The sequence below is a fragment of the Peptoclostridium litorale DSM 5388 genome, assembly GCF_900141635.1.
Taxonomy (GTDB): domain Bacteria; phylum Bacillota; class Clostridia; order Peptostreptococcales; family Peptostreptococcaceae; genus Peptoclostridium; species Peptoclostridium litorale.
Map to the genome: position 1 here is coordinate 1 of NZ_FSRH01000010.1, position 115,343 is coordinate 115,343.

Annotated in this window: 99 protein-coding genes, 2 pseudogenes and 2 riboswitches; of the genes and pseudogenes, 30 read left to right on the forward strand and 71 right to left on the reverse strand. The window is 42.1% G+C overall.

Translation table 11 applies throughout. The features are described from left to right. The 4 genes from BUQ87_RS09885 to htpG all read right to left on the reverse strand — a co-directional run. Positions 1-277, reverse strand: a 277-nt coding sequence (locus tag BUQ87_RS09885; protein WP_143182450.1) for a transposase, incomplete at its 3' end; no start/stop codon positions are given. A 138-nt stretch (positions 278-415) separates the two neighbouring features. Then, complete coding sequence (locus tag BUQ87_RS09890) at positions 416-2,440, reverse strand: sensor domain-containing diguanylate cyclase (protein ID WP_038263837.1); 2,025 nt, start codon at positions 2,438-2,440, stop codon at positions 416-418. Positions 2,441-2,637: 197 nt separating this feature from the next. Continuing rightward, the gene (locus BUQ87_RS09895; RefSeq protein WP_038263834.1) at positions 2,638-2,856 is read right to left on the reverse strand and encodes a hypothetical protein; all 219 of its coding nucleotides are present in this window, start codon (positions 2,854-2,856) and stop codon (positions 2,638-2,640) included. A gap of 173 nt (positions 2,857-3,029) precedes the next feature. After that, positions 3,030-4,913, reverse strand: coding sequence for a molecular chaperone HtpG (gene htpG / locus BUQ87_RS09900; RefSeq protein WP_038263832.1), 1,884 nt, complete (start codon positions 4,911-4,913; stop codon positions 3,030-3,032). 228 nt (positions 4,914-5,141) lie between these two features. Between htpG and BUQ87_RS09905 the strand changes: the two genes are divergently transcribed. Next, positions 5,142-7,016, forward strand: coding sequence for a WG repeat-containing protein (locus BUQ87_RS09905; RefSeq protein WP_038263830.1), 1,875 nt, complete (start codon positions 5,142-5,144; stop codon positions 7,014-7,016). A gap of 52 nt (positions 7,017-7,068) precedes the next feature. Here the strand turns inward: BUQ87_RS09905 and BUQ87_RS15260 are convergent, their stop codons facing one another. From BUQ87_RS15260 to BUQ87_RS09920, 4 genes are read right to left on the reverse strand one after another with little or no spacing between them, the layout of a single operon-like run. Continuing rightward, positions 7,069-7,227, reverse strand: coding sequence for a hypothetical protein (locus tag BUQ87_RS15260; RefSeq protein ID WP_159434314.1), 159 nt, complete (start codon positions 7,225-7,227; stop codon positions 7,069-7,071). Between the two features lie 53 nt (positions 7,228-7,280). Continuing rightward, complete coding sequence (locus BUQ87_RS09910; RefSeq protein WP_052636046.1) at positions 7,281-7,586, reverse strand: AzlD domain-containing protein; 306 nt, start codon at positions 7,584-7,586, stop codon at positions 7,281-7,283. Beyond that, positions 7,579-8,295 (reverse strand): AzlC family ABC transporter permease, encoded by a 717-nt coding sequence (locus tag BUQ87_RS09915; protein WP_038263828.1) that lies wholly within the window; start codon positions 8,293-8,295, stop codon positions 7,579-7,581. Before BUQ87_RS09915 ends, BUQ87_RS09910 begins: the two co-directional genes overlap by 8 nt. Beyond that, positions 8,288-9,022 carry an alanyl-tRNA editing protein gene (locus tag BUQ87_RS09920; protein WP_038263825.1) on the reverse strand — a complete coding sequence of 245 codons (735 nt, stop codon included), beginning with the start codon at positions 9,020-9,022 and terminating at the stop codon, positions 8,288-8,290. Before BUQ87_RS09920 ends, BUQ87_RS09915 begins: the two co-directional genes overlap by 8 nt. A gap of 113 nt (positions 9,023-9,135) precedes the next feature. Here BUQ87_RS09920 and BUQ87_RS09925 point away from each other — a divergent pair, with 113 nt between their 5' ends. Then, complete coding sequence (locus BUQ87_RS09925; protein WP_038263822.1) at positions 9,136-10,584, forward strand: aminotransferase-like domain-containing protein; 1,449 nt, start codon at positions 9,136-9,138, stop codon at positions 10,582-10,584. A gap of 65 nt (positions 10,585-10,649) precedes the next feature. Here the strand turns inward: BUQ87_RS09925 and BUQ87_RS09930 are convergent, their stop codons facing one another. Beyond that, complete coding sequence (locus BUQ87_RS09930; protein WP_143182451.1) at positions 10,650-11,861, reverse strand: S8 family peptidase; 1,212 nt, start codon at positions 11,859-11,861, stop codon at positions 10,650-10,652. Positions 11,862-12,054: 193 nt separating this feature from the next. Here BUQ87_RS09930 and BUQ87_RS09935 point away from each other — a divergent pair, with 193 nt between their 5' ends. The 3 genes from BUQ87_RS09935 to BUQ87_RS09945 all read left to right on the forward strand — a co-directional run bounded on the left by BUQ87_RS09935 (position 12,055) and on the right by BUQ87_RS09945 (position 14,999). Beyond that, complete coding sequence (locus tag BUQ87_RS09935) at positions 12,055-13,257, forward strand: acyltransferase family protein (RefSeq protein ID WP_038263819.1); 1,203 nt, start codon at positions 12,055-12,057, stop codon at positions 13,255-13,257. 19 nt (positions 13,258-13,276) lie between these two features. After that, positions 13,277-14,086 (forward strand): class I SAM-dependent methyltransferase, encoded by an 810-nt coding sequence (locus tag BUQ87_RS09940; protein WP_052636044.1) that lies wholly within the window; start codon positions 13,277-13,279, stop codon positions 14,084-14,086. 94 nt (positions 14,087-14,180) lie between these two features. Next, entirely contained in the window at positions 14,181-14,999 is an 819-nt protein-coding gene (locus tag BUQ87_RS09945) for a DUF3800 domain-containing protein (RefSeq protein WP_052636043.1), read from the forward strand. A gap of 111 nt (positions 15,000-15,110) precedes the next feature. On the opposite strand, the gene BUQ87_RS09950 is transcribed toward BUQ87_RS09945, so the two are convergent. The 3 genes from BUQ87_RS09950 to BUQ87_RS09960 all read right to left on the reverse strand — a co-directional run bounded on the left by BUQ87_RS09950 (position 15,111) and on the right by BUQ87_RS09960 (position 17,779). Then, positions 15,111-15,455: a hypothetical protein gene (locus BUQ87_RS09950; protein WP_038263815.1), complete on the reverse strand. Its 345-nt coding sequence runs from the start codon at positions 15,453-15,455 to the stop codon at positions 15,111-15,113. Between the two features lie 280 nt (positions 15,456-15,735). Beyond that, positions 15,736-17,091 carry a sensor histidine kinase gene (locus BUQ87_RS09955; RefSeq protein WP_052636042.1) on the reverse strand — a complete coding sequence of 452 codons (1,356 nt, stop codon included), beginning with the start codon at positions 17,089-17,091 and terminating at the stop codon, positions 15,736-15,738. Position 17,092: 1 nt separating this feature from the next. Then, positions 17,093-17,779 (reverse strand): response regulator transcription factor, encoded by a 687-nt coding sequence (locus BUQ87_RS09960; RefSeq protein ID WP_074210091.1) that lies wholly within the window; start codon positions 17,777-17,779, stop codon positions 17,093-17,095. A gap of 212 nt (positions 17,780-17,991) precedes the next feature. Between BUQ87_RS09960 and BUQ87_RS09965 the strand changes: the two genes are divergently transcribed. Further along, positions 17,992-19,329, forward strand: coding sequence for a zinc-binding metallopeptidase (locus BUQ87_RS09965; RefSeq protein ID WP_038263814.1), 1,338 nt, complete (start codon positions 17,992-17,994; stop codon positions 19,327-19,329). A 137-nt stretch (positions 19,330-19,466) separates the two neighbouring features. Here the strand turns inward: BUQ87_RS09965 and BUQ87_RS09970 are convergent, their stop codons facing one another. Beyond that, positions 19,467-21,674: a PAS domain S-box protein gene (locus tag BUQ87_RS09970; RefSeq protein ID WP_038263812.1), complete on the reverse strand. Its 2,208-nt coding sequence runs from the start codon at positions 21,672-21,674 to the stop codon at positions 19,467-19,469. A gap of 328 nt (positions 21,675-22,002) precedes the next feature. Between BUQ87_RS09970 and nox the strand changes: the two genes are divergently transcribed. Next, the gene (nox, locus tag BUQ87_RS09975) at positions 22,003-23,337 is read left to right on the forward strand and encodes a H2O-forming NADH oxidase (RefSeq protein WP_038263809.1); all 1,335 of its coding nucleotides are present in this window, start codon (positions 22,003-22,005) and stop codon (positions 23,335-23,337) included. A 133-nt stretch (positions 23,338-23,470) separates the two neighbouring features. Here the strand turns inward: nox and BUQ87_RS09980 are convergent, their stop codons facing one another. The 4 genes from BUQ87_RS09980 to BUQ87_RS15265 form a co-directional block, all read right to left on the reverse strand. Beyond that, positions 23,471-25,834 carry a glycyl radical protein gene (locus BUQ87_RS09980; protein ID WP_038263806.1) on the reverse strand — a complete coding sequence of 788 codons (2,364 nt, stop codon included), beginning with the start codon at positions 25,832-25,834 and terminating at the stop codon, positions 23,471-23,473. A 44-nt stretch (positions 25,835-25,878) separates the two neighbouring features. Further along, complete coding sequence (locus BUQ87_RS09985; RefSeq protein ID WP_038263804.1) at positions 25,879-26,544, reverse strand: GntR family transcriptional regulator; 666 nt, start codon at positions 26,542-26,544, stop codon at positions 25,879-25,881. 252 nt (positions 26,545-26,796) lie between these two features. Further along, positions 26,797-28,461, reverse strand: coding sequence for an EAL domain-containing protein (locus tag BUQ87_RS09990; protein ID WP_052636041.1), 1,665 nt, complete (start codon positions 28,459-28,461; stop codon positions 26,797-26,799). 656 nt (positions 28,462-29,117) lie between these two features. Further along, entirely contained in the window at positions 29,118-29,285 is a 168-nt protein-coding gene (locus BUQ87_RS15265) for a hypothetical protein (protein WP_159434315.1), read from the reverse strand. 223 nt (positions 29,286-29,508) lie between these two features. On the opposite strand from BUQ87_RS15265, the gene BUQ87_RS09995 reads away from it, so the two are divergent. Both BUQ87_RS09995 and BUQ87_RS10000 read left to right on the forward strand, forming a co-directional pair. Then, positions 29,509-29,886: a BlaI/MecI/CopY family transcriptional regulator gene (locus tag BUQ87_RS09995; protein WP_038263801.1), complete on the forward strand. Its 378-nt coding sequence runs from the start codon at positions 29,509-29,511 to the stop codon at positions 29,884-29,886. After that, positions 29,879-31,657 (forward strand): M56 family metallopeptidase, encoded by a 1,779-nt coding sequence (locus BUQ87_RS10000; RefSeq protein WP_038263798.1) that lies wholly within the window; start codon positions 29,879-29,881, stop codon positions 31,655-31,657. The genes BUQ87_RS09995 and BUQ87_RS10000 overlap by 8 nt, the downstream gene beginning before the upstream one ends. A gap of 131 nt (positions 31,658-31,788) precedes the next feature. On the opposite strand, the gene BUQ87_RS10005 is transcribed toward BUQ87_RS10000, so the two are convergent. The 6 genes from BUQ87_RS10005 to BUQ87_RS10030 all read right to left on the reverse strand — a co-directional run bounded on the left by BUQ87_RS10005 (position 31,789) and on the right by BUQ87_RS10030 (position 41,403). Beyond that, positions 31,789-33,258, reverse strand: a complete 1,470-nt coding sequence (locus BUQ87_RS10005; protein ID WP_038263794.1) for a DEAD/DEAH box helicase — start codon at positions 33,256-33,258, stop codon at positions 31,789-31,791. A gap of 155 nt (positions 33,259-33,413) precedes the next feature. Then, a complete protein-coding gene (locus BUQ87_RS10010; RefSeq protein ID WP_038263792.1) occupies positions 33,414-34,259 on the reverse strand; it encodes an undecaprenyl-diphosphate phosphatase in 846 nt (281 codons plus the stop codon). Between the two features lie 262 nt (positions 34,260-34,521). Then, a complete protein-coding gene (locus BUQ87_RS10015; RefSeq protein WP_038263790.1) occupies positions 34,522-35,211 on the reverse strand; it encodes a response regulator transcription factor in 690 nt (229 codons plus the stop codon). Between the two features lie 60 nt (positions 35,212-35,271). Further along, positions 35,272-36,810 (reverse strand): sensor histidine kinase, encoded by a 1,539-nt coding sequence (locus BUQ87_RS10020; RefSeq protein ID WP_143182452.1) that lies wholly within the window; start codon positions 36,808-36,810, stop codon positions 35,272-35,274. A 63-nt stretch (positions 36,811-36,873) separates the two neighbouring features. After that, a complete protein-coding gene (locus BUQ87_RS10025) occupies positions 36,874-38,013 on the reverse strand; it encodes an efflux RND transporter periplasmic adaptor subunit (protein WP_038263785.1) in 1,140 nt (379 codons plus the stop codon). Positions 38,014-38,127: 114 nt separating this feature from the next. After that, positions 38,128-41,403: an efflux RND transporter permease subunit gene (locus BUQ87_RS10030; protein WP_038263783.1), complete on the reverse strand. Its 3,276-nt coding sequence runs from the start codon at positions 41,401-41,403 to the stop codon at positions 38,128-38,130. A 325-nt stretch (positions 41,404-41,728) separates the two neighbouring features. On the opposite strand from BUQ87_RS10030, the gene BUQ87_RS15270 reads away from it, so the two are divergent. The 5 genes from BUQ87_RS15270 to BUQ87_RS10050 all read left to right on the forward strand — a co-directional run bounded on the left by BUQ87_RS15270 (position 41,729) and on the right by BUQ87_RS10050 (position 44,868). After that, complete coding sequence (locus BUQ87_RS15270; RefSeq protein ID WP_159434316.1) at positions 41,729-41,893, forward strand: hypothetical protein; 165 nt, start codon at positions 41,729-41,731, stop codon at positions 41,891-41,893. Positions 41,894-42,005: 112 nt separating this feature from the next. Next, positions 42,006-42,191, forward strand: a complete 186-nt coding sequence (locus BUQ87_RS10035; RefSeq protein WP_038263781.1) for a DUF4177 domain-containing protein — start codon at positions 42,006-42,008, stop codon at positions 42,189-42,191. Positions 42,192-42,279: 88 nt separating this feature from the next. Continuing rightward, positions 42,280-43,740: a DUF5050 domain-containing protein gene (locus BUQ87_RS10040; protein WP_038263778.1), complete on the forward strand. Its 1,461-nt coding sequence runs from the start codon at positions 42,280-42,282 to the stop codon at positions 43,738-43,740. A gap of 101 nt (positions 43,741-43,841) precedes the next feature. Beyond that, positions 43,842-44,297: a YbhB/YbcL family Raf kinase inhibitor-like protein gene (locus BUQ87_RS10045; protein ID WP_038263776.1), complete on the forward strand. Its 456-nt coding sequence runs from the start codon at positions 43,842-43,844 to the stop codon at positions 44,295-44,297. Between the two features lie 97 nt (positions 44,298-44,394). Continuing rightward, the gene (locus BUQ87_RS10050; protein WP_077216507.1) at positions 44,395-44,868 is read left to right on the forward strand and encodes a TVP38/TMEM64 family protein; all 474 of its coding nucleotides are present in this window, start codon (positions 44,395-44,397) and stop codon (positions 44,866-44,868) included. Positions 44,869-44,984: 116 nt separating this feature from the next. Here the strand turns inward: BUQ87_RS10050 and BUQ87_RS10055 are convergent, their stop codons facing one another. The 4 genes from BUQ87_RS10055 to BUQ87_RS10070 all read right to left on the reverse strand — a co-directional run bounded on the left by BUQ87_RS10055 (position 44,985) and on the right by BUQ87_RS10070 (position 49,746). Next, positions 44,985-45,809, reverse strand: coding sequence for a GGDEF domain-containing protein (locus BUQ87_RS10055; protein WP_052636039.1), 825 nt, complete (start codon positions 45,807-45,809; stop codon positions 44,985-44,987). A 185-nt stretch (positions 45,810-45,994) separates the two neighbouring features. Next, the gene (locus BUQ87_RS10060) at positions 45,995-47,701 is read right to left on the reverse strand and encodes an ABC-ATPase domain-containing protein (protein ID WP_038263773.1); all 1,707 of its coding nucleotides are present in this window, start codon (positions 47,699-47,701) and stop codon (positions 45,995-45,997) included. Between the two features lie 98 nt (positions 47,702-47,799). Further along, positions 47,800-49,038 (reverse strand): MFS transporter, encoded by a 1,239-nt coding sequence (locus BUQ87_RS10065; RefSeq protein WP_077216506.1) that lies wholly within the window; start codon positions 49,036-49,038, stop codon positions 47,800-47,802. A 48-nt stretch (positions 49,039-49,086) separates the two neighbouring features. Continuing rightward, entirely contained in the window at positions 49,087-49,746 is a 660-nt protein-coding gene (locus tag BUQ87_RS10070) for an aspartate/glutamate racemase family protein (protein WP_161694551.1), read from the reverse strand. A 394-nt stretch (positions 49,747-50,140) separates the two neighbouring features. On the opposite strand from BUQ87_RS10070, the gene BUQ87_RS10075 reads away from it, so the two are divergent. Both BUQ87_RS10075 and BUQ87_RS10085 read left to right on the forward strand, forming a co-directional pair. Continuing rightward, positions 50,141-51,160: a threonine aldolase family protein gene (locus tag BUQ87_RS10075; RefSeq protein WP_038263770.1), complete on the forward strand. Its 1,020-nt coding sequence runs from the start codon at positions 50,141-50,143 to the stop codon at positions 51,158-51,160. Positions 51,161-51,779: 619 nt separating this feature from the next. Then, positions 51,780-52,439 (forward strand): YidC/Oxa1 family membrane protein insertase, encoded by a 660-nt coding sequence (locus BUQ87_RS10085; RefSeq protein WP_038263765.1) that lies wholly within the window; start codon positions 51,780-51,782, stop codon positions 52,437-52,439. 80 nt (positions 52,440-52,519) lie between these two features. On the opposite strand, the gene BUQ87_RS10090 is transcribed toward BUQ87_RS10085, so the two are convergent. The 7 genes from BUQ87_RS10090 to BUQ87_RS10120 all read right to left on the reverse strand — a co-directional run bounded on the left by BUQ87_RS10090 (position 52,520) and on the right by BUQ87_RS10120 (position 59,650). After that, positions 52,520-53,842, reverse strand: a complete 1,323-nt coding sequence (locus BUQ87_RS10090; RefSeq protein WP_038263762.1) for a hypothetical protein — start codon at positions 53,840-53,842, stop codon at positions 52,520-52,522. Beyond that, positions 53,835-55,154, reverse strand: coding sequence for a hypothetical protein (locus BUQ87_RS10095; protein ID WP_038263758.1), 1,320 nt, complete (start codon positions 55,152-55,154; stop codon positions 53,835-53,837). The genes BUQ87_RS10090 and BUQ87_RS10095 overlap by 8 nt, the downstream gene beginning before the upstream one ends. 289 nt (positions 55,155-55,443) lie before the next feature. Next, on the reverse strand, positions 55,444-56,532 hold the full coding sequence (locus BUQ87_RS10100; RefSeq protein WP_038263755.1) for a stalk domain-containing protein: 1,089 nt from the start codon (positions 56,530-56,532) through the stop codon (positions 55,444-55,446). 166 nt (positions 56,533-56,698) lie between these two features. Next, entirely contained in the window at positions 56,699-56,971 is a 273-nt protein-coding gene (locus tag BUQ87_RS10105; protein ID WP_038263752.1) for a 2Fe-2S iron-sulfur cluster-binding protein, read from the reverse strand. Next, entirely contained in the window at positions 56,968-57,480 is a 513-nt protein-coding gene (locus BUQ87_RS10110; protein ID WP_038263750.1) for a hypothetical protein, read from the reverse strand. The genes BUQ87_RS10105 and BUQ87_RS10110 overlap by 4 nt, the downstream gene beginning before the upstream one ends. A gap of 119 nt (positions 57,481-57,599) precedes the next feature. Further along, positions 57,600-58,007, reverse strand: coding sequence for a hypothetical protein (locus BUQ87_RS10115; RefSeq protein ID WP_038263748.1), 408 nt, complete (start codon positions 58,005-58,007; stop codon positions 57,600-57,602). Between the two features lie 185 nt (positions 58,008-58,192). After that, positions 58,193-59,650 (reverse strand): flagellar hook protein FlgE, encoded by a 1,458-nt coding sequence (locus BUQ87_RS10120; RefSeq protein ID WP_038263744.1) that lies wholly within the window; start codon positions 59,648-59,650, stop codon positions 58,193-58,195. A 355-nt stretch (positions 59,651-60,005) separates the two neighbouring features. On the opposite strand from BUQ87_RS10120, the gene BUQ87_RS10125 reads away from it, so the two are divergent. From BUQ87_RS10125 to BUQ87_RS10130, 3 genes are all read left to right on the forward strand, one after another. Continuing rightward, entirely contained in the window at positions 60,006-60,527 is a 522-nt protein-coding gene (locus tag BUQ87_RS10125) for an NUDIX hydrolase (protein ID WP_038263739.1), read from the forward strand. Between the two features lie 245 nt (positions 60,528-60,772). Further along, positions 60,773-60,925: a hypothetical protein gene (locus tag BUQ87_RS15275; protein WP_159434318.1), complete on the forward strand. Its 153-nt coding sequence runs from the start codon at positions 60,773-60,775 to the stop codon at positions 60,923-60,925. Continuing rightward, entirely contained in the window at positions 60,894-61,367 is a 474-nt protein-coding gene (locus BUQ87_RS10130; RefSeq protein WP_052636037.1) for a hypothetical protein, read from the forward strand. The genes BUQ87_RS15275 and BUQ87_RS10130 overlap by 32 nt, the downstream gene beginning before the upstream one ends. Before the next feature lie 284 nt (positions 61,368-61,651). Here the strand turns inward: BUQ87_RS10130 and BUQ87_RS10135 are convergent, their stop codons facing one another. From BUQ87_RS10135 to BUQ87_RS15585, 16 genes are all read right to left on the reverse strand, one after another. After that, positions 61,652-62,320, reverse strand: a complete 669-nt coding sequence (locus BUQ87_RS10135; RefSeq protein ID WP_038263737.1) for an XRE family transcriptional regulator — start codon at positions 62,318-62,320, stop codon at positions 61,652-61,654. A gap of 204 nt (positions 62,321-62,524) precedes the next feature. Then, positions 62,525-63,934: an aldehyde dehydrogenase family protein gene (locus tag BUQ87_RS10140; protein WP_038263735.1), complete on the reverse strand. Its 1,410-nt coding sequence runs from the start codon at positions 63,932-63,934 to the stop codon at positions 62,525-62,527. 225 nt (positions 63,935-64,159) lie between these two features. Continuing rightward, positions 64,160-64,287: riboswitch (molybdenum cofactor riboswitch) on the reverse strand. Between the two features lie 265 nt (positions 64,288-64,552). Continuing rightward, the gene (locus BUQ87_RS10145) at positions 64,553-65,476 is read right to left on the reverse strand and encodes a DMT family transporter (protein ID WP_038263732.1); all 924 of its coding nucleotides are present in this window, start codon (positions 65,474-65,476) and stop codon (positions 64,553-64,555) included. Between the two features lie 359 nt (positions 65,477-65,835). Next, positions 65,836-66,213 (reverse strand): GerW family sporulation protein, encoded by a 378-nt coding sequence (locus tag BUQ87_RS10150; RefSeq protein WP_038263730.1) that lies wholly within the window; start codon positions 66,211-66,213, stop codon positions 65,836-65,838. A 12-nt stretch (positions 66,214-66,225) separates the two neighbouring features. Further along, positions 66,226-66,750, reverse strand: a complete 525-nt coding sequence (locus BUQ87_RS10155) for a DUF2953 domain-containing protein (protein WP_207647188.1) — start codon at positions 66,748-66,750, stop codon at positions 66,226-66,228. Positions 66,751-67,007: 257 nt separating this feature from the next. Then, entirely contained in the window at positions 67,008-67,538 is a 531-nt protein-coding gene (locus tag BUQ87_RS10160) for a hypothetical protein (protein ID WP_038263725.1), read from the reverse strand. A 286-nt stretch (positions 67,539-67,824) separates the two neighbouring features. Beyond that, the gene (locus BUQ87_RS10165; RefSeq protein WP_143182453.1) at positions 67,825-68,916 is read right to left on the reverse strand and encodes a TolB-like translocation protein; all 1,092 of its coding nucleotides are present in this window, start codon (positions 68,914-68,916) and stop codon (positions 67,825-67,827) included. 94 nt (positions 68,917-69,010) lie between these two features. Then, complete coding sequence (locus tag BUQ87_RS10170; protein WP_052636036.1) at positions 69,011-69,553, reverse strand: hypothetical protein; 543 nt, start codon at positions 69,551-69,553, stop codon at positions 69,011-69,013. 111 nt (positions 69,554-69,664) lie between these two features. Then, positions 69,665-70,771 carry a sensor histidine kinase gene (locus tag BUQ87_RS10175; protein WP_143182454.1) on the reverse strand — a complete coding sequence of 369 codons (1,107 nt, stop codon included), beginning with the start codon at positions 70,769-70,771 and terminating at the stop codon, positions 69,665-69,667. Further along, positions 70,772-70,912, reverse strand: coding sequence for a hypothetical protein (locus BUQ87_RS15280; protein WP_159434320.1), 141 nt, complete (start codon positions 70,910-70,912; stop codon positions 70,772-70,774). Further along, positions 70,896-71,015, reverse strand: a complete 120-nt coding sequence (locus BUQ87_RS15840; RefSeq protein ID WP_416389729.1) for a winged helix-turn-helix domain-containing protein — start codon at positions 71,013-71,015, stop codon at positions 70,896-70,898. The genes BUQ87_RS15280 and BUQ87_RS15840 overlap by 17 nt, the downstream gene beginning before the upstream one ends. After that, positions 70,990-71,505 carry a response regulator transcription factor gene (locus BUQ87_RS10180; protein ID WP_330391329.1) on the reverse strand — a complete coding sequence of 172 codons (516 nt, stop codon included), beginning with the start codon at positions 71,503-71,505 and terminating at the stop codon, positions 70,990-70,992. The genes BUQ87_RS15840 and BUQ87_RS10180 overlap by 26 nt, the downstream gene beginning before the upstream one ends. A gap of 172 nt (positions 71,506-71,677) precedes the next feature. Next, positions 71,678-74,482, reverse strand: a complete 2,805-nt coding sequence (locus tag BUQ87_RS10185) for a UPF0182 family membrane protein (RefSeq protein WP_143182455.1) — start codon at positions 74,480-74,482, stop codon at positions 71,678-71,680. A 431-nt stretch (positions 74,483-74,913) separates the two neighbouring features. Then, positions 74,914-75,480 carry an SF0329 family protein gene (locus BUQ87_RS10190; RefSeq protein ID WP_038263719.1) on the reverse strand — a complete coding sequence of 189 codons (567 nt, stop codon included), beginning with the start codon at positions 75,478-75,480 and terminating at the stop codon, positions 74,914-74,916. 181 nt (positions 75,481-75,661) lie between these two features. Beyond that, complete coding sequence (locus tag BUQ87_RS10195; protein WP_038263716.1) at positions 75,662-78,310, reverse strand: translation factor GTPase family protein; 2,649 nt, start codon at positions 78,308-78,310, stop codon at positions 75,662-75,664. 468 nt (positions 78,311-78,778) lie between these two features. Continuing rightward, a complete protein-coding gene (locus tag BUQ87_RS15585; RefSeq protein WP_052636034.1) occupies positions 78,779-80,347 on the reverse strand; it encodes a serine hydrolase domain-containing protein in 1,569 nt (522 codons plus the stop codon). 502 nt (positions 80,348-80,849) lie between these two features. On the opposite strand from BUQ87_RS15585, the gene BUQ87_RS10205 reads away from it, so the two are divergent. After that, a complete protein-coding gene (locus BUQ87_RS10205) occupies positions 80,850-81,056 on the forward strand; it encodes a P-loop NTPase family protein (RefSeq protein ID WP_038263713.1) in 207 nt (68 codons plus the stop codon). Between the two features lie 163 nt (positions 81,057-81,219). Here the strand turns inward: BUQ87_RS10205 and BUQ87_RS10210 are convergent, their stop codons facing one another. The 6 genes from BUQ87_RS10210 to BUQ87_RS10230 form a co-directional block, all read right to left on the reverse strand. Further along, positions 81,220-82,065 (reverse strand): MBL fold metallo-hydrolase, encoded by an 846-nt coding sequence (locus BUQ87_RS10210; protein WP_152548144.1) that lies wholly within the window; start codon positions 82,063-82,065, stop codon positions 81,220-81,222. A 576-nt stretch (positions 82,066-82,641) separates the two neighbouring features. Continuing rightward, positions 82,642-82,950: a hypothetical protein gene (locus BUQ87_RS15910; RefSeq protein WP_330391330.1), complete on the reverse strand. Its 309-nt coding sequence runs from the start codon at positions 82,948-82,950 to the stop codon at positions 82,642-82,644. A gap of 146 nt (positions 82,951-83,096) precedes the next feature. Continuing rightward, on the reverse strand, positions 83,097-83,624 hold the full coding sequence (locus BUQ87_RS15915; protein ID WP_330391331.1) for a macro domain-containing protein: 528 nt from the start codon (positions 83,622-83,624) through the stop codon (positions 83,097-83,099). Positions 83,625-83,635: 11 nt separating this feature from the next. Continuing rightward, positions 83,636-84,451 (reverse strand): HpcH/HpaI aldolase family protein, encoded by an 816-nt coding sequence (locus tag BUQ87_RS10220; protein ID WP_200774460.1) that lies wholly within the window; start codon positions 84,449-84,451, stop codon positions 83,636-83,638. A 23-nt stretch (positions 84,452-84,474) separates the two neighbouring features. Next, complete coding sequence (locus tag BUQ87_RS10225; RefSeq protein ID WP_159434321.1) at positions 84,475-84,699, reverse strand: hypothetical protein; 225 nt, start codon at positions 84,697-84,699, stop codon at positions 84,475-84,477. A 154-nt stretch (positions 84,700-84,853) separates the two neighbouring features. Continuing rightward, positions 84,854-85,522, reverse strand: coding sequence for a YkgJ family cysteine cluster protein (locus tag BUQ87_RS10230; RefSeq protein ID WP_038263707.1), 669 nt, complete (start codon positions 85,520-85,522; stop codon positions 84,854-84,856). Positions 85,523-85,812: 290 nt separating this feature from the next. Here BUQ87_RS10230 and BUQ87_RS15070 point away from each other — a divergent pair. Further along, positions 85,813-85,944 (forward strand): annotated as a pseudogene (locus BUQ87_RS15070) (IS3 family transposase); the annotation flags it as partial. Positions 85,945-86,376: 432 nt separating this feature from the next. Here BUQ87_RS15070 and BUQ87_RS10235 read toward each other — a convergent pair. From BUQ87_RS10235 to BUQ87_RS10245, 3 genes are all read right to left on the reverse strand, one after another. Next, positions 86,377-87,072: a molybdopterin-dependent oxidoreductase gene (locus tag BUQ87_RS10235; protein WP_038263704.1), complete on the reverse strand. Its 696-nt coding sequence runs from the start codon at positions 87,070-87,072 to the stop codon at positions 86,377-86,379. Positions 87,073-87,518: 446 nt separating this feature from the next. Then, a complete protein-coding gene (locus tag BUQ87_RS10240; protein ID WP_052636032.1) occupies positions 87,519-88,895 on the reverse strand; it encodes a GGDEF domain-containing protein in 1,377 nt (458 codons plus the stop codon). Between the two features lie 40 nt (positions 88,896-88,935). Then, a complete protein-coding gene (locus BUQ87_RS10245) occupies positions 88,936-90,774 on the reverse strand; it encodes a HAMP domain-containing histidine kinase (RefSeq protein WP_074210094.1) in 1,839 nt (612 codons plus the stop codon). A gap of 295 nt (positions 90,775-91,069) precedes the next feature. Between BUQ87_RS10245 and BUQ87_RS15845 the strand changes: the two are divergent. The 5 genes and pseudogenes from BUQ87_RS15845 to BUQ87_RS10270 form a co-directional block, all read left to right on the forward strand. Then, positions 91,070-91,369 (forward strand): annotated as a pseudogene (locus tag BUQ87_RS15845) (PAS domain-containing protein); the annotation flags it as partial. Next, positions 91,317-91,541, forward strand: coding sequence for a PALP domain-containing protein (locus BUQ87_RS10255; protein WP_074210095.1), 225 nt, complete (start codon positions 91,317-91,319; stop codon positions 91,539-91,541). The pseudogene BUQ87_RS15845 and the gene BUQ87_RS10255, both read left to right, overlap by 53 nt. Before the next feature lie 445 nt (positions 91,542-91,986). Next, positions 91,987-93,987 carry a toprim domain-containing protein gene (locus tag BUQ87_RS10260; RefSeq protein WP_038263701.1) on the forward strand — a complete coding sequence of 667 codons (2,001 nt, stop codon included), beginning with the start codon at positions 91,987-91,989 and terminating at the stop codon, positions 93,985-93,987. Then, positions 93,987-96,137 carry a DNA gyrase/topoisomerase IV subunit A gene (locus BUQ87_RS10265; protein WP_038263698.1) on the forward strand — a complete coding sequence of 717 codons (2,151 nt, stop codon included), beginning with the start codon at positions 93,987-93,989 and terminating at the stop codon, positions 96,135-96,137. The genes BUQ87_RS10260 and BUQ87_RS10265 overlap by 1 nt, the downstream gene beginning before the upstream one ends. Positions 96,138-96,231: 94 nt before the next feature. After that, entirely contained in the window at positions 96,232-96,792 is a 561-nt protein-coding gene (locus BUQ87_RS10270; RefSeq protein ID WP_038263696.1) for a nitroreductase family protein, read from the forward strand. Between the two features lie 119 nt (positions 96,793-96,911). Here the strand turns inward: BUQ87_RS10270 and BUQ87_RS10275 are convergent, their stop codons facing one another. Together BUQ87_RS10275 and BUQ87_RS10280 are read right to left on the reverse strand one after the other, a co-directional pair. Next, positions 96,912-97,733, reverse strand: a complete 822-nt coding sequence (locus tag BUQ87_RS10275; RefSeq protein WP_038263693.1) for an SIR2 family protein — start codon at positions 97,731-97,733, stop codon at positions 96,912-96,914. A 303-nt stretch (positions 97,734-98,036) separates the two neighbouring features. Further along, a complete protein-coding gene (locus tag BUQ87_RS10280) occupies positions 98,037-98,237 on the reverse strand; it encodes a cold-shock protein (protein WP_038263692.1) in 201 nt (66 codons plus the stop codon). A gap of 364 nt (positions 98,238-98,601) precedes the next feature. Here BUQ87_RS10280 and BUQ87_RS10285 point away from each other — a divergent pair, with 364 nt between their 5' ends. The 4 genes from BUQ87_RS10285 (at position 98,602) to BUQ87_RS10300 (ending at position 102,570) form a co-directional block, all read left to right on the forward strand. Then, the gene (locus BUQ87_RS10285; protein WP_038263689.1) at positions 98,602-100,122 is read left to right on the forward strand and encodes a glutamate synthase-related protein; all 1,521 of its coding nucleotides are present in this window, start codon (positions 98,602-98,604) and stop codon (positions 100,120-100,122) included. A 274-nt stretch (positions 100,123-100,396) separates the two neighbouring features. Continuing rightward, positions 100,397-100,681 carry a DUF5320 domain-containing protein gene (locus tag BUQ87_RS10290; protein WP_038263687.1) on the forward strand — a complete coding sequence of 95 codons (285 nt, stop codon included), beginning with the start codon at positions 100,397-100,399 and terminating at the stop codon, positions 100,679-100,681. A 106-nt stretch (positions 100,682-100,787) separates the two neighbouring features. Beyond that, positions 100,788-101,174, forward strand: a complete 387-nt coding sequence (locus BUQ87_RS10295; protein WP_038263685.1) for a rhodanese-like domain-containing protein — start codon at positions 100,788-100,790, stop codon at positions 101,172-101,174. Between the two features lie 136 nt (positions 101,175-101,310). Further along, positions 101,311-102,570, forward strand: coding sequence for a MutS-related protein (locus tag BUQ87_RS10300; protein ID WP_052636031.1), 1,260 nt, complete (start codon positions 101,311-101,313; stop codon positions 102,568-102,570). Between the two features lie 101 nt (positions 102,571-102,671). Here the strand turns inward: BUQ87_RS10300 and BUQ87_RS10305 are convergent, their stop codons facing one another. The 10 genes from BUQ87_RS10305 to BUQ87_RS10350 all read right to left on the reverse strand — a co-directional run bounded on the left by BUQ87_RS10305 (position 102,672) and on the right by BUQ87_RS10350 (position 115,191). Continuing rightward, positions 102,672-103,322 (reverse strand): hypothetical protein, encoded by a 651-nt coding sequence (locus BUQ87_RS10305; protein ID WP_052636030.1) that lies wholly within the window; start codon positions 103,320-103,322, stop codon positions 102,672-102,674. Positions 103,323-103,515: 193 nt separating this feature from the next. Then, positions 103,516-104,616, reverse strand: a complete 1,101-nt coding sequence (hisC, locus tag BUQ87_RS10310) for a histidinol-phosphate transaminase (RefSeq protein WP_038263683.1) — start codon at positions 104,614-104,616, stop codon at positions 103,516-103,518. Positions 104,617-104,651: 35 nt separating this feature from the next. After that, positions 104,652-105,728 (reverse strand): butyrate kinase, encoded by a 1,077-nt coding sequence (gene buk / locus BUQ87_RS10315; RefSeq protein ID WP_038263680.1) that lies wholly within the window; start codon positions 105,726-105,728, stop codon positions 104,652-104,654. A gap of 171 nt (positions 105,729-105,899) precedes the next feature. Then, positions 105,900-106,496, reverse strand: a complete 597-nt coding sequence (locus tag BUQ87_RS10320; protein WP_038263677.1) for an indolepyruvate oxidoreductase subunit beta — start codon at positions 106,494-106,496, stop codon at positions 105,900-105,902. Positions 106,497-106,498: 2 nt separating this feature from the next. Further along, positions 106,499-108,277, reverse strand: a complete 1,779-nt coding sequence (gene iorA / locus BUQ87_RS10325) for an indolepyruvate ferredoxin oxidoreductase subunit alpha (RefSeq protein WP_038263674.1) — start codon at positions 108,275-108,277, stop codon at positions 106,499-106,501. Between the two features lie 94 nt (positions 108,278-108,371). After that, positions 108,372-109,277: a bifunctional enoyl-CoA hydratase/phosphate acetyltransferase gene (locus BUQ87_RS10330; RefSeq protein WP_077216501.1), complete on the reverse strand. Its 906-nt coding sequence runs from the start codon at positions 109,275-109,277 to the stop codon at positions 108,372-108,374. 439 nt (positions 109,278-109,716) lie between these two features. Then, on the reverse strand, positions 109,717-110,724 hold the full coding sequence (locus BUQ87_RS10335) for an ABC transporter ATP-binding protein (protein ID WP_052636029.1): 1,008 nt from the start codon (positions 110,722-110,724) through the stop codon (positions 109,717-109,719). Next, on the reverse strand, positions 110,721-111,512 hold the full coding sequence (locus BUQ87_RS10340; protein WP_038263671.1) for an ABC transporter permease: 792 nt from the start codon (positions 111,510-111,512) through the stop codon (positions 110,721-110,723). The genes BUQ87_RS10335 and BUQ87_RS10340 overlap by 4 nt, the downstream gene beginning before the upstream one ends. A gap of 209 nt (positions 111,513-111,721) precedes the next feature. Next, positions 111,722-112,747 carry a tungstate ABC transporter substrate-binding protein WtpA gene (gene wtpA, locus BUQ87_RS10345; RefSeq protein WP_038263668.1) on the reverse strand — a complete coding sequence of 342 codons (1,026 nt, stop codon included), beginning with the start codon at positions 112,745-112,747 and terminating at the stop codon, positions 111,722-111,724. Between the two features lie 85 nt (positions 112,748-112,832). Then, positions 112,833-112,951, reverse strand: a riboswitch (molybdenum cofactor riboswitch). 161 nt (positions 112,952-113,112) lie between these two features. After that, complete coding sequence (locus BUQ87_RS10350) at positions 113,113-115,191, reverse strand: sigma-54 interaction domain-containing protein (RefSeq protein ID WP_038263665.1); 2,079 nt, start codon at positions 115,189-115,191, stop codon at positions 113,113-113,115. Positions 115,192-115,343: the final 152 nt, after the last annotated feature.

Below are 115,343 nucleotides of genomic sequence, written 5' to 3' on the forward strand. Positions count from 1 at the left end.
AAACATTATATTTCCCACTTAGTTCTAGTCTGGAATGTTTCCCGGTTATGAACGCTTCGACAATCTCCAATTTAAATTCTTTAGTATATGACGCATTACTGTTGGAGTATTCAAACGCTCTAGCGCCATGATACATATACAACAAGTACCATTTTTTAATAGTAATGCTGCTTGCACCAATACTCTTTGCAAGACTTTTGTAACTTCCTTCTCCAGCTTTATAAGCTTCGCATACTTTTATTTTCTCTTCTTTGCTGAATTTCGGTTTTCTCCCCATAAAAATACCTCCAAGTAGTTTGTCTAATTTTAATTAATTAGACTGTCTACTTTGGAGGTATCATATCATTCGAGGTTCCCTTTAAAATTTCCATTATATCAACATCATTCTTAAACACAGCCAAACTGTTTGATCTTTTCATCTTTCAATCCTGTTTCTTCCTTCTCTTTTTGCCTTGTATAAAAGATCATCCGCTCTCTTTATCATTTCCTTGTAATCTCCGTCCGTGTTATACTGGGCTACGCCTCCGCTTATGGTCATTCTTATTTTCCCATCGTGAAATAGAGTGTTTTCGACATCTTTTCTTATTCTTTCGGCTACCAGAACCGCATTATCCTTATCCGCATTTGGAAGTATGACAAGGAACTCTTCTCCTCCATATCGACCTACATGGTCACCTTTTCTCAGGCTGCTTTTTATAGTTTCGGCTATTTTGGTTAAAACCTGGTCTCCAATTTGATGGCCGTAGTCATCATTTATGCTCTTGAAATGATCAGCATCACACATCACTACAGATAATGATTTATATTCATTGGGGATATTCTTTGCAACCTCTTTCAAAATACCGAAAATATGCCCTCTATTGGATATTCCCGTCAAATGGTCCTTCGTTGACTTTTCAATCAGTTTCGATTCGCTTTCCCTTAGCTTTATATTCATGTGCTCAAGTTTTGATAACGTCTCCTTCGTCTTTGATATGTCCTTGGAGTTGCATGCATATCCTATTATATCCATATTTTCATCATAAAGCGCCGAAAATGACGAAAGGACTATTATCTCGCAGCCATCTGATTTTTTGAGCACATTTTCTATGTTTTCAGCCGTGTTACTTTCTTTAAGCCTTCCAATAACTTCTTCTCTTGAGAAGCTTCCCCCAAATAGCTTTTCAATGGGTTTGTCTAAAAATTCTGTTTTTTCATATCCAAGCAAATTCATTGTGTACTCATTGACCCTTTTCACGTTAAACTCTTTGTCTAGAACCATGAAGACATCTCCTACTGAGTCTATTATATTCTCAAGATATTTCTTTGAAATTATGGTGTCTGAAAGCTTTCCTGCCATTTCCGCAAAAGACCTTGAAAGGACTCCTATTTCATTTTCTCCGTCATATTCAACTTCCACATTCAAGTTGTTCCATGAGACATTTTCCATTTTCCCCGCTAAATTCACAAGCGGATTTGCTACATATCTCGCCGTAAGAAACATTATGAGCATAAAACTGGCAAAGGCATATATTAGCATCACTGACAATATCGCTCTTTTCATTTCTTCAAACTCCAATGCTGCAACACTATAGTCATATATTATTTCTATCACTTTTTCAGAATCTTCAATATTGCTTCCCTTGAATGTATTTACATAGACATAATCTCTTTCAACAAACCCCTTACTTCCATAAATTTTATAATCTTTTTCATTTTTCGTAACTCTATCAAGCAGCTTTATCTTTTCTTCATCTTTTTCAAGCTCATTGTACCCGAGCTTGAAATGGTTCCTGTCATATACATATACGTCCCTTATGAAGGGGTTATTGTTTTTGAGCTGCTTTGCTATGCCGACATAGTCAAACTCATTTATATATCTCTTAAGCTCTTCGGATGACACGCCAACTTCCAGTAGATATTTATGGTCACTAGTTGGCATGTATGCCCATTTTCTAAGCTGCTGGGTCCTGCGCTCCGCAGTGACATTCGATATTTCAATCTCACCGCCTATCCTTATTTTTGTAAGCTCCTTATAAACCTTAGGCGTGTCTTTAAAGTCCAGTCCAAGCACTTTCTGAAAAGTGGAGTGTATTATTACACCATTTTCGTCTATCACATAAAAATCCATAATTCCATTGTATGCCTCTTTCAGCTTCTGCAGGTCAATTTTCGAAGGGTCCATGTCATTTTCATCATATGCCTGACCAAAACTTTCAAGACCTTCCTTCATTACACTGTCATAATAACTCGAAACCAGCTCGTAGTTCTTTTCTGTGAACTTCATGGATTCTATTATGCTGTTTTTGGACTGGTCTACAGCTATTTGCGCAGAACGGTTTATGCTTGTTTTTATACTATTGCTCGTAATCAGATAACAGGATGTCATTACAGGGAATATTATAAGAACTATTGTCAGAACATAACTATATTTGATGGAGGTGTTTTTCAATTTTAGCATGGCATCCCCCCCAGGGTTTACACATTGTCAACAAATTATATTCATCAATCATCATATGAATATTATACCATGTTAATCTTTCAAAATAAAATGTCGAAATTTACTTTACGTACCCTTAATATATTTGTATCATTCAAAAAATAAAAAACGTCCCGGATTTTTATTCCAAGACGAAATTTTTATAAAAGTGCAGCCAATTATTTGTCAAGCATTGACATCATAGACATCATGCCCATCATTTGGCCCATGTCCACGCTTGAATCCTTCATCATGTCATTGCACGCAGGCATCATTTCCTGAAGCATTCCCTGAGGGTTTTGCATGAACATTTCAAATAGCGTAGGCATTATCATCTTAACAAATTCCACTTTTTCGTCATTAGACAGGGCTTCAAATTTAACCTTTAATTCTTCCATATCTTTTCCTCCCAATTTATAAACTTTTTAATTGACGCTTTATTATAATAACATCATATGGCTTGAAATTTCAATACCATAAGGTCCACTTTCTCATTTGCGCCAAATCGTCTCTTTCAAGTATTCAGATTGAATAAGAACCATTGACCTTGAACACATCCAGCTTTGAATCACTATATCATTATCTTGCATATATTGTTCGTGAATTCAACTGGATCCTCCAACGGCAGCCCCTCTATGAGACGAGCCTGATTGTAAAGCACGCTTGTATAGAGTTTGAATTTTTCACTGTCCTTTTCGAACGCATCCTTCAGCTTTGAAAACACATCATGGCTGGTGTTTATCTCAAGAACCTTTTCAGCCATTACACCCTGTCCATTTGGCATTGCGCTCAGTATCTTTTCCATCTCTATTGTAAGCTCTCCTTCGTTCGACAGGCATACAGGATGATTTTTAAGCCTCTTTGAAGCCCTTACGGCCTTTACGCTGCCCGAAAGCATCTCCTTCATCTTTTCAAAAATGCCATTGTTTTCGCCGCTTTCATCATCCGAGCTTCCTTCTTTTTTGCTTTCGTCTTCTATTCCAATGTCAGATCCCGATACAGACCTGAACTCCTTGTCCTCATAATTTGAAAGCATCCTTATTGCAAACTCGTCCACCTCGTCAGTGAAATAGAGTATTTCATATCCCTTGTCCGCAACCATCTCCGTCTGAGGCATTTTTTCTATCCTGTCCACAGACTCTCCTGCAGCGTAGTAGATGTATTTTTGATCTTCTGGCATTCTTGATACATATTCTCCAAGTGTCACCAGCTTGTTCTCCTTTGAAGAGTGGAACATTATAAGGTCCTTAAGCACGTCCTTGTTCATTCCAAAATCGCTGTATATCCCGTATTTAAGCTGCCTTCCAAACTCACTGTAAAAGGATTCGTATTTTTCCCTCTCGTTTTTGAGAAGGTTTGAAAGCTCATTTTTTATCTTGTTTTTTATGTTTTTTGCTATGAACTTGAGCTGCCTGTCGTGCTGTAGCATCTCCCTTGATATGTTGAGCGAAAGATCGTCCGAATCCACCATACCCTTTACAAATCCGAAATAGTCAGGAAGAAGGTCAGAGCACTTGTCCATTATGAGAACTCCGCTCGAATAAAGCTCAAGGCCCTTTTCATACTCTTTCGTGTAAAAATCATATGGAATCTTTTCAGGTATGAAAAGCACCGCATTGTAGCTTACAGTTCCGTCTACATTGAGGTGTATATATTTTGCAGGCTTGTCAAATCCATAGCGCTTTTCAGAGTAAAAAGCCTCATAGTCCTCGTCCTTGAGCTCGCTTTTATTCTTTTTCCATATCGGAACCATGCTGTTTAGGGTATTTTCCTCTACATACTCCTCGAACTCGTCACTGCTTCCCTCTTTGAGCCTGCTCTCTTTCATCTCCATTTTGATAGGGTATCTTATGAAATCGGAATACCTCTTGACAATTGACTTTATACTGTATTGGTCAAGGTACTCGTCAAAATTCTCGTCTTCAGTGTTTTCCTTTATTTTAAGCTCTATAAGTGTTCCCACGGAGTCCTTTTCACACTTCTCTACAGTGTATCCGTCAAGCCCGTCAGACTCCCATCTGTAAGCCGCGTCGCTTCCAAGAGCCCTGCTTGTGACTCTGACCTTGTCCGCAACCATGAAAGCTGAATAAAAGCCCACTCCAAACTGGCCTATTATGTCGCATCCGTCCTTCATTTCATTTTCGCTCTTGAATGCAAGCGAACCACTTTTTGCTATGACTCCGAGATTTTCCTCAAGCTCCTCTTTTGTCATACCTATTCCAGTATCCGTTATTTGCAGCATCCTGTTTTCCCTGTCAGATTCTATCTTTATATAATAGCTGTCCTTTTCAAACGTAAGCTTATCGTCCGTAAGCGCCCTGTAGTAGATCTTGTCTATGGCGTCGCTCGCATTTGAAATCAGCTCTCTTAAAAAAATCTCCCTGTGAGTGTATATCGAATTGATCATCATGTCCAGCAGCCTTTTTGACTCTGCCTTAAACTGCTTTTTTTCCAAATCTAACCTCTCCTTCCGATAAAATAAAATATTTTTCACCTGTTAGCACTCTGTCCATTCGAGTGCTAATTCCATTTTTAAAATACAACTTTTTATCCTTTTTGTCAATACCATCTCGTGTTTTACATTTTAAGGTTTATTTAATAAAAATATCCACACTAGATGTTATCATTAAAAGAGTAACTCTTTGCTACCATATAAATCAAAATCATAAGACAGGAGGAAAATATGGAATCAAAAAAACCACTCATACTGGCAATTGCAATTATAATGCTAATTTCATTCTCGCCGGTTGAAAAAACGTGCTTTGCTCAGAAGGACGTGGTCGGCAGCTACTCAATGTCCAGCAGGGAGGTTCTTTTCAACCCAGGAAAAGGCAGCGCCTATTTAATCGCATATGAAGTGGCAGGCAAAAACGGCACATACATCTGCGTAGACGATCTGGAGGCTTTGAACTTCTCCAAAAAATGGAACCCTAAAAAACGCGTGACCAGCTTTGACCTAAAGGTTGAAGAGCGCTACTCAGACGAGTACCCTCCAGAGGAGATGCTAGACTTTGAGGTAAACGCCAGGATACTCGAAAAAAACAAAGACTACCTGGAAAATCATAAAGACCTGTACAAATCCAACGTCAAAATATTAGTAAACGGCCAGGAAGTGGAAAGCTACAATGCAGACGGGTATTCACTGGTAAGCGTTGAAAGCCTCAAAAGCATAGGGCTCGACAACTTCTTTGTATGGAATGGCAGCATGCACATAAGCGGAAAGCTCTACCCCATGACGAGCGATTTCGGCATGGGGCTTGTGGACGTTTACGGGAATATAATAGTCAAGCCAAACTACGATTCATTAGAGTTCTTCAGTAGTGACGCGGACAAATACCTGGTGGAAAAAGACGGCAAATTCATGGTTATAGACTCCCGAAACCAGCTCGTAAAAGACCTTTCGTCGTATAGTTTTTCCGAAAGGGCATACGCATATGCTGAAGGCAGCGGCCTTGTCAGAATAATCGACTATGAAAACGACAAGGAGGAACTTTTCAACTCCAATGGGCAAAGCGTAATGTCCTGCGATGAAAACGATACTATGTCGGGCGGTAAATACAAGGATTCATATTTCGTAGGCAGCGACTATGTCGTAGGCGAAAAATTCGACGGTTCAAGGCGCATATTCTCCATTGAAAACGAAAAACTTGTCCCATTTGCTGTGATCCAAACGCCTGATGAAGGTTATAACAGCATATATGCCATATTAGGCGGCATGATATTCGAACAAATCGACTACGACGCCCCGTTGAATATATACGATGCCAATGGAAATCAGATTTCAAACCCAGGATACCTTTCCATATATCCATTCAGAGGAGACTACGCAGTAGCCATTCTGCCAAATAAAAAGCTCACGTTCGTGGACAAAAGTCTTGAAAGAGCCACAGATATGGAGTTCAAGGACGTTTCAAAAGTTGAAAACGGCCTTTTCATATTCCTGAAGGACATCGAGTATGACGGCAACCGAAGCAGTGCAACAGGGCTTGAAGGGGCTCTGTTTGGAATAGGCAGCATCGACGGCGGCGTAATGATTCCCGCCGACTACAAAAAGCTAAAAGTCTACGACAGCCTTATAAGATTTTCAAAAGAAGGAGAGCTTTACGGGGTCATGGACAAAAACCAGAATATAATACTCCAAGAGAGGTTCGATTCAATACAGGTTATAAACGGCAAGATATACGCCCTGCAGGGAGACCAGCTTTTCACCTACTCCACAGGCGGACAGCTTGAAAGCCAGGAAAAATTCACTGGCCAAGTTGAGCTCAGGGACTCAGTAAAGTACTACGGGCAGTTCGCATCCGATAAGGTTAATCACGACTACCCAAAGGATCTTCCATATAGCGTGTGGGACGATTACAAATACGGGCTCAGCGCTGAAAGCGACATAGACTATTTTGAGGAAAACAGCTACAGTGACCCAGAGCAGCACTACGGGTTTTCAACAGTGAAGTACATGGTTACAAAAAAAGGAGTTAGAATTCCATATGCCATAACAACAAGGGGGATGCCCGTACCTCCAGGAGACGGCTACTTCCCGACTTACCTTCAAAAATAAATTGTCAAAAGCCCTGATTCACTATAAAATCAGGGCTTTTAAATAACATTCACTATTTCATGCCTTGTCTTGTATACATATTATTTTTTACTGATTTTCCATCATGCTGGCTGCGATTTTTATCGGGCATGTTCTTTATTATAATCGCAGCTACTGTGATGGTTATCCCGACTATCAGATAAACCGACGCTATGACCCTCGTATTCTCCATTCAAAGTCCCCCCTCTCTCAAAATACTTTTATAGACAGTCTTTCACACTCTCCCTAAATGAAAGACAAACATGCATATGCAAACAGCATAGACCCTATTACAGCTACAAACAAATTTTCCCTTATGCATATCAAAAGAGCCGCGACTCCAAGCGCCATTGTCGATACCACGGGATGCCCTGGTACCGCCGAAACCCCCTCCGGTATTACCATGGCCCCAAGCGCCGCATACGGGATGTATGTCAGGCTCCTTCTAGCCTGCTGGGAAAGGTTTATCTTCTCCAGAATGTAAAACGGCAGAACCCTCGGTACATATGTCACTACCATCATTCCAAGTATGACCATGTAAACTTTACTCACAGCAGCTCACCTCGCACTTTCCTTCTCCCCTGTCCAAAAGAGTCCATATCCCGACCGTAAGGACTATTACTATTATTATGTGCCATCCCATAGGAACAAAATCCAGCCTGTGCACAAGCATGTTCACTGCTCCAGAAGTTGCCACCACACCGAATATTTTAAGCGACTTTTTGATCTCCGGGGTAAGTATGGCAAGAAACATCGCATAAAGCGCCACGCCCATGCTCTGGTTAAGCGCGGAAGGCAGGACGCTTCCAAGCTGGAATCCAAGAAACGATCCCAGCGAGAGCGACAGGTACGCCGTCATGGCCATGGGAATATAAAAGCTGGCACTTATCTTTTCCTGCTTCAAATACGCTATCGAATACGTCTCGTCGGTCATCCAAAACGCCATTATAGGGCGCCATCTCATTGAATCCTCGTCAAGCTTCGTGCTCATGGAGGCCCCCATTATAAAATGCCTGAAGTTGAAAAGCAGCGTCGTAAACACTATGCTCGCTATTCCCGCCCCCGATTTCAAAAGCTCTATAGCCATGAACTGGGACGCCCCCGCATACACAATCGCCGAAAAGCCCATACATTCCAAAAGGCTTGTTCCAGCAGACTTCGCAAGTATTCCAAAAGTCATTGCTATAGGTATGAATCCAAAGGCTATTGAAAATCCCGACTGGAATCCGGCTCTTATCTCTTTCTTTTTATTTTCATTCATCTGATCCGCCCCCCTTTTCGATCTCGACGAATATCCTCTTGTTTGACTTTCCCTTGTTCTTGTATCCGACAATGCTTATCCTTCCTACCTCTGACGTGTTGATTAAATGGGTTCCCCCATCAGCCTGAATATCGAGCCCTTCTATGTCTATCGTCCTTATCTCCCTTATCCCTTCGGGAAGCAGGTTTATCTTGGTCCTTATAAGGTCTGGAATTTTAAAGGCCTCTTCCCTCTCCAGAAAGTTTATGTGTATCTCCCTTTTGTTTGTAACCTCGACGTTTATCTTTTCCTCAATCTCTTCAATGAGCTCCTTGTCAAGGTTTGGAAATTCAAAGTCCATTCTGCCCTTTAGCACGTCCATATTCACCCCTGTAACCTGGACCCTGTAGTCCCTCCACACCACTCCGCAAAGTATGTGCATTGCGGTATGCGTCTTCATTATGTCGTATCTGTAGTCCCAGTCTATAATTCCCTTTAGCGCCTCTCCTCTTTCAGGCAGTTCCCCATTGATGTAGTGGTAGACCCCTGCACCTTTTTTCTTCACAGATTCGACAGGATACGCCGAGTCTTTTCCAACAAGCATTCCCCTGTCGCAAAGCTGTCCTCCCCCACCAGGGAAAAATGCGCTTTTGTCGAGAACCACAGCACTTTCCTCTTCATCTATTTCAACAACATGGCATTCAAAGTCCTTGATATAGCTGTCATTTAAAAATAGTAGTTCAGTCATTTTGAATTCCTCCCAATACATTCCATTTGAATATTCTGTTATTTTACTGTAGTATAAAAGAAATATGGCATAACAGTCAAAACAAAAGCATAACAGTTCAAGGAGGGATATAAGTGTTCATCTCCATAGACAAGCATAAAAAAGAGCCCCTGTACAAGCAGGTGGCAAGCGGCATCACGGACAAGATACTTTCAGGCGAGCTTTCACTGAACATGAGGCTGCCTTCAGTGAGGGAGCTTTCAAATATGCTGGGCCTGAGCCACATGACAATAGTAAAGGCATATGAGCTTCTCGAAAAGGACAGGATGATAGTCAAAATCCACGGAAAGGGCGTATTTGTAAATTCGTCAGTATCAGGCCAAGACCCGGGCGCCGAGATGATATCGGCATGGTACAGTTCCATAGAAGACTACCAGCCAAGGGGTCTTACACTCAACCTTTTGAAAAACACACTCAGCAAAAAAAAATTCAACATGTCATACTCAATGCTTTGCGAAAGCCAGTCATTCAAGCCGAATGACATGCTTTCAAATCTAATATCCATGCAGCCCGATTCGCTCTTGGCTTATACCGACACTTCAGGCGACCCCGCGCTCAAGGGGGCCTTTTCGTCATACGTTTCAAAGTACAGGGGCTTCGAACTGCCACAAGACAATATGATAGTGGTCTCGGGCACCCAGCAGGGGTTGAGCCTCATGGCCTCGGTCTTCACAAGTTCAAAAGACCTTGTCATGGTCGAATCGCCAACATACACAGGTGCCATAGATGCATTCAAAAGCTCTGGCGCGCTTATAAAGCCGCTTGACGTTTCAAGCCCGAGAGCCCTTATAAACAATGTACTCAGGCAGTGCGACCAAAGGCCTCCAAAATTCATATATATAACCCCAAACTACAGCAACCCCACAGGCTACTGCCTTTCAAAAACGGAAAGGCTGGAGCTACTGGACATAGCAGACGCCTTTAATTTCCACATAATAGAAGACGACCCGTGGGGCGAGATACCCTTCGAAAAAGAGACTGTGCTTCCAACAAAAGCCTATGATTCAAACGAAAGGGTTGTATACCTCAAGGGAATGAGCAAGGTGTTTGGAGCCGGATACAGAGTGAGCTTTCTGTGCGCCTCAAAGGACATTGTAAGGGCTGTTGAAAAAGCGAAGGCCCAGCAGGACCTTGGAACTTCGCTGCTTTCGCAAAGGCTTATGGCCCAGGTTATCGCAAGCGGCCGTGTGGACGCCCACATAAAAAGCATAGGGGCCTTCATAAGAAAGAGGATGAGTATCACTGAAAAGATATTCAAAGAAAGCCTGGATAAAGATGTAACTTACAGTATTCCAAAAGGCGGATTCAACATTTGGCTGAGGCTCCCCGATAATATAAGCACGGAGGAAATACTCTTTTCCCAGGCCGGCGACAAGGGAATAAGTTTCCTGCCAGGAGCGATATGCTATCCTGTACGCCCCCGCCACAACGAGCTTAGGATTTCAGTTTCATATATTGAGGACGAAGACTTCAAACTCGCAGTTCTGACGCTTTGTCAAATAATAAATAAGTCTTTGAAATAATAGTAAAAGGCAAGGCGCATTATATGGAAATATAATGCACCTTGCCTTTTATGTTCTATACGATGTTAATTTATTCCACTTGCCTTAACCGCGTCAATAAGTCCGTATCCAAACTTCTCGTCCTTGCCCGTTGCGCCTATGTCAGTACATGCGGCTTGAAGTTTATCCGCTTTGAGACCTTTAATGTCAAGTGCAGGGTCCTTTTCAACCATAAGTGCAATGACTCCCGCCACGTGAGGAGTTGCCATTGAAGTCCCGTTAAACGTCCTGTATTCGCCGTTTTTGTATGTCGAATATATTTCCACTCCCGGAGCCGAAACGTCAACCTGAGGCCCTCTCGAAGAGAAACTCGCCAGATTGTCGTATCTATCAGTTGCCGACACTGCTATTGTGCTGTCAAATGCCGCCGGATAATCCACATCCGAGCCGTCATTTCCAGCCGCTGCTACAATAATTATCCCCTCCGCAGAAGCCTTATCTATTGCGATTTCAAGTGCGTCGCTCCTGTAATTCGAACCAAGGCTCATGTTTATTATGTCAATATACATGCCATCACTAGTATCACTGTTCCTACTGATCGCCCACTCAATTCCAGCAATTATGCTGGATATGTATCCTGAACCCTTTCTGTCCAGAACCTTTATGGCGTAAATGTCAGCATCGGGGGCCACCCCTACAGTCCCTATTTCATTGTCTTTCGCGGCTGCTATCCCTGCCACATGAGTTCCATGGCCGTTGTCATCGTCATAGCTTTTTGCAGAATTTATAATGTTAATGCCGCCGAGCACATTTATGTCCGGATGGTCAATGTCTATTCCCGTGTCCATTATAGCTATGCCGACTCCTTTTCCAGATGGAAGGCTCGAAATCCGTTCCAAAGGCTCACCGCCATATGCGTTGATCCTCTCCATGTTCCAAGGCACCGTCTGACCTGTTGGCTGAGCATCTTCACCGCCTGGCTTTGAAGGCTTTGTCGGCTTAGGGCTTGCATACACCTCGAAGTCGCTTTCAACTTTTTTTACCTTTTTTTCCTTAACCAGGTCAATAAGCCTGCTTTTGCTCACAACCGCACTTTGCCCGTTGATCAGTTTTAGCTTTTGGGGATTTGTAAGGCCGTATTTCATATTTATGGCGGCAATGTCGCCTTCTGTCGCATCATCCCCATAAATAATAATCACCCTGTTGCCGCTTAAAACAATTCCTGGAGGCGTCGCTCCAAATCCCGTAGTCACTTCTTCCTGTGAAAAGGCCGCCCCCCCAAGGTCATTATGCCGCACAAGGCTACCAAAATAAAACTAATCAGTTTTTTCATAACCATTCCCCCTCTTTTATTTGCTTATAAAATAAATACCCTATAAATCAAGCTGATTATCCAAAATTTTTATATTTTAAATTTAAACTCGTTTTTGAGGGGTAGCTATACTATACAACGCAGATGTTTGAACCTGTCAATACAGAAAGGGGATAGAATTGCAAAATCCAATAGCAAGAGGGGAAAGGCGGCATGAATACGACGTGATGAGGGAAATAATTGTGGCAGGCGTCAGCTTTTTTCACACTGCACGGATATTTGACGATCTGGGCAACTTTTATGTGAAAAATGATGCTGTGATTCCTGCGGCTTCTGCCTTTAACATGGTGGCCGTACAAATCGGAATGCCTATGCTGTTTGTAATCGCGGGATTTAGCATATGGAGTTCACTTCAAAAACGAAGACCTTTTGAATTCATACTCGAAAGACTTAGAAGGCTTATTGTCCCATTCATCGTGGGAATTTCCACTATAGTTCCGCCCCAAAAATATTTTCAATCGCTGCGCAGTGCGACGCATTACGAGTCATATGGTCATTTTTATTTGCGCTTTTTTGATGTCTCATTCACCTGGGACTTTCCATGGTTTCTCACCGGTTCTGCGGGAAGCCGCCTGTTTGATAGGGGCAATTCATGGTTCTTGTATGACCTGTTCGTATTCACAATTCTCCTGCTTCCGTTTTTTTTATACCTTCAAAGCAGGCATGGCCAAAGACTGGCTGGCCGTATTGCTGACATTTGCTCCATTCCATATGCAATTTTTTTATTTGCGATTCCAATAGCTCTTATTGAAGCTGTTTTCAAAACCGATTTTGCCGGCGGCTGGGGCAAAGCAGCATATATCCCATTTATAGTATGCGGATATATGCTAGGCGTCGATGACAGGTTTGGAAAGGCGCTTTACAAGCATAGAAAAATATCAGCAGCACTTGGCATGATGACATTTGCAGTTGGTTCGGTCCTTTATAATATGCTCTCAAAAAATTCAAACATAGACCCTTTGACATCTTATGATTCTGCAAGCGTGTTTTTCAGGACAGTAAAGGGAATAAACGGATGGCTTCTTAGCGTCTCACTTTTAGGCTTTTTAGAGTCAATCCGCCTAAAAAACCCCAGTAAAAATCATTTTGGAAATACTGTAGAGCAATATGCAAACAGGGCTGTCCTGCCGTTTTATCTGCTGCACGAGACAGTTGTAGTTATAACAGGCTTTCATGTAATTCAGTGGCATATGGATGCCTTTTTAAAATTCCTGATAATTGGCCTTTCGTCTTTTGCCTTTACGCTGCTGATTTACGATTGCTTAATAAGGCGATTCAAATTGATGAGGCTGTTATTCGGCATGAAGCCCGACATAGGATAAATCGCGGGGGTGATGAAAAATGAAAAATTCAAAACGCTCAAAAAAATCTGAAACCGGCAAAATCAAAAACCCCTATTTTGAAATTCAGGCCGAAATAGGAGTTACGAAGCACGGAGGCGGAAGATCTGCTACTGACAAACTCGCAGTCCTTTGCAAAATTGACAGTGATTCATATGTGCTGGATGTCGGCTGCGGGCCTGGAATGAGTTCATGCCATATAGCAGAAAATTATGGATGCAAAGTGGTGGGAATAGATATTTCAGAAAAGATGATACAGCATGCAAGGGAGAGAGCGAATAGAAAAGGCCTTGAAGACATTGTGGAGTTCAAAGTTGCCGATGCCCAGAACCTTCCCTTTGAGGAAGGGCTGTTTGACGTGGTTATAAGCGAGTCTGTGACTGCTTTTTTAGATGACAAGACCAGGGGAATCAGTGAGTATGCACGGGTTTTGAAATCAAGCGGATATGTCGGCATAAACGAAATCACTTGGATGGGTGAGCCCGATCTCGATGTGGCAGATTTCATGAAGCGAGCCATGGGAGGTGTTGTTCCCGAGACTATGAGCAGCTGGATTGGACTTCTTGAAAATGGCGGCTTTCATGAAATAACAGCCCTAAATTATGAAATGAAAATATTCAGGCAATGGCTCAATGAGGTGAGGGGCCTGGAAGCAAGGGATTATATGAGATTCACTTTAAAATTGCTCTCTTTGATTGTAAAAAGCAATGAGTACAGGAGCATAATGAAGGATATGGTAAAGGATTCCCTGTCGATTCCAAAGAGGTTCTTAAAAAGCTGGGGCTATGGCATATATGTTGGCAAAAAATAACTCAAAATTGTTGAATCAATAGACAAATGCAAACGATTTTAAAGAAGTACATCTTGCAGTAAAACCAACAACAAACTACAACGAGGTGCCTAACATGGAAAAACATGTGAAAAAGTCAAAAAAAATCAAATATGTTATTTATATTGATGAATCCGGGGTCACAGGCGGAGACAAGGGTTTTTTCGCCATTGCCGCATGCGTTTTTAACAAGAAATACATAGACGAATTGGACGAAAAGCTTAATGCGTTTAAAATTGACTGTTTTGGAAGAAAGGATATAATACTTCATCTAAAGGATATTTCCGAGGGCGTTAATGATTTCAGCATGGAAAATGGCGTCTCAAGCGTTCAGCTCAGGTACTTTTGGAGCAAGCTTCCTGAATTCTTGTACAGTGTCAACTTTAAAATAATATCAATAACAGTTGACAAGGAAATGCTTTATAAATATTTTAAGACTCCCAAAAACGTATATGAGGTAGCCTTTGGACATCTGTTCCAGGCTGTTTACTATATTCTAGACAGCGAGGACACTGAAAGCCTTAATATAATTTGTGAGTCAAGAAACCCTAATCTCAACTTCATGGCCCAAAGAGCCTTTTTTAACATATACAATTCGGGTACACCTTATATGGATATATCCACTCAAATGAGAAAAATGAGATCATTCGAATACAGGGACAAGTCTGAAAACATAGCTGGTCTGCAGATAGCAGACCTGGTGTGTAATCCTTTGAGAAGAGTAAGAATGGGGCTGATAGAGGCCATGCCCAGGTTTGTGGATGCCTACAGCGAAAACAGCATATTCAAGACAGTAAAATATAAGCTCTACTGCCCTTTTAATGACGGTGATTTTAAAAACTGGTCTTTTAAAAAAGTTCCCCTACTTGAAGAATCCTTTAGTGTTGGAAAATGAATTTATGAATTTATGAATTTATCATTTCGCTTATAAAAACAACCTATCAATAGGGCTTGTATGCTGGTGACTTCAGTCATGTGTATACAAGCCCTATTGATAGGACAATTCTTAATTTTCTACTCTTTCCTTTGTAATATATAATTTATACCCTGCAGCTGCAAGTATTTCTTCAGCGTCAATATAGCTTAAATTCTCATTTTTCAGCCTTTCCGCCATATCCTCATATGCAATATCTTCATCACGTATTCCACTGACACGCTTGGCGATTTCAGAAATGCTCAAATCCTCATATTCCAAAATACCCTGTATCTTTTCATTCACAGAAAGCTCTAGTTGATTAATAAAATCCAGAAGCTGATCCTGTGGGATGTCAATAACAAGCGCCAATTGCACCACTTCTTCTATTGTGACGTCTTTCTGATTTCTTATTAATTCCCTAAGCCTATTAATCACATATCTCCCCTCCCTGTACAAATTTGATTTTCACATGGTCTTAAAATTGTTTTATGCAATGCAATAGGTAGGCACTTTAATCCAAACTGCCATAAAATCTATTTCACAGCATATAATACCCATACCCTTTCCATTACAAGGATAACAACTGCCAGTTAAAATCTCCCTTTGCATAATACAAAGACCACATCAAGCAATCCCATATCTGTAATCTTTTAAATCATACTCATATAAAATCAAAAGTCATTCTATCATCTGAATAAGTACTTGTCCACAAAGTCTAAAAATGGTCGATTTCTATTACAAACCTGCATCCACTCTCATACGCTGAGTCCAGCGATATCGTTCCTCCATGTTTTTCAATTATATGTCTCGTTATGGAAAGTCCCAGCCCCGAACCGCCAAACTCCCTGTTTCTCGAATTTTCAACCCTTACCATAGGCTCAAATATTATACTGTTGTATTCCTTTGGTATGCCGACCCCCGTATCAGATATGGCTATTATGACTTTGGAATTTTCGCTCTTCATGGAGACGTCTATTGAAAAGTCCCTCTTGTTGTATTTCATGCTGTTTTGAATTATATTGTCTATTGCCCTTTCAAATTTAATCTTGTTTACATCTAAAATTACAGGCCCGTCCGGTATGTCAAAAGAATAGTCTATTCCATTGTCTTCAAATTCATTCACATACTGTATGAGCTTTATTCTCATGAGCTCGCAAATATCGGCTTTTTCAGTCTTAATCGGCCCTTCATCCATTTCTATGTGAGAAAGCTCAAAAAGCTCCTGTATGAGCTTGTTTGCAAGAACCCCGTTTGAGTTTATTATTTCAAGAGCCCTTTGCACATCTTCGCAGTTAAATTCCTTTATCTCATTTGAATCTATAAGCGTTTGCGAGTAGCCTATTATGTTTGTCAAAGGCGTCTTCACATCATGGGATATGTTTAGTATAAGCTTTTTCCTGTTGGATTCCGATTTTTCCCTGAGGCCTATCTCCTGCTTTATCTTTTTGCTCATGCTGTTTATTGAATCCTTTAAAATTTCCAGTTCATTCGACGAATCAAACTTAATGTCAAAGTCATAATCCCCCCTGCCTATGAGGACTACTCCTTCCACAAGCTTTCCTATAGGAGTTATTATCTTCTTTGATGTTACGTTTGCATATACGACTGCAGCCATGAATGAAAGCGCTATGAAAACCCCTATGAAAAACATAAGAACACCCTTATAGTCGCGTCCCTCGGACATGTAAAGCAGCATGAATCTGTCGGAATCGTCTATGTATTCTACATAATGGTACCCCAGGTAGTCTTGCGAAAATATCATTTCGTTGAACTCCCTGAGTGTATACACATAGCCCTTTGAATTCGGCGAGTTCACGCTGTCCAATACTTTATAGTCGTTGTCTATGACCTCTATGTAGTCTCCTTTTTCAACCGGCTGGCGATTGAATGCGTACTCAAGCCCATTGCTTTTGTAGTCCCTTATCATCTCATCGGTATCTATGGATGCCTTTTCCTCAATGCTGGTAAAATACGCATCCTGGAGCAGTATTGTCGTAACGGCAAGCGCTATTATGAGGAGGAACATTATCATATAATTTATGGCAAACTGCCTTGATATTTTCGACCCCATTTTACTTCGACTCCATTCTGTATCCAAGGCACTTTATAGTCTTTATGTATTCGGGCGCCTTGGGGTTCTCTTCAAGCTTTTCTCTAAGCCTGCTTATGTGAACCATTATAGTGTTGTCGTCCCCCAGAAAAAACTCTTCCCAAACGTGCTCGTAAAGCTGCCTCTTTGTAAACACCCTGCCCTGGTTTTCCATGAAAAGCGTAAGCAGTTTGAATTCCTTGGCGCTGAGACTCAATGGGCTTGACCCCCTGTAAGCCTTGAACCCTTCCTTTTCAATCCTTATCTCCCCGTTTGTTATTACGCCTTCCAATTCTCTTGCGCTGTACTCCATGTATCTTCTAAGATGAGCCTTGCATCTGGATATCACCTCACCAATGCCAAAAGGCTTTGTAACATAATCATCCGCCCCCATGCCAAGAGCAAGAACCTTGTCCTCGTCAGCGCCCCTTGCAGTGAGAAAAATGACAGGTATCTCGCTGCTTTTTCTTATAAACGAAAGCACTTCAAAACCATCTTTTTCGGGAACCATTACATCAAGTATTGCAAGGCTTATGTCTGGCGTAAACCTTTCTATGGCTTCCTCTCCGTCAAACGCCTGCACCACTTCATACCCCTCGCCTTTCAGATGCATTTTTATCAGATTGTTTATGCCCCTGTCGTCTTCCATGACTAGTATCTTTATTTTCATGTCCAGTTCCTTTCCTCACTAAAACTTTTTGTAAAACTCTGCTTTTCACATTTCTATGATTTGAATTTACCACAAAGGCCTTTGCAATATCAAATGCCTTTAGGCTTAATTAAGATTAATTTAAGGATGCCTTATGCTACATGAAAGTTTGAATGGATAATATTTATGTATAAATAAAATATGCTACTTGTTGAACATGAAAGGAGACTGTTATGAATAAAAAACTTATATTAGCATCACTCTCGTTTATGCTTATCGCCTCAGGGGGCTGCGCATTAAAATCCAACACTGCGGAGTTGATGTTGACTTGCAAACCCGCTTTAGAGGCTTCGGTAAGCAGACATTCTTCAGGTCAAGAAGAATACGAAATGCCTTCCCTGAAGGAATACCTAGGCATAGATTACAGCAAGCTGGAAAGCAGCGATATAGAAGAGCTTGGAAAAATATATTCAAGCATAAAAGAGTTGTCTGTAAGCCCCTATGAAGATGACTCCGAGGAAATGGCGCGCCTTTGGCAGGATTTCGACAAAGAGCTTGAGTCCCTTGGTATAGCCGTGCCATTCCAAAGCTACGGCCAGTATTTAAATTCAATAAAACACAAGATCAGCTCCGAGGACTTTAACAAACTGCAGAAGCTGAGTGAAAATCTTGAAATTCTCAGCGAGGAGATTGAAGAGCTTTCTGACAACAATATAGTCAAACAAATCCAGGAAAAAGAAGATGAAATTTGGGAATGTTCAAATAAACTCGGAATGATTTTGAGCAAAAACGGAATAAACCCCGACGAGGTAAACTACCAAATTGAAAATCGCTCTGCGCTCTTGGCTCTGTTTGACGTTGAAAACAGCAAAATCAAGCTAAGCGATGCAAGTTTGAAAGGGGCCGATGAGATTTCAAAGGAAGACATGGAGCTTTACAAAGGGCTGTGGGCCGATTCGAAAAATCTCATCCCAGATGATTATCTGGATAAAATATCAAAATTCGAAATAAACACAGACGGATTTGAAAACGTAATGGCCCATGTCACTCCTGAAAATACAGATGCGAGCAGCTGGAGACTGGCAATAGACATAAGGGACGCACTCGATGCCGATAAAAAGCATACTGAAGAATTCAACAATACCGTGCTGCATGAGTTTGCCCACATAATGACTCTAAACAAGGACCAGATGATGCCGCTGAGAAATGAATACTCATTAAACTATACAGTAGAAGAGGGCACTCTCAAAAAAGAGTCTTACCTTAACCAGTTTTACAATAAGTTCTGGCTGGATATTATAGATGAGCACAGCGAAATAGAGAGTCTCGATATAACCGAAGACGAAAGATACGAAAAAAACACGGATTTCTACGAGAAACATAAGGACAGGTTTGTATCAGACTATGCAGCCACAAATCCCGCCGAGGACATAGCCGAAACATACAGATGCTTCATAACTCAGCCAAAGCCTTCTGGTGATTCAGTAAAGGACAAGAAGATACTTTTCATGTACCAGTTTGAAGAACTTGTTAATTACAGGAATGACATAAGAAAAGACCTGGGGTTGTAGTATTCTAGTCTCAAGTTTTGCTTAAAACACCAAAAGACATGTAATCTGATAAAACACAGACTTGCATGTCTTTTAATATGTTTATACTATGTTTAATTTCAAACACTCGCGATTGATATGTCCCATCATTTCATGTTTTACTCATTCATGCAATTTGCATTCATGAATTTTTCCACAATCTCCGGGTCAAACTGAGTGCCCGAATTCCTTTTGATTTCAGCCAACGCCTCTTTTGTTTCCATCTTTTCTCTGTACGCCCTGTCATTCGTCATTGCGTCGAATGCATCAACCACAGAAAGTATCCTTGAAAGCAACGGAATTTCCTCTCCCTTGAGCCCTCTTGGATATCCCCTTCCATCCCATCTCTCATGGTGGCAGAGTATATACTCCGCAACAGGTGAAATCTCCGATATGTTCTGGGCTATCCTAAAGCCCACCTCCGGATGCTTTTTGATCTCCCCCCATTCGCGGTTGGTAAGCGGTCCGGGCTTGTTTAAAATATTCTCGTCAATGGCGACCTTGCCTATATCATGCAGCTTTGCCAAAAGCCTGAGCTCTCCAAGCGCCTTTGACGTCAGATTCAAGCTTCTTCCTATGCATATGCAGGTGTTTTGCAGCCTATCTCCATGTTCGTCCATTTCACAGCTTTTTTCAAAAAGGGTTGCCATAAGAGCCTCTATGATGTTTTCCCTGTAGCCTTTCCCCTCGATTAGCTTGGTCTGATACATAAGCTCCTCGGCCTTTCTCATTACCTGCTTAAAATCTTCAATAGCATCAGTCTTTGTATCAGTTCCCAAAGCTATGCTGAGCTTTTGGTTCCCATCGCCTTTTTCACTGCAAACCCTTCTGATATTTTGCACTATTCCTTCTGCCGTTTCGCTATTTGTTTGGGGAAGCAGTATCAAAAACTCATCGCCGCCCCATCTGGCAATTATATCCTCACATCTGCAGCTTTTCTTTATTACATCTACCGCTTCAATTAAAAGCCTGTCTCCAGCATCGTGTCCAAACACATCATTCGTCAGCTTAAGCCCGTTGAGATCTCCCATTATAATGGATAGGGGCAGCTGGCAAGCTGTGTCTAGCCTCTTTATATTCTCCTCCATGAATCTTCTGTTATAAATACCAGTTAGAGAATCGTGATAGCTCAGGTAGATTATTTTTTCCTGCTGCTCTTTCTCTTTTGAAACATCCCTAAAAGCCATTACTGCTCCCATCAACTGCCCGTCTTCAGCTTTTATCGTAGCTATACTTTTTGATATGGGCTTTAGGGCTCCAGCTTTCACTCTAATTACAGCTGTTCCTTCTATTTTAGCCTCTTTCGTGCCCTTTAGCGCTTCAGTTACAGGGTCTTCAATCTCATCGCCCGAAATTTCATCTGCAAACTTGAATACATCCGAAAAACACCTTCCTTTCACCTCTTTTTCATCGTATCCCGTAATCTGCTGGGCGGTTTTATTTATAAGCTTTATACTGCCGTGTTCATCCGTTGTTATAACCCCGTCACCTATCGAAAAAAGTGTCGTTTTTAAAAGCTCCTTTTCCTCATACAGCCTTTTTTTATATTTTTCACGTCTTGTAACGTCAAATATGATCGAATAGAGCACTTTTGCGCCATTATATGTGATAGGGCACGAATAGACTTCTACAATTCTCGTTTCCCCGCTTTTCAGTCTGTGTGTGAAAATGAAATACTTCTGCTTTTTCTCAAGAGCCATAGTGCGGCGCATTTTCACCTCTTCATCGCTTAGCATATTTATATCCTGGATTTTCATATTGATAAGCTCTTCCCGTTCATATCCGTAAAAACTGCATGCAGAAGGGTTGGCCTCTATAATCTTGCCTGTAGAAGGCTCTATAATAAGCATTATAGCCGCATGCTCCCGGAACATTGCCTGGCGTATTTTCAAAAGGTTTTCCTTTTCCTCTGCCAATTTCTCTATTTGCTTTTTTTGTGACTCCAGCTTTTCAATCCTTTGCATCTCCTCAGTAACTTCCTGAAACACCACGGTAAAATACCCTTTTTCAAGAGAAAACGCACTCACCTTGTACCATCTGTCCAGGGCCTCCAAGTACTGTGTTATATCACGCCCTTTCCCGTCCATTGCAACCATGCCGTAAAATGCAACCCAGTCAAAGCCTCCATCCCTTATCCCCGGAATGACATCTACTACTCCCTTGCCTATTATTTCATCTCCCTTGAGACCTGTCATTTTTTCAAATGCTGGGTTGACGTCAAGGAATACATAGTCCTTTGGCTTTCCCTCGTGGTCAAGTATCACCTTGTGATATGCATATCCAAAGGGAGCCTGCTGTAAAACATCCCTGACAAAATTCTTTTCCACCTTCTCACCATCCTCAGCAAATCCTAAAATTATATATAGTTTAATTTTACCCTAACATATTGGGATTAACAAGCTTTGCCGCATTTGCAAACCGTCCGCTTGCATTTAGGTATTAACGCCTGTGTGCGCATTTGATTTCAATCAGCACTAGGGGTTTCAGGTCTCTTACATCACATCGCGCCACCCACATCAGCTTAGTGGATACTATTTTTCACAAAACTATTTGCTATTTTATTAACTGGTGGTATAATGTTGTTACAGCATTTTATACCTTTTTAGTATAGTTTCGATTTCTTAAAATAAATCCCATATCAGGAGGAGATACATAATGAGCAAAATTATCGTTGTAGGTGCAAACCATGCAGGTACTGCTGCCATAAATACCATTCTGTCAAACTGTCCGGATACGGATGTATCGGTTTTTGACTCAAATTCCAACATAAGCTTTTTGGGATGTGGAATGGCGCTTTGGATAGGAGACCAGATAAGCGGATCTGACGGTCTTTTCTACTCGAACAGAGAAAATCTCGAATCTTTAGGCGCCACTGTCCATATGGAGTCGCCGGTTGAGCATATCGACTTTGAAAATAAAATAGTCCATGCAACATTGAAAGATGGCACAAGGCATGAAGATAGCTATGACAAGCTGATACTTGCCACGGGATCTTGGCCTATAGTTCCTAATATTCCAGGAATAGACCTTGGGAACGTACAGCTGGTAAAGCTTTACCAGCACGCCGAAGAAGTAATAGAAAAGATTAAAAATCCAGATATAAAAAATGTAACTGTTGTAGGCGCAGGATACATAGGAGTGGAGCTTGCAGAGGCATTTGAGCGCCACGGCAAAAACACTACCCTTATAGACATAGCACATACATGCCTTCCTTCATATTACGACGAAGGCTTCACAGCCCTAATGAGGGAAAACCTTGAAAAGCATGGCATCAACCTTGCATTCGGCGAAAGGGTGACTGAGATAAAGGGAAATGGAAAAGTCGAGGAGGTGGTGACTGACAAGAACACATACAAGTCAGACATGGTTGTTCTTTGCATAGGATTTACGCCCAACACTTCACTTGGAAAAGACAATATTGATACTTTTAAAAACGGCTCATATCTTGTAGACAAGAGGCAGCAGACAAGCATACCTGACGTATACGCGATAGGGGACTGCGCAACAGTATACGATAATACCATCGACGCTCCAAACTACATCGCACTTGCAACAAACGCAGTAAGGTCTGGAATAGTGGCAGCTCACAATGCATGCGGCACAGATATTGAATCCGTAGGGGTGCAGGGCTCCAATGGAATATGCATATACGACCTAAAGATGGTTTCAACAGGGCTGACATTAAACAAGGCAAAAGAGCTTGGAATAGACGCTCTTTCAACCGACTTTGAAGACCTCCAAAAGGCGGATTTCATACAATCCGAAAACCCAAATGTAAAGGTAAGGATAGTATACGATGCTAAAACGAGGGTAATACTTGGAGCCCAGATGGCATCCACTTATGACATGTCAATGGGAATACACATGTTCTCGCTTGCAATACAGGAAAAAGTGACAGTAGACAAGCTCGCACTGACGGACATATTCTTCCTTCCACACTTCAACAAGCCTTACAACTATATAACTATGGCGGCAATTACCGCAAAATAGTACGGGAAGTATAAAAATATCACAAAAACTGCGGCTGATTGTTTATAAAGCCGCAGTTTTTACTCTATTTCAATATAGATTACATTCCAGGATATTGACCCGTCCTTAGTATATTTCCATACATATGTTCACGCTATACAGTATCATAAGTTGTTCTTTCTATTATTGCATCCTGCATCTCCCTTGAAAGGTTTATAAACTGGGTGCTGTAGCCTGCAACCCTTACAAGAAGGTCTCTGTGGCTTTCAGGATCGCTTTGAGCCTTTCTGAGCGTTTCTGCAGATATTACATTGAACTGCACGTGGAATGCTCCAAGAGAAAAGCATCCCCTTATCAGAGCCGCCATGTTTGAAATTCCGGTCTCATCCCGTACTATGTCAGGTGAAAGCTTCACATTCAAAAGAGTTCCCCCCGAGTGCACATTATGATCTATCTTGCTTGCAGACCTCATTGCCGCTGTAGGGCTTGTGACATCCGTTCCAGCATGAGGCGACACCCCTTCCGTAAGAGGCGTTTTCGAAAGCCTTCCATCAGGCAGCGCTCCTACGACCTTTCCAGTTGGCACATAATTTGATATCCCCATGAAAGCCGAATTGAATGGCGACCCGAAAAAGTCCCTGTATTTTTTAATCTCTCTGTTGTAAAATTCAGCTATCTCTGCCGCCATATTGTCCACATAGTCGATGTCATTCCCGTATTTAGGGCATTCTACCGCGGCCTTTCTAAGCTGCTCATGACCCTGCCAGTTGGCATCTAAAGCCTCATTTAGCTCTTCAAGTGAAACCGCTTGTTTTTCAAACACAAGCCTTCTGACAGCCGCAAGCGAGTTGGCAACGTCTGCAACACCTATTCCCGTAAGCACAGGTCCAACATTGTATCTGGCACCCCCTCTGCTGAGGTCCTTTCCGCTTTGGATGCAGCCGTCCACCAAAAGTGAAAGGAAAGGCCTTGGCACGATCTCGCCGTGTATCTGCTGCGCCACAAGCGTCGCGATTACGGAATGCTTTATAAGGTTTGAAAGCTGTCTGAAATACGCCTGCTTGACATCTTCAAATCTTGAAAGCAATGACATGTCTTCTCTAACACCCATAATCTCGCCGGTTATTCTGCTCTTTCCGTCATTCAGCGCATATTCAAGCGCTGCAGCCAGGTTGATATTAGCTGCGGCGGTCCACTCTCCTATTTTCCTGAAGTGTGGAACAACGCATCCGCAGTTGCTCCAGTCCATAGCGTCCTCTGGTGAAAGCCCCGCCTCAATTAGCATTTTTGCTCCAACGTCATCGTTGTGAACGGCGGGAAAGCCCATGCCCTTGCTTATAAGAGAGCATACCTTGACCAAAAACTCCTTCGGGCAGTCCCTGTGTATACGGACGCTAAGCCCCGGCTGGTGGGTCTTTAGCATCTGCGTAGCTTCAATGCACATGTATGAGATCTCGTTTGTAGCGTCGCTTCCGTCCCTTTTTCTTCCGCCTACAGTTAGGTTTTGGAATGCATTGTAGCCCGCAAAATACTGGGATGTGTTTTTGGATATCGCCCATACCCACTCTGAAAGCTTAAGCCACAGCATGTTTATGAGCTCCTGAGCCTTTTCCCTTGTGATTTTTCCAGCCCTTATGTCCCTTTCGTAAAGAGGATACATGTACTGGTCGAATCTTCCCAGGTTGAGTGCAAGCGAATTCTCGGAAAGTATCTCTCCCAGCTGAACAAACCACACCGTCTGGACTGCCTCGTGGAAGCTCTGAGGAGGGTTCTCAGGCACATTCGCGCAGGCAAACGCAATGTCCAAAAGCTCTTTTTTGCGCTGCCCATCAGGCTCTGCCTTGGCCGCTTCAACAGCGGATGCAGAATACCTTCTTGCAAGGTTTATTATTGCATTGCTCGTTTTTATTGCCGCCTTGTAAAAATGTATCTTCTCAATAGACTCTGCCGAAAGGGGCTCAAGTGAATCCAAATGCTCTTTCGCCTCTTTTATTATTCCCCTGAATCCCTTTTTGAATATTATGTCCTGGTAGTCCGGGGTTATCTCACCAACGGCACTTCTCCACTTTGAGTCATTGTCTACTATACCCGTATCGACTGCTATTTTTGCAGTCTCCCTTGGAAGCCTTGCTAGGAATGTCTCCTCAAGCGACTTTCCCTTCCAGTACGGGAAAACCTCTCTTCTTAATATATCCTTTTGCTCGTCTCCAATGAGATATGGGTCCTGCTCCCTTTCGGAAAAACCGTCCATCTCCTCTTCCACCCATTTCCACGAAAACTCCGGACATATGAATCCCGATCTCTTGAATTTTCCTGGTGTCCCTACTATTACCTCACCTTCAAATATGTTTACGGGTATTTCAGCGCAAACCTTTTGAAACGCCTTCGCCCGCCTTATTATAAGCGGCTGCCCTTCAGTTTCCATGTGCGACTTTGTAAATGCTACCGCCCTTTCAACGCATATTGAAGGTTTAGTATTTACATAGTCAAGTCTCATCTTCTCTATTCGGCTACACATATAAACAGCTCCCTCGATTATAATATAGTCAAATACCCTTTTTACTACTGGCTTTCCCTTAAAAATTCAACAAGAGTATCACTTGCATTTTTCATATGCTTTTCAAGCACCCTTGCTGCCTTTTTGGCGTTCTTTTCACTGCACGCCCTCAAAAGCTCATAATGCTCCTTTTGGGATGTAGGATGGTACTTCATGTCCAAGAGGTAAAGTCTCATATACCTCTCCACGTTTATGTGGAGGTTGTATATCATTTCAAGAAGCATGGGTCTTTTGCACGCCCTGTACAGTGTATCGTGAAACTCCCAGTTTAGGCGGCTGAGCTCCCTTCCCTTTTTTTCAGTCTCCATCCTCTCCAGTATATTTCCTGCCTTTTGAATGTCCTCCTGTGTCAGGTTCTCTATTGCAAATTCTATGGCTCCCTTTTCAAGCAGTATCCTTATTTCAAATATCTCCCTGCCCTCGTCTGCAGAAAGCTTCGTAACAAATGCTCCCTTGTTCGGTGAAATTTTTACAAGACCTTGGGCTTCGAGTCTCCTCAAAGCCTCCCTGACAGGAGTCAGGCTTACGTTGAAAAAGCCCGCGATCTCCTCCTGTTTCAGCTGCTCCCCTCCCTTAAGTTCACCGTTGAACACCGCCTCTTTGAGTGCCTGCGCTATAATGTCCGGCATTGCCTTTTTATCCAGTCTGTTCTTGAAAATGTTCTCTTTCATGTTTTTATTCTAGCATGAAAATTCAGAATAAATTTTATAATTCATAATATATATTGTATACTTAATAAGTTATAATTTTTTACGTTCTGAAAATATTGTGCCTGCTCTGGCTCTGATTGCAATCTGTACTTTCGAAAACTCAGGATTTAATAATACAATTATGTCTCCAAATAACAACAGCAATTAAATCACGGCCACGACAACTACCCCTGCCAGGCTTTCACTGGCAAGGGGTATGCATAATTCTCTATTTTAGTTGAGCATTTTTTCAATATCTTCGAATGGAAGCGGTTTACTAAAAAGATAGCCCTGGTATTCGTCTGAACCAATAGCTCTTAAAAAATTCAACTGTGTAGTCGTTTCAACTCCCTCAGACACTACTTTTATGCCCAAATTTTTGGCCATTGTTGTCATCGCCTCAATAATAGATTCATCTTTTGCATCCCGGCCGATCCCATCAACAAATATTTTGTCGATTTTTAGTTCGTCTATTGGGAATGTCTTTAAGTAGTTCAAAGATGAATAGCCTGTTCCAAAGTCATCTAGTGATATTTTTATATTCATCTTTTTTAATTGTTCTAAAATCCTGTTCGTATTTTTAATATCTTCCATGGCGGCAGTTTCAGTAATTTCTATTGCTATATATGATGGGTCAATATCCGCATTTATTAATATGCTTTCCAGTGTATTTACAAAATCTCTTTGATTAAATAATTTTGCAGAAATATTTACTGAGATGTTAACAGGTATTGAGTTTTTGCTGTTCCAACTTCTGATTTGCAGACAAGCCAATTCCAATACTTGCTTATCAATCTCTTTAATTAGGCCTGTTTCTTCCGCTATAGATATAAAATAGTCCGGATAAACAAGCCCTAGTTCAGGGTTGTTCCACCTTACCAAGGCCTCCAATCCTGAAATTGCTCCTGTTTGAATATTAACCTTGGGCTGGTAATGGAGAATAAATTCTCTTTTAATTAAGGCGTTTCTTAACTCCTGTGTAACTTTAAGTTTTTCCTCCGCACATTCATTCATAGCATCGTTGTAAAATATGTAATTGTTTCTGCCGGCTTCTTTTGCCTTATACATTGCAATGTCTGCATTCTTAAATAACATTTCCGTATTCATTTCATAATCATGCAACGTGGCAATACCAATACTACAGGAAAGATATACTTCTTTTTCATTTATAGTAAATGGGTGCTTGAATGAATCGATAATCTTTTTTGCAGTGAATTCTAATTCTTTTATGTCTTCTTTATTTTGAATCACCAGTATAAACTCATCTCCACCCAAACGAGCAACCATATCTTCTTTTGCGATGCCTTTTAGCCGATGGGCTACAAGCTGTATAATACCGTCTCCAAAATAATGCCCCAATGTGTCATTTATTACTTTAAACCGGTCCAAGTCAATAAACAATATGCCCGCTTTACTTTTTTTCTCAAATGCCTCTTTAATTATTTCTGTGAGATGTTTTTCAACATGTCTTCTATTTGGCAAATTTGTTAATTGATCATAAAGTACAGAATATCTTAATTCCTCCAGAATGGTTTCTTTTTCTTCGAGTGACCTATAAAACCCATATGTAATTAACAATAGACCTAATCCAAAAAATATGCCCTCAAACAAATAACTTTGCCATTCTGGAATTTCAATGAATTTCAATTCATCCACCATATCATAGAATACGGATATGGATAAAAATCCCCAGCCCATGGTCAAATATCTTATTTTAAACCCAAATGAAATAAAAAGGCAAATTGAAGTAAAAATAAAGTAAATGCCTTCCAATATGAAATCTTTGTAATCCGTTTCCAGATTGTTTTTTATTAAAATCATAGTTGTTATAAAAAGTAATAAAGTCAACCCCACAATAAATCCTATTTTCTTTTGTTTTTCTATAATCTTATCATCCATAAATTTCCCATCCCCGCTAGTATTTTAAAACCGCATCCACATGGCTATATTTTTTCACTTTCCTTGTATAAATAATACTCATATATGTATCAAAAACAACGCTATTAAAATTTGCCTTGTTCACCATTTTATGGACGGAAAACCAATTCTTTCATTACGTAAACCAATTATGCATAAACAGTAATGCTTTAGTCCGACATTTCAGTAGGACATATTCACCATATTGTATCGTGCATTTTCTCAAAAGTCAAAATTTATTTTACATCATCGATATCATCTACGCCTAGTAAATCTCCAAACCACCTGATATTATAAGTAGTTCCCGTATTTTTATTATACCCCTGTTATTAAAATATAAAATTTTTTGTGGCCATCAGTATACCTAATATTTATATTTTACAAAAAAGAAAAAAGCCCTTAAAAATTAAAAAAGGCTTTTTGATTAATTTGTCAAAAACCTGGAATGAACAGCTCCATTCCATTTATCCTTTGTCATAGAATTCATCTTTTTTAAAAAACAAAACATAAATATCCACTATGTAATCCACAAGTTTAGCCACGTCATTAAACACAAATGTAAAATCCATAAACGACTCTCCCTAAATACTTCCCTTTTCTCTAAAGCTGCCATATCTAAATTCCGTCCAAAATCCCAATTACCCTGCTAGCTCTTTTATCATGCTCTCAGTCAGCTTGACTCCAAGCCCATGAGAATAATCCATTATAAGCTTCTCCCTTATCCTGTTTGAACACCTCTTTAATCTAAGCTCACCTGCAAACAGCCTTATAAATTCTATCCTTTTTTTGAAAATAACAACACACATAGCATAACCTCCAAAAAATATTTTCCATTTTAAAATCAATACGGATGATATTATTTTTTTAAGGCACCATTTTGAAAACTTTTTTTAATTTAATGCAAATTTAAGTGTTCAACCAAATACTGGCATCAAAACCATCTTGATAGGCAGTTAAAAGCAATTGACTTTTTGCAATTACAAGTGTAATATATGTTTGTAATTACATTTGTAATAGAAAGGATGTCACATGAAAAAAATACCTAAGATTTCAGATGCAGAATATGAGATTATGAAAGTCATATGGGAAAATGAACCTCTTACAGCCGCCGATATAGTCAGTATTGTTGACAGTGAAAGCTGGAATGAAAACACAATAAGGACAATGGTCAACAGGCTTCTTAAGAAAGCTGCCATCGGATATAAAAAAAATGGCAAAGCCTATATATACCACTCCCTTATAAGCTCTGGCGAATACAAAAAATTTGAAGGCATGAGCTTTTTGAAAAAGATCTATGGAGGTTCTATAAGCGCAATGTTTGCAAATCTGGTTAATGGCGAGGAGATATCCAAAGACGAGCTCAATGATTTAAAAGAGCTGTTGGAAAAGGAGCTCGGCAATGAATAACTTTGCAGCCTTGCTTGCGCTAATGTCACTGAAAACATGTATGCTTTTCGCTGCAATTGCCGCAGTCAAAAAACTTTTGGGAAAGCTTCTGACTCCCTCTTTGCACTACATAGTATGGTTTTTGCTGTTTGCATCACTTACTCTTCCAAGCCTTCCCAAAAGCGATATTAGCATATACACTCTATTCGACGTGCATAGCGCAGCTGGATCGGGATTCAAGTCCCAAGACATATTCTTAGGAGGCAAAGGACAGTCAAACCTGGCTGCAGACCTCTTTTATGAAGAAAATCCACATGCGGCTTCGGAGGCATCTGCTGAAAAAAACAGCAATTCAGCCGCTGCTGGAAATGGATTTAACATCGCAAACAGCTGGGCATTTGTGCTGTGGGCGGCTGGAACTCTTTGTTTCGCATGCATTTCTCTCTTTAGTATGCGCCGCTCCATAATCACGGCTAAATCAGAAGCTGAAAGCTCAGACTTCGCGCTAGATGAAATGCTGGCAGAATGCCGGGAAAAGCTGAATGTAAAAAAGGATGTCAAAGCCGTGTTTTCAAAAAAGTTCAGTTCCCCGTGCCTTTTCGGCGTTATAAATCCGGTTATATTCATACCTGAAAGCCTGAAGGATATTGAGCATAACAAGCTTGAAATGATACTGCTTCACGAACTGGCCCACTGCAAGAGAAATGACATAGTCATAAACATATCAATTCTAATATACCAGTGCATATACTGGTTCAATCCTGTCGTCGTATACGCATTTCAAATGATGAAAAGCGACATGGAACCGGCATGTGACTCCATTGTGATTGAAATCATAGGAATGCAAAACGCCAAGGAGTATGGAATGGTTCTTTTGGATACAATCGAAAAAATCTCCATCCACAAATCAAGCCCGCTGACTGCGGGAATCAGCGAAAATAAAAAACAGCTCAAAAGGAGGATTCTAATGATAGGAAAACACAGTAAAAAATCAAAACTTGCAATAGTCACGGGAATACTGGCTATGCTTCTCGTTGGATGCGGATTTTTAAGCGAACCCACAGGTAAAGTATCAAATGAGACTCCAGCTTCTGAAAACACCACTCAAGTTGAAGGCTCCGAGCAGTCTGAAAATGCCCGGGAAGCTGGAATTGTCGCGGGAGAGGAAATGACAAGGGAATTAGCGGAAAGCTTCCTAAGTAACAAGGACGGCCTTGCAGGCTCGAATTCACCGGATTCGCTCGAAAGGTTTAACCCCTACATCTCTACATACTATGTCGGGCTTGAACATTACAAATCCAAAGATATTTCCACAGATTTTGTGAGCGAGTCAGTATACCCGATAAAATCCTCCGAGGAGAGCAGCGGGCTTTACGTTTGCATGGATTCTGAAAGCAATATACTCGATATTAAAATAGACGAATTCAATGGAATGACAAGCAAATCATATGCCAAAAGCAAGTACATTGTAACCTTCTATGCTAGAATGAGCGGTCTGTACCCAGAGGATGACGGCTTTAGCGACGACGACATACTGGGCTTTTCAGGAAGCATCTACGAATTCGATGAAAAATTCAAAACAGGCGGATCTGCTGTGACAGCCAAAAAATCCGATATGGATTTGGAGCTTCACTTCTACCCTGTATATGTGAAGGAAAGCGGTTCAGCCGTAGGCGGTGTTTATGTCCTCACAGACGACTCGAATATAGTTAGCATATTTACGGATTTGAACCAGTTTAGATTTGAAAATCTCGAAAGGTATTTTTCATACCCAGACAAAAATATGAAATAGCCCCGGCTGGCATATGCGCTTTCGAAATCACAAATCCTTTTTATATCAATATAAAAAGAGCTGTTTCCCAACTGGGAAACAGCTCTTTTTCATTAGCATTTTGTCGCACATAACAGTTCATTGCAGCCAATCTATATTTTAAAATACTCTTTGGCATCATCGTCGGCCTTGCTAACTCTTCTAAGCCTTCCCTTTATAGGCTTGCTTTGAAGCTTTTCAAACACCATCTCGCCCTTGTTGTTGAGTATCTCCACGAATGTCGATATGTCCAGCACGTTTATAATTCCTATGTCCTCGGCAGTCATGCCCTCTATGCTACAGAGAGTCCCCACAATGTCCACAGGCCTCATCTTTGTCTTTTTACCCGCGTTTATGTGAAGCTTCATTATTTCCCTGCTGAGCTTTGCGCCCTTTTCTTCTTTTATCTGCGGTCTTTTGCTTATCTTTTCCTCGAACTCCTGCTTAAGCGATTCCACAATTTCCTTTTGAGGCGCTTCCTTGAGTACAATCTCTTTATCTATATACTCGTGTATGTCATTTAAAAATCCGTTTTCTCCCCTGCTTACAAATGTTATAGCCCTGCCGGTTTTGCCCGCGCGCGCCGTTCTTCCTATCCTGTGGACATAGTTTTCACGGTCCTGGGGTATGTCGTAGTTGATTACATGGGTTATATTGTCTATGTCTATGCCTCTTGCCGCAACGTCCGTAGCCACAAGATACCTGAAGCGTCCCTGCCTGAAATTATTCATGACCTTGAGCCTGTCGCTTTGCTGCATTCCTCCGTGGATTTTGTCGCAGGTGTAATCAAGCCTTGAAAGCCCTCTGCAGACCTCGTCAACCTTTTGCTTTGTGTTGCAGAATATAATGCAGCTGTCCGGGTTTTCAACTATTGTTATATCCCTTAACAGCTCCATCTTGTCATCTTGGCATACGCTGTATCTCTCCTGGACTATCCTGTCCGCCGCCTTGCCCTTTGATTCTATCTCGACATATACCGGCTCTTTAATGTATTTATCGCACAGCCGCTGTATGTCCGAAGGCATCGTGGCCGAAAAAAGCATTGTCACCCTGTCTTTGGGAAGGCTTGATATTATGGTTTCAACCTGCTCCAAAAATCCCATGTTGAGCATCTCATCGGCCTCGTCTATTACAAAATATTTTATCTGCGACGTATCGAATGTCCCTCTTTCTATATGGTCTATAACCCTGCCAGGAGTTCCCACAACCACATGGGCCTTTTGCCTTAGCTCCCGTTCCTGTCTTCTGTAAGGCGACTTTCCATACAATGGGCATGTTTTAATCCTTTTAAACCTTCCTATGTTGAAAAAGTCCTCGCCCACCTGTATCGCCAGCTCTCTGGTAGGCGTTATAACCAGAGCCTGGGGCTTGTTCTCTTCCCAGTCAACCATCTGGCAGACTGGAATTGCAAATGCGGCGGTCTTTCCGCTTCCAGTCTGCGACTTTACCACTATGTCCTTCTCTTCAAGCGCAAAAGGGATGACCTCGCTTTGCACCTTTGTGGGGCTTTTGAAATTAAGCATGTCTACTGCCTTTAATATGTCATTGCCCAGCTTGTAATCCTTGAAACTTTTATTTATCATCTGTTCAACTCTTTCCTTATTATAGTCTTCTCATTATATCACATTGGACTTATAACCGCTTCCCTCAATATTTCGGCGCAAACAAAAAAGACCCAGTGACAAATCATGTGCACTTAAGTCTTAAAGTTTTAATTTTCTTGTGATTTTAAACGGCTCTAAAACAGTCCCATAAAACCTGCCGAAAGCACTACAACTGCAAATGCCATTCTGTAAAATGCAAATATTCTCATAGGTCTTTTCTTCAGGAATGATATGAACTTGTTTATAACCATAAGCGCAACTATGAAAGATACTACAAACCCTACGACAAGCGAGGTCAGTTCCTGAGGAGTGATATTCGATACTCCTCCGACTTTAAGAAGCTTCAATATGCTCATTCCCACCATCACAGGTATTGCAAGGAAAAATGAGAATTCAGCCGCTGCAACTGTCGAAAGCCCCGACACCCATCCCCCTATTATTGTAGAAGCCGAGCGCGACATCCCCGGAATTATCGCCAGGCACTGGAAAGCTCCTATAAGCCATGCCTGCCTCATAGTTACACTGAGTTCACTGGATCTTATTCTATTTTTCCTGAACTTGTTCTCAGCATATATCATGCCTATCCCACCAATAAAAAGCGTAGCTGCAACAGATGTGGGCGTGAAGAAGTACTTCTCTGCCAGATCGTCAAGCAGTATTCCAAAGACCCCCCCCGGAATGCATGCTATGAAGATCATGAACCAAAACCTAAAGCCTGACCTTTCATATCCGACCTGCTGCGGGAAGAAATTCATAAGCGTATCCTTTATCTTCTTCCAGTACAGTATTACAACCGCAAGTATGGCTCCAAGCTGTATTACATATGTATACATCTCTACATAGTTTTTGCTTGTGCCATCAAATCCCATTAATTTCTGGAAAATCACGAGATGCCCCGTCGAAGACACCGGCAAAAACTCCGTCATACCCTCGACAATCCCGAGTATTATTGATTTTAGTATAAAAAGTATTGTTTCCATGCTCAGCTTATGTCCTCTCTTTCAAAATATATTGCTATCATAGTCGCTGATGTGGCAAGTATTTATTATACATCACTTCTTTTATTTATTCTACACGATAACACAATAATTTGTCTTATAAAATTCTTAAATTTTATTGATGCAATCAAATGTAAATATCCAATAGGGCAATTATATAGATTCGGAATACTATTGCATTATTACAGTTTACACTTAAAGGACATTGGCTTGTATTTGCCACGGCAATGTCTTTACATTTGAATCAAGCTTTGAACTTGTAGCCTACCCCCCACACAGTAAGTATATATTCCGGGTTTGAAGGGTCAAATTCTATTTTTTCCCTCAGCTTTCTAACGTGAACTGTGATTGTAGGAATGTCGTTGTCGGAGTCAAATCCCCATACCTTTGTGAATATCTCTTCCTTCGAAAACACCTTGTTGGGAGTTGACGCCAAAAGCAGTAAAAGGTCGTATTCCTTCACTGTAAGCTCGACTTCTCTTCCGTTCACGAAAACCATTCTAGCCTCAGGATCAATAGAAAGTCCTCTGATTTCAATTCTCTTGCTCTTTGGCTGACCGGAAGACTTGAGCATGTCATACCTGCTTAAATGGGCCTTGACTCTTGCAATAAGCTCATTTGGACTAAAAGGCTTCGTAATATAGTCGTCTATTCCAAGCCCAAGCCCTCTTAGCTTGTCTATCTCTTCAGTCCTTGCAGTGACCATTATGATAGGGATGTCCTTTATCTTTCTGATGTCCTTGCAAATCTGGAATCCGTCTATTCCCGGAAGCATCACATCGAGCATCACAAGGTCAAATTCCCCATTTATGGCCTTTTCGAGCCCGCATATCCCATCTGTTTCCACCACAACTTCAAAACCTGATATTTCAAGATAGTCTTTTTCAACTTCTCCTATTGATATGTCGTCTTCCACAATCAATATTCTCTTCATAAAATCACCCTACCAATCATTGCAGACCTAATCTATGCTTTATGCTCCATTTAAGTCCGCTTATATTTTTTGGAGCGTTATAATAATTTCAAGTCCTTCCCCCGGAAGGCTTATAGCCTCTATGCTTCCCCCGTGCTGCTCAACTATGGTCTTTGCTATTGCCAGTCCAAGACCGCTTCCAGGCTGCTGGTGGCTTCTGGCCTCGTCCGCCCTGTAGAACTTTTCAAATATCCTGTCCAGCTTGTCTTGTGGCACGCCCACTCCGTTGTCCTTTATGCTTAGCTGAACCGCAGGCACTTCATTATACACTGTATTTTTCATGTTCACATCAATAACAAGTGTCTCCGTTTTTGCGTATTTTATGGAATTTGTAATTATATTAAGCACAACACGCTTCATTTTCTCCACGTCCACTTCGACCGTCTCTCCTTCAGGCAGGTCGGCATGGTAGCGGATTTCAATTGGACTATCGGCTATATCGTATCTGAATTCATCTATTATATCCTCCATGACTGCATTGAAGTTTACATTATAGAATGTATAGTTTCCAATACCTGTTTCCAGCTCACTGAATGTCTTGAGCTCTTCGAGCATGCTGTCCATATCCTGAACTTTCCTGTGTATGTTGGAGAGATATCTGTCCATTTTTTCCGGCGTGCTGACAACCCCGTCTCTTATGGCGTCAATGTGTATCTTTATGGATGTCATTGGCGTTTTGAGGTCATGCGACAGGTTCGCAAGAAACTCCTGCCTTGTCTTTTCAATCTGACGGCGGTACTTCCTGCCCGCATCCAAATCTACAATCATGTCATTTATCGCAAGCACAAGCTCATTTAGAACCCCCCTTGCACGGCTTTTCATCCTGTAGCTGAAATTCCCGTCTCTCACCTGGTTTGTTGCCTGTATAATGTCGTCTATAGGCCTTGTGATTTCCCTCGACATCCTGTATGAAAAGAACGCCTGCATGAGCGCCATCATTCCTATTATGAGTATTAAGTTTTGCATAACCGCCTGTGAAATCCTGCCTGGTATGTTTGTGAATTTTCGAAGTATGAATATGCTTCCTTCATCGCCGTCATTAAAGTAAAAGTCCGTCTGGCGCTGCACTACATAGCCAGTCTTCACGAAAAGCTCCTGATTGTTTGTCTCCATTCCGCCCTTGAACTTTGGCAGGACATCCCCCCCTAGACCCTTCATCTTTTCAGTGACTTCCTTCCCTGCCTTTGTGCTGAGGTCATTTACAGATATAACCTGGTCGTTTCTTCTTATCAGGACTATCATCTCATAGCGCCTTATCTCGTCCTCATTGAGTATCACATCATGATTCTTGACGTTGAGTACACTGTCCGGGTTTTCGAGTATCAAATTGTTAAAGTACCTCGAAGTATACTCTGATGAATTATACCGCTCCATCTGCCATATTTCCCGGTTGAAAAACTCGGGATTCGTTAGGAATATGAACGCCTTTGGGCCGTACAGCATGTAATTGTATGAAATGAGAATTACGATGGGGATAAGGAGTGAAATCATCCACATGAAAAACATCTTGCCCCTGAGCTTTCGAGTCCCTCCAGAAATTCTATCACGTTTTTTTTCCATTTCAGTCACCTTTCAAATATGCACAAAAAGAGACCTAGGCCTCTTTGCATATGCTTTATTCTTTTATTGTACCATTACCAGTTTGCCGTCGTCCAAAAATTCTTTGCCTTCCACTACGACCTTGTCCCCTGCGCTTATTCCACGCGCAATCTCCACAATGCCTTCGTTTGAAATCCCCATTTCCACGGGAGTCCTGCGGGCAGCACTTGAATCGTCAACCACATATACATAGTCCTGCGGCCCCTCTGAAATCACAGCAGACTTTGGAATTAGTACGGCATCTTCTTTCGATCCCGTCTTAATGCTTATTTCAGCATACATCCCCGGCTGAATCCTCTTGTCGTCATCTGATATGCTTATCTCCACGGGATACGAGCCCTTTTTAGCCGTGTAAGATACGGAAGCCACCTCTCCGCTATATGTCCTATAAAGCGTATTGACGTATATTTCAACCTCCTGGCCCGGTTTTACGCTGTTTACATATTTTGACGCTATCGAAGCTTCAATAACCATGGAATCCTTCACAATTATAGTGAATCCGTTTTGTGAAGATGCAAACATGCCTTCATCAACACTTCGCTGTGTCACTATTCCGCTTACCGGGCTCTTTATGACATAATTTTCAGTCTGCTCGGAATACGACGAGCTTGTGCTGTTTAAATTCTTAAGGGCGTTTTCATATGATATCTTGGCGTTTTCAGAATTAATCCTCGAATTGTCGAGGTCATAGTCAGATACGGCACCCGATTCAAATAGCTTTTTCTTATCCGTATGTACCTTAAGTGCGTTGTCATACGCCATTTTTGCCTGCTCAACCCCGTTTGAAAGCTGTGCAAGATTTTTGTCCCTGTCTATGTTCAATGAGTCCATGTCGACAGTGAAAAGGATATCCCCCTTTCTAACCTCGTCTCCCACCTCGAAATAGACCCTGCTTACTTCACCAGATGCCTTTGCATTCACATTATATGTGCTTGACGGAGCCGCCTGGCCTATCGTGTATATCTCATCCGAAATGGAGCCCTGCTTTGCCGACGCCACAGTCACCGGAACCTGGTCGGCTGCATTTTTAATTTCCATAGAATCCGATTTTGCATCCTTTGGACCGCCGTGCGTTTTTGACATTCCCATTCCCGTGAATATGACTATGCCCGCTATGACAGCGCAGGCTATTATTTTTGATCTGTCTTTTATAATATTTTTCATAATAATCACTCCCGTTTCATACTCTGTAGTCCATAATCTTTTATATAGTTGAACTGATTTGAATTTTAAATTGTAATTTTGGGCCGCATACCTCAGCCCAGAATTACAATTGCATTATTTAAACAACCCCGTCTTTACAGACAGCTTTTCTCCCATGCTGTCAAAATTGTAATACATTATAGGAATTATAAGCAGAGTCAGAACTGTCGATGCCACAAGGCCAAATATAAGGGCAAATCCAAGCTGGCTGAATGTGTCATTGTAAAGGGCCAGCGGCAGCACCCCGCCTATTGTAGTAAGCGATGTAGCCAGTACGGGCTGGAATCTCGTCCTTACAGCTTCTGCAATGGCCGATCTTCTGTCCATCCCTTCCGATCTCAAATAGTTTGTGTAGTCTATGAGCACTATGGCATCGTTTACAGCTATTCCGACAAGGGCTACTACTCCGAACATCGCATAAAAGCCCAGGTTGTTTCCGGTTGCAATCAGTCCGAATATAACGCCTATTATTGCAAATGGCACTGAAAGCAGTATTACAATAGGCTGGAGCATTGAGTTGAACTGGATTACAAGCACTATATACACAAGCAGCAGCGCAATAATGAAGCTAAGTGCCATATTGCTCATCTGTTCATTGAGGTCCTTTGCATCTCCCCCGATTACTTTTGCCACTCCTTCAGGCAGACGTATGTCTTTTGTAGCCTCGCCAAACTGCTTGTTTATAATGTTCGAATTCATTCCCGGCTGTACGTCAGCCTCTACATATACCACTCTTTCTCCGTCTTCACGGTCTATCTTGCCTAAGCCCTGCTCATATTCTATAGTCGCCACATCGTGGAAGTTTACAAGGCTTCCGTCATTTGCAGTGAAGAATATCTTGTCAAAATCTCTTATGCTCTCTATCTTGCCGTCCGCATAGTAGATTGAAATATCGTACTCGCTGCCGCCGTTCTTGTACGCTCCCGCCTTCGTCCCTGAAATCTGGGTTCTTATTTCGGATGCAAGCGAGGATATGTTGAGTCCGTAAAGCGCAGCCCTGTTGTTGTCTATGTCTATATTCATCTCCATGAGTCCGCCCTCTGTGGTGATCCTTGGCTCCACAACTCCGTCGATCTTCACAAGCTCGTCCAGATACTTCTGCGCCATGCCGCTCAGCTGCTCCATGTCATCTCCTTTAAGCCCTATGCTCACCGGCGCACCGCTTCTCATCTTTGACATTGAATCCTTGACATCCACTGTGAACTGCGCACCTGGAATGCTTTTGACCTCTTCCCTTATGCTTGTTATCATCTGCGCGCCCCCCATTGCACGCTCGTCCTCAGGAACAAGTTCTGCAGATATGACAGCCTTGTAGTCGCCGCCATCTCCCACGTTCACAGTGAATGACTCCACGTCTTCATAGTTAAGCACTATCTTTTCGGCCTTAAGTGCAATTTCCTTTGTATCTCCAAGCATTGTTCCAATGGGAGCCTCTATGCTTATGTCTATGGCCGACGGCTCTTCCTCCGGGAATAGCTCAAACCTCAGCATCCCCATCGGGATTGTTGCAATCGCTGCTACAAACGTCACCACTGCAATCACTATTATGATGGCTTTTCGCTTTCCATTGACAAGAGTCCCGTAAATGAAATCTTTATACCTTTGTGTAAATCCTGCTTTGCCTGTCTTTTTAGCCTTTTCAGCAAGATGTACCTTTGCCGCATATATCCCCGTAAATGCCACTGACGCCATTACCGTCATCGGGGTGATTCTCCACTCGTTTGCAAATGCAAGCAGCGAAAGTCCGAATATGAAAGCTCCAGATATTATTCTGCCTGTTTTAGGGCTGAATCTCGATTTCTTTTCGCCGTCTTCCTTGTACTTCGAAAGGAATCTCGAGCACAGAGTAGGCGTCACCACCACGGACACTATTAGGGACGATACTATTATGAATATTACCGTCTTTGGCATTACGCTCATGAATTTTCCCATTATTCCCGGTACATATACAACAGGAAGAAATGCTCCAATGGTAGTAAGAGTCGCCGCAAATATCGCGGGTCCGACCTGGTTTGATCCAACCTTTGAAGCCGTAACCCTGTCCAAGCCCTCTTCCCTGAGTCTGTCCACATTCTCCATTACAACTATGGCATTGTCCACAAGAAGCCCCAGCGCTATTATGAATCCAGTAAGCGAAATACTGTTGAATGTGATTCCCCACTGCTTCATCATAAGGAAACTCATGAGCAGCGAAAGCGGAATTACCGTCGATACAATAAGCGATTCATTAAGACCTATGAATATGAAAATGACTATTATTACTGTTATAAGTCCTCCAAGCGCGTTGTTTATGACAGTCCAAAGATCCTCATTAACATCCTGGCTCTGGTCTGAAGTTATGACCGCTTTGACGTCGGATGGGAATATGTCTCCCGGAGCGTTTTTTACTATGTTTCTAAGCTCTTCGCAGGGCTTTACTATGTCAAATCCGCTGCTTCTGTAAACGGTTATATAAACGGCCGGAGTAGACTCTTCCTTCTCGCTCTCTCCTCTTATATATACCTGAGAGTATTCATCAGGCTTTTTGTAGCCGTCTTTTACCTGAGCAACGTCCCTTAGAAAAACAGTACTGTCTCCGCTGCTGAAAAGAATAAGATTTTCAATCTCCTCTACCGAACTGAAGCTCTCGTCGAGGCGCACATTGAACATTTCCTCGTCTATGGCCGCATCCCCGGCTGGAATGTTTACATTTGAAGCCTGAAGTATGTTTTTTAATGTTGCAACGTCCATTCCATACTCCCTGAGCTTGTTGAAATCCACTATCACCTCTATTTCCCTTTCATAGCCGCCCGAAAGATCAACTTCACGTATGCCCTTTACGTTTTCCATCTGGCTCTTCAGGTCTTCCCCGAACTCCTTGAGAGCCACCAGGTCATACTCCCCTGTAAGCGTCACCTTGAGAACCGGAATCTCACCTGTTTCCATTACTCCAACATAAGGGTCATACGCGTCGTCCGGCAGTGATATTTTTGAAATTTCGTTGTTTATCTCCTGCTCTGCATCATCCATGTCGTAATCGTCCTCGAATGACACCATGACCTGAGACATTCCCCCCTGCGTTGTCGACTCGACCTGTGTAACTCCGTCGAGCCCTTTCACCTTGTCTTCTATCTCTTCTGTGATGAGATTCTCGACATCCGTCACCGAGGCTCCCGGATAAACGGTCTGTATGACCACCTTGTTAAGCGACACATCCGGCACTGACTCCTTTGGCAGTATGCCGTATGTATACACTCCCATAAAAAGCAGTGTGAATATAATCAGATAGACCACCTTGAAGCGGTCTATGAACAGGGAAGAAATCTTCCCGAACAAGTTTTTAGGTTGTTTTAATTCTGGCAAGTCTTTCATGTAGGCCTCCTGTAATTTGTTTTCTTCTAAGTAACAATATACACAGGCACTCTTAACAAACTTCTATGTAATTCTAAATAAACTCTAAAGTGATTCTAAAAAATTAGAAATACTTCTTTGCAGCCGCTTTACATTCAAACATTTAACTATTTCTTTAGCTTAATTTAAACTTGAGTTAAGGTTGGCCACTTATAATATCCCCATGCATTAAAACAAATAGCAGCAACAATATATTCAAATTCAACGGCCTTGTACATATCTGCTGTCATCCATCAATGCAAATCTTGCGAACTGAAGTAAAAAAACAAATAAGGAGAATAATATTGTGGAAAGTATACTTATTGAGGAAAAAATATTCGATGAATACATTGAAAACGCTCAAAATGAGAAGGGCCTGCTCATATGGATTGAAAACTTCAAGGCCGACCATCCAGTACTCACAAAGAGGATTCCCGCAATCTATAACGATGAGCACGGCAGTATATTTTAAGCGATTATAAGCGATTCCACCTGTATAGGCTTATGCGGTGGACTCATTTTGGCATTTCCTGTTTTTGCTATGTTATAATATATATGTCAGCTGAAAAACAGGAGGTTTTATAATGTATGAATATAAATTTGTCAGGATTGACCTTAGTCCATTCGGGCGCAAGCCCAAGGAAGACCACCATGAAGTAATTGAAAAACACGCTAACAAGGGATGGCGTCTGGTTCAAATATTTGCCCCTGCCACTTCGGGTTACGGCGCAGCCAGTCATTACGAAATAATATTCGAAAGAGAAAAATAACAGTCTGCGTAGTCGACGCATAATCTTATATCTCCAGCCATGGATAGCTAAACCTGCATAAAAAATTTCCAAATAAGGAGATGGCCACATGTATTCACTATTTAAAAAGGTTACCGCAACCGCAATGCTTATAATTGCACTTGGCGCTTCATCTGTTTTCGCGGATTTCGACAAGTTAAACGAAACACTCCAACACTGCGTGATACTAAAAGTCAGCCGCCCCTACGCACTTGCCGGCGGGGGAAAAAAGCCCATTGACAGGTCCCAAGGCGGCACATCCCCATTTATAAGCGATGGAAGGACTTTTGTCCCCGCAAGGTTCATATCTGAAGCTTTTGGAGCCGCTGTGGACTGGGATTCAGCCTCCAGCACCGTGACCGTAAGCATCGATGGCGACACCATAAGCTTTAGAACAGGCAGCAGCGTAATGTGTGTGAACAGCATCGAAAAGCAAATCGATGCGCCCGCACAGCTTGTGAACGGGAGGATATTCATTCCGCTTAGAACACTTTCAGAGTCACTCGAAAAGTCTGTGCGCTGGGTGGACGGTATCATATTCATATCAGATAATGAGCCGGTGATTCAAGAGTCTGACATGAAGGCCTTAGGCCTTTTTTTCAATGAAGACATAAGGGGCAACACCTCTTCGAATATGCGAAACGGGGGCTTCGTGTGCACATATGATGGCTGGATATACTATGTAAACGAATCTGACAGTCGCAAGATATACAGGATGCGAGATGACAAGACAGGCATAGAAAAAGTTTCTGACATAGAATGCGTGCAGGATATAAACATAGCTAACGGATTTATATACGCATTCGGTGGATTGGAAGGCACTCTAAATGACGGTATTTACAAGATAAACATAAATTCATTTGGCGAATATGATTTTTTAATAGCAGACCCTGGAAACTCGACAGTTGTCGGAGACTACATATACTATATTGACTATTCAGGCGATTTGCGCAACTTATGCAGGATAAAAACAGACGGGACGGAGCCTGAAGTTCTCTATGGAAAAGACTGCAATAGCTTCGAGGTGGCTGGCGAGAACATATACTTTACAGACGAGGTCTACATAGGAGGTGGAAGCATACCCACATATACTCTTTACAAAATGGACATATACGGCAAAACTCTCCAGAAGATAGAAGATACGGTTCCTTTCGGAATTACAGTCGTTGGAGACTGGATGTATTACGATTGCGGCGATATAGGGGCTGAAGACATGTTCAAGCTTTTCAAATACAATCTGATCACGGGCGAAAAAATAAAGCTCACAGACAGGCCTGCACATGACTACAACATGTACGAGGATTTCATATACTATACTACAAGCAGCCTTGATGGAAACGACGAAATGGATGAAATGCACAGAATAAGCCTCGACGGACTCGAGGACACTAAAATCAAAATCGGAAAATTTTTCGAATTCAATATTGCAGGCGACTGGATATACTATACAGTAGACCACGAAGGCCGCCTCAGCTTCCACCGGATGAAACTCGACGGATCGAACGTTCAGGATTTTGACGGGCTCAAATAGCTTTTTTGATTAAAAACAACTTAATGCTCAGTGTAAAACTCTATTTGTTGGATATACATACTTAATATATGCAAATCAATGACCTAAAGGAGGTACTATTTATGAATATTGTAAGTCCAGCATTTGAAAACGAAGGCAGCATACCTTCAAGATATACTTGTGACGGAGAAAATATCTCTCCTGAGCTGAACTGGAGCGACTTTCCTGATGGCACAAAAAGCTTTGCGCTTATAGCTGACGATCCTGATGCTCCAATGGGAACCTGGGTTCACTGGGTGATATATGACATACCTTCAAATTTGAATTCTCTTTCCGAAGGCGTTCCATCCGATGAAATTCTTGAGTTTGGAGCAGTTCATGGCATAAACGACTTCAAAGACACAGGTTATGGCGGGCCCTGCCCCCCAAAGGGAATTCACAGATATTTCTTCAAGCTCTACGCACTGGATGATATGCTAAATCTAAAGCCCGGCCTTACAAAAAAAGCGCTTCTACACGAGATTAAGAGACATGTCTTGGCACAGGCCCAGATATATGGGAAATACAGTAGAATATAGGACATAACGAAAAATGTCTAACAGCTACCTGAAGATATAGCCAGCATGAAATCCTATTTCTATGAAATATTCCAAAAGGCTGATTTTGACCTAAAGTATGAAAGAAAGCTATGTTATTAAATTATACAAATCGTCGGCAGGAGTGGGATATATGAGTAAGCACTTTAAAATAATTACAATTCTTTTCACGTTCATACTTCTTCTATACTTGTCAAAACAGCTTGAATTAAATGAAATTTTGACTTTTGAAAATATATACGCCAATAAAATGCGCCTGATCCCTATTCTCCCGTTTTTCTTCATACATGTGGCAGCCGGGCTTACAAACATCCCTCTGCCCACATTTATATGGACAACCTCACTCGGGACAATCCCCGGAACTTTCGACTATGTATTTGCAGGCCACAATATAACCAATATAAAACACGGTTCCCAGATTTTATCACCTAATGTAGTTGCTGCATTTGTCATTTTCGGGATAATAACAATAGGACCCACACTCATAAAAAGCACAAAGAAAAAGAAAATAAAAATGGCTAATAGCTGCAGTAATGCTTCCTCAAAACCATGAAAATTTTGGTGCTATTTCTTATGATTCCATAGAAAAAGCACCAAAATGGCCAAATTCATCTATGATAATATAGAAGTCCTCTGCCTATGGTGCCTTTTTTGTATCAGCCATCTGCGCTAATCACTTATCCTGTTGCGGCCTTCGGTCTTTGCCTTATACAGGGCCTCGTCTGCCTTTCCAACCACCTGCTCCACCGTCATTCCATCACAAAATGTGCTTACGCCAAAACTCGCCGTCAAACTGCCGGCTTGCCCAAATGAGTGGTCTTCTGTTTTTTCCCGCAATGTTTCAGCCAGTATCATTGCTTTTCCAAGTTCAGTGTGTTCGCATATTATAAGGAATTCTTCCCCTCCCCATCTGCCTACAACGTCGGTGTTTCGTGTGTTCCTTTTGAGCAGACGGGCCATTTCGCACAGAACCTTGTCTCCAACATTGTGTCCGTAAGTGTCATTGACCCTTTTGAAGTGGTCTATATCCATAATCATTATTGAGCATCTTTCCCCGTATCTCTCATAGGATTTCGTCTGCTTCAAAAGCACCCTGTCAAGCACCATCCTGTTGTAGATTCCAGTGAGCTTGTCCGTTTCAGACAGTGTCTTCAGCTTTGAAATGAGCTTTTTATTTTCCCTGTTCACCCTTATCCACTGCATTACTGATTCTATGATCCCTGATATGCTTGCGAATGCCTCTTTCCACTCCTTGACAAGCTGTCTTTGGCCTTTAAAGTCAATAACCAGGAGTCTTTCTCCTCTTGGCATCAAACTGTCACGTATTTTAATTATCATTGTGTACTCTTCATGCTCCGATAGAGCCGGAAAATCAGTCTCACCTTTTTTTTCAATGACAAAGACCTTGCTGTCTCTTTCGATTCCACTTTTTTCAATATGGTCTCTTGCAAGTATTATTGTGAGTTTTTTATTTTCATCAATATATAACTGCATTATAACCTTCTATTTAAATAAATACTTGTCATTTAAATCTATTTGCCCAGGTATGTTATATTATTATATCATACCTTAATAAAATCTCCGGCCTCTATGGCTCATGTATAAATTTTAATCATTGAATAGAAAATTCAAATGCAAAGCCGCCACTGACAAAAAATCAGTGGCGGCAATCATTCCTGCTATTTTATTTTCAAATCCCTGAATCTGTTCAAAACGCCGATTATCTCGTGTTTTCTAGGGAGAGCCATATTGCCCGGATGGCCCTTGTACGGTGATAATGCGTCAAGACCCTTTGACTCCACCTCTCCATAGACCCTCTCCACAACCTGAGTCAGTGTCATTTTGTCATTTGCAATATTTTTCATGATATACTCCATAATAAAGCAGATTGCGCTTGTCTGGTTAGGGTCTACAAGCTGCTCCATATCCCTTATGTCTATATCAGTATTGTTGTACAATATCTGGTCCGTTCCCCTTGGCTTTATCTTTACGCCCTTTCTTCCAAGCGAAAACGAAGACCTTAAAATCGCCCTTCGGGGACTTTCCCCCATTGCAGAGCTTCCCTCGGCTTTCCTCTTGCTGCTTGCAAAGCTCACTATCTCCCTTGCAGCGCCGGTGACATCTCTTGGAGAATATTCGTCCATCATTATGACATGATCCGCAACCTCGAAGTAGTCGCCAGAACCTCCAATTACAAGTATTGTAGACACCCCTTTATTCTCATAAAGGCCCCTTACCCTGTCTATGAATGGAGTTATGGGCTCCTTTTCCTTTTGCACAAGCTGCTGCATCCTCGCATCCCTTATCATGAAGTTCGTCGCGCTCGTGTCCTCGTCTATGAGAAGAAGTTCAGTCCCTATCTCAAGCGACTCCATTATGTTGGCTGCCTGGGACGTGCTTCCGCTGGCGTTTTCAGTTGAAAACCTCACAGTGTCCTGCCCTGCAGGGAGGTTGCTTATGAAGGGCGATATGTCCACCTTTTCAACACTCCTGCCGTTTTCGGCCTTTATCTTGACCGCAGTGTCCCTTGTGGCAATGTACTCCCTGCCGTCTCCCTCTAAATGGTCATACACTCCAAGTTCAATCGCCTGAAGAAGAGTCGACTTTCCATGAAAGCCCCCTCCGACTATGAGTGTAACGCCTTCTGGAATTCCCATTCCCCTTACGGCTCCGCGGTTTGGCAGGTTTATCTCGATTTCATATTCCCTCGGGCTCTTGAATGGCACCGCTCCCTTTGCCATGGGCCTTTGCGAAACCCCGCTCTCTCGCGGAAGTATGCTTCCGTTTGCCACGAACGCCGAAAGCTTTCTACTTTTGACTTCCTCTCTCAAAAATTGCTGGTCCTCTGCAAGCCTCACCTGCTCCATGAGCTTCTTTTGGTTTATGGATTCAAAAAGCAAAGACGACTTTGCAATCTGAGGAATTGCTTCCGTCAGAAGCCTTCTGGCTTCAGCTGCAAGAACCCTCCTTCCCGCAGCCGGAAGGCCCACCTCTAGCCTTGCTTCGACCATGTCCTTGTCTATAACCACATAGTTTCTCTCTATTATCTCCTGACCGCAGTGTCCTATTGAAAGAAGGCCGCTTTTGCCCGATCCTCCTACGCGATCGTACAGCCTGTATATGTTCCTTGCAACAGTCCTGCTCAAGAAGTCGACTGTAGCCCTCCTCCTGCAAGGCGTGTCGTAAGCACCAGTTGGGAATCCCGCCTTTGATGCCGGTATTCTCACGCGCACCCTCGACGGCGATGCGAAAGGGTCTCCCTGGACATAGTCTATATGCAAGACTCCATCACCAAACCCATACTCTCCCTTCAGGTCCTTGTAAGCCTTATATCCCCTGCCGTCAATACTGTTCAATATTTTTTCGAGCTCCTGAAAAGACTTCAAATCAAATCCTCCTTTTGCACAGTTGCATTTATATATCCTGTAAATATAATTTTATAACAAATCATTTCATTTTGCCCCACAGCAAGGCTTACTTCCTCCTACTTTTTCGCCATCCCATCTGCTGCAAATTCCGGGCTCTCTTTTACCCTGCCGGCAACATAGAGGTTTACAAGTGAAAGCGACGCCGCCAGGAAAAATATATACTGGGGACCAAATCGGCTCCACACTATACCTCCAATATATGCGCAAATTATAGAGACTATGTGGTCAAGGCTAAGGCCCAGCGAAAGCGTAGGAGTTATGTCAAGAGGGCTCACAGCTATAGACCTTAGGTATATTGTCCTTATCATCCCCATCTGGGTGGACATCTGGTCAAATACGAACAGCGCATAGGCTGCCAGCACCGGCAATCCTGCAGTTGCAAGCCTTCCCCCTGCAAATCCGGCGCTCAGCATCCCATACGCAAGGTATACTACGATGAAAGAGAGCGCATCGGCATAGAGAAGCTTTTTGATGCCAAACCTGTCGAGCCATCTTCCCACTGCCGGTATGAAGAATATTCCTATGAAAGCCCCCACTATGCTCAAAACCGCAAGTGTGTCGGCCTTCTTGCTCAAAAGGTCTATGAGCACCCACGGCCCGTAAACCAGCATTATCTGCTTTTGAACGCCCCACATTACAACAAGAATGTAGTAATACCTGTATTCCTTCCTGAATACGAAATTCACCCTCTTGCTGCTCTTTATAGGCTGCCCTATTACCCTTTCGAGCGTTAGCAGCAAAACAAGCACCAAAGCTAGTATGCACGCCGCAATTATGAATATCCACTTTATGTCGCTTGTAAAGCTGAAAAATCCAGTTCTGAATCCAGCGAACACAAGCACCCCGGCAACCATTGTAAAACCCGTGGAAACTCCCTTGTACTGCCCCATCTTGCGTCCTATGCTCTCGTCCCCTATAAGCGACATTCCTATGCTGTCCTGAAGGGGCATGAACATGTGCATTCCCGCTGAGTTTATGAATATGAAAACAAGCATCACCGCAAATGTCGGAGTCACAAACCCTAGCGCTCCTATGCCTATTATGCTCAAAAGCTGCGCCACCATGGCGATTCTTATGTCCGAAAACATTGAAAGCGACGCAAGAATCAGTATTACAATGACCCCAGGCATCTCCCTTGGAAACTCTATAAGTCCCCTTTGGTAGGCAGTGACATTATAGGCATCCTTGAAGTAGTTTGAAATCACATTGTTGCTGAGCCCAAGCCCCAGCGCTGCAAGTGCTATAATCAAAAAATAAATATGCTGGGCCCTTTTTATATTTTCCCTTTTAAGCATTGTGTATGTCCTCTCTTTGCTTGCTGGAACTTTCCATGCACGCAGATTTTATTTTCTTCCAGCCACTATCATATCACACATGGCCTGCGATGGGTCTATCACCTTTACATTCGAAATTTTTTCCACTTCGCTTTTTATGTATGAAAAATGGGTGCAGCCGAGTATCACCGCCTGGGCCCCTATTTTCTCGTAAAATCCCATTACATTTTCAAGTAGAAAATCGTCTGCTATGTCGCCTGCGCTCTTTTGAGATTCTATCGCCTGAACCAAAGGAAGCACCCCTATCCCCACTACATCGCAGCCTGGATTCACCCCCTGTATGGTCCTTTCAATTCCTGCACAGCTTTGGTTGTTTGCCGCCATGACCCCTAGAATCTCGTATTCCCCCGCGATGTTCCTGTATACGTCAAGAGGGGTCACCACCATTATGTCCTCTCTGCGGGATATAACATCCATGTCTACGGCTGCGCTGAGCGAATTGCAGTATACCATTACGGCGCTCGCCCCTCGGCCTTTCGCTCTTCTTACAATTAAAGCGACTTCATTTGAAAGCTCTTTAGGCGAAAGAATCTGAAGCCTCGACTGCTCCTGTGGTGATGAAGACACCGGATAGGCCTTTGCCTCAATCCCCCTTGCCCTTAAAAAATCAACACCCATTTTGCTGTCTACGGGAGTTCCCGCAATTACCCCTACACTTATCTCTTTCAATGCTATTCCCCCAGTCCTTATGTATGTTTGTGTTTTGCATCCAACTATGTAGTCATTATTATACAGTTTTTGAAAATACATGCCAAGCATATAGATTTTTTTCATATAAATTTCAATTCCCGGTTCCAGCAGCCTCAATTTCATGCAGATATTTTGCGCACCAAAGTGAAGCCTTAACATATCTTAAGAATTCACTAAGGCTATCCATATATTCGGCTGGTAGTGCTGATAGTATTGTTGTCAAAGTTAATACCTCATTTTTTATTATTTTCCAACACATCTCATTCTTTGACATTTCAACCATTTGATTTTAAACTGTATTTAGCTGAAGAATTCAACTAATGCGGCCAGCTGTTTTAGATAGTGCTCAAAACAAATTACAGGGGGGATTAACATGTACAGTTTTAAAAACGACTACAGCGAAGGGGCTCATCCAAGAATACTAAACGCGCTTATGGAATCAAACATGGTCCAGGAAGAGGGCTATGGCTACGACAGGCATACTCAAAACGCAATTTCCAAAATAAAAGACATGATAGGGAACCAGGACATAGACGTTCACCTCATAGCCGGCGGTACCCAGACAAACCTCACTGCAATAGGGGCATTCTTGAGGCCCCACGAGGCGTGCGTATGCGTACATACCGGGCACATAGCAGTTCATGAGACAGGGGCAATAGAATGCACGGGCCACAAGGTGATAACAGTGGACTCACCCGATGGAAAAATAACCACCGGAAAAATACAGGATGTTTTAAATGCCCATACAGACGAACACTGCGTAAAGCCCAAGCTGGTATACATTTCAAATCCAACGGAACTTGGCACAATATACACAAAATCCGAGCTTGAATGCATAAGCGAGTTTTGCAAATCAAAAGGCCTTATTCTGTATGCAGACGGAGCAAGACTCGGCTGTGCAATTTGCGCAAAGGAGTCTGGGGTTACGCTTTCTGACATGTGCCGTCTTACAGATGCATTTTTCATAGGCGCAACAAAAAATGGAGCTCTTCTGGGGGAGGCCCTGGTAATTAAAAATGAGGTTCTCAAGGAAGATTTCAGATACCACATAAAGCAAAGGGGGGCTTTGCTTGCCAAGGGAAGGCTTTTGGGAATACAGTTTGAAGAGCTTTTCAATGACGGGCTCTATTTCGAACTTGCAAGCCACGCAAACGAAATGGCAAGGCTCTTGGAGGGCGGTCTTAAAGATGCAGGTTGCGGCTTTTTGGTAGACTCCCCAACAAACCAGATATTCCCAATACTCGAAAACAACCTCATAGAAAAACTCGAAAAGAAATTCAGATTTTATTCATGGGAAAAAGTGGACGATAATCGCTCCGCCATAAGGCTTGTGACTTCATGGGCAACCCCAAAAGATGCCGTGCTCGAATTCATAAGAGAGATTCAATCGTAAAAAATATATATTTTCAGATTTAAAGGCAAACTGGGCCCATTCATCACATACCAAAAAACATACAGTTCTCCACTGGGCAATGCCACATATGATGAATATGTCTGGAAAGAAAGTGGCATAGTTTATAGAGCCAAGTTCACACTTGACATAGATGAGAAGGAAAAAATACTTGAGGCTCTTATAAAAGAAACCCCTTATGATTAACCCTTATTGTTTCTATTTCCCGGGAAACATCAGTTTATTACACAACTATATGCACTCCATTTGTAAAAAAAGGACTTTCATGGTAAAATATAGCGTGTATTCTCATATCATACAAGGAGGTGGAGTCTGTGTTTCAATTTGATATTTCTCAATTCATGCATCTTTTCATGATTTTGACAATCATATTTTTTGTAACATATTCGACTGTCCATCTTTTTGAATATTTCAGGCAAAAAAACGGCATAGAGGCAAAGTCCGCCCGCTTAAGGAATATAGTTCAAATATTGTCTGAAATGCAAATATCAGATTATGATCCGTACCATAAGTACCGGGTATGGATATATACCAGTTTAGGTTAATTAAAGACAGTCTTTCAGCTTGATTTTTAAAATACAAAATAAGGAGACTGGCTAACATGACTGTCATTTTTAACTTTTTAAACGGATTTTTGAGTAATATAAACCTGCTTACAGGCGACTGGGGAATTTCAATAATAGTTCTTACAGCCATAGTCAAAATTGCAATGGTACCCCTTTCAATAAATCAAAAGAAAAGCTCTGCCCAGCAAAAGGCCATGGCCGAAAAAATGGATGAGTTAAAGAAAAAATACGAAGGCGAGAAGGAAAATCTGCAAGATGAAATGGCAAAGCTTTCTATGGAAGGTGCTGGCAGCCTGCTAGGTATTTTTGCATCCCTTGTTCAGATTCCGGTTATGTACACCCTCTACAGGGTTTTTTCCTCAATGCCGGCGGAAATCGGGAGCGCCATAGTCCCCTGGGTTGCAAGCATAAGGCTTAATGACCCTTATTACATTGTTCCAATACTGTCAGCAGGAGTTCAGCTTCTGCCTGGAATAGCCGCAAGTATTGGTCTTTTGAAAAATTCAGGCAGGCCTAAAATGTCACCTGCCGCAATGATTGTTCCGGCTGCAGTAAGTATACTGTTTCTGGCAAAGGCACCTGTAACCATAGGCATATACTGGATAACCTCAGGATTTTTAGGATTTCTGGAGCAGCTCATATTTTCTCTGGTTGAAAAAAAGTCGGAAAACACAGCAGGTGGTTTGGCGAATTAACAGCTTGAAAGATGCAGCATATAATATGCAAAGGGTGAGGGTTTGAATGTTCACATTCAAACCCTCACCCTTTATCTGTCTTATCTGCTCATTTCACCGCCCACCCTGTTAAAATACAAGTTCTCGCTCTTTTTAAAGTCCACTTTTTCTCCGGTGTCCGCGTCAAAAATAAGGGTGTACAGCTCTTCGCCGAATCTGACAAAAACCCTGTACTGAAGCTGTCCGTTAATGTCTCTCACAGTCAACACCCTCTCCGCATCGTTTCCTTTCAAGCTGGAGCGGATATCCTCTTTTGAAACGCCGGCTTCAGGCATTTCCATTCCAATCCTGCCAAACGGGTCAGATATGTACAGCTCATTAAGAGCCCCGGATGAATTTATTGAAATTCCAGCCGCATGGGATTCATCGTACACATCGCCTCTTTGGCTTATGAAACTGTATTCTATTCTGTCGATCTCATCATCACTTTCCCACTTTTCCCTGCCATAAAGCACATAGCCTTCAGGTACGAAAATGTCCATAATCTCCCTTGCCTTTTTGTCCAAATCCTCATCTTTAAGCCCTTCTATAAAAACCTGGCTCCTTTTGTACATGCTAAGGCTTCCGCTATTTTTGTCTATGCTTATGCTGTACATGTCTTCGTCCCGTCCATCATCCCACGAGTTGTAAAACTCATATTCAGGCTCCCCGGGGCTGCCGACATTTTCAATCGCCGGCTTTTCACCAAACAGTTTTTCAAGCACATCCGCCGCCATTTCTTCTGCCTGCTTCTCGCTTATGTTGAACTCTTCATCCATGCCATTTCCTTTCATTCCCCCGTCTTCATAATAGGGTCTGTATCTCGTCATATCCCTGTATTCCTGCTCGCTTGCCATTTTATTTGCCCTGGAAATAAACTCCCTGTACACCTTTTTGATTGTAGCCCCGTCCCTTTTAAAATCGTATTCGTCGGTTTTGTTTTCACTTAGTATCTCGCCATATGACTCTATAAGCCTTCTGTTGTAGCTGTGCGCGCTTTCAAGGTACTCCTCGTCCTCTTTGCTCAGCTCACCCTTTTGCCTTATGGCGTCCATGGTCCATCTAATATCCCATATGTCATCCCAGTCGAAAGCCCCCTTTTGCATGTTGAATTCGGTTTCTATCTCGTCGTCAAACCGTGCAAGACTGAATATGTGGTCTGTGTATACCCTGCATTTTTCTTCAATATCCTGCTCCATGTATATCCCAAACAGGGCCTTGTTCATCTCCTTCATTTCCTCGACCGCCTCTTCAAGGTCCCTGTCCACCCTGCCATAAAAATATGATTTTGAGCTGCGGTTTTGCATTGCAGACCCGGCCAAAAGCAGAGCCAGCGCAATTACGGCGACTTGGAGCATCACTTTATTCGAAAACATGCTATTCACCAACCCCACCTCCTAGCGCTTCAGCTGGCATGTCCAAGAATTTCATGACAAAGCAGCTCATGTACGGAAACAGGAAAACTCCCATTGCAATATTTGCGTATTTCGCCTTGTCAAGAGTCTCCATAAGTGCGTATGTATCACCATGGTACACCCCCAGAACTGCGGCTACCGGGAGTAACTGAATTGCCGAAACTGCTACCGCAAACGCAACCTCTCTGGAATATTTTTTTATTAAAAGCGCATTGAGTGACGTATACGACACATTCTTATCGGCCAAGCTGGCTATGTATGGAATCAGATATATCCTGTACACCGTGAAAAGACCGGCCGCCGCCAGCAGCATGCTCCACAGCACTTTGTAGCCCACTTCCAGATTGCTTGCCAGGCACAGGTATCCAAGCCCTATGAACACGAGCATTATCAGCTCCACTGCTATCGCCGCTCCAAAATACCTTCCTATCCTGGTTTTTGCATGCTCCCAGCCCATGTCAAAGTCAACATATTCTCTCCTTTGCGACATGAACGCCCTGTAGTTCATGCCTATCTTGGCCAGATACCCAAAATATATGCTCCCTGCTATCGCCATTAAATTTATCAGGGGAGCCTTTAATACAATTTTCAGGAGCGCGAATACGAGTATTATTATGCTGTACTTCATGTAATCCCCTATCCCGCTTTTATACTCCGTGCAGGCTCCATTGAAAATCTCAGGAATCGGCATATGCCCCTTTTCAGCATCAGCCTGGAATTCAACAGCCAAATCCGGACGGTGCCTTTCTATGGCTTTTGGAATTTCGCTACAGCACAAAAGCCTCCCAGTCGGTACAAAATAGTCCAAGCGGCCTCCGGAGCGGTTCGATATTCCTATCTTCATCCCGTATTCAGACACAAGTCCCCATATCCCCTCTCCGTACTGGAATTTTATGCCTCCTATATGTTCCCAGGCGTAAACTTCTCGCGGCTTTTCCCTAAACATGGTATACACTTTGATTCCCTCTTCATCCACAATAACCCTGCCCGTCTTGAGAAAATACTGGTAAAGTATTATTAGCTCTATCGCGCATATTATGAGTGTTCCAAATGCTCTTACGGCATACCTTTCGCTTTCGCGCCCTCCGCTCATGCTTTCTCTAAGCTCTTCAATCTCTGTATTGGAGCCTTCTTTTCCCCTGCCCTCGTCGTATTTTTCCAGCGCTGTCTTGTATTCCATTGTATTTTCGACTGACATGTATGTAACCATGCCACTTGCCATAAAAAACACCAGCAGGTATATGATCAGTTTCCTGTTGCCCAGCCTGTACACGTTTTCCATAATACGTCCCCCTGTGCTACCGTTTAAATAGTCAATATGTTTATTTGTTTTCACATACTAATTTTACTTTAATATCAAAAATTTTACAAGTGGCATGCCTCTTTTTCTGCACCCCCGCTCAACCTTGAAAAAACACGCTGAAGCTAGCCCTTTGGTTATGTTACAAAACAATATTATGGCATAAAAAAATGACTGCAGGCCCGGCAAATTCTCGCGGGCCTGCAGTCATTTTTTTATATTTCAAATTTTCATATTTTATAAGCGGTTGTTGCCATTTAGTCAACTCTTGCTAGTATACAACATATCCACTGGTTTGCGGCGGTATACTCATAGTCATTATCATTGAGCATACCACGTTTATATGCTCTCCTATTTTGGCTTCCTTGTTGTAGTATGTGTACGCCTTAGATGTGTGTATAATTATTTGGTCATTGATGTCGTTTGAATCCTTGACATTGGATATTGTTATCGTCATAGTCCCCGTCTCGTCATGTCTTATGTCCTTAACGTATCCGGAATGTATCTGCGCCTCCATGTCTCCCAGCTTGAGGTCCCCATTGTCCACAGTAAGCCCTCTTCCAAGTATTTCGGCCAAGAACTCCACAGGTACGTAAGTGCTTCCGTCTACAATCTGAGGCGCCGCACTGAGCTCAATAGGAGCCATTTTGTTTTTGAAGTATGAATTTTTGCCTATGGTAATCGAAGTCCATTGAGCTCCCTTTGAAATCTCAACTGATTTTGTCTCTTCTTTCCACTCCACGTTGTATCCCATTGCCCTTAGGACATCGGCTGCCGGGAACATTGTAATCCCGCCGATTTTCTTAAGTCCGCCTTTAGATTCAATCAACGCGTCATTGTAGTATATGTCTGCAGATAGCGTCTCCTCTTCCTCTCCATTGTTTATTGAAACCACCTTGTCCTCCTCTACAATCAGCTTTTCGCCGCTTTTGTAGACAAGTAGCCTAAGGCTTTCAGCCGGATTTTCTTCTCCAGCCCTATTCTTTGTGAAGCTTATGGTAGATACTCCGTCGCTGTTTACTCTAAATGAAAACTCCTTCTTCCCAGGAGCTCCCAAAAGCTCTGTATCCATACCGATGAAATTCTCTCCCTTAGATGTAATCAATGCCTCATCTTTAATCTTTGCCGACCACACGTAGCCAGTCGATGGATTCTCTTCCAGTATTACCTTGAACTGGTCTTTAGACTGCTCCACTTCAAAAGGCGCCGTCTTTTCATATAGTTCAGGCACAGCAGTGTCCACTGGCGCTGAAATTGCCACGGCCTCCACGGCCCTTTCCGGTATTGCCTGCGCAGATACCGAAGAAACTCCCGACATCAACATAACTCCTGCTAAAAACATGCTCATTTTTCTTTTCATTTGTACTACCTCCTGTATATTCTCTATGGTTTTTTGCTCTTTATATACGGTTAGACGATTGGCCTTCAAAAAAGTTCCCGAAAAAAATTATTTTTTTAAATTTTTTATTTTCCAGAGAATATACAAAAGATTTGTAAACATCTATGACACTTGTAAATCCTAGTTTTTAGTCCTCAAGAATAATTTTTGAGTCTCCAAGTATCTCAGCTTCGCATGCAAGCCTGTAGCCCTGTTCAAGCTGTTTCTTCGTAAGAAGTTTTTGCTCCGCCTTCGAAGGCCCTGAAACCTTTCCATCCAAAATCTTAACAAGACACTTTCCGCATTTTCCCTTTCCCTTGCAGGGCGCCTTTATCTTAACCCCCTCTTTTTTAGCCAGTTTTAAAACAGTCTGCTCCTTTTTAGTACTGTATTCCCTTATGAACTGTACATTACTTCTCATTCAAACCACTCCCATTGTCTTTCGGAAAACTCATCTCTATAGTATACCCATTTTGTATTGTATTGAATCCGTAATACTTCAACTCTTCTACTTTGACAACAGTGTCCGAACCTACATATTTCCTCTCCGCTTAAATATGTTCTGGCTACGCTTTTTGCATCCCTGCCATGTTTGACCGCATTGTCTACTCTGGCAGCAATCGAAACTCCTTCAATTCCGTCTTCCAAAGGATGCATCACCTCAGCCTGGCTGGAATCCTTCACAAGCCCCTCAGGCGAATAGTAGCCCGTGGCTAAAAATGACGCCTGCGGCCTGTCGGCATAGCGTCTGTCTATGGCAAGCATCCTAATTTCCCTTGTGTCGGCATGCTCGTCATCACGCATATTTTGAAGCTCTATTGTCCCCTTTATTTTAACGCTTTTTTTCAATATGTCTATGTCAAATCTGTCTTGATCCTCCCTGAAGCCGTCTATGTCACTTACAAAAATTCCATAGTCGTCAATAGGCATTCCATTCTCATCAAACAGCGAACCGTTTGAATATCCGTAAGCCGGGTCTATCTCATATCCGACACACAGGACTCACATGCCGGCTGACATTTCATAATTGCAGCTGTTTTGTCCCTCTTTTATGTAAAAAGGCTTTGAATATACTTTCTCCGGGAAACCCTTGTTCCTTGATTTGACATGCAATATTCGATTACCTCTCCGCGTATTCCTCCCTTAGGGGCAACTTCTCGATTTGGCAGTTTCACTTTTCCCTTTAAATAGAATGTCTCAATACCCTCCTGATCGTATTCCCTCCAGAAAGATATTCCCGGAACCTTGTCGAATTCAGTTATCTTTACAAGCGTGTATCCCCCTATATTAAAACCTTCCAGCCTGATGCCGTCCACATATACCTGTATGTTGCTGTGTAGAGTGTTTCCGCCCTTCCCGACACGTCTTACCGTGCCTGTCCTTTTGATATCTGCAGATGTAAGACTTGTAATCCTTTTTCTGCCATCCCATGCCCTCTTGTACCCGTAAAACTCCAAGTCCTCAACACAAATGCAAATGTCGTCACTGACAACATATGTAGGTATTGTCCTGTCCTCATAGTCCTTTACGTGTATAGTGACTATGGCTTATCCTCTATATTCATGTACACTGTCCCTTTGTCTTCATTAAAAAAGCACCTATTTTTCAATAGATGCCTGTTGTTTCAATCTTTTATGCGGTTTTACCTTTTCAAGTTTATGAGCTCTTCAAGCATTTGGTCCGCCGTATTTATTGTCCTTGAGTTTGCCTGAAAGCCTCTTTGTGTTTGTATCATATTTGTAAACTCCCTGCCCAGATCCACATTAGACATTTCAAGCGCTCCAGCTATTGTGGCTCCGAATCCATTGCTTCCTGGAAACCCAATCATGGCTATTCCAGAATTGGAGGTCTCTTTATACATATTTGATGACACTTTTTCAAGGCCCTCGGGATTTTTGAATTTCGCAAGTGCCATCTTGCCCATAATCGATTTTTGCCCGTTTGTGAAAACACCTATTATATCCCCATTATCACTTATTCCAAAGTCTTCAAGTTCACCCTGCTTGTATCCGCCAACCTCTTCCACAGAAAGCGAGGACTCGCTGGCAGCCTGTGTTATTGTTGGGTTTCCCTTTTCATCCTTGAACGAAAGATTGAAGTTGAACGTATCGGCCCCATTCGGGAAGGGACCGACAAGTGTTGTATTTTCCATGTCTACATCCGGAACACCATTCTCGTCAAATGACAGGTCAAACTTTTCACTTCCTAGGGTTTCCCCTACATCCCCAACAACATCGAGCTCGACGCTCCACTCGCTCGGCTCAAAAAAATCTGCCGGATTTGCATCTTCAGCAGAGATAACATAGTCGTCTCCATCCTCTGACACGCCGGCCTTCATCTTTCTATTTACGCTCATCTTTATTGTATGCTCTCCGCCCATCTCGTCATATACTGTAAATGTGGTCTCCCTCGCGACTATGCTGGACTTGCTTATCCTGAATTCGTCAAAAGTCCCATCTCCATCCGTGTCCTTTGCACTGACCTTCGCATCAAGCCCTGTTTCCGAATTTATATTGCCTTCGAATTTCACATCTCTGGAGGTTGACTTCAAATCCGGGTCGCTTCCATTTCCCTTTTGGCCCGTGCACTTTGCAGGGAATGTCGTTGCCTTCGATATCACAAGCCCTTCCAGTTCATCGTTGAGTAGGGCGTTTGGCCCCATGGTTCCGTCCTTTACACTGTGGCCCAGTACCTTGAAACCTCCTGATGAAAGCAGGTTTCCATCTTCGTCCACGCTCAGGTTCCCCGCCCTTGTGTAGTATCTGTTGTTGCAGCTAGGATCATCCGACACCATAAAGAATCCTTCTCCGTATATCATGATGTCCGTGAGAATATCAGTCCTTTCGATGGCCCCAACCGTCTGAAAGCTGTCTATTGATGAGACGTCTATCCCAAGGCCCACCTGCATGGGATTGCTTCCCCCTTTGCCTCCCTCAGCAGCCGAAGCCCCTTTTATGGTCTGGCTGAAAACTTCTTCAAACTGCACTCTTGAGCCTTTGAAGGCTATTGTATTTACATTTGCAATATTGTTACCTATTACATCCATCTTTGTCTGGTGCGCCTTGAGCGCTGAAATTGCAGAATACATGGATCTCATCATAGTATTTCCTCCCTGTCAGGCTGGAGTAGTTCAACCTGGAAATATTTGCATGCCTCGTCTTCCAAAAATAAAAATTCACACACCAGCTGCCATCTACGGCATATTATGTGTGTGTCTACAGGTTTAATAGTCAACGTCGCTTCATATAAAATCGTATTTTTTTTCAGAGCACTTGTTTACTTTTTATGCTATTAGACTTTAAATTTTCAAAAAAGTTCCCCAAAATTTCTATATTTTTGAAAAACTTTTTCTTTAAAACCTTTTTAAATCCTTAAAGTCAACCACTGCTACGCCAGAATTATCTGGTATAATATTCTAGTTGTAAAAATAAAGTTTTAGGATTGGAGATTTATACATGAGACTTATAAATAAATATGTGCACGAGACTTTTAAATCTACTGTTGACCCTGTAATTTTTGAAAGAACTGCCGCCAGAGGCATTATAATGGATAATGAAGATATTTTGATGATATATACGAAAAGATATAATGATTATAGTTTTCCCGGTGGCGGGGTCGATGAAGGAGAGGACATAAGGAATGGTCTTATAAGGGAACTCGAAGAAGAGACCGGGGCAAAAAACATAGAAATACTGAGTACATTTGGCGACTATGAGGAATTCAGGCCTACTCATTACAAAGGATATGATGCAGTTCACATGCTCTCCCATTTCTTTGTATGCAGCGCCGAAAGAGAGCTTGGCGATGCCCGTCCCGAAGACTATGAGATTAACAATGGGTCTGTACCTGTTTGGGTCAACATTCACGATGCTATAGCGCACAACAGAGAGGTAATTTCTGCAAAAGAAGATTCCATGGGTCTCTCTATAGAAAGGGAAACCCTGGTTCTTGAACTTGTGTCAAAAGAACTTTTGTAACTAAATTTTCATAATTGAAAAAAGTGGCAATTTTTAAATTCAAAAAATTAAAAACTAGATTATTGGTTATTCACCAAGCTATAAAATTCAGAGGGAGCGCCCTAATCTTTCGCAGATTAGAGTGCTCCCTCTCTTTTAATATTTGGCTCTGTTTAAAACTATTGTTGAAAATTAATATTTTTGAAATTTTTGTTGGATGAGGGCATAATAAGAACATACATTCGTTCCGAAAGGAGGTTCTTACTATGCCCTCATATGCTTCTGCAATGGACGATATCAAAAAGCTAAGTCCCTCGGACAAAGAAAGATTAATCAAATTCTTTGAGCAGGTGATTACTTTTGGAGCCCACATCGACGGCGTAGCCGATGAAATCAAGGAAAGCCGTTTTTCAAATTGATAATTTTAAGGGAGCAATTAACTTTTTCAAACATATGGATATCATTAAAGAATATATAGAGCAAAATAAGGAATATCTAGATCCGTGTGAAATTGATTTTATAGGACAGGATTATACTCAGCTATTGAAAATTGAAGAAGTAGATTTAATTATCTCGCAGTATGCAGGATTCGTGGCGCAAGCAACAAAACAATTTTTAAAAGTTGGTGGAATATTAATATGTAATGACAGTCACGGTGATGCAACCTTAGCAAGATTTGATGAAGGTTTTAAGTTTATTGGTATTGTCGATAGAAAAAACAAAATTCAAAGCAATAATTTAGAAAACTACTTTAAATTACCGAAAGAAAAGCCAGTTGACTTAGAAGAAATGAGAAAAAAGATGAAAGGCTTAAAATATACTTTAGCTGCTGAAAATTACTTATTTCGTAAAATTAAATAGCGCACTTAAAAGCAATCGTAGGCCACGAGCTTAACATAAAGGAGCCTCTTCTGAGGCTCCTTTAAAAATCACTATTATATCAACATTATTCTTAAACACAGCCTAATATTTTATGGTTTTATTTTTACTCTTTTACGGCATATTGGGTAACAATATACTATCTCGTTATTCGAAAACATATTTTCCTGATTTGCTGAGCATATCACTTATATTTTTGACAGTCAAAAGAAAATGAAGGATACCATGCCTTTTTTCATGAGCCTTACCGCTATTTAGCGCAACTGCTATATTGAAAATTCATTCTTTATTACTCTTCCGATGACCTTGACCCTGTTTACGTCGACAGTCACAGCCGAAGGGTCGTTTGAACGCTTCGAAAGCCTTATCTGCTTGTTTGCATCTTTTCTGAGCTGTCTTATCATCTTCTTGCCGCTCACTTCAAACAGGTATATTCCGTTGTTTTGTATGTCTTTTGTCACAAATACCATAAGCACGTCGCCCTTTTGTATCCTAAATGATTCCATGTCGTCATTTGGAGATTTCACAAAGATTATCTTGTCAGGGTGGTGTCCTTCAATCTTTTTGCTTATTATAGGCAGTTCCTTGTAGCCTTCAGCCTTTCCGCTTTGAATGTCCTGAATAGGATATTTTTTGATTACTCCTGCAAGAGCATCCGCCCATGTTTCATTAGGCTGGGCTATTACAGTCTCCTGAGCCCTTGGAGCTTCCTTCTTTTGCTTAGGTTCCGGAGCCGGCTTTTCCTCTGTCACAAATTCTTCCTTTGTTCCCAGCGCCTTTAATATCTTTTCGGCAATGCTCTCGTTGACAATCTTTTTGCCGGATTCAACCTGGAGTATATAGCCGACCGAAAGTCCGCATTTTTTTGCAAGCTGCTTTTCAGTAAGCCCGGCAGCTGTTCTGGATTCTTTTATTTTCATAGCAAGTCTGTTCATTTGTATCACCTCTTGTAGTATAAGTTGTAAAAACATCTGTAATTTCTTGTCTGCCTGTAACTTTAATTATAAGTTTACATTGGCATATAGTCCATACATGTTTGCAAAACTCTTTTATACAAGGTGTACACTGCATTATGTCTTCTGTAAGTATTTGCCATTCAGGCTGTGCTCCATTTCCATTTTCCAGTGAATTGAAAAGCTTTATTTCACATACATAGTCTTTATCTCAAGGAACTCCTCAAATCCTTCTACTCCGCCTTCTCTTCCTATCCCAGACTGCTTGTATCCTCCAAATGGGGCGTTCACATCCCATTCTCCTTCGTTTATGAATATCGAACCGGTTCTTATTTTTCTGGCAACCTCGTTTGCCTTGTCCTCAGGCCCAAACACAGCTCCCGCAAGCCCGTATATGCTGTCGTTTGCAATCTGAACAGCTTCCTGCTCAGTGTCGTAAGGAATCACGCAAAGCACAGGCCCGAATATCTCTTCCTTTGCTATTCTCATGTCGTTTGTCACATCGGTAAACACCACAGGCCTTACGTAGTACCCCGGCTCACAGCCTTCAGGCACTTCTCCCACAAGCATTCTTGCCCCTTCAGAAACTCCTATCTCAATGTACTCCTTGACCTTGTCAAACTGCTTTTGGGACACAAGAGGCCCTATGTCAACGCTTTTGTCCTCTGGATTTCCAAACTTATATCCCTTTGACTGCTCAACTATTATGCTTTCTATCTTAGCCATCTCATCTCTTGGAACTACAAGTCTTGTAAATGCATTGCACGTTTGTCCGGAGTTCAGGTAGACCGTGTCCAAAGTGCTGCTTACAGCAAGGTCGTAGTCTCCGCCCTTAAGCACCACAGTAGCAGACTTTCCTCCTAGCTCAAGAGCAACCTTCTTTATTGTGTTAAGCGCAAGCCTTGCGACTTCTCTTCCCGCCTCTGTCGATCCAGTAAACGATATCATGTCCACATCTCCGTGCAAGGCAAGGGCGTTTCCTATCTCGGCACCTCTTCCCGAAACCAAGTTGTAAACACCTTTTGGATATCCAGCCTTGTCTATAAGGTCTGTAAGTATGTATGCTGTCAAAGGAGTTATCTGGCTTGGCTTTAATACTACGCAGTTTCCTGCGAGAAGAGCGGGCACTACCTTTTTCACAATCTGTTCAAGGGGGAAGTTCCAAGGTGTAAGGCCTCCAACCACTCCCACAGGCTCTCTTCTCACTATAGACTTTTCAAGCCTCTTTTCAAAATTATAGTTTTTGGCTATTTTGACGTAATTTTCAGCCTCCTCTATGAATGGGAATACATGCACTTCCTTTGCCACCCTGTATGAGCTTCCAAGCTCCTTAACTATAACTTCTGTCATATGTTCGGCATTGTCATTGAGACCCTGAACCACTTTCTCCATGAGCTCTATTCTCTTTTCAACAGATTCAAACTGCCAGGTTTTAAAAGCCATTTTGGCCGCCTCCACAGCCCTATCCACATCCCCTGCATTTCCCTTTGGAACCCTTGCTATAATCTGCTTGTTCGCTGGGTTTTCTATTTCTATAAACTCCCCGCTGCTTCCATCCACCCATTCTCCATTAATGTAAAGTTTTTCATATTTCATGTCAATCATCCTCCTCAAATTATATTTTTAATAATACTTCGTGTAGATTGTCGATTGTCGACAATTACTTGCGCACCCTTACGCTATTCCTTACCAATTAGATCCCTTTCGACTTTCATGAAAAAACAAACACTCAGCAAACTCAAAATATTCATATTCAGTTTTTAAGGAAAAATAAAAAGTGCCTTCTCTGCGAAAGCAAAGTTAGGCACCATTAATAGACACTAGTTCTCACCCAACTCTCCTTTCCACCGGGAGGCCCATCCGTTTCCAGATAAACCCTATAGGTTTGCTTCCATAGCGACTCTAGTCTCATTCGCCTCAGGATCACAAACTCGGAGAAGTCCTTATTAAGTTTCAAGAAATACACCAAGCACCACAGCCGAAACTGCGACACATTTAGCATATGCTTAAAAAATACAAATTCAAAATCCATGATATTTTTTTATCAATATCCCTAAATCTTGCATTTCATATAAAGTATCACATTCCCTCCATCAAAGTCAATATGTTTTTTGCACCGATCACCGCTTCTTCCCGACCAATCCTCTTAATTTCAATCACCACTGCATTCAAATAATATTTCACACTTTGATTCCACGCCAATCCGGAATGCAATCAACCTGCATCCCGTTCCAAGTCATAAAGTTCTCCATCGAATATATCCTCTCCGCCAGAGTAGTTTATCATTATTATGGCACCTATCACAAGTATCATCCCCATTATCTGGACCGTGTTCATGCTCTCCCCAAAGAATATCACACTTAAAACAACGCCTTCGAGCGGTTCAAATGTGCTTATTATGGATGCCTTCGAAGCCCCTATTATGCGTATGCCCTTTGAAAGGGCTATTATGGCAATGGCAGTTGATATTAGAGCTATAAACACAATCCCCATCCAGCCTTTTGAGGGAATGTCCATGTGTATCTGCCCCATCACTGCGCAGTATGCGAAAAATGAAATCGAGCTGAAAAGGTTTGTGTACGCCGCAGTCACAACAGAGTCCACTCCTCTTATGCCATTTATCCCAAGCAGGATTATATAGCTTGCATTGCAAAGCGCGGCCAGTAGCGAAAGGGCAACCCCTGTGAAGTTGAGCCCTGCAGAGCTTATGGAAACGGTCATTGTAAGCCCTGCAAAAGCTATAGTCATTGCAAGCGCCTGCTTTTTGGTTATCTTTTCCTTGAAAATCAAAAGAGAGAATATGTTCACCATGAATGGATATGAATAGAAAATCATTACGTGAAGAGATATTGGAATGAATTTGATGGCATTGAAATAAAAAGTTGTGGTTAAAAAATAAACGACAGCCCCTGTGACAAACATTATGCCGAGCTGCCGTTTTTCAATCCTGTAATTGACTTTTTTTCCGCTTATGAATATATACCCCCAAAGAAACAGCGATGCCGTGAAAAACCTCAGTGCCAGCATAAAGCTAGGCGTCAGTCCGTATTGGTATATGGACTTTGCCACAGGCGCGGCGGCCCCAAATCCAGCTGCGGCAATAAGAGTCATTATGACTCCCTTTATCTTTGCATTCATAATACACCCCCAAATTTTCAATATTCATACAATTGTTTTATTATTAATATTACTTCAAAAACGTGTCCTGCACAATAGAAAGTACAAAAAGCACCTGCGTTTTTGCAGATGCCCTTAAATTTGACATTTCCATATTTCTTATTTTATATGTATTAGATTAAACTCCCTCTTTTTCAACCAGTGCACAAATATCACTGTCCTTTTTAGCTATTCTTTTTTCTATGTCACCCAGGACTTTATCCGACTCTTTAACCAACCCATAAGTGATATTTCAGCCTAAAACCTCTTGATTTCAAGCTTTTCTCAAATAAAAAACCGCCTTATCGGCGGATTTTTATTTTTACTATTATTTTTACACATTACTCTAAATGCTCTTTAGTTTCTTTGACCTCTTCTTTTTCCTCTCCCATAACCTTTGAGACAACTTCAGGCACCATTTCAACCAGCTTTTCAAATCCATGAGGGGCTCCAACCGATACTACTTGCACATCCCCTCCTTTTATTACTATAATTGCCGTTGGGGAAGCTTTTGCTCCAATGCCTCCTCCTCCGCCTTCACCCTGATTGCCTTTCGGATCCGTGCCGCCTCCCGTGCCCAAGCCAAATGAAATGCTCATAAGCGGAATAAGAGTTATGTCCCCCACCTGTATGCTCTCGCCAACAACTGTTTTGGATGTAAAGAATTTTTCAAACCTTTCAAACAACGCATTTACGTTTTCGCTGAAATCAAACGCCATAATATTCCCTCCCTATCTTCTGATTTGATATGATATTATCCTTCTTACAGGTTTTGAAAGCACAAATTTCATGCATATAAGCAATAGCACTGCAATAGTGAGCTTTCCTTCAATTTCAAAGCTTCCTTCAAAAACTTCTCTGTCGAATATCGAAATAATGTTTATTCCGCTGTTTCGCAGCGGCTCTTCGAAAATATATAGCAGACCGCAAAGCATTCCAGTATGATGCGGGTCTTCAAAACCCACCATACCTCTCAATCTGAATTTTTTCGGCTTTAACCACCTTAAAAAATCACTTAATAGATCTGAAATCGACTTAAGCATGCTTTTGCTCAACACGTGCTTTGGGTGCATTTTTTTCTTATTTTTGTCGGTTTTTTTCTCTTTTTCACCAGGAGGCTTCTTTTCTTTTTTTCCATTGCCACTGACGTCTATGCCGTGTCCTGCAAAGATAAAATCTGTTTTTGGCTTTAACCCGCTTTGAAAAAATGCGGTTGTTTTAATCAATTTAAAAAACCAGGAAATCTCTATATACAATTGGCTGCAATCACCTTTTTCACCTGATATCGAGTATTTTAAAGGGATAAACAGCACACCTACAAAAACAACAACTATAAAAAACAAAATGAATTTAATTAGCCATAATATCATAGGCAACCCCTCGTCACATGAATAGTTGATTTTCCATTAAATAGATACCCTATATATTTTTATAGCAATCAAAATCAAAAATCCAAATACGCACAGCCTATTTTATCGGAAGCTTTCAGACGCCAGCATGGAGCTCTTACATTCTATATCCTGCCCTTTATACGCCTTTGCTTCCTCCTTTGCTTTTCCCTGTCTTTCTTCTTGGCCTTTTTTTGTCTCTGCAGCAGCTTCTGCAGCTTCTGCTTATCCTTCTTTTCCTTCTTCTCTTTATCTTTATCCTCCAACAATTCTCTATAATAATCCGTGAAGTCACTCAATGCTCCAACCACCAACTGATCTACCGAAATCGCCTTTTTTTCGGCAACAACAGTCAAGCGATAATAAGTATCTTCGGCAATAATCAGATCCAAAAACTCCCTGTTTTCTGCCGGTCGCTTTCCGGCAATCTGCATGATTTTGTATTCGCTTTCTTCTCTTAATTGTGCTTTCTTGATTATCTCATTTTCTCTTATCTGCTCAACTGCACTCGCCCACACGTTTTCATTGTCAGCAACATATCTTTCAAGCGCTTCTTTTGACAGGTGTTCCCTCGAAATATCGTTCTCTTTGGCTATGGTTTTCAAGTTGTCGTAAAGCTTTTCTGTTACTTCTAATTTCAATTCAATATTATTCATAGGCTCACCTCACATATTTATTTAAGCAATCCTTTTGATTACACGACAATCCAACTACCTGTACTGTCAATAAATGTCATGCTATTAAGATACAATTATACCCATAGTTAATAAGATTATTTATTCAACTTCTTAGCCATCTTCTCAATCATACTGTTGATTTGGCTATGAGCCTACATATAAAACCGCACTGGATTTCTCCAATGCGGTTTCTAGTCAATTCGTCAAGCCAAATTATTTTTCATTAACCCTAATCATTCTCTTGCCTTCAAATTATCTTTCAAATTTATTTCAATGTAATTACATGTGTATTATCAATCCATTTGCCGTCTTGTACCTCTCCACTGCTGATCATCATTTTATCGCCTGAAGGATTCCATTTGATATCGCTTCCCAAGTCCAAATATACTGCAGATATATGGCTTCTTTTCCTTTTTTCAATATCAATTATGAAAAGTCCCTCATCTTCTTCCCCTCTAGAATTTAAGACATATGCAAATTTTAATCCGTCAGGCGACCAGCTAGTGCCATATATCATTCTTCCTTCAGCCACTGTGTCTTTGTTTTTCCCCTCTAAATCCGCGATTAGAAGCATGGTTTTATCCTGATTTATATTATGTGTTTCCACGATAAACCGGTCATTTGGGGGCGATAAGTAAAAGTTTGTCACCCGGCCTTCAATAAACAGCTTCTTTTCTCCTGCGCTCATGTCGTATACTTTCATTTTCCTGTCCAGGCCGATTTGCGTGCTGTAATATATACTGCTTCCCAGTTTCACGGCTTTGCTGATATGTTCTTCATCTTCTACGCCTTCTATTTTCATCTCTTTTCCGCCGGCGGTTATGCTGTAAAAGCCACTGTCCTTATACGGCATCACCAGCCCCTCGTTGTCAAACCACACGGCCTCTCCCAATTCCCCCGCATACGGTCCTTTGGCCTCAGCCTTTATATTCCCCTCTAAATCTAGAATGTAACCTTTTTGCCTGGCTTCATTCACATAAAAAATATGCTTTTTATCAGGTGATATATTGATATGCTGATATGGCAGGTTTTCAGCGGATATTATCTTTTCTTCTAAATTCGGAATGTTTCTTATATCACACACTTCCCCTTCTGTTTCAATCTGCCCGTTTTCATCCGCTGGTATCCCGAGTATACTGCCTTCTCCTATCCAGCCGTACCCCTTTAAATTTTCATGCACCTTGATATTTTCAACAACGTCTTCCCCCACAGTGTAGTTTGTATCCGGTATTACGGTTATTTTCTTTTCTCCCTTCTGGATGGTCCTTCGGTCTGTTTCAGCTTCTTTTGCGCACCCTGAATATAGAATTAAAGTGCTTATGAGGAGCAAATATATTGATAACTTTATTTTTTTCATATACCATATCACCTTCTTCAGCTCAACCTTGCCAAAAAAACAGAGGTTCATGCCACCTCTGCCTTTTAGTTATAGTGTTATAATGTTTTAGTGGCTATTTCCATTCCTTCATAAGGTATACAGCAAAGACTTTTCCTGTGCTCTTATCATATGTCACATGTAAAACCAATCCTTCATAGTCAAAGTTGCTGTATGCGCTTTCATGATCCTCCATTACCGGCTCTCCAAAAATATTTTTGAAGTCCTCTATATTTCCTCCAAGCCTTGCTCCATTGAAATCAACGTCACTGTCATCTATAAAGATTTGATCTACTGTTTTCCCATCCTCAATGAACCAAACTCTAATACTGGCCTTTGAAAACTCCAGTCCACCTTCATCTATTACGCTAGGTTCTTCTCCCATGGCGTCAATAATTTCTTCCCGGCTTAGACCAATCAGCTTTTTGTAATTTTCAAGAGTTTTTCGCTCTCCTTCTTTGCCATCTTCGCTACTATCTTTTGCTTCTTGAGACTGCTCTGAACCTGATGCGGCCTCCTGCTTTACCTCTTCATTTTCTACGCTGTCTTCCTGCTTTGTACACGCTGCCATTGACAAAGCCAGCAGCAGGGCGATGCATACCATAATTATCTTTTTCATGATTTTCTACCTCTTTCCAGTCATTTTGTAATTGTATTTTTATTGACTAGCATTATTATACAAAACAGATATTTCTAAAATATATAAACTTGTTTCCAAAGTGTAAACTTTTTAGTAAAGAGGAAAATATACCGTAAAAGTTGTGCCATTTGGCTTATTGTGCGCTATATCTATCGATCCTCCCTGTTTTTCCACTAGTCCCTTTACAATGGCAAGCCCGAGTCCCGTCCCGCCGTATTCTCTCGATCGGTTCTTATCCACTGTATAGAATGAATCGAACACCTTTTCCATAAGCTTCTCTTCCAATTGGATGTTGAATTTTTGCGCTTTCCCTCCCATTCGCCTGCAGACTTCCTCAATCACATCTTTTATATCCAGTTTTTCCGATTGAAGTTCAAAATCATATTTTTCCAGGTAAGACAGATGTAGCACCTTGTCGACCAGTTCATACAGCCTGTCCGCTTCTTTCCCTATATTTGCATTTGCATCCTTTAGCAAATCAGGGTCATCTCCATACATGTCCAGAAGGTCAACATAAGCTTTAATCACCGTTAAAGGGGTCTTGAATTCATGCGTGATATTCCCAATAAATGTCTTCTGCTGCTTTTCCAGCTTCCTTTGTTCATCTTTCATTCCACAAATGCTGTCCTTGATCCGGATGTTCATATGATATATCCCCCGACTCAATTCCCCGATCTCGTCATTCCTTTTTACGGGGACAATAGAGTCGTAATCACCCATGCTGATCCTGTCCGCATCCCTCTTCAGAATGAAAATAAGCTGTACAAATCTGTCAAAATAAAAATATGCCCCCATGAAACTAATCACGATCACGGCAATACCGAGACTAACGAAAAGGCTTTTTACCTCTTTATAAAAATCAACATATTTTTTTAAAGAGTATTGGAATCGAATAACTCCAACCGGTCCGTCCACATCATATAGCGGCGACATATAGTCCATCGTATCCCCTATTACTTGATACATTACGTTGTCCTTCAGCGCATATGACAGTATGTCCTCAGTATCCCTCTCGCTGGAAAAAAGCAGTGAATCCCCCACTTCTTCTCCCGCCATATTGTAAATTGCAACATTCATACCCATCATTTTATCCAATTGCTTTGCAACATTGTCCCCTTCGCTTTGCAAAAGTTCCTCTACTCCATTTAAATTCTTTGTGTGGTTGAGCTGCCTTATATACATGTTCGCAGTTTTCACCTACTGCGCCAGATACGCCTCCTGCTCCCTCTGCTGATTCTTGCCTATTCCGTGAAGCACCGACATGCTTAACGTGCATACGGTTAAAAATAATAGGACTGCCAAAAAAACACTCAGCTTTGTCCTAATGCTTATCTTCATAGAAATCACCGGTCGCCTTATACCCCACTCCAAATATTGTCTGTATTACGCCTTGGTATTGTGTCCCCAGCTTTTTTCTAAGCCTTTGCACGTGAATATCCACAGTACGCGTCCCCCCGACATACTCGATCCCCCCAGACAATATCCAGCAGTTCTTCCCTCGTGTACACCCTGCCCTGACTTGACAGCAGAAGAGCCAGCAAATCAAATTCTTTCGGCTTTAATTCCAGGCACTGCCCTTCAAGTATGACTCTTCTTTGCCTAGGAATCAGCTTTAAGCTTTTAATTGTGATCTCGTAATCGTCTGCTCCAAGCTCCAGTCCCAACACCTTGTCCACAATGTCGTCCTTGGCCGTCAATAAAATTATACCCATGTCGTTCCTGCTGCTCAGCTTTTTGCACACATCAAAACCCTTCATATGAGGCATCATTACATCCAGAATAACCAGATTGGGCTTAAAGCTTGATATCTTGTTAAGTGCTGAACTTCCGTCATATGCCTTTTCAACAGTGTACCCCTCTCTTCTAAAAGCATATGCTATCACGTCGGCAATGCTCTTTTCATCGTCTACAACCAATATCTTCTCTTCCATATGCTTTGCACGTACTCCCTTTCTATAATGCGCTGTTATTATATTTATAGTATAACATGTGTTGATGAATTCATAATAAAAAGCAGGCCAAGGCCTGCTTTTTACACTGTTTAATATTATCCTACTCTTCAATCCTTTTATTTACAATCGCCAACTTGACATTTGTGCGATATTATTCAATAACCTCTTCAGCTGGTACCTCAACAGGTGTTTCCATGGATTTACCGTCTTTATCCTGGTTCTCCAACAACTGGTTGAGTTGATCGATTAATTTTTCGATTTCGTCCATATTGTCCTTGTTCTCATTGAATAGTCTATTAATTTCACCCAGCAGCCTTTGAACTTCCTGTTCGACTTCCCCTTCAATAGGAATCGTTTCGGAAGGCTTTTCGATTTCATCTCCTCCGAATATGCGTGATAGCGCTTTGTCCAGCGTCTCTTCCATAACAATTTTGTTTTCATATGCTACTATAACACGCTTCATCTCAGGTAGGCTCTTGGGGTTGTCCGCCTTAAGGTATATAGGCTCAACGTATATAAGCGAATTTTCAATCGGCACGACAATCAAATTGCCGCGAAGCACCGCGGACCCTCTCTGGCCCCAAAGGGTAAACTGGGGCGAAATGACCGAATCCTGGTCGATGCGCGATTCTATCATAAGCGGACCTTGAATGGTCTTGTCCTTGGGGAATTTGTACATGTACAGCTGGCCGTATTTCTCCCCGTCACTGCGGGCCACCAGAAGTGAGGTCATGTTCGCTTTTTCCCTTGGAGTGTACGGAAGTATGAGCGCGAATTCCTTGCTTTGCGAGTCCGGCAACTTGAACATTACATAATTGGACTCTATCCTTTGGACCCCATTCATGTATTTCTCGTTGGCTATGTCCCAAATGTCCTCGCCGTTATAGAAGACAACGGGATTGTCTACGTGGTAAGCTCTGTATACCTCGGATTGAATGTCAAAATAATCCTGGGGATACCTGATGTGCTCCGATAGGCCGGGTGTAAGTTCACTCTTGGATGTAAACAGGTCAGCGAAAATTTTGTCATATGTCTGGACTACCGGGTCATCCTCGTCGAAAACATAAAACTTCGTAGTTCCCTCATAGGCGTCTATGACAACTTTCACGGAGTTTCTCATGTAATTCACATCTTTGCGGTTGAGCTCAAAAGGCTGGGAGTATGGATAGTACTTGCTGGTTGTATAGGCGTCAATTATCCAGTATAGTTTCCCGTCCTCCTGGTTGAGAACCAGATATGGATTGCTGTCATACTCGAGGAATGGGGCGATTCTATTCACCCTGTCCTTAATGTTCCTGTAGAGGATGATCCTGCTGTCGCTGTTGACTATGCCCGAAACCAGAAGCTTCATGCTTCTTTCCCTGTATGCAAAGAGTAGCTTGTTTATGCCCCCCAGCTCTATTCCCGCACTTCCCTCATATCTCGAGGTCACGTTATCAGAGCCATAAGGATAGTCGAATTCAGGTTCGTCGGTATTTATAATCACATATCTGTCAGCCATTTCACCGAAGTACAGTTCAGGGCGCTTGATAATCAAGTCAGTGGTAGTTATAGGCGGAACGTTCTTGAATATCAGCTGGGGCTGCCCTTCTTCAGTAACTGCGTTGACCGGCGACATGACAACGCCGTAGCCATGAGTATATTTCAAGTGCATGTTGATCCACGTCTTGGCCTGGTCAGGCAGCTTGTCCTGATCCATTTCCCTTGGTGAAATGAAAACTTGCGTATAGTCGCCGTCAATGACATACCTGTCAAGGTCGATGTCATTAAACAAATAGTAAAGTCTTATGCCTTGAATCTGGTTATAGGTTTCCTTCAAGGGACGAGCATCGTTGATACGGATATTTCCTACGGTGTCGGCATTGTCTATAAGGTCCTGCCTGACTAGATTTTGCTCCACCGGAAACTCGCTGACTGTGACATCATCCAGAGCGAATGCGTCCTGGGTATGCTCGATGTTGTAAACGAGATACTCCCTTTCCTTGCCTATTTCATCCGGTTCAACAATGAGCTGCTGCACCACAAGCCCTGCTATGGCGAATATGACGTTGGCAGCAATAAGCAAAAACGGTCCCGATGCCGCCAGCTTGAATTTTCCCTTCAACAGGCCGAATGCAAATACAAATGCCGATACGAGCGAAATAACCGCGGCCACCCTGTAGGCTATCAATGTCACATGAATGTCCGTATAGCTGGCGCCGTATGCTACCCCCTCAGTGGAGTACATAAGTTCAAATGCCCTCAGGAAATACTTGGCGCTGACCAGCAAGAATATGATCATGCCCAGAAAGGCAATTTTTCTCAAAGCGGATATAAACAGCTCATTTTTAGGTATGGAGGATAAAGATATCAATTTAGGACTCTTGGGGAATTCATTCATGTGGTATATGCTACCTTCTGAAGGCGGCATCAGTGTGCGCATAACAAAGAAAAATCCCACTGTTATGGCAATGATAACTATAGTCACGATTATACCAATGCTAAGCACCTGCTGGTAAAGTGGCAGTTTGAACAAGTAAAAATCGATATTCTTGCCGAATATGGGGTCCACACTGTCGAACGCAGTGGCATTCAAAAACATACGCAGCTTCAGCCATATCGAGTCAGCTATCACCCATGCCATTACGCCACCGGACAAGGCTGAAAAGATTCCTATGCTTTGACGTATTCTCTTGTCAGCTTCTTTGTCATAGGCGATATGCGCCTGACTGTAGTACTTTTTCTTTAGCCTCTTGATATAAATATTCAGGCCAAAACCCGCCAAAATCCAAAATGGCAGGAGTATGCCCAGTTCTGTCAGTATCTTGACAAGAAATGTATTCAAAAATTCATTCTTGCCAAACCACTGAAAATCGGTAATAAAATTCACTACGGTTCTCAGTCCTATTCCCAGAATCATTATAATTCCAAGCAACAGCACTGCCAGTACCCTCATGTTAACTCTCTTTTTATACACAAGTACACCTCCTCATACTATATTGGTCATTATTATACCCTAATGATTCCCCCTCATGTCTCTGCCAAAAACACAAAAACTACCACGAAATATGGTAGTTAGGCATGCCTGATATCACTTGATAATTTAGACACATAATTTTATGTACTTATTTTTCAATAAGTTTGCTTCTCCCACATTTCGAGTTTGATTCGATAAGATAAGGACAAAACAGCACTTGTTAATATCAATTCACAGTAAAATAAACATATCTCACACATTCTATAAATACCCCAAACAGCCAATAATAAACCGTGGTGCTCGGCTGAATTATATTCACGCAGGCGTAGGGTTCACCGTAAATAATCTTGTTCAATCCATCATACAAAGAACCAATAAGATTTAATTGTCTTATTGGTTCTTTAAACGCTATTCATTCACGTACAATTGCATTAAGCTCTTCGTCTCAGATCATAAAAATATCTTACCACCGGGTGTTTCATATGCATTTCTTCTTCCATGGCCAATAATCGTTTCTTCCCTACTCTCCTATCCACTAGAGCCAGAACATTTAAAAGAATATCATCACTCTCAAGACTTCTCTCAATTGGCTCAGATAAAAAAACAGAAGCCGCTTTTTGGAAGTCAGTTTTGCACAATTGAGTTTGGGCGTTGATTAATTCTTTTGAATACTGTGCGATCTTACGGTTCTTCGCAATAACAGAAATCCGCTCATCAGGAATCTTGTCACCTGACTCCTTCCTAACCCTTTCAATATCATCGGATGTTACCATCAATTCTAAACTTGTATCATTCTTAATCTCTTGTTCCGTTTGATACCACCGAATCATTGTTGTATCATCTTTCATATTAAATACTTCTTTTTTATCTACAACGATATAACACTGCACCGATTTATCAGGTGAATAACGGTATCCCGATGCCCGGTATTCCACCCGGCCCGCGAGTACCGGACTAAGAAAACTCTCTAGCTGCTGTTTCAATTTATTCCAGTTCATATTTTTCTCCTTCTATTGCTATATTTACAAGGTTAATATCTGGCTATCAATTAATTATACCTCATATTATACAATTGAAGGCTATTAATATCCTATATTTAGTATCGATAGTGTAGACATTTGTATGGTTGAACCGATGTCAAATACCATTCTACCAAGAATCAATCGTATTAAAACCGTATTATTGGTGAGCATATCCTTTTTTCAGCTTTTCCTTGTCTTCTTCCGATAACATATCCTCCAGCTTAAGCAGACGCGCTTTTTTTGTCTCTAGATGATCTATGCTGAGCTTCTCTTCCTCAGCATAAACAGCATCCAGCAAATCTCTTGCAGACAAAATATGCGCTCCCGCACCCCTGATGATGATTTGCTCCATACCGTCAGACGTTGCCACTGTAATTCGATAATCCTTTTTATGGGTGTGGGCGAATTTTTCAATAAACTGATCGGCAGTTTGCGCTTCTCCCGTGAATACCACGCAAATGTTATTGTGCTCTTCCACAGATTCACTTCGCCCCTTAACGCGGTAAGCATCAAATACAACCATGATGTGACAGTTAAGCATAGGCTGATAATTGCTGAGTCTGTCCATAAGCTTCAGGCGCGCGGCCTCCATGCTTTCCTTCGCAATCCCCTCAAGTTCCGGCCAGGCGTGAATTATATTGTATCCATCGACGAGGAGATATTCCTCAGCAGTCGTATTGCTCGCAGAAGTTCCCTTGTAACTAAGGGATGCGTAATAGCTTTCTTTTGCACTCCCCCGCTTCTTCCAGACGTTTTTCTTCCCTTGATTTGCAAAATATGTGCTGGATATGATTTCATCAATTTCTTCCAAACTGATAAATTCCTCTTCAAAAGCAACATGTCCCCGCTCGTTCATTTCAGCTCCCGCCTCTTTTAAGGGCTTTAATACGCTTTCGACATGCATATGCTCTTTCACTTCATCCCAAGGCACCAGGAAGCCTGAACCCTTTGAGCAGAACACAGACCCAGTCGGGTTTTCCACATCCTGTTCAGAATCATATCCAATACGCTGAATGACTTCCTCCGCATTATGGCATCTGTCATAACCTTTGATCGCCACAAATAGTCTCCCTTCCCCTTTTGTATAGGCGCTTACTTCCTGCTGATAATTGCGCATAGCCGACACTGAAGCGTCACCCGTAAGTACAGTCAGTTCACCATCGGTGCTCTCGATTGCACAATTCCCCTCCATATTGCCGATGTCGGTCATAGCCCGTCCGACCATGTTTTCAGGCAGAACCAGCCTGAACTGGTAATGTGGCTCGAGCAGCACTGACTCAGCTTCCTTAAGCCCCTGGCGAAGCGCTCTAAATGTCGCCTCTCTAAAATCTCCTCCTGCGGTATGCTTGTTGTGAGCGCGCCCCGTCACCAGAGTTACTCTTATGTCCGTTATATGCGATCCGGTCAGAACGCCTTTGTGTGGCTTCTCATGGAGATGGGTCAGCACCAGACGCTGCCAGCTTCTGTCTAATATGTCTTCACTGCAATTGCTTTCAAATCGAATGCCGCTGCCCCTTTCGCCAGGTTCAAGCAGCAAATGCACCTCCGCATAATGCCTTAGCGGCTCGAAATGCCCTACGCCTTCGCAGGTATTCATGATGGTCTCTTTATACACGACTTCACCATGGCCAAATGACACTTTTACGCCAAACCTATCCATTATGAGTGACTCCAGTATTTCGAGCTGTACAGTTCCCATGACTTGAATGTTGATTTCCTGCAGCACTTCATTCCAAATGATGCGTAGCTCCGGCTCCTCTTCTTCAATCTCCCTAAGCCTTGGCAGCATTTGTCTTGCATCAACACCTTCCGGCAATATCACCTGATATGCCAGAACGGGCTCAAGACGCGGAGGATTGGATTCCTCTTCTATACCAATGCCGTCCCCGGGCTTGGTTTTCGTAAGACCTGCAACAGCACAGATCGCACCCGCTTCAATGACGCTTTCCGTGAGGTATTTTTCTCCAGAATAAATTCTAATCTGGTTTATTTTTTCTTCTGCGCCATGCGTCTTTATGATATCCTTCACTTTTAAAACGCCTCCGGTTATCTTCAGGTGCGTCAAGCGATTCCCCTGAGCATCCCTCGTAATTTTGAATACTTTTGCTCCAAAGCCATCCGGATACGCCTTAGGCCTCGTATGATTCAAAAATCCCTTTACGAATGTTTCTTTGCCGATTTGGCGCAATGCGGAACCGAAGTAGACAGGGAACGTCTTTCTGTTTTCTATCATAGACAGAATATCCGACTGGTCAATATCCCCATGCTCAATGTAGCTTTCCATGACATATTCATCGCAAAGCGCCAGTTGCTCTAAACGTTCGTCAGTGTTATCCGTGTCAAAAGCAATGCATCCATCTCCAAGCTCCTTTTGCAAGGATGCCAAAACCGATTCCCGGTCTGTTCCCTTCTGGTCCATCTTGTTTACAAAAATGAACGTAGGTATATTGTATATCTTCAAAAGCTCCCACACAGTTCGCGTATGGCTTTGTACACCGTCTGCTCCGCTTATCACAAGAATTGCGTAATCCAGCACCTGTAGTGTTCTTTCCATTTCTGCAGAAAAATCCACATGCCCTGGTGTATCAAGCAAAGTCACCTCAGTATCATCGAAGTTCATAACAGCCTGTTTGGAAAAAATCGTAATCCCTCTGGACCTTTCAAGTTCATATGTATCCAAATATGCATCTTTATTATCTACACGCCCCATATGGCGAATTTTACCGCTTAAATACAGCATACTTTCTGATAAAGTCGTTTTCCCCGCATCTACATGGGCCAGTATGCCGACTACAAATCTTTTCATAATTTCATCATATCCTTTTAATTGTTCTTAACAACATTTTAACATGTAAAGTCCATATGGTTCATTGAATTCGGCTTGAGTTTTTTGTGTTTCGCCATAGATAATCCAATATATCGTAAAAAAGCCATCCGAATGGATGGCTCTGACCTGTTGGCCCTTATGTTTTCAATATGTGCAGCTTTGACTGCTTTATCTTTTCTAAAACTAACGTCAAAGTTAATATCAGAAAATCTCATTATTTTTATTTGTATACTCTAATTATCAGATCAAAATTTCCTTGACTAATGGAGTTTATAGACAATGTAGCGTCATCCTGCATGCTAATGAGATTGCCCACAAATACAGGCGCTTGAAAGAAGCCGATGATGTTGAACACTTGAAAAATGAGTATCCGATGCTTCAAATTTTCAAGTGATGAAAATGGATATCTATGAATATTGGACATGACCAAATGAATTAACCCTTATATCATTGATTTTGCAGCCGTCCCTCGATTGTAATACCGAGCTCATGTGCGGTTTCCAGTCCTTTTATTGTTAATTTATCGTCCTGGAAAACCAACTGGAAAGTGAAGTGGTTATTGGCGGCTATCTCATCATACTCGAGTATAAATGTCCCATCCTCTTCCCAGTAGCCCCGTGCCCCTTTAGGAAGATCGTATTCGCCCTGGGACATGCGATATACGCCGTCCAGGCCTACAAGCTGCGGCGGGCTTGGGCGCTCGCCTGTAAATGCAATGTGCAGTACGGCCTCTGCAGATTCATTGAAGTCAAGGCGAAGTGTCTTCAGCTCAAGCCGATTGCTATCTAGCACATATGTCTTGCCCGAAATTACTTTTGCCATATCAGGAAGAGGCTCAACCTGCTTTGTAGCTGGGGGCTTAAGTATTTGCGCCAGTGTTTCTTTGAGTTTTTCCATTCCCTCAGGATTTGCAGGCAAAGGCTTAGTCGGGTCAACCAGAGACGGAACCAATAAAGGCATAATCTCATCTATATCAAATCCTCCGCCCGTAGTCACCACTATGATACCTAATGCCGGAATCACTTGTATCCGCTGGCCGCCACGCCCTATTGCGGCGAATTCACTGCCTGCAATACCTGACATTGTCCACCATCCATATCCGTAATCGTCGTCCATTCCAGTCTTTATTTGCGTATTCACTGAACTTTCAACCCATTCTCGCGATACTATCTGCCTTTCTTCCCACACACCCCTATTAAGCCACAGGTAGCCGATCTTTGCTACATCATGTGGGTGCAGATATAGATCTCCCCAGCCGTGGTTGAATCCCTGCGGGTCAGCAGGCCATATGACGTCTTGAATTCCAAGTGGCTCAAACAGGTTCTGCCTGGCGAACTCAAGCGCAGCCATGCCCGTTGCTTTTTGCAGTATGGCTGAGAGCAGGTGCATTCCAGGGCTGTCATATACAAAGGTGGTTCCAGGCTGGCTTACCACCTTGCGATCAAGTGCAAACTGCACCCAGTCTTCACTTTCCTGCATATTCCTGAGTGTCCCCTCGTCGCCTTCAAGCCCCATGGATTCCAGCCCTGAGGACATGCTGGCCAGATGCCGTACTGTTATGCTTTTTTTGCGATCATCGAGGTTGGCTATGGTGTACTCTGGAAAAAACGACACCATCGGCTGGTCCATATCCAACTTGCCTTGGTCTGCGGCAATTCCTATCAGTGTGGTCGTAATGCTCTTGGTCACCGAGGCCAAATCATGGACTGTCTTGCCGTCATATGGATAAAACGAAGCGTCAACCACCACCATGCCATTGCGTATTATAAGCAGGCTGTGAATATCAACCTCCCTTTCGCGTATAATCCGTAGCCCTTCCGCCAGCTTTGATGAATCAATCCCATGCTCCTCTGGTGTGCTGCTTTTCCAGCTTTGGGTTGGCCAGTATGTTGGCCTAGAATCCGGCTTTTGACTAATCAAATACTGTACTATAAGTATAGCCAGCATCGCCAATATGACAAAGGCGGACATTGCCCCAAACACCAAAAACCTGTCCCGTCTTAAATCTCTTTTCATGGTTCACCTCCCATATTCGATAAAACCACTTTGGAGACACAGTGTATTCCTTGCCCTGATAAACCCAAACCCTGCAGTCAACCCTATCTCCACATAAATTACCAATCCAAAATTACAAATTCTACCTTTCAATTAATTTTTCCAAGTATTTTTACATATTTTCTACCCAAAAAGCCAAAATAATAAAGGGCTTTAACAATTCAAACGAGCTTTTTATGGTTTTAACTTTTTATTTTTTCCATTTTTATTATCACATTACAATTAATTTTCATACATTCTCCAAACTATGTTTAGGCACATGATATGTGGTTATTTTATATATTACATAAACTAAAACTGCTTATACTGGAGGCTGCCATGGACAACGACAAATCAAAATATTCCAAACCAAAAAAATATTTTACAAAGAGATTTAGAGATATTCTATTGTAAATTATATGGACCAAGACTAAGGGACGTATTGGCTGCACCAGCGCACATTATATCAAGGAGGGTAAAATATATGAAAAATAAAATATTCATAACCGCAAAGCCAGGAAGAGGCAAGACAACTGCAATAAAGGAAATAGTAATCGGAACAATATGCTACCGTAGTTTTCCCTGGATTGATGAATTCAAAAAATCAAATGAGATTGAAGTGATTGAGCTAAACTTGGAAAATAGAGATGATCTTCCAGGCATAGTGTTGGATAAGTTGGGAATGAAATAGCTTCCATAATCAATTATGAATGCGCGTATTTATCCCTTGTGTCTTTTACAGGCAAAGTGATCTCGCCCGCTCTGACATCGCCCACAAAGCTTACATCCAGTAATCTCTCCCATATCTCATGGAGTGGAAAAAGGCTATATGTGCATATACGTCTTAATCTCCATCAGTATCTAAACCACTCATATCTTTCTCTAGCAATATTTAAATACTCATCAGCATTTGCTTTATTCTCTGCGTACAGCTGATGCCATTCAGCCGACACGAGCATATCTTCATACAATTTGGCCCTCCAGGCTTCCAGCATATGTCTTTCAAATTTCATGAAATCTGCCGCACATATCACTTCATTCCCGGATGATGCCGAAAGCTTAGTAAGCCAGTCAAGACCCTCCCCACATCGAAGCAAGTGGTGATCGAGAATCAATGTCTTAACCCCTTTTGCCAGCTTCAACGCATTGTTCCAGGCTTTTTCCGTTCTGCCCTTCATATACTCTTCCAAATATATTGGAGGGCCGCTGGCTAAAACTATGTCCGGCTTGCATTCTAATATATCGTCTATTGTATCTTCATCCAGAAATTGAATATCCGAGGCATGCAAAAATACGTTTTTACAGTCCGATATCTTTGTCATTGTAACATTGCCATGCCGTGTGCCCTTTTCGCCATGTGGCACCGGCTTTAAAAATGACAGAAAAGCATCGGCCTGGCCCTTGGCTTCATAAATATTTTTATTTAAACCTAAAATAAGCCCCTCTTCTCTTTTTTTAAGTTTTTCATTTAATTCATCGCATTTGTTAGCCCATATTTTGTAATTTGACGGGATTTGCCTCACTTGATCTACCGACAGCTGGTATGGATTCGCATCGTACAGTGGCGTGTGGTCTCCATGAAAATGGCTTATGACAACATCTGTGGAATCTTCCAATTCCTCTAGTATTCTATTTCTTATGATTCGTCCCACTCCCACTTGAACAGGATGAGGCATAAGGCCATTTCTGAGAATCCCCAAAGCAATCCCTGGATCAATGAATATTTTTCTGTTTTCAACTTCGACGACACAGCTTAATCCTCTTACCCCTGTGCCGCTTCTGTAATTAAGGCGTATGTGATGCCATATGTAACATTTTCTAAATCACAGTTTATATCTATTATCATAAAATTGTTTATAATGAAAATGGATATATCTATCCATTCTTCTCTTGTGTGCGCCCCATCACCTATAATCGTACCTATTGTGTTGGCCAGCACACCTCTTGAAAGAGGTATCTTTGCATCTGTAGAATAAGGCTGACAGTCTATTGGCCCATCATAATACTTGTGAATTGTCGGATGAAAAGCTAAATGCTACCGACGCTATGATAAAAACCTTCAAAAATATGAGTCCCGAATCCAAATCACTCCTGAAAAAAACGATAGAGCTATTTTTCGATGAAAGCAAAAATAAACTTAGTTGGATATTCAGTTCAGCAAGTGAGTTTCTATCTCGGAAAATGGGACTTTGCAGTATTTTGTGCCTTTATATATGGAACAGAATGTGCATTTGTTGTACGAAGATCCCTGTGTTACAGGCAGCATGGTTGTCATTTCATACTGAGTTTATCTCGAAGATATTGTAGTTTCCATCCTCGATGAAGTACTCTATGATAATGTCGAATTTACTGCTGTGCGAAAGGGCAAATCCGGCCTTAAGCAGCAAATCTTTGGTTTCATCAAGATTCAGCCTGAGTGCTATGGCAAATGCAATTACAGTGGACTTGCTCGGCTTATAATTTATATCATTGCGTATCTTTGAAAAAAGCTTTCGGTCTATATTTGCTTTTTTATATGTCTCCACATCTGTCATATCCTTTTCGTCGATAAGTCTCAGTAGTCTCTGCGAGAAGCTTTCGTCCAATTGACTTACTACATCGTCAAGGCTTCGTTTGGATTTTTTTGCAGGTGCAGGCGCTTCCCTCGGAAATACCCTATACTCTTCCTGATAGGCCTTGATTATCTTATCTCTTTCTTCTAATCTGGCATTATAATTATAAGGCTGTTCTTCTATGTACTTATCATCAATATATTATATTGCGCAATGGATGAAAAAAGCTTCTCTGACAGCATAAATGCCGCCCTGTCGTATACAACAAGAAAAATAGTCATTTCATTGCGTAGCAGAAAATCTCCTATAACCGAAATTGCGATCTTCAATGCCTTATCCTTTGGACATCTAAATGCCCCCGAGGAAATCAGCGGGAATGCAATACTCTCTAGTTCATATTCTTTCGCTAATGCAAGCGAATTCCTGTAGCAGTCGGCCAGCAGCTTTTCCTCATCGCTTTTGCCGTCATTCCATACCGGTCCGACAGTGTGGATTACATAATTTGCAGGCAGCCTGTAGCCTTTTGTTATCTTTGCTTTGCCGACTTCACAACCTCCAATGGTGCGGCACTCTGCAAGAAGCTCTGGCCCTGCGGCCCGATGTATTGCCCCGTCAACCCCTCCCCCGCCAAGCAAGGATGAATTTGCCGCATTGACAATTGCATCGGCATGAACTTTAGTTATAAGGTTTGCTCTTCTTATTTTCATATTACAATCTGCTATAAATTTTTACATTCAGAAACTGCTTTTCTGCAGGCCTTCACAAATATGGACGCATCGAGGCTGTATGTCACGCTGTCAAATCCTAAAGAGAACCATTCGCGTGCAGCTTCCGGACTGCCTGCAAATATAAATGAAAGTTTGTTGGCCCTTTTACATGCATCGAGTATGTGAAGTATAGCATCCTTAAGTTTTGGAGAGTCAAATTCAAAAGGCACCCCAAGAGCTATGGATAAATCGCACGGACCAACGAATATGCCGTCAACTCCTTCCACAGCCAGTATTTCGTCTATATTTTCATACGCCTGTGCTGTTTCGCATTGTGGAAGTATTAATGTTTCATAGTTACAGCGCTTGGTATATGAATTCGCGTCAGCAGCCCATGAATCCTCTCCCCAGCAGCTCACCCTTGTGGGGCAAAACCCCCTTTGTCCGAGAGGCGCAAATTTCGCAAGACGCACAAGCTCCTTCACCTGATCCACAGTGTGTATGTTGGGAACGACAAGACCCTTGGCTCCCACATCCAGCATGCGCAAAACGCTCGACCTGGTTATTTCACAAATTCGAACAAGAGGTGTAATTCCCCCATATTCCGCAACCCTTATGCAATCTGCAGCTGTTTCCACTGAAAAAGGACCGTGCTCCGTATCTATTATCAAATAGTCAAAGCCGCCTCTTGACAGGCACTCTACTGTGCCGGCGCCTCCCATTTCTAAAAAAGTTCCGAGGGTTTTGCTGCCGGATAGCGATTTTTCCTTTAGTTCGTTTTTCATTGCTGGAACAGATGATGTTTCGGAAAATGATAAGTCATACATTCTAATCTCCCCCTGTTTTTTATTTATTCCTTAAACTTTGCAGTTGAATTTATGCTGGGAACATTGAAAATTCCTGTATCCCCTATGCCGATTCCTTCTATTGATGTTCTGCAATTTTCTTTTTCTTCATGGCAACCCAGCTTGACCAAATCCCTATACTGATTATATTTACCCGTATAATCTCTCCTGACATCTTTATGTATCTCTAAATACGGCCTTGCCCACGAAAACATTGTTTCTCCTGCCATCTAACATGATTATTCTTTTCCCATTTCCTATGTTTCCCTGAGTATGATCCTTCATCTGAAATTATGCTTTATAACCGGATCTATGCCTGCTTATACGCAGGTACTCATACTTTTGCAAAAACTAAAAACTCCCAATTCGGGAGTTTTCAAATTTTTAAATTATGCCAAGCTTTGCTTTAGCTTCGGGAAGTCTGGCAAAAAAAGCTGTATAAAAATCCTCCCCCTCTTTTAACGTCATTCTATAAAACATGTTCAGCAGGTATTCATTGATTTCACTAAGCTCTTGCTCTTCTCTTATAAACTTAATACGAAAGCTAAGCGCTTTTATAAAATTATGCCAGGCAAGAATAAACGCCTTGTTTTCCTGATGATTTTTAATGCCGATCCATTTTTTCACTTTGACTTTTTTCAGCTTGTTTTTTAGACAGGCTCCGACTTGCAAGAAATATTTGAAATCATCTTCTTCATACACTCTTCCAAGAGGGAACAAGCGGCAAATATTCGGCCTGTGAGCATGTACGTAGCATCTGTCTTCTTCATTTAAGAAGCCACAACGTTCAGACTCTCCATGCATTTTTAAATGCGGCAAAATGATTTTGTCATTCAATCGAAGCTCAATCTTGTCTTCAAGCAGTTCGTCAAATGATACGTTTAAATAGCTCGCGATTTCATAAACATCAAACGGATTCAGTACGACCAAATCTCCAACGCCATGACAACATGCGCTGCAGCCTTCACAGCCACCGGCATCTGCTTTTACCATATCTTTGATGTCATAGATTTTTCCATCAGAAATACCTTCCAAAGTCTTCAATGTCTTCATTTTTCACCCTCTACTATATGCCCAATTGCAATTAATTATTACAAGATGATATAAGTTTAATCAGACATAAACAGGTTGTCAATGTTTAAATTTCAAAGAGATATAATGTCCTCAGGTAGTTGGACACAAAATCGAAAAAATAAGATAAACTAAAAGTATGACTAAAAAACTAAAAAACTAAAAAACTGGACCCCAGAAGAAAAATCTAGAATTGTACTTGAAGTGCTTCGTGAAGAAAGCACTCTAATTGAAATCGCCAATAAATATGGTGCAAGCGTGATAAGAAGGCTAAAACCTATCCATATCTACTCAGAAATCTCAACATAAACCGACCTAATCAAGTATGGGCAATTGACATCACTTACATCGGAACACCTACAGGGTTTGTCTATATGGTGGCAATTATCGACTGGCATTCAAGATGACTAATGCTTATATGGAACGCTATAACTATGAACGAGAACACCAAGGTCTTAATAACAAAACTCCTAGTGAGCTCTTTCATTCAACAAAAAAAGTCGCTGTATAGCATATCAAAACACGGAAGGAGGATTTATCTTAAGAGATCGATTTTCGTGTCTTGACAAGCGGGGACATTATACTATTTGTTCCCTTTAAACTTGTTTCCATTGAAGTCCCTATCTTTCTATAAACCGATTGCTTTTTTTGCGGTCTCCGAAGCGATCTCAACAAGCAGCGATCTTGCAATTCCATCCCACAGCTCTCTTGTCAGCCTCCTATCAATAGAATTTATTTTTAAAACTGCCAGTTTGTTTCTTGAATTGTCTGAGCAATTAGCTCTATGCTCTTATTCAACTCTTCTTTATCTTCATAGGTAGTTCTCGACCCTCTTATTATTTTTTTTCTGAATCCGGCACATCCGCTTCGTTATCGTAGCCTCTGCTCTCCCAGTAACCTTTATATTTGGAATTGTCCGATAGTTCAATTTCAATTACCCACCTGGCCCACTTATAGCCAAGCTTATCTTCTGCGACTACGATGAAGGGATATCCCAATGACGGCGGCAATGTGATCCTGTTTGATGAATAGGCAAGGATCATCTTTTTGTCTATGATATCCTGCAACGGAATCGAGGTTGTATAGCCGTCAATACAGTGGAAAATGACAGTGTCAGCCTTTTCATCTGCTCCGGCAAGATCAATTATATCTTTTAACATAGCGCCTTTCCATAGCACTGTCGCATCCCACCCCTCGACGCAATGCAAAGTGATCAGTTTTTCATAGGCAGCGAGAGAAAGTACGTCGTCATATGACAGTGAAACTGTTGATTTCACAAGGCCTGATACTTTCAAAATATAACTGTTGATATCGACCGTCTGAATACCTTTAATCGAATTATCTCTCAGTCCAGCGGAAGGATCCAGTTTGGTCCCCTTGTAATCCCGTATCTCCAGCTCGCTGAATCGATTTTCAGTCGCCTTGGAAATAACGTCCACATCTTCGGATGCGTTTTCTCTTGATCCACTGTTGCATGAAACCAGTAGCAATACAGATAATAATAATGTGGTTAGACAAAAAACTCTTTTCATAATCGTAACCTCCAATAATGTCAATTTTTGTTCGCAAAAACGGGTTCTCCAAATGTACGGTTCACCGTATAGTATCATTGACCATGCAAAAGTCTAAATCATAGTAAAACCGGTTATCTCCGCCTATTCATAGCATACCCGCCGACAGAAACTGTCAATCTCGCTCCTGTAATAAATCTATGGCATATTTTACACATAAACGTTGAAATAAAATTTATGCTCGCTTTTAACCAACTAAAAAGGGTTCAAACGGATTTTCACATATCCATTTGAACCCTCTATTTCTTATTGTTTACTGCTATATCGGCATTGCCACTCCAACGCATAGTCTTTACATACATAATCATTACACTCAGTATAATATCGATTTATGCTACATAGTATCGACTCTTTTTCCGCCATTAGGGCTTAGTGATTCAATGAAACCAGCATATTTATAAACTCTTTTAGCATTTTACGCGAATACTGTCAATCATCAGTGAATCAATAATCGGCTTGCCCAGTTTTACAACTTTAATGTTTTTATATTTCACAGACTCCTTCAAAGAGATGTCGACGGTAAAATTATCTACTGCTAATGTATAACCCATATCGGACAGGTTTTTGAGAGTATCAACGGTATCATCATTCACCAATACGTCTTCAAGCAGTGCTTCCTCAACCTCTTCTACTATATTCATGCGCTCTTTTGCTTCCCCTGCTGTATTGCAGATGATAACGTGACCAGCAATGCTTTTTGCATCGTACATCAAGCCATCTGCAAATCGTATAAGACTGTCCCAATTGCCAAGACCCATGTGCCTGTTAACCGCTCCAACCGACATACCTACAAAATGTGCTCTATTATGTGCATCAATAATAGGAATTGCAATACGATTCTTAAGAGTCCTGACATAGCTGTCCAGAAAATCATCTGAATCATATTCTGTTGGCTGAAGTATTACCACAAATTCATCACCGCCAAAACGATAGACCTGTTCCCTGCCGAATACTTCAATCAGGCGATTTGCCACTTCAATCAGTATCTCATCTCCGATTGCATGTCCAAATGTATCGTTGATGTATTTGAATTTATTGAGGTCTATGAAAAACAGCGCATGATCGTCTGCATTCTTGTTTTTCGTGTTCTCATACAAATTATAACGTGTGAGAAGTCCCGTTAAGTGATCGAAGTTCGCAAAGTATTCATGTTTCTTGATTGAACGTGTCAAAAACAATCCCAATATTGTAACCAATACTGCAACAATAATCATACTGAAATCAATTACCCTTAAATATCCTAGATCTTCATCATATTGCTGCTGATACAGTTCGACAACTTCATGGATATTATTCTTGAGATCAAGGGCGTTTAGAACTATCTCATCAACCAGATCCGCCCGTGTGGGATCTTCAATAACTTGCTTTGCATTTCGATCATACCTTTTGTACTGATCCTCATAGCTCTCAATCTGCTCTTTAATTTTTGGAAAATCATTTTGCATGAGATCCAATTCTTCCGATCCGTTATAAAGTGCATCCATGTATTCCTCATATATCTGAAGTTCTCTGCTCAAAACTGCTTTGGCTTCATTCAGATGCTTTTCATCTTCAGTTTGATATGCATCTTCAATCTGCTGTGCATAATTTGCTATTAGCATGGTTCTCATTCTCTGGGAGCCCGATATATTGATTGCTGCTCCAAAATACTCCATATCCCCGCCCTTATGAATAGAAAATATAATTCCTATAAAAAAAGGCAGCAGCGAAAAAAGAAGAATTAGCACATTTCGATATGCTACTGAATTAGTTTTCTTAATACGTATTTCTTTTTTTACATTCATACTTCTTACTCCATCCTTATTTAACATTTCACTTGTTATTCTATGGATATATATCCGAAAATTCAATATTAATCTTTTCTATGTTACATTGTGGCATGAATTCTTCTATGGAAGAGCCATTCTCCTCTTTCGAAACCAGTTTAACAGGCATTTCAATTATAAATTCTGTTCCTTCACCACATTTGCTTATGACACTGATGTTGCCGTCATGCATTTCAACTAAGGACTTAACCAGTGACAGCCCTATTCCGCTTCCCTCATTTTCTCTGATATATAGTGGATCCGCCTGCCTGAATCTTTCAAATATTATTTCCTGTTTGTCTTCTGAAATTCCTATGCCTGTATCCTTTACAGATATCCATACGCTTTCCTTCTTATCATATATATTGACTTCTATTTTATCATTCGGATTTGTAAACTTGACTGCGTTCGAGATAAGATTTAATATAATTCTTTCCATTTGCTCCGAGTCAAATGCCAAAATCTTTTCTTCCACCTCCGTATCAAATATAATTTCCCTTGATTTGCTTTTCACATAATCAACAGTTGATAATGTTATATTCTCAACAACTTCAACAATATTTCTATTTTGCAAGTGCAAGCTTTTGAATCCCGAATCAATCTTTGTAATGTCAATTATATTATCAACCAGCCTCAATAATCTATAGGAATTTTGATTTACTCTATTTATATGTTTATTTAATTTCTCACTGTCCAACTCTCCATTATCAATATGCAGAGACAATAACTGCATTGTAGAAAAAATCATATTTAAAGGTGTTCGCAGTTCATGAGATATGTTTGAAAAAAATTCAGTCTTTAACTTGTCGTATTCAATAGCTTCTTCCAACAGTCTTTTATTTTCGTTTATAAGGGTATTGAAACTATTTGATAAAACTCCTATTTCATCATCACTCTTTATGTCAGATTGAACTGTAAGATCTCCATTTGCGGCCACTTCCATACATTCTTTTAACTTATTAATGGGTTTAACACATGCATTTGTTAGAAAATATAACACTCCGCCAATCAATATTACTGTTAAAATCGATATAATAAAAACATGTAGTTTTAACCGTTCTATGCTTTTAGTCATCTCATCATAATAGGCGGACATCCCTATTGACCATCCAGTGGATTTAACCGGCTTAAATGAAACTATTTTTTTTTCACCATTATAAAAATAATACCCCGTTCCCTCTTCACCACTTATCATCTTTATGATGATATTTTTCAAATCATCACTGGAATTTTTGAACAAGTCATACTCCGTTGGATGTGCGACTGTTGCCCCATGTGAATCGAACATATATGCATATCCATAGTTTCCAAATTTCTCATCATTTATAATATCTGTGATTACAGATAAATTTACAGTCCCTGCTGACAATCCAATAATATTACCCTCATCATCTCTTATCGGGGCTGAAACCACAATAATAGGATTTCCTGTAGATTTGGATATCTTGGGATCCGATATGACGGTTTGCCCTTCCAGGGTTTTATGAAAATAATCCCTATCAGAAATATTGCCCGATACTCCATTTGTCGCTTCATAGTTGCCATCCGTATCAGATATTAAAACTATTTCATATTCCTCAAAAAACTTCCTATGACCCTCTACATACTTGAATACAGCATTATAATCCAGCTCTTGCGCGGCATTCATAGCGGATATTTTTTCCATCTCCTCTTTCCAATGCTCAAATTCATTTTCAACATTTACTACCAGTTTCGCCACTTTCTCTTCAGCTATTGCTTCGACATGATTAATAATTATTCTTTTGGAAACCGTATATGCCATTAATGCTAAAGATAATAATCCTATGCTGGCTACTAAAATCACAGGCAGCATAATTTTTTTCTTCAAGCTTCTCATGTACCATCCCCCTATGTCTTTTTATTAACAATATAAGTTAAAAATGCGATTTTAAAATCTATATGTAAAATTCTTTCTAAAACTGCGATTGACACTTTGGCAAGGCTTAACCCCATTGGCTTTACTGCAAAGTCTCATACCCACTTATATAAATTATACCATGCTTTTTTTTTATAAAGAAAAAATCTCCTAAAATCCAGGACTTTATCATTCAAATTCATTCTCCATCCGCTATATATTTCTATAACCCATCTTGATTTTTATATAATTTTTATATGTATATACTCTCAACAATCATGTAACCGGAAGAAAAGTCGGTGAGCCCTTCGAACACCTGGTCAAGCAGGTTTTGCTCTCAAGAAATTTTGAAGGTGACTTCGCCGCAAATTACTTGACGGTCACTGCCGACGGCAGAGAAATAAAGTCTTCAACAGCTCTTATCAGAACCTCCAAAGGCGATGTTATCGGGGCACTGTGCGTGAACTACGATGTATATCTGCTGAGAAACTCCATATCTAGCATAAGAAATTTCTTCGACGGTAGTGGTTCCAGTCGGAAACGGCACACTTCTGCTGCGCTGTTATTACGGCTTTAATGAGCTTTTGGAATTAGGGCTGATAGAAAAGCTTCCTCGAATCATCGCCGTTCAGTCCGAGGGGTGCGCTCCAATATACAAGGCGTTTAAAGAAGGCAAATCCTCTGTTGAAAGCGTGACAAACACCGGAACCCTGGCCGAGGGCATTGCCATCGCCGAGCCGATGAGATGAGATCAGATACTCAAGGCCATTAGGGATACATATCGCGACATAATAACCGCTCCAGAAAACAAGATTGACGAGACTAGAAGATACCTCGCTGAAAGAGGATTCTTCGTGGAACCCACTACTGCCGCGATTTTTGCAGGATTTTTAAGCTACTACAGTGAAAATAAAGCCGGCCTCTCCGGCAAGGTGATAATCCCCCTATGTGGAGCGGGACTGAAAAAAAACTAAATGCATGTGAGCTATATCCCCAATTTCAACCTGTCTTATTTTAATATCCATTTCTATTATCCTTTTTGTAAACGCAAGTGTTTTTAATATATAACGGCAAAAATATCAAACAGTAGTTCGCATTTTTTTTGAAATAATGGTATAATATCTACTGCAATTTAATAAGCGGGAATTATTTTAAACTTTTATTTTTTAACATGCAGGAAAGGAATTGATATAGATGTCTGAAATAGTAAGACTTAAAGGCGCAGACAAGGTCAGAAAGCGTGCCGGAGTCATGTTCGGCTCTGATGACATAGAAGGGGTGAAGCACACGCTTTTTGAAGTGGTGTCAAACTCAATAGATGAGCACAAAAAAGGATATGGCGGAATTGTAAAGGTTGTAAAGCATAAGGACATGTCCTATTCGATAATAGACGAGGGCAGAGGGCTTCCAATGGCATGGAATGAAAAGGAGCATGCCTACGACTGGGAGCTGACCCTGAGGACCCTTTACGCAGGGTCCAACTACAATGACGATTCAGAGGCGCTGGGCCTTAACGGACTTGGCCTTTGCGCGACTCAGTATTCGTCGGAATTCATGAACGTGACATCATGCAAAAAAGGCAAGACATATTCCGCCAGCTTCAGGCAGGGCAGGCCTGTGGACAAGGACAGCGGAGAATTTGTAAAAGAAGACAGCGACATGACATTTACAGAGGATGAAGGCCTCAGGGTAATAAGCGTGCAAAGCGGTAAAAGCTCCAGAACAGGCACGACAATACACTACAAGCCGGATATGGATGTATTCACAGACATAGACATACCTTCGGACTGGATAGTGGAGACATTGAAAAAGCAGGCATACATAAACAAGGGGCTTGCATTGGAATTTGTGGATGAAACCGCAGATACAAAGATTCGCTACCACTATCCAAACGGCATATACGACTATGTAAAAGAGGTTTCAAGCGGAAAAGGCATAAGCGACATAATAAGCTTTTCAGACAGCGGCAAGGGGAAAGACAGGGCCGACAAGCCTGAATACGATGCAAGATACGAGATGGTGTTCACTTTCAACAACGAGATCACAAGGCAGGAGTGCTTCCACAACAGCTCGGAGCTTACGAACGGCGGCTCCACTGCAGATGCCATATCCACGGCTTTTATAAGCAGCATACACGATTTCCTAAACAAAAACAAGCTATACAACAAGGGCGACAAGAAGATAAAGTTCGCAGACGTACAGGACAGTTTTATATACGTCATATCGAGCTTTTCCACAAGGACGAGCTACGAGAACCAGACCAAAAAAAGCATAAACAACAGGTTCATAAAGGAGTTCGTCACAGGGTCATTGAAGCATGAGCTTGAAATATACTTCACTGAAAATCCCATGGAGGCTGGCAGGATATGCTCCCAGGTTCTAAACAACTCAAGGGCGAGGTGCAAAGCCGAAAAGACAAGGCTGGACATAAAAAAGAAGCTAAGCGGAAAGATGTCTTTCGGCGACAAGCCCAAGAATTTCGTGGACTGCAGGACCAAGGACATGGGCAAGAGAGAGCTTTTCATAGTGGAGGGGCTTTCAGCTCTCGGCTCATGCAAAATGGGAAGGGACTCCAACTTCCAGGCCATAATGCCCATAAGGGGTAAGATACTAAACTGCCTCAAGTCCGACTACTCCAAGATATTCAAGAGCGAGATAATAACCGACCTTCTCAAGGTCCTAGGCTGCGGCGCTGAGGTCAAGGTGAAGGGCATGAACGGCATATCGTCTTTCAACATGGACAATTTGAACTTCAACAACATCATAATACTGACGGACTCGGACAAGGACGGGATGCAGATAAGGTGCCTTGTAATAACCATGTTTTACAGGCTCGCGCCCACACTTATAAAAGAAGGCAAGCTGTACATCGCCGAGACGCCTCTGTTTGAGATCAACACCAAGCGCAAGACATACTACGCATACAGCGACAAGGAAAAGGACAGAATACTCGGCAAGCTGAAGGACAGGCCTTACACCGTACAAAGGTCGAAGGGTCTTGGCGAGAACACAGGGGATATGATGTGGGAAACTACGCTTAACCCTGAAAACAGAAAGCTCATACAGGTTTCAATGAACGACATTGAAAGCATAACGGCGGACATGGACGTGTTCATGGGCGACGACATAGAGGGCAGGAAGCGCTTCATAGAAGAGCACGGCCACAAATATATAGACTACAGCGAGGTGATGTAATGAGGCAGCCCATAATAGATACCATAAAAGAAAATTACATGCCCTACGCGATGTCCGTGATACTCAGCAGGGCGATACCTACAATAGACGGATTCAAGCCCTCCCACAAGAGGATTCTTTACACAATGTACAAGATGGGGCTTATAAACAAGATACGGACCAAGTCGGCAAACGCAGTAGGCCAGACAATGAAGCTACTTCCTCACGGCGATGCTTCCATATACGAAACAATGGTCAGGATGTCAAGGGACAATGAAAGCCTTCTTGTGCCGTTTGTAGACAGCAAGGGCAACTTTGGAAAGGTTTACTCGAGGGACATGGCCTATGCGGCATCGAGATATACAGAAGTCAAGCTCGAAGACATATGCAAGGAGGTTTTCAAGGACATCGACAAGGATGCTGTAGCCTTCATAGACAACTACGACAATACTACCAAAGAGCCTGTGATGTTGCCCACGACATACCCCAACATACTCACCAATCCTACAATAGGGATTGCGGTGGGAATGGCCTGCTCGATACCTTCATTCAACCTCAATGAGATATGCAGCGCCGTAATAGCGTACATCAAGAACGAGAACGTTGACATAATGGACTTCGCAAAGCCTGACTTTTCAACCGGCGGACAATTGGTGTTCGACGAAGCTTCCATGAGAAAGATATACAAAACCGGAAGAGGAAGCTTTAAGCTCAGGGCCAAATATGAATACGACAAGAAAAGCAACTGCATAGACATATACGAAATCCCATATACAACCACAATCGAAGCCGTAATAGAAAAAATCATATCACTGGTCAAAACCAGCAGACTGCGCGAGATATCCGACATAAGGGACGAAAGCGACAAGAAAGGCCTTAAGATAACAATAGACCTTAAAAGAGGCAGCAACTTCGAGAATGTAATGCAAAAGCTGTACAAGCTGACACCGCTAGAGGACAGCTTTTCATGCAACATGAACATACTCACGCTTGAAAACAAGCCCAAAGTCATGGGGATAAAGTCCATATTCGACGAGTGGCTTAAATTCAGAAGAATATGCATCACAAACACCACAAGATTCAACATAAGGGAGATATCAGGCAAGCTTCACATACTAAAAGGCATGGAGAAAATACTTCTGAACATAGACAAGACAATAGACATAATTAAGCAGTCGGATACGGACGAGGATACCGTAAAAGGTCTTATGGCCGCCTTTGAAATAGAGCAGATGCAGGCCGAGCACATAGCCAATCTGAGGCTTAAAAACCTTAACAGGTCATATATATCCAGGAAAATATCGGATATAGAAAATCACGAAAACGAACTCGAAAGCCTTCAAAACACACTTGATGATCCGGGCAAAATAGACGAGATAATAATATCCCAGCTTAAGCATGTAGCCAAGCAATACGGATCGCCAAGAAGGACAGAAATAGTGCGCGGCAGCGATATACCTGAAATACAAGAGGATATAATCATAGAAGACTACAACTGTACGGCACTTTTCACAAAAGAAGGTTATTTCAAGAAGCTGCTTAGAAATATAGACGGACAAAAGCTAAAAGACGGCGACGAGGTGCTAAGCACATCCAATTCGACCAACAAGTCGGACATACTGCTGTATTCAAGCAAAGGCAGCGTATACAAGCTTAAAATGCACGAAATGGAAACTCACAAGCCTTCGCAGCTCGGCTCCTACCTGCCCCCTGCGCTCGGGCTGGATGAGGACGAAAGCATGATATACATGACTACCACTCAGGATTACAAGGGATATCTGCTCATATCATTTGAAAACGGCAAGCTAGCAAAAATAGACATGTCCGCCTACCAGACAAAGCAGAACAGGCAAAAACTGCTCAAGGCCTACAATACGGACAGCAACATTATATCCATGCTCCACATTGAAGAGGACATAGACCTTCTCATCCAAAGCAGCATAGACAAGACGCTTATAATAAGCACATCAGACATAAGCGCCAAGGTGTCCAGGACCACCCAAGGCATAAGCTGCCTTAAATCCAAAAACGGCAGCGTAATGAAATCATGCAGGCCTCTTTCTGATTTCGAACTGGACGAAGAAACAGTAGAATACTACAGGGGAAATCCAAACGCGGTTGGAACTTTTGTCAGAAAACAGGATATTGAAATATTTAAAGACCAAGATTGATCTCTTGGTCTTTTCCTTATGACAATGCAGTTTAATAGTCCATTCAAACAGGTATATACAAAATGTACACAGTAAAACTTCGGAGGTGGATGGATTGAACAGCGTTATAGAAACCATAAAAAGCAGAAGAGCTATAAGAAAGTACTTGCCTGAGCAGATAAATGACAAGGAACTAAACACCATACTTGAGGCTGCAATATACGCTCCAAGCGCCCATAATGAACAGTCATGGCATTTCACAGTGATCCAAAACAAAGACGCCATAGCAGACTTGAACAAGTCCGCAAAAGAAGCAGCAAAAGAACTCTCTCAGGACGAGGCCATAAAGCAGCTGGTTTTCGACGAGGACGTGGACATATTCTATGGCGCCCCCACGGTCATAGTGGTTTCAGGCGAAGAAAAGGCCATGATGCCTCTGATTGACTGCGTAGCCGCAACTGAGAACATGCTGATAGCAGCCAGATCCCTCACTATAGGAAGCTGCTGGAACGGTATAGCCGCATTCCTTTTCAACAGTAACAGCGGAATGGAATACGCCAAAAAACTCGAAATACCAGAAGGCTACAAGCCCTATTACGCAATAGCAATGGGATATACCGACTCCACCCCAGAGGCGCCGCCAAGAAGAGGCGGCACAGTAAACTTTATAAAATAGCTCTTCTGGAAATAGTCGATTTGAACAGTTACGCAAATAACCCGCCTGATAGGCGGGTTGTTTGCTTTAAGCATTAAAATCAATCAACAAATCATTCATTTTAATATTTTTCAGCTCTGCTAATTTTGTTTTTCTGAGCTTTTTTCAAGAAGCTCAGAAAGAAACTGCAGCAGCCCGTCTTCTTCTCTTTCCTGTTTTGAAACTACGACCTCTATTCCCCTTTTTTGAAAGATTTTCTGCTGCACCGGATTCGGCTTTGCCAAGAATATGTATGGGCTCAGCCTCCTGTCAAGGTGCTTGCTGTTCTCCCAAAGCTTGTTCAGCTTGAATATAAGATATCTCAGATTCACATCATTCAGACTGTACCCTATAAACAGTATTGTCTTGCCCAGAATATCAGAGCGCAGCTTTATATCCAGAGGCGTCTCGAAGTCCAATCGCTCAAAATAGCTGGATTCAGTCAGAACTATCGAATTTTCTTCTGAAAAGTCGCCGTGGAATTTTATTATCTGTGTACTTTCATTTCCCAGGCTGACCAAATCCTCAACTTTGACTATTTTTCTGTACTCTCTTCCATAGCTGTCATAAGTTTTTTCAAGCCACCTGTCATAATTTGTCGTATAGATTATGGGAAAATCCAAATCGAATATAAGCTTATGTACCTTGGAATCCTTGAGTGAAATTGAATTCCTATGCCACTCCTCGTCCATCCATTTCACAAGGTCATTTATTCCATTGTTCTCAATTTCATAGTATTCTGCCAATTCCCTGTATCTTCCATATGATTCAAATTCATCCGGGTCATACCCGAGCTTCTCACCAATCTGCCTTATCAAATTGTCAAACAGCGGAAGCCCCAAGTTATTAGAAACACCCGCTCCAACAAAAAGTATCACGTTTTTCCTCTTGATTTCGTATATAAGTTTTTCCGGCAAGCCCATACCGAATCCTCCCCTATGAAATATGTCTTTTTCTCTATCGATTATTTGAATATTTACAATATCCCTATGCCTAATGCAATCAACAAGCTTGAATAATTATATTATACCCCATATACTTTTATTTATTTTTTGACTGCAATTTTTTATATGGATTATGTCTATACAGCTTGCGCCAAACAAGCTCTTATACACTGGCACTATCAACCCGTGCTCGGAATTCGCACCCGTTAGATTACTCCCATGCTGGGCGCACTAAAAAAGGACATGAAGTTTATCTCCATGTCCTTAATATGCTATATAAGATTATAGGCTTACTATATTCTCAGCTTGTAGTCCTTTTGCTCCTTGAGCTACATCAAAAGAAACTCTTTCGCCTTCTTCTAGTGTTTTAAAACCGTCTTTTTGAATTTGAGAGAAGTGTGCAAAAACATCTACTCCGTCTTCTCCTGTTATAAAACCAAATCCCTTTTCTGCGTTAAACCATTTCACTGTACCGTTATTCATAATCGCTACCTCCAAATTTTATTTTCTTAAAACATTTCGTACAAAGTAAATCAACTTAAAAATTTAGAGTTAATACGATTAATATCGGTATCATTCTATTTTATTTTTAAATTCAAATATTCCCTACAAACTTTAATTAAGACTTCTTATTAAGAATATCACACTTTGTCAAATATGGCAATTTTTTTCTTTTTGCGAGAAAGACTCTTGGTCGCATCCCTTAACATCTACACACTATGTACATGTTGCTCTTTAGTGTATTTCATACTCATTTATGTAAACAAGTGGTAGAATACTACTGTAAGGACCAGTTTGCTTTTCATTTTATGCGTTGATTTTTTAAAAACTGAAAGGGGGAAATATCATGACTTATTCACCAGCATTATCATCTGCTTTCAACAACACGAAGAACCGAAGCAACAAGCTTTCACCGCAGTCGGGAATGTGTTCTTTCTGCACGGAGGACTGCCTTGGAACTTGTGAAATCGGGCTTTCAGCGGTACTTGGAGCCCAAGCCGTATATCCGACCACTACTGGTAGCAACCAGGTGGCTTCAGAGAAGGACTACCCTATCGACTATTCCCATTTTAACATCAACGGCCGTGTCTTCGGCGCGATTGGTGCAAATGCGACATACGATGAAGCCAATATTTTCAATGTGCATCTGGAACAGGAATTTGGAAAATGCAATACTGTGAAGTTGGCCATTCCGGTTATTTTGCCTGCGCTCATCAAAATGAACTGGGAGGACTATTTTGCGGGAGCGGCCATGGCTGGAGCCTGCTGTGTAATAGGGGAGGAAGCGAGGGACAAGGACCCTGATCTGCAGATAAAAGACGGAAAGATTGTCCATTTTCCTAAATTACAAAACATGCTGGATGCCTTCAGGAAATATTACCGCGGCTATGGGCAGATCATACTTCAGTGCAATGTCGAGGACGACATGCTTGGACTTCCGGAATATGCCATAAATGAGCATGGCGCTGAAGCCATTGAATTCAAATTCGGGCAGGCTGCAAAGGGAACGCAGCCTGCAAGACGCCTTAAAGACAGGGACGATGCGCTTAAGAAGCAGGAAATGGGGATACTTGTACATCCGAATCCAAGTGACCCGAATGTGATAAAGGCGTATGAAGAAGGGGTATGCCCTAATTTTTACAGCTATGGAAGACTGCCACTTTGGGAAGACGACTATATGGTAGAGCGCATTGCAGAACTCAGGGAAATGGGCGCCAAGAACATATATTTTAAAATGGCCGGATATGACCCTTCGGATTTGGATAAGGTACTTAGAATGGCAAGCAAGGCCGGTGTGGACATGATTACATTTGACGGAGCGGGAGGCGGAAGCGGATACAGCCCGTGCAAGATGATGAACGAATGGTGTCTGCCTACTGTCGTAATTGAGGATGAAGTCTGCAGGATTATACAAAGGATGAAAGAAGAAGAGATCTGGATTCCAGCCGTAGCTGTTACAGGCGGAATTGCTTCAGAAGACCAGGTGTTCAAAGCGCTGTCTTATGGAGACGGTGATGTGACTGCTGTTGGTATTGGCCGTGCGGCAATGGCTGCGGCAATGAGCGGAAAAAAAATCGGGGAAATGATTCAGGATGGCAATGTGCCGGAAAACCTTAAACAATACGGAAGCACAGTCGAAGAGATTTATGGGGATCTGGCGGAGTTAAGGACCCTGTATGGAAAAGATGCAAATTGTTTTTCACTGGGTGCCATAGGAGTTTTTTCATACCTCAATAAAATCGCATTTGGATTGAAGCATTTTGCTGCACTGAACAGAAAATTTGACATAAGCTATCTGGATAAGACTGACTTGATTCCTTTGACCAGGGAAGCAAAGGATTTGATCCGAGGGAAATGGCTTGAATAGATAGTTTGAAAACTGCAAAAGCCTGACCGATTTATTTCGGTTCAGGCTTTTGCATATTATTGGCTGAGCAGTCTGTTTGCAGGCAAAGGCGCAGTTGACCCTTTTTAGACTCTGTAATCAAGTAATTCCAAAGCTTATTCTTTTCTAAAACCATTGGCGCCAATGGTAAAAATTATTGTTTGCGACGAAGTTATTGACATATGCCAAAAGTAGGAGTAGTGTAGTAAGTGAAAGTAGCATATGCCAAAAACTATGACAAAGGGAGGCTTTTAATATGCCAAGAAAAGACGGGACAGGCCCTCAAGGCAATGGAAGCATGTCGGGAAGAATGATGGGAGTTTGCAAGACATACAATGATGATGTAGATTTCATCCCGGGATCAGGAAAAAGAATGGGCATGAGAGCAGGTATGAAATCTGGTTTTGGATGCAAAAGATGCTCCGGAAGATATGGAGCGGGCAGGCAGATGGCCGATAGTTCAAGAAAAGAAATGCTCAGCAGGGAACAGGAAATGCTGGAAGAAAGACTCAGCCAGATAAAAAAAGAAATTGAAGACTAGACGTCCGTTTACACTGAGAGGGTGAATTTCACCCTTCATTTTTTTGTATAACAAGGGGTATTCAATGATATAGTCTGTTTGGAACAAAACGAAGGAGGATGGAAATATGGCGCAATTGACACATGAAGTTCAGAAGTATTTCAACGAACTTAAATGTGGATCAAATAATTTGATCACGTTGGATGATTTGCTTAAAAGGATTGAAGAAAAAGATGAGATTTTCATGTTGGATATTCGTAAAAAAGAAGACTACAGTAAAGGGCATATAAAAGGTGCCTTTCATGCAGAATGGAGTGAGATTGGAGAATTTATTGAAGATGATGTCTTTAGCAAGGAAGAAAAAATCATCGTAATTTGCTATTCAGGCCAAAGTGCAGGTCAAGCAGTCGGGATTTTGAAATCTCTGGGGTACAATGCATGTTCGTTAAAGGGTGGCATGATAGCCAATTCCGAAAATGATAATTTGAATATTGAAGCAAGTTGTTCCACTTGAAATTGATGATTTCTCCGGTGGAGATGTGTAAGAAAAAGTTAATTGAAAAATCATGCCAAAGGCCAGTCTCTCAGGCCTATGATCATTAGGTTACAATGACATTAGAGAAAAAATCAAAACATATGCAGCAAGCAATTTGGTAAAGAAATTGGCTGATGAAATGATGCCAAACACCAATCCCAAGATTATATTTGACAAATATGATGAAATAAGGGAAGCTGTAACCATTCTGAGGGAAGGAACTGGAATAAGCCTTGGCGGAATCAACGATATAACCCCGTTCATCAAAAAAATTGAAAAGGGAATGTTTCTTCACCCGGATGAACTTCTCAATGAAATAGATATAAGGGATGATGAAGTTATCGACCTGAAAAAAGCGAGGCATCCCATGCTGAGAAATGAGGCTGTTCCGCTTGACATAACAATCGGGACTAACTGCAGGACCCTAATCATAACAGGACCGAATACCGGCGGCAAGACAATAACTCTAAAGACAGTGGGACTTATGGCGCTGATGACCCAAAGTGGAATACTCCCTCCAGTCGGAAAAGGCAGCAGCATATCAATATTCAATAAAATACTTGTTGACATTGGAGATTTACAAAGCATAGATCAGTCACTGTCGACGTTCTCAGGACACATGAAATCGCTTGTTGACATAGTAAACAAGTCTTCAAGAAGAACATTGGTGTTGATTGATGAAATCGGAACAGGGACGGACCCCAAAGACGGTGCAGCGCTTGGAATTGCCATATTGGAGGAAATATACAACCGCGGGGCAATCACACTGTCAAGCACCCATTACAGCAAGATAAAGGAATACAGCGAAATGCACGAGGGTTTTTTAAACGCCTCAATGGATTTTGACAGGAAAACATTAAAGCCCCTTTACAAATTGCTGATAGGTGTGGCAGGTGAGATTAACGCCCTTTGGATTTCAAAGGAACTGGGGCTTTCCGACAAGATTATCGAAAGAGTCAAAAAAATCAACGAAACCCATGAAATAGTAACGGCAAGGAAGATAACCAAGTTTTCCAAAAAAAAAAGCCGAGTGGCTGAAATCAAGAATGCCAATACGGAGTCCGACCCTAACAGGATTATTTACAATAAGGGCGACCGGATTATATTAAATGAGACTGGAAACCACAGCCTGGTATTCGAGCATAAAATCGACGAACACACGGTAGTAGTATTCAGGGACGGCAAATATGACGAGGTTAACGAAAAAAGGGTGACTCTTGACAAGAGAATGGAAGTGCTGTATCCGGATGGGTATGACCTTGACCAGCTTTTCATATCCTTCAAGAAAAGAAAATTGGACAAGGATATACGAAAAGGACGCTTTAAGAATTTAAAGGAACTTCAGGAACGATTCAGCGATTTGAACGAGGCCTAGGAGAATGACAAAGAACCCGCCTAATTGGCGGGTTCATCTTTTTACTACTCTTCTGTTTTTTAATCTTATCTCTTTTATCTCTTAATTGCCAATTTTTTGTTTTACGCTTCCTGCGCCTTCTTCTTTGCAAACGCAAGTATAGCTCCAAGAGCTATTGAAAGCATTGCCGCCATAAGCACCCTGTATTCAGGCGGAAGCATGAAAGTTATTGTGTGCGCCGGTATCCAGAATATCGGAATGGTCTTTATTATCGCAAACGATATGAACCCCTTCCAGTCTATCCTAGAAAGCACCTCTCCAATAGGCGCCATCTGTCCCTTTTCATAGCTCAAGTCTATTATCGTGTCCGTAACCCTGTGGAACGCCATCATTGTAGGCGCGAAAGTAAGGTTCATTACAGAGCTTACAAAGAAAGCAAACAGCAGCTTGGACTCTCCTCCCGGAAGAAGCCCGCTTCCCATAGCAGCCTTTATTCCAGATGCGAACACGCTGAATATAAGAACTATTACCATTCCAAGCAGGCCCCATATTGCGCCCCTGTACACTACTCCCTTTGGAACATTCCACTCCGTAGTGACTATCCTTATTGCCAAAAGCTCTCCCATAGTCGCAAGTATGAAAAATTTAATGAATCCGCTTATGAACGGGTGAACCGACGTAAAAGCGATGAATACATCGTGAGTCGCAGGCATCACCAGAAAAAGCACTGCAGCCGCAAGGGCTCCAACCCATAGAAAATCTCCCTTTTTCAAAATATAACCTCCCAGCATTTTTTGCACCAAAACCCCGGCATATATGTTCAGCCGAGGCGGTTTTGACGGCAGAGCCTTCGCCCCGCCAATATACATTATATCATTATATATAAATTAGAAATAATATTAACTGTCGGAAGAGCGCATGTAATTGTATGAAACAGTCCAGCTGGTTTATACATCACATGCCTTTTTACTTCTCCTTTAATATGTCTTCCATTGCGCTCACGAAAATCTGAGTCTGCTCAAGAGTTCCAGTGCTGACTCTAAGCCAAGTGTCCATATTCCATAGGAATCCTGGTCTTATTATTATTCCTCTTTGCTGAAGCTTCTGGAATACATCTTTCGAGTCCATTCCAACATTTGCAAACACGAAATTGGCGTTTGACTTTATATACTCCATGTTGTTGTCCTCGAAGAATCTTTCCATCATGTCCATGCTCTCATAGTTGAGGTCCACTGTCTTTTCTATGTGCTCCTGGTCCTTTATTGCAGCCCTTCCAGCAGCCTGCGCAAGAAGGTTCACGCTGAACACGCCCCTTATCTTTCCGACTTCTGCGGCTATATCCTTAGAAGTCAGTGCGTATCCCATTCTGACTCCCGCAAGGCCTGCGACCTTCGAGAAAGTCCTAAGTATTATTGTATTAGGCCTTTTCCTCAGTATGTCTATGCTTTCAGGGTAGTTCCTGTTTCTCTTTGCGTATTCGTAGTACGCCTCGTCAAGCACAAGCACCACGTGCTCCGGAATGCTCTTTGCAAGGTATTCTATCTCGTCGCTCGTCATTATGTTTCCTGTAGGGTTGTTTGGGTTGCACACGAATATGAGCTTTGTCCTGTCGTTAACCCTTGATACGAAGCCTTCGAAGTCGTGCTTGTGGTCCTTGAGCGGAAGCTTTACTGCAGTTCCTCCCATGTGAACGACTCCACTTTCATAAAGCGAAAAAGTAGGGTCAGCCATTATGGCCTCGTCACCCGGGTTTATGAAAAGTCCTGTTATGAGCTTTAGTATCTCTTCCCCGCCGTTTCCCACGAATATCTGGTCCGCGTCCACTTCGTACATTCCAGCTATGTCTTCCCTCAGGCTCCTTGCAGCTCCGTCTGGGTATATGTTTATATTGTAAGCCATCTCCCTTATCGCCTCTACGGCCTTTGGAGAGGGCCCAAGCGGGTTCTCGTTCGAAGCAAGCTTTACTATGTCATCTATTCCAAGCTCCCTTTTTACGTCTTCAATAGGCTTTCCCGGAATGTAAGCCCTCATTTCGGCTATTTCTTTTCTGAAAAGATTTTTTTCCATGCGATTGTCCTCCCTGTCTTTTATAAGTCTTTGGATTAAAAACTGTCAACGTACTCCCTTGCCTCTTCCTCTCCCTTTATGACTCTGAGTGCTCCGTTTGCAAGTGCCTCAAGCTCGTTTTCTCCTGGCGATACCACAACGGGTGCTATGAACTGGACCCTCTTTGATATCCAGTCTGTCATCATTTTAGAGTGAGCTATTCCACCTGTTATCACAACTGCGTCAACCTGCCCGTCTACGACAGTAGCAAGCTCCCCTATCCCCTTTGCAACCTGGTATGCCATGGCCTCGTACACTAGCCTGGCCTGCTCGTCTCCCTCAGCTATCCTCTTTTCAACCTCAAGTGCGCTGTTTGTTCCAAGGTATCCTGCAAGCCCGCCGTTTCCTCTCATCATTTTGCCCACTGCCTTCTTGTCGTAATCCCCGCTAAAGCACATGTCCATGAGCTTTTTGCACGGAACCCTTCCCGACCGTTCAGGCGAGAAAGGCCCCTCGTCGTCCGAGACTATGTCCACAAGCCTTCCACTCTTGTGCATTCCTATAGATATTCCGCCTCCCAGGTGGGCTATTACCATGTTCATGTCGCTGTAGTACTTTCCAAGCTCTCCTGCAACCTTTATCCCAACGGCCCTCATGTTGAGCGCATGTGAAAAACTCGATCTTTTTATAGCGGCCATTCCGGATATTCTGGCTATGTCCTCAAGCTCGTCAACTGCCACTGAGTCGTATATATAAGCCCCTATTCCAAGCGGCTTTGCTATCTCGTTTGCAATTATAGCTCCGAGGTTTGAAGCATGCTCCAAAAGAGGCTTTTCAACAAGGCGCTTTATCATTACATCGTTTACACTGTACGCTCCCGACTTCACTGGCGGAAGAAGGCCTCCCCTTCCCACTACGACCGAAAGCTCTCTCACGTCAAAATCTATTTCTTTAAGAATATTCATTATGGCGTTGTATCTCATTTCGTACTGGTCTGTTATCCTTTCAAAAGGTGCAATCTCCTCGTTTGAGTGGTCAAGGGTCTTCTTGTAAAGCTCCTTTTCGTTTTCAAAAAGTGCAATCTTTGTGGATGTTGAACCAGGGTTTATTGCAAGAATTTTATATAAATCCATATTTACCTCCTATAATATTGTAAGTAAATGTATAGTCGTTCAGAATATTCTGAAAATCCCACAGCCTCTGCAGGCCCTAAAAGTATTTCGGGAATCCAGCCCCGCATATTTGCATACGGCCGGATTCCCTGTATTTAATTTCCATGCTTTGTTTTTTGTCGTTATGACTTTTTATTTTACAAGGTCGGCTTCCACCATCTCCATTCCCTTGTTTATTGCGTTTACATTGAGCTCTATGAATCTTGGCTTCACACTCTCCTCAACCATTTTGTTCCAGTCTATTCCCTCTATGCCCATGGCCTTTATAAGCCCTCCAAGCATTACTATGTTTTGAGCCTTTATGTTTCCAAGTTCCATAGCCTCTTTTGAAGCGTCTATTACAGTTATGTTCTTAACTGCGCCCTTAAGCTTTTCTATCACTCCCTCGGGATAAACCTCTGCTCCAGATATTACGCTTGCGGAAGGTATTTTGTGGCTGTTTACTACAAGCGATCCTTCAGGCTTAAGGTAGTCAAGCCATCTCAGGGCCTCTACCTCCTCGAAAGCCACCATTACGTCTGCAGATCCCTTTCCTATTATAGGAGAGTACACCTTGTCCCCGTATCTAACCTGAGTCGTAACGCTTCCTCCCCTTTGAGCCATTCCGTGAACCTCTGACATTTTAACATCGTGTCCAGCCTCTATAAGACCGGCTGAAAGTATTTTTGAAGCAAGTATTATACCCTGTCCTCCAACTCCGACAAGAAGAACGCTTTTCACATTTGACATTATTATTCACCTTTCCTTTCTATTGCATCGAACGGACAAACCTGAGCACATACAGAACATCCAACACACATGTCTGGATCTATCTTGGCAACCTTGTCGAATGAAAGCGCTGGACATCCAGTCTTAAGACAAAGCTTGCAAGACTTGCACTTGTCCTCTTTAACCTCGTATTTTTTCATTTCGCATCCGAACTCGTCCTTGTCCTGCTGTGAGAACTTCTTAAGAACGCAAGGCCATCTTGTTATTATAACCGAAGGCTCGTCCTTATCAAGAGCCGTTCTTATTGCAGTCTCAGCCTCTTTAAGGTCAAGCGGATTTATAGTTGTAACGTCGTCTATTCCTATGGCCTTTACAAGAGCCGGTATGTCTATTTGCTTTGCATCTTCTCCCATGAGTGTAAATCCGGTTCCAGGGTTTTGCTGGTGGCCAGTCATACCGGTTATCCTGTTGTCGAGTATTATTGTTACGGTGTTGCCCTTGTTGTATGCAACGTCCATAAGCGAGTTTACCCCTGTGTGGAAGAATGTAGAATCCCCTATTACAGAAACTATCTTCTTTTCCTCTCCAGCGTGTGCAAAAGCCTTTGCAGCTCCATGTCCTGTGGATATCGATCCTCCCATGCACACGCATGTGTCCATTGCGTTAAGCGGCTGGGTGAATCCAAGAGTGTAGCATCCTATGTCTCCAGTGACCATTACGTCCTTTATCTTTGAAAGCGCGAAGAAAAGTCCTCTGTGTGGACATCCCGCACAAAGAGTAGGAGGTCTTTTTATTACGTCTTTTTTAAGCTCGTCCACTCCGTCCATCTTAACTATCTCTTTTCCAAGAAGCGCCTTTGCTATTATGTCCGGGTTAAGCTCCTCTACATTAGGTATCTTATCCTTTCCTATGCAAGCTATTCCCCTTGCTCTTATCTGCTCTTCCATGTATGGCTCAAGCTCTTCTATTACATAAAGAGTGTCTACTTCCTTTGCGAAGTCCTCTATCATCTTGAACGGAAGAGGGTGAGTGAAGCCTATCTTAAGGTATGAGGCTGAATCTCCAAACACCTCTTTTGCGTACTGGTACGCTATTCCCGAAGTAACTATTCCTATCTTCTTGTCGCCATATTCAACTGTGTTAAGAGGCGAGTTGTTGCTGTATTCCTCAAGCTTTGCAAGCCTTTCTTCAAGAGTGTGGTGAAGAACCTTTGCGTGAGCGGGCGCTGCAAGGAATTTTGAAACATTCTTCTCATACGGCTTCTTTGCAACCTCTACTCTTTCTCCAAGCTCAACCATTGTCTTAGAGTGGCATATCCTGGTTGTAACCCTGAAAAGCACTGGAATATCATATTTTTCAGAAACCTCAAGGGCCTCCTTGACGAAGTCCTTGGCCTCTTGAGAGTCCGTAGGCTCCACCATTGCCATCTTTCCAAACTTGGCAAAATATCTATTGTCCTGCTCGTTTTGCGAAGAGTGCATTCCAGGATCGTCCGCAGATATGAATACGAATCCTCCGTTTACTCCAAGGTATGCGTAGGTCATTATAGGGTCTGCAGCAACGTTAAGTCCAACGTGCTTCATTGCTACCAGCGTTCTTGACCCCGCTATTGACGCTCCTATTCCAACCTCCATTGCAACCTTTTCGTTTGGAGCCCATTCGCAGTATATGTCGTTCTTGTACTGTTCTACGTTCTCAAGTATTTCTGTTGACGGTGTTCCTGGATAAGCCGCAGCTATGTGTCCGCCGGCCTCGTAAAAACCTCTGGCTATAGCTTCGTTACCTGTAAGCAGTTTTTTCATAATTCTCCTCCGTTTCTCGATGCGGCCAAGCCTCATCAATTATATATTCCTGTAATATATGTTATTAATATGATATTAAACACTTTGTCGCTTGTTAGCTTGTTGCAATTATTGCACCAAGAGCTATCGAGTAAAGCTTTGACTCACGCGTATCCGCCCTTGACACTAGAACAACCGGAGCCTTAGCTCCCATTATCACTCCGGCAGACTTTGCGTTTGCCATGTATGTGAGGGCCTTTCCCATTCCGTTGCCCACCTCTATAGTAGGTACAAGAACTACATCGACGTCTCCTGTAATCCTGCTTTTGAAGTTCTTTATCTCGGCAGCCTCTTTTGAAACTGCAAGGTCGAATGCTATAGGCCCTTCAACTATGACACCTTCCCCAAACTCGCCATTTTCTCCCATTTCAGCAAGCTTTGCAGCATCCACAGTCGCAGTCATCTTTTCGCTCACCTTTTCCTTTGCTGTAAGGCATGCAACCTTCACCTCGTCAATTTCGAAAGCCTTTGCGGCCTGAACTGCGTTTTTAAGTATTTTCGCCTTTGCCGCAAGGTCTGGAGCTATGTTCATTCCTCCGTCAGTGAACAGCATTAGCTTGTGGTAGGCTGGAACGTCGTATGCCATTACGTGGCTTAAAAGGCTATCAGTTCTTAGCCCGTGCTCCTTGTCTAAAACCGCCTTTATCATTATTGAAGTGTCAAGCATTCCCTTCATTACAAAATCAGCTTTCCCTTCTGAAACCAGCTTTACGGCCTTAAGCGCCGAGTCCGCAGGTCCTTCGCCCTCTATAAGCTCTATACCGTCAAGGCTTTCCCCGAGTTCTGCTGAAAGTTCCTTTATCTTTTCAACATCTCCAACCAATACAGGAATTACTATTCCTGCATTGGTTGCGTCAAATACCGCATGCAGCACTTCCTTGTCCTCTGCCGCAGCCACCGCAAGCTTCACATTGGAAATCGATTTTACTCTTTCCAAAAGCTCTTCAAGACTCTTTATCATTACAAACCACCTCACATATTTTTTATAAAACTCTCATTTATCTATATTGGTAAATATTTAAATTATAAACATATTTCTTCCCGCCAATAGTTAGAGCAAGTCTCATGCCAAGTTTTCAGTTTTCGCTTCAAAAAATCTATTTTTTCACCGTATGTTTTTTTTAAGTCCAAAAATACATTGAAAATATGCCGCCATCGCCGTTTTTTGACTTTACTGAAAATTTACAATTTTTATAAAAATGATACATTTTTGAATTGCAATCGTTTTCATGCATTGATAAAAAAACATGTCTTGATATGGCAAAAAGGGTTAAACGGTATTTTTTCCTATACCATTTAACCCTTTGATTGTGAATAAGGCTATCATTGCGCCGCGCAAAAAGTATGTGCACAGTATATATCCGTCTCAATACATATTAAAGCGGCAATCTAAATTACATTTATTTTTGGAGCAATGCTATGTCATCCATTTCTATTCCAATATGGACAGAGTCTCCGGGCATTGCCCCCATTCTTTTGATCTCCTTTTCAGTAGCACATGCAGTGTATATGTCTCCGCTGCTTTCTACCTTCATCTCCAGAAGCGTTCCGGCGCTTCTTATTGAAATTAGCTTTCCACTTATGTCTATTCCCCTTTCAAAATGAGATTTTGATACCATTATGTTTTCAGGGCGAATGCCTATGCTGCATGGACCCTTCAGCCCAAAGCCGGCTGCCTTTTTTTCGTCCAGCTCTAAAATGGTCTTCATACCTACGAAATTTGCGGTGAAAATACTTTTTGGCTTTTTGAAAATGTCATCCACGCCCCCGCACTGGACTATATTGCCCCCGCTTACAACCGCCACCTTGTCCGCAAGCGATCTTGTCTCCTCGAAGCTGTGGGTTATCATTATTGTTGTTATTCCGAGCCTTTGGTGAATCTCCTTTATCTCCCACTGTATGCTCTCCCTTATGCCGGGGTCGAGAGCTGAAAGCGGCTCGTCAAGGAGAAGTACGTCTGGCTGGACTATAAGGGCCCTTGCTATTGAAACCCTCTGCTTTTCCCCTCCGCTAAGCGTCCCCGGACGCCTTTTGAGTATGTGGCCTATCTTGAGAATGCCCACTATGTATTCAAAATTGTACAGGCATTTTTGTCTTTCCTCACAGCTTTTGAATTTTAGCCCGTAAAGTATGTTTTTTTCTACATTCATATGGGGAAAAAGGCAGTAGTCCTGGTAGCATATTGAAATTCCGCGATTTTCAGGCCTTGTCGTCGTCATATCCTCTCCCCTTACAATGACCCTGCCGCTTTTTAGGGGCACAAGTCCCGCTATGGACTCGAGTATTACGCTCTTTCCAGCTCCAGTAGGCCCCAAAAGCACAAAAAACTCTTCCCTTCCTACTTCAAGGCTTACATTGTCGAGCCTAAAATTCCCAAGTCTTACGCACAAGTTTTCAAGCCTTATCATACCTCATCCCTCTTTCCAAGTGAAATAAGCCTTAAAGCCACAAATACCGCAAGCGACATCATTATCAGAATCACTGTAACAGGAAGAGCGTAGGCTATCCCGTATGTCGAAAATCTTTCATATATGAGTGTGGGCGCTATCATAGGGTGGTACGCCAGTATTATCACAGCGCCAAACTCGCTCATTCCCCTCGCCCAGCTTATTATCATTCCGCTTAGTACGTCCCTCCAGGCCATCCTCAGCGTTATCCTGAAAAAAGTCCCCGCATGCGACGCCCCCAGGCTTCTTGATACATTTTCAATCCTTGGGGAAACCCATTTGAAGGCCTCCTTGGCAGAGCTTATCATGAGTGGCATGCTCACAAAAACCATGGCTATCACTATTGCAGTCTTGTTTCCCAGAAGCCTTATTCCGTATCTGCCAAAAAACGCTCCAAGGGGGCTTTTGGGCGATATTACAGTCAAAAGGGCTATTCCAGCCACAGTATGGGGCATCACAATGGGTATGTCTATCATGCTCTCCACAAGAGTTTTTCCCCTGAATTCATGTCTCGCCAGAAAATATGCGAAAGGTATTCCAAATAAAGATGCTATAGCGGTGGAATACGCCGCGCATTCCATGCTCAGCAGTATGCTCTTTATGACCTGGGGATCCCTTAGGGCCTCTGCTACGAGATTCGGCTTCGACCAAAAGAATGTGCTGCCAACAGGGTACAGAGTGAAAAACAGTATGACTGTCCCGCAGATGAGCGATGCTACGTATAAGATTTCAATCCTTTTATTTCCCATAAAAATCTCCCTCTGAAAATTATGTAAGCCACTTATTATTTAAATTATTATATCCAAATTCCAAATCAACTTCACAAATCTAATATTAACACTTATACGCCTTTTTTTCCATAAGCTGCATTATCCATTTAAAACAAATTAAAACAAAATTGCGGCCAGCGGCCGCAATTTCATCTGTTATTCTCATATTGTAATAATACATTCCCTTTTTATATTGACTCCGAAAGTCCTTCCGGAATGTTTTCCTCGCCAAACACGTTTACAGCGTCAAGCACAGGCTGGCCTTCCTCCTTGAGTATTCTCACTCCCTCTTTCTCGTCGAAAAGGAATTTCAAAAACTCAACTGCCGCTTCGCTGTTTTCGCCGGTGTTAGGCATCGTAAGGCTGTAGACTATAGGTTCGCCTTTTTTAGTTATCTTCTCGCCCGGCTCTTTTCCGTCAAGCTCTATTGTGGCATTTGCATAGAAGTCCTTGTAGTCAAGCGAGCTGAGGTTTATCTCCATAGGCAGCTTTACATAGTCAAGGTCCGGATTCTTCTTGGCATGCTGAATCGCAACTGACTCGTATTCAAATGCGTAGTCAAGAGCTCCAGTCTCAAGCATTGCTATAAGCTCCACTGACTTTGGGCGGATATTTTCAGCTTTGCATGAATCCACAAGCTTCTGATTAATCCCATCCTTGCCATAGTGCTTTTCTGCAAGCTGCCAAAGAAGCACTGACCTGTATCCGCAAGGGTCGGCATTTGGATCACTGTGCCCGTAGTTGACCCCGTCCCTTGTAATCACGTCATACCAGTTGTCGGCATCTATTTCACCGGCGTATTTGCTGTCTTTTGAATACATTATAACCATTGAATTTTCGGCAAAAAGCGCATTCCAGCTTGCAAACTCAGGCATAACAAGAGTGTCTATTACTGTGTAATCGGCAGAGCAAAGCACGTCGACCTTGTCTCCAAGCTCTGTAATCTGCCTTGCAATCTTCCTGCTTCCCCCCGGTGTCCTTTGAACGTCAACACCAGGATGAAGCTCCTCGAATCTTTTTTCAAGAGCCTCAAACGGAACACTTAGGCTTCCAGCATGATACACCACAAGATCTCCCTGAAGGCTGTCCTCTTCCTGCTGGGCATTTGCCGCCTGAGTGAGTGATTCTTCCCCCTGGCCGCATCCCGCAAGCGCAAATGTCGATGCCATTAAAAGCGCAGTAAATATGCCTAGTAACTTCTTCGAAAACTTCATTTTTATCCCCCCTGTTTTTCGTTATACATCTGTAATATATGTAAAAATCTGCATGCAAAAGGCATTCCGGTATTGTGGAATGCCCTGTATACAAATTCAAACTCCTTTCCACAATGGGAGGCGCCTTCGTTTTCTCAAGCACCCTGTCGTTCCATCCGCCATAGCGCATGCCTTAGGCAAATAGAATCGGAATTTTCAAAATTCTAAAGTATCAAGCTAATTCTATCAGCATGCTCAAGCACATGTCAACGCCAGCAGGTCAATTTCCCCATTCAATAAAATTTCTCATATTATGTGTTCAGCAGCTCCAATGCGTAAGACGACTTGAATATTTATGCCTCACATACCATAAAGCATTCTATAATCTATGGATATCTTTTTTTAAGTTCATTCAAAATGTCAACACCCACATCCGTTATACTCGTTCCTCCCCGTCCCGTTTTTATATGGACAAAAGAGTATTTTTCAAGAGCTATCAGCATCAGTCTTATCTCCTGCTCTCCAAGCAGTAATCCCCTTTCCCTGGCCTCTTTATAGATGCTCCTCCTTCCGCTTCTTCTGCCCTCGTCCCTGGCTTGTTTGAGCATTTCCAAAACGAATACATAGTTTTCAATGGATTCTGCCTCCTCTTCCTCAAAACCTTCAAGAAGCGCCATCTCCTGCGGTCTTAAATCAGTCCTTTTGATGCTCTCCCCAGCTGGTTCAAACGGAAGGTCTTCTGCATGTATAATCTCTTTTCCAAGATTGGCCAGGTACTCAACATAGTTTTTGAGCTCCCTTATGTTTCCATCCCACGAGTGCTCTAAAAATATCTCTTCGGACTGCTCGTCGAGCTCGAAGCTGCTTTTAAACTCCTTTTTGAAATAGTCCGTAAGAGGAAGTATGTCCTCTTTTCTCTCCCTCAAAGAAGGTGTCTTAAGCGGCAGCACATTTATCCTGAAATAAAGGTCCTGCCTGAATTCCCCCGACGAGGCGAGCCTTTTGAGGTCCTTGTTCGTAGCCGCTATTATCCTTACGTCCACATCTATCACCCTGTCTCCGCCGAGCCTCATCACCTGCCTTTCCTGGAGCACTCTAAGAAGCCTGGCCTGAAGGTTTATAGGCATTTCCCCTATCTCGTCCAGAAAAAGCGTCCCCTTGTGCGCAAGCTCGAAAAGACCTATTTTCCCGCCTTTCCTGGCCCCCGTAAACGCGCCCTCCTCATATCCAAAAAGCTCGCTTTCAAGAAGATTTTCAGGAAACGCCCCGCAGTTTACGGCTACAAACTGGTAGTCCCTTCTCTCCGACGAATTGTGAATGGCTTGTGCAAACAGCTCCTTTCCCGTACCGCTCTCGCCCGTTATGAGAATTGATGAGCTCGACTTCGCCATTCTCCTGGCTATGTCCTTGCACATCATCAGCTTAGGGCTAGTCCCGAATATGTTGTAAAACCCATATTTCGCCTTGTGCCCCTTGGATATGAGCTGGCTTCTGAGCCTGTGCTGCTTTTTCTCTGCGTCCGAGAACTTTTTTATCCTCGCAACCGCCCCGTAGAGCTTGTTTGAATGTATTATGGGGTCTACCGCCACCACAACGTCGTATCCGTGTATTTTGACTATCCTTTCGGGAACAGCCTTCCAGTCATTGAGCGCCTTGTAAAAAGGTATCTCCGGCATCAGCGATATGCCGTCGACTCTCATCATCTCCCCCTTTTTCATCCCCACTATCTTTTCAGCCGCCTCGTTGCAAGAGTATACGAGCCCTTCCGAGTCCACGGCCACTATTCCCTCGTCAAGCACCTGAAGTAGTATGTCAAGCTGGCTTTCAAACCTGTTGAACCTTCCTATTATCTCCAAAAGCCCTGTGTTGGCGCTCACTATCTCCTTGAAGCTCTTTACTATGTTCTGCTTGTGTATCATGTGGTCAAGCTCAAGCTTGAAGGCTATGTCCATTATCGTCCCTATATCCAAGAGCCCGTATCCTATGTCCACAATTTTAATTCCCCTGCCTGCAAAATCATGATCCCTGCCCATTGTAATTATTGTGTCAAACTCCTCCATGTAAAGCTCTCCATACGGGTCGTACCCGCTTGGCACAATGTCCACATGCTTTGCCCCGAGCTGGTATATAACCGATATCATCTGCATGGACATGGGTACGTTCTCGTCCACAAGAATTGCCCTAGTACCGTTTCCAAGGGCCATAACCCTTTCAAACGCGTACTTGGAAAGCGTCCTGCTTCCTATTACCACCTCGGCGCTCTTTGTTATATGCTTTTTTATGTCATAAAATATCTCATACGACGGAACTAGCACAAGGTCTTCGTCAAGCCCCCCTGCAAGGCTGCTTCTGTCGGGATAGTATATCCTGACTTCAACGCCCTCGCCAAAAAGGCTCATAAGCTGCTCTTTTTGGTAGTTTGCCTCCTCTAAAGCATAGCTAACTATTGAAATCGTCTTTTTCAAGCTTTTCACCTCATAAAATTGTGTTTATCTCACATTTATACCTCACATGCCTGTGATATATTTTAATATTATCATGTCTTGTGCAAAATCGCATCTTTAACGGTACCTTTATAATTCTAAAGTTTTTATTAATTTTCAATATCACTTATTGA

Coding starts and splice junctions, on each gene's coding strand:
- BUQ87_RS10260 (WP_038263701.1), top strand. CDS start 91,987: ATGTCTGAAATAGTAAGACTTAAAGGCGCAGACAAGGTCAGAAAGCGT.
- BUQ87_RS10195 (WP_038263716.1), bottom strand. CDS start 78,310: ATGAAAAGATTTGTAGTCGGCATACTGGCCCATGTAGATGCGGGGAAA.
- BUQ87_RS09920 (WP_038263825.1), bottom strand. CDS start 9,022: ATGACTGAACTACTATTTTTAAATGACAGCTATATCAAGGACTTTGAA.
- BUQ87_RS10240 (WP_052636032.1), bottom strand. CDS start 88,895: ATGAATGTAAAAAAAGAAATACGTATTAAGAAAACTAATTCAGTAGCA.
- BUQ87_RS09940 (WP_052636044.1), top strand. CDS start 13,277: ATGAAAAATTCAAAACGCTCAAAAAAATCTGAAACCGGCAAAATCAAA.
- BUQ87_RS10035 (WP_038263781.1), top strand. CDS start 42,006: ATGTATGAATATAAATTTGTCAGGATTGACCTTAGTCCATTCGGGCGC.
- BUQ87_RS10020 (WP_143182452.1), bottom strand. CDS start 36,810: ATGGAAAAAAAACGTGATAGAATTTCTGGAGGGACTCGAAAGCTCAGG.
- BUQ87_RS09960 (WP_074210091.1), bottom strand. CDS start 17,779: ATGAAAATAAAGATACTAGTCATGGAAGACGACAGGGGCATAAACAAT.
- BUQ87_RS10105 (WP_038263752.1), bottom strand. CDS start 56,971: ATGAGAAGTAATGTACAGTTCATAAGGGAATACAGTACTAAAAAGGAG.
- BUQ87_RS09905 (WP_038263830.1), top strand. CDS start 5,142: ATGGAATCAAAAAAACCACTCATACTGGCAATTGCAATTATAATGCTA.
- BUQ87_RS10205 (WP_038263713.1), top strand. CDS start 80,850: ATGAAAAATAAAATATTCATAACCGCAAAGCCAGGAAGAGGCAAGACA.
- BUQ87_RS10000 (WP_038263798.1), top strand. CDS start 29,879: ATGAATAACTTTGCAGCCTTGCTTGCGCTAATGTCACTGAAAACATGT.
- BUQ87_RS09915 (WP_038263828.1), bottom strand. CDS start 8,295: ATGAATGAAAATAAAAAGAAAGAGATAAGAGCCGGATTCCAGTCGGGA.
- BUQ87_RS10025 (WP_038263785.1), bottom strand. CDS start 38,013: ATGAAAAATATTATAAAAGACAGATCAAAAATAATAGCCTGCGCTGTC.
- nox (WP_038263809.1), top strand. CDS start 22,003: ATGAGCAAAATTATCGTTGTAGGTGCAAACCATGCAGGTACTGCTGCC.
- BUQ87_RS15280 (WP_159434320.1), bottom strand. CDS start 70,912: ATGAAGATAAGCATTAGGACAAAGCTGAGTGTTTTTTTGGCAGTCCTA.
- buk (WP_038263680.1), bottom strand. CDS start 105,728: ATGGATTTATATAAAATTCTTGCAATAAACCCTGGTTCAACATCCACA.
- BUQ87_RS10110 (WP_038263750.1), bottom strand. CDS start 57,480: ATGCCTATTGACGACTATGGAATTTTTGTAAGTGACATAGACGGCTTC.
- BUQ87_RS10340 (WP_038263671.1), bottom strand. CDS start 111,512: ATGGGAAATAAAAGGATTGAAATCTTATACGTAGCATCGCTCATCTGC.
- BUQ87_RS10010 (WP_038263792.1), bottom strand. CDS start 34,259: ATGGAAACAATACTTTTTATACTAAAATCAATAATACTCGGGATTGTC.
- BUQ87_RS10045 (WP_038263776.1), top strand. CDS start 43,842: ATGAATATTGTAAGTCCAGCATTTGAAAACGAAGGCAGCATACCTTCA.
- BUQ87_RS15915 (WP_330391331.1), bottom strand. CDS start 83,624: ATGAAAATAAGAAGAGCAAACCTTATAACTAAAGTTCATGCCGATGCA.
- BUQ87_RS10235 (WP_038263704.1), bottom strand. CDS start 87,072: ATGAAAAGAGTTTTTTGTCTAACCACATTATTATTATCTGTATTGCTA.
- BUQ87_RS10160 (WP_038263725.1), bottom strand. CDS start 67,538: ATGAATAATATTGAATTGAAATTAGAAGTAACAGAAAAGCTTTACGAC.
- BUQ87_RS15585 (WP_052636034.1), bottom strand. CDS start 80,347: ATGAAAAGAGATTTAAGACGGGACAGGTTTTTGGTGTTTGGGGCAATG.
- hisC (WP_038263683.1), bottom strand. CDS start 104,616: ATGGAAAAAAATCTTTTCAGAAAAGAAATAGCCGAAATGAGGGCTTAC.
- BUQ87_RS10225 (WP_159434321.1), bottom strand. CDS start 84,699: ATGGCAGGAGAAACAATGTTTTCGTGGGCAAGGCCGTATTTAGAGATA.
- BUQ87_RS10230 (WP_038263707.1), bottom strand. CDS start 85,522: ATGAAGACATTGAAGACTTTGGAAGGTATTTCTGATGGAAAAATCTAT.
- BUQ87_RS10095 (WP_038263758.1), bottom strand. CDS start 55,154: ATGGAAAACGTGTACAGGCTGGGCAACAGGAAACTGATCATATACCTG.
- BUQ87_RS10220 (WP_200774460.1), bottom strand. CDS start 84,451: ATGTATGACTTATCATTTTCCGAAACATCATCTGTTCCAGCAATGAAA.
- BUQ87_RS10245 (WP_074210094.1), bottom strand. CDS start 90,774: ATGAGAAGCTTGAAGAAAAAAATTATGCTGCCTGTGATTTTAGTAGCC.
- BUQ87_RS10125 (WP_038263739.1), top strand. CDS start 60,006: ATGAGACTTATAAATAAATATGTGCACGAGACTTTTAAATCTACTGTT.
- BUQ87_RS10040 (WP_038263778.1), top strand. CDS start 42,280: ATGTATTCACTATTTAAAAAGGTTACCGCAACCGCAATGCTTATAATT.
- BUQ87_RS10065 (WP_077216506.1), bottom strand. CDS start 49,038: ATGCTTAAAAGGGAAAATATAAAAAGGGCCCAGCATATTTATTTTTTG.
- BUQ87_RS15260 (WP_159434314.1), bottom strand. CDS start 7,227: ATGGAGAATACGAGGGTCATAGCGTCGGTTTATCTGATAGTCGGGATA.
- BUQ87_RS10265 (WP_038263698.1), top strand. CDS start 93,987: ATGAGGCAGCCCATAATAGATACCATAAAAGAAAATTACATGCCCTAC.
- BUQ87_RS10180 (WP_330391329.1), bottom strand. CDS start 71,505: ATGGAAGAGAAGATATTGGTTGTAGACGATGAAAAGAGCATTGCCGAC.
- BUQ87_RS10275 (WP_038263693.1), bottom strand. CDS start 97,733: ATGGGCTTGCCGGAAAAACTTATATACGAAATCAAGAGGAAAAACGTG.
- BUQ87_RS10130 (WP_052636037.1), top strand. CDS start 60,894: ATGAAATCAAGGAAAGCCGTTTTTCAAATTGATAATTTTAAGGGAGCA.
- BUQ87_RS15265 (WP_159434315.1), bottom strand. CDS start 29,285: ATGTGTGTTGTTATTTTCAAAAAAAGGATAGAATTTATAAGGCTGTTT.
- BUQ87_RS10100 (WP_038263755.1), bottom strand. CDS start 56,532: ATGAAAAGAAAAATGAGCATGTTTTTAGCAGGAGTTATGTTGATGTCG.
- BUQ87_RS10170 (WP_052636036.1), bottom strand. CDS start 69,553: ATGAAAAAGATAATTATGGTATGCATCGCCCTGCTGCTGGCTTTGTCA.
- BUQ87_RS09890 (WP_038263837.1), bottom strand. CDS start 2,440: ATGCTAAAATTGAAAAACACCTCCATCAAATATAGTTATGTTCTGACA.
- BUQ87_RS10030 (WP_038263783.1), bottom strand. CDS start 41,403: ATGAAAGACTTGCCAGAATTAAAACAACCTAAAAACTTGTTCGGGAAG.
- BUQ87_RS10055 (WP_052636039.1), bottom strand. CDS start 45,809: ATGCAGTTATATATTGATGAAAATAAAAAACTCACAATAATACTTGCA.
- BUQ87_RS15275 (WP_159434318.1), top strand. CDS start 60,773: ATGCCCTCATATGCTTCTGCAATGGACGATATCAAAAAGCTAAGTCCC.
- BUQ87_RS09895 (WP_038263834.1), bottom strand. CDS start 2,856: ATGGAAGAATTAAAGGTTAAATTTGAAGCCCTGTCTAATGACGAAAAA.
- BUQ87_RS10190 (WP_038263719.1), bottom strand. CDS start 75,480: ATGAACTGGAATAAATTGAAACAGCAGCTAGAGAGTTTTCTTAGTCCG.
- BUQ87_RS09955 (WP_052636042.1), bottom strand. CDS start 17,091: ATGGGGTCGAAAATATCAAGGCAGTTTGCCATAAATTATATGATAATG.
- BUQ87_RS09980 (WP_038263806.1), bottom strand. CDS start 25,834: ATGTGTAGCCGAATAGAGAAGATGAGACTTGACTATGTAAATACTAAA.
- BUQ87_RS09995 (WP_038263801.1), top strand. CDS start 29,509: ATGAAAAAAATACCTAAGATTTCAGATGCAGAATATGAGATTATGAAA.
- BUQ87_RS10165 (WP_143182453.1), bottom strand. CDS start 68,916: ATGAAAAAAATAAAGTTATCAATATATTTGCTCCTCATAAGCACTTTA.
- BUQ87_RS10150 (WP_038263730.1), bottom strand. CDS start 66,213: ATGGCGTTTGATTTCAGCGAAAACGTAAATGCGTTGTTTGAAAGGTTT.
- BUQ87_RS09985 (WP_038263804.1), bottom strand. CDS start 26,544: ATGAAAGAGAACATTTTCAAGAACAGACTGGATAAAAAGGCAATGCCG.
- BUQ87_RS10120 (WP_038263744.1), bottom strand. CDS start 59,650: ATGATGAGATCCATGTATTCTGCAATTTCAGCGCTCAAGGCGCACCAG.
- BUQ87_RS10320 (WP_038263677.1), bottom strand. CDS start 106,496: ATGTCAAATGTGAAAAGCGTTCTTCTTGTCGGAGTTGGAGGACAGGGT.
- BUQ87_RS10145 (WP_038263732.1), bottom strand. CDS start 65,476: ATGAATGCAAAGATAAAGGGAGTCATAATGACTCTTATTGCCGCAGCT.
- BUQ87_RS10135 (WP_038263737.1), bottom strand. CDS start 62,320: ATGAACAGACTTGCTATGAAAATAAAAGAATCCAGAACAGCTGCCGGG.
- BUQ87_RS10285 (WP_038263689.1), top strand. CDS start 98,602: ATGACTTATTCACCAGCATTATCATCTGCTTTCAACAACACGAAGAAC.
- BUQ87_RS10140 (WP_038263735.1), bottom strand. CDS start 63,934: ATGAAATATGAAAAACTTTACATTAATGGAGAATGGGTGGATGGAAGC.
- BUQ87_RS10280 (WP_038263692.1), bottom strand. CDS start 98,237: ATGAATAACGGTACAGTGAAATGGTTTAACGCAGAAAAGGGATTTGGT.
- BUQ87_RS10050 (WP_077216507.1), top strand. CDS start 44,395: ATGAAAGAAAGCTATGTTATTAAATTATACAAATCGTCGGCAGGAGTG.
- BUQ87_RS10330 (WP_077216501.1), bottom strand. CDS start 109,277: ATGATAAAGAGTCTTGAAGAGCTTTTGGAAAGAGTAAAATCGATTTCC.
- BUQ87_RS10295 (WP_038263685.1), top strand. CDS start 100,788: ATGGCGCAATTGACACATGAAGTTCAGAAGTATTTCAACGAACTTAAA.
- BUQ87_RS10015 (WP_038263790.1), bottom strand. CDS start 35,211: ATGAAGAGAATATTGATTGTGGAAGACGACATATCAATAGGAGAAGTT.
- iorA (WP_038263674.1), bottom strand. CDS start 108,277: ATGAAAAAACTGCTTACAGGTAACGAAGCTATAGCCAGAGGTTTTTAC.
- BUQ87_RS09990 (WP_052636041.1), bottom strand. CDS start 28,461: ATGGATGATAAGATTATAGAAAAACAAAAGAAAATAGGATTTATTGTG.
- wtpA (WP_038263668.1), bottom strand. CDS start 112,747: ATGAAGTTTTCGAAGAAGTTACTAGGCATATTTACTGCGCTTTTAATG.
- BUQ87_RS09965 (WP_038263814.1), top strand. CDS start 17,992: ATGAATAAAAAACTTATATTAGCATCACTCTCGTTTATGCTTATCGCC.
- BUQ87_RS09945 (WP_052636043.1), top strand. CDS start 14,181: ATGGAAAAACATGTGAAAAAGTCAAAAAAAATCAAATATGTTATTTAT.
- BUQ87_RS10085 (WP_038263765.1), top strand. CDS start 51,780: ATGACTGTCATTTTTAACTTTTTAAACGGATTTTTGAGTAATATAAAC.
- BUQ87_RS10290 (WP_038263687.1), top strand. CDS start 100,397: ATGCCAAGAAAAGACGGGACAGGCCCTCAAGGCAATGGAAGCATGTCG.
- BUQ87_RS10335 (WP_052636029.1), bottom strand. CDS start 110,724: ATGATAAGGCTTGAAAACTTGTGCGTAAGACTTGGGAATTTTAGGCTC.
- BUQ87_RS10005 (WP_038263794.1), bottom strand. CDS start 33,258: ATGATAAATAAAAGTTTCAAGGATTACAAGCTGGGCAATGACATATTA.
- BUQ87_RS10075 (WP_038263770.1), top strand. CDS start 50,141: ATGTACAGTTTTAAAAACGACTACAGCGAAGGGGCTCATCCAAGAATA.